This window comes from Streptosporangium heterodermiicola, from assembly GCF_051390675.1.
In the GTDB taxonomy this organism is placed as follows: Bacteria; Actinomycetota; Actinomycetes; order Streptosporangiales; family Streptosporangiaceae; genus Streptosporangium.
In genome coordinates, this window is sequence record NZ_JBPJSR010000003.1 from 115,344 (window position 1) to 230,286 (window position 114,943).

A 114,943-nucleotide genomic window follows, 5' to 3' on the forward strand; every position below is an offset into this window, starting at 1 on the left:
GTGGGACCTCGACGTCAGCGGAGGGTTCGCCTCCCCGCTGGCCGCCCGGCTCATCCGCGACGCCGACGTCCTGGTGGCCTGGGGTTGCTCGCTCAACGCGTGGACCACCCGGCACGGCGCGCTGATCGGGCCCGGCACCGAGGTCGTCCAGATCGACCTGGACGAGGAGTCCATCGCCGTCCACCAGAGGGTCTCCCTGGGCCTGGTCGGCGACATCCCCGAGGTGGCCGCCGCCGTCGCCGGCGTGCTGCGTCCCGAGGGGTCGCGCCCGTCGAACCCGGTGCCGCGCGGCTACCGCACGCCCGCGCTGGCCGACCGGATCGCGGCCGAGCGCGCGTGGCGGAGTGTGCCGTACGAGGACGAGAGCGGCGACGGCCGGATCGACCCCCGGACGCTCACCATCGCCCTGGACGACCTGCTTCCGGACGAGCGCATCGTCGCCACCGACTCCGGAAATTTCATGGGATTTCCGGCCATGTTTCTAGATGTCCCCGACGAGAACGGCTTCTGCTTCACCCAGGGCTTCCAGGCCGTCGGCCTCGGCCTGGCCACCGCCATAGGCGCCGCGCTGGCCCGTCCCGACCGTCTGCCGGTCGCCGCCCTCGGCGACGGTGGCGCGCTGATGGGTATCGCGGAGCTGGAGACGGTGGTCCGGCTCGGGCTGCCGATGGTGATCGTGGTCTACGACGACGAGGCGTACGGGGCGGAGGTGCACCACTTCGCCGGTCACCGCCTGGACACCGTCACCTTCCCGCCCGCCGACCTCGCCTCCATCGCGCGCGGTCACGGCTGCGCCGCCGTCACCGTCTCCGCCGTGCCGGACCTCGACGGCGTGGCCGCCTGGCTGAAGGGGCCGCGCGACCGGCCGCTGCTCGTCCACGCCAAGATCACCCGCGAGCACGGCTCCTGGTGGCTGGAGGAGGCGTTCAGGGGGCACTGACCGGTGCCCGCCGGGCCACGGTGATCAGCGGGCCGATCGCCGCCCGCCGGTGTCGCGCCCTCACCCGGCATCCGGGCGCCGGTCGACGGTCACGACCGCCCGGAAGAGTCGACGGTCACGACCGCCCGGCAGAAGAGCCAGGTGAGCGGAAGCCACCCCTTGTGAACAGGCCTCCTTGACGCGGACAGGCCTCCTTGACGTGAACAGGCCTCCTTGACGCGGACAGACCTCCTTGACGCGGCACAGCGGCCGATCCCACGACACCTCCGGGTTCTCTGTGTTCTCCTTCCGTTCCCCGGGCCGGTCCCGGTGCCGTTCTCCGTCCCGTTCCCCGCGCCGAACAGGGAGAGTTTCGACCGACAGCGCTGGACTTTCGCCCAAAGTCGACAAAAGTCCCACAGATTCGGCCGTAACATCTAGACAGTCCGTACGTAACATTTTAAGATCGCACCAGAATTACAGAATGAGCCGCAAAGGTGGCGAAAGCTCAGGAGGTGCAGCAATTTGCGATTGCGGCACCGCACTTCTCGTCTCCCGTGCGACGAGGCTCGCTGTTCCGAGGCCGAGATCGGCGATCGGCCGGAAGCGAACCACCTCGTCCACCGGGATTGGCACCGTATGTCGGCGGCCGGGGCAGGCACGCCGCCGTATCTGTCACCGAGTTTTCGCGATCCCGGCTCACTCCGTGTTCACAGCACCGCACCTGATCACGCGGTTCCACCGGCCGCGGCTCCGCACCGTGGCCGGCGACACCCCCCACACCCCCCGAACGGCCTGGAGGTCGTCATGCGACTGCTGATCCGCTCCACCGCGACTTGCTGACGGCCGGCGCGGCGCCAGGTGGTGCCGTGCCGCCGGCACAAGAGGGATAGCCGGGCCGGCGGGGACGGACGCCGACCGTTCCCGCCGACCCGGCCCCGCTCGTCACCCCCCGGCGGAGGCCGGTGGGCGCCGACGCACCGGCGCCCATCGGTCACCGGCTTCCCCGGCCCGCTCACCGGCTTCCCCCCGGCCGGTGAGCGGGGCGTCCGGCGTCCCGTTGCCATGACCACCCGCAATGGCCCCGGCGACGGCCACCTTCGTGGTGCGCCTCAGGCGCGTCCGCCCGTAGCCGCTTGACGACCTGTCCGACCCCGCACCCCCGCAGCGCTCGAAGGCGAGGTGACTCACAACTCCTGACTGACACCTGTTGACTGTTTTACCCATAGCGGTCACAGTTTGTCCGAGCGACGTCGCTGACGGATTTCCCCCCACCCCTACGCGTCGTTGGCGTGATCGGCGCACGCCTGTATGGACTCGTACTACAGGAAGCGAGCACCACCGATCATGTTGAGAAAACTAGTCGCATGCGTCGCCGTACTGGCGACCGCACTCAGCCTGGGCCCTCCAGCGGCACAGGCCGCGCCGAGCACCGCTTCGAAGAGCGCGTCCAAGGGCGTGGCGCTCGCGGCGCCCGGCTACACCCAGGTGACGCTCGCCAAGGGCGTGGCGGAGACCGGCGAGCCGATGGGCCTCACCGTCCTGCCCAACCGGGGCGTGCTGCACACGTCGCGCGACGGCGTGATCCGCTACACCGACGTACTGGGCAACACCAAGGTGGCGCTCACCATCCCGGTGTACACGCACGACGAAGAGGGCCTGCAGAGCATCAAGGCCGACCCGAACTTCGCGACGAACCGGTGGGTGTACGTCTACTACGCGCCGCCGCTGTCCACCCCGGGCGGTGACGCGCCCGCCACCGGGACGGCGGCCCAGTTCGCCCCGTTCAACGGCGTGAACCGGCTGGCCAGGTACACGGTCAACGCGGACCACACCCTCAACGCGGCCTCCGCGGTCACCGTCCTCGACGTCCCCACCAGCCGCGGCATGTGCTGTCACGTCGGCGGCGACATCGACTTCGACGCGGCGGGCAACCTCTACCTCTCCACCGGTGACGACACGAACCCGTTCGACTCCAGCGGCTACACGCCGATCGACGAGCGGACCGACCGCAACCCGGCATTCGACGCGCAGCGCACCTCCGGCAACAGCAACGACCTGCGGGGCAAGGTGCTGCGGATCAAGCCGAGCGCGGCCGGCGGCTACACCGTCCCGACGGGCAACCTGTTCCCGGCCGGCACCGCGAACACCCGGCCCGAGATCTACGCGATGGGCTTCCGCAACCCGTTCCGGATGAACGTGGACAAGGCCACCGGCACGGTCTACCTGGGTGACTACGGACCGGACTCGGGCACCGCCAGCGCCACCCGTGGCCCGGCGGCGTCGGTCTCGTTCGAGCGCATCACCCAGCCCGGCAACTACGGCTGGCCGTACTGCTCGCAGTTCAACGTGCCGTACGTCGACTTCACGTTCCCGTCGGGGCCCTCGGGCGCCGCGTTCAACTGCGCCGGCGGGCCGACGAACAACTCGCGCAACAACACCGGCATCACCCAGCTCCCGGCCTCGCGCGCGGCCTGGCTGCCGTACGGAGTCGGCCAGGACCGGTCGGAGCTGTGCTGCGGAAGCTGGTCGCCGATGGGCGCCCCGGTCTACAACTACAACGCCGGGCTCGTCTCGGACGTGAAGTTCCCGGCGTCGATGAACGGCAAGGTGTTCATCAGCGAGTTCGGCCGGCGCTGGATCAAGACGGTCACCCTGAACGGCAGCGGCGGGGTGGGCACGATCGAGCCCTTCCCCACCTGGACCGGCACGCAGGTGATGGACTCGGAGTTCGGGCCGGACGGCGCGCTGTACGTGCTCGACTACGGCACCGGCTGGTTCGGCGGCGACGCCAACTCGGCCGTGTACAGGATCGAGTACAACTCGGGCACCGGCCAGGCCCCGATCGCGGCGATCAACGCCACCCCGAAGGCCGGCAACGCGCCGCTCGCCGTGCAGTTCAGCTCGGCGGGGAGCACCGACCCGGACGGCGACCCGATCACGTACGCGTGGGACTTCACGACGAACGGCAGCACCGACTCGACCGCGGCCAACCCGTCGTTCACCTACACGGCCAACGGCACGTACACGGCGACGCTGACGGTGAGCGACAACACCGGCCGCAGCGCCACGGCGAGCACCACCATCAGCGTCGGGCAGCCGACGGTCACCCTCAACCTGCCGCTCAACGGGCGGGTGTTCAACTTCGGTGACGCGGTCCCGTTCCAGATCAGCGTCGTCGACCCGAACGCCTCGACCATCGACTGCAACCGGGTGAAGATCAACTACATCCTCGGCCACGACAGTCACGGCCACCAGATGACCAGCGCGACCGGTTGCTCGGGCACCATCCAGACCCCCGTGGACGGTGAGCACGACGCCAACGCGAACATCTTCGGCGTCTTCGACGCGGAGTACACCCCGGTCGGCTCGACCACGGCCGTCCACGCGCCGCAGGCCGTCCTGCAGCCGCGGACCCGTCAGGCCGAGCACTTCAGCGCCCAGCAGGGCGTGCAGGTCGTGGCGAAGCCGTCGGCCAACGGCGGCAACGCGATCGGCTACGTCGAGAACGGGGACTGGATCTCGTTCACGCCGTACAACCTGACCGGGGTCACGTCGTTCACGGCCAGGGTCGCGTCGGCCGGCGCCGGTGGCACGCTCACCCTGCGGGCCGGTTCCGCGACCGGGACGGTGATCGGCACGGCCACGGTCGCGCCGACCGGCGGCTGGGAGACCTGGGCCAACGTCACCGGCACCGTGACGCCGCCGTCGGGGACGACGAACCTGTTCCTCGTCTTCACCGGTGGCGCGGGCTCGCTGTTCGACATCGACTCCTTCACCTTCACCAGCGGAACGACGACGCCGCCGTCGACGAACCTCGCGCTGAACAAGCCGGCGACGGCGTCCAGCGTGGAGGCGGCCGCCTACCCGGCCTCGGCCGCGGTGGACGCGTCGGCGACGACCCGGTGGGCCAGCGCGTTCTCCGACCCGCAGTGGATCCAGGTCGACCTGGGCGCCACGTACACGATCAACCGGGTGCGCCTGGTGTGGGAGGCGGCCTACGGGTCGGCGTACCAGATCCAGACCTCGCCCAACGGCACGACCTGGACGAACGCCCGGTCGGTGACCGGCGGCAACGGCGGTGAGGACGACAACACCGGCCTGAGCAACTCCGCCAGGTACGTGCGCATCTACGGCACCACCCGGGCCACGGCGTGGGGCTACTCCCTGTTCAGTTTCGAGGTCTACGGAAGCTGACCACCCCGGCGGGCCCGGCCCGCCTTTCCGGATAACGCCGCCGCGGGGCGTCCGAACGACGGACGCCCCGCGGTGTCGCCTGTCTTCGGGCTCCACGGGATCCCTTCTCGAACACCGAGGTATATGGAGTCCTGGTCACTCATCGAAGTGGCCAGGATCTTTCTTTCGCTCCGGCGATGGCCCGGCCGCCGTTCGGTGAGCCGTTTCCTCGCGATCGAGCGACGCGACAACGGCCGATGGCAGCTGCCCGGGGGCGTCGTCTCCCTGGTCTTTCTCTGCCGCCCGGTGGGGGGACAGGCCAGAGCGACCGGGGAGGCGACGAAGGCCGCGTGGCTCACCTGCGACGAGGTCTCAGGCCTTATGCCGGAAGCCTTTTCGATCCGCCTGCTGGACGCGCTCCGAATCGCCGATCCCGCTGTCCGTACGCATGACGGCGAACACCTGCTTGGGCCTGATTCGGTATGAGCCACCAGATTCCGCAGAAGCGGAATGGGCTCACACGCTTGTTACGGATTGCTCCCACGTACGATCTACAAAGCAGGTGGTCGTCCATCACGGTGACGGGGGAACATTGAGCTGTCGAGACTGCGAGACCTGCACCAAGCCGGCCGTTCCCCGCGTGGGGCAGAAGTGGATGGTCGGGCTTCTGTACTTGTGCACCGTCGGTATCGCCTTTGTGGTGAAGCGCGGGTTCATGCGGCACTGTCCCGACTGCAGGCATCTGCTTAGCAATCATCTGCGCCGGGCGGACGGATCGTTCCGCGACTAGGAATGTGATACCGGCTTCCGGGAACGGCGGTGGCCCCGCTTCACTCCCCAGAGAAGCGGGGCCACGTTTCCGACCGGATTCCGGCCGACAGCCGGACGAGCGCGTATCCGGTCGGAGAACCGGGGGTGGCGGGATGGACCGAGGCGCCCCGGCACCGGGGCACGCGCGTCGGGTGTCCGGGCCGGACGGCGCCGTCCTCGACGGCGCGGTGGTGGTGTTACAGGGTCAGCTCGCGCTGCAGGAGACCGTCGGCCAGGTCGAGTTGCCGTTGCGCTGGATCGTCACGCCCCAGTTGTTGCCGCTGCCGTTGGGCCTGGCGGTCAGCACCTGGGCGCTGGGGTAGCTCGCGCTGACGTTCCAGGTGGAGAGGACCTTGGCGGGGGACGGGACGTTCATCGTCACGGTCCAGTTGCTCGATCCGCTGACCGCGACGTTGAGGTTGTACCGGTCGCTCCACTGCTCGCCCGCGGAGAGAGACGCGGTGCAGCCACCGCCGCCACCGCCTCCACCGCCTCCACCGCCACCGCCTCCGCCGGAGGAGCCGCCGACCGTGATGTTGGAGTTTCCGCTGCTCTGGTAGCCCTCTGTAGCGAGGATCATGTAGTCGTGGTTGCCCAGGCTCATCCCGTTGCGGGACCAGGCGTCGAAGTGGTTGCCGGAGGTTATCGTCCCGCCCGTCTTCTTCGACTGGCGGACGCTCCAGTACTGGTTGAACGTCCTGATGCCGTCGATGGAGGGGGCGTTGACGCGCGTCGTCTGGTAGATGTCGTACGTGCCGCCGTCGCTGGTGACCGTGCCCTTGTACGTCCCGGTGGGCCGGTAGGTGCCCCAGTTGTCGACGATGTAGTACTCCACGAGCGGATTTCTCGTCCACCCGTAGAGGGTGAGATACGCGTTGCCGGACGGGTTGAAGCTGCCCGAGTAGTTCACGCTCCTGCGCCCGCCGGTGCTCCAGCCCTTGCCTGCGACGAAGTTCCCGGTGTTGCGCCACGAGGTGCTGTAGTCGCCGCCGGATCCCAGCTCCATGGAGACCGTGCCCTGGCTGTCGGTCCAGAACGAGAAGAAGTAGCCGTTGTTGGTGCCGGTCTGGTTGGTGGTGATCGCCGCGTAGGCGGGGCCGGGCAGCACCGCCAGGGCGATGGCCAGCGCCACGGCGCAGAGGCGGCCGACGAGCGATCTGGCGTGGCCGTGCCCGCGGCGCCCGCGGTGCCCGCGGCGCTTCGGGGGGACGGGGGCATCGTTCATTGCGTGCTTCCTCCTGGTGAAGGCCGGTGGGGGCAGGCAGCGTGATACGACCCGGCGGGGCCGGCGGTGACCGAGGTGACGTCCACCGCGCGTCGGAGTCGTACGACACGGCAGGGCGGGCCGGGCGTCGTGCCGTCGACGACCGGAGGACCAGGCCGCGCGGCGGGTGACCCGGATCGACAGCGGTCGGGGCCTGTCGATGGTGAGAGTGTGGATTTGGCGCGCCGGACTGTCAACAACTTTCAGAAATATATCGGAAATATGATCTTGGTCGCGATTCCCCGGGGATGCGTTTCTCCTGGTCGTCGACTTTGGCTGGTCGGCGGAAGGTGAAGGCGTTCAATGAAAGCTTCTTTGGCACGATCGGATCCCGGCCGATGTTACCGAAAGATTTCGATGCTTTCTTGACAGATTTCGTGACAATACACAGAATGACTCACCAGGCAGGCCTGCTCGTCCCACCCGGGTGACCTTGTGGCGGAATCGCGGCTCAACGCGTTTCCGCGTATTCCGTACGCGTCACGCCGCAGCCGTACGTGCGTCCGTCCCCACCGATCGGTGTTCCAGTGGAGGAACAGAGTGATCGACAACGCAACCATCACCGGCGGAAGCCGGGTACGCCGCTCACGCATCCGGAGTTCACTCGTGATGGGTCTTCTCACCGTCCTCGGCGCGGCGCTCACCGTGACCTCGTCACCCGCGGCACAGGCCGCCGACTGCGGCGCCGGATACGTCGCGCTCACCTACGACGACGGCCCCAACCCCGGCAACACCGCCAACCTGCTGAACGCGCTGCGGCAGAACGGCCTGCGGGCCACCATGTTCAACACCGGGCAGAACGCCCAGAACAACCAGGCCCTGGTCCGCGCCCAGCGAGACGCCGGAATGTGGATCGGCAACCACAGCTACACCCACCCCCACCTGGTCAACATGAGCGCCTCCCAGATCCAGTCGGAGCTCCAGCGGACCCAGCAGGCCCTCCAGCAGGCCACCGGGACCGCGCCCAGGCTCTTCCGGCCCCCGTACGGGGAGACCAACACCACCCTGAGATCGGTCGCGCAGCAGCTCGGTCTCACCGAGATCATCTGGGACGTCGACTCCCAGGACTGGAACGGCGCGAGCACCGCCCAGATCGTGCAGGCCGCCGGACGGCTGCAGAACGGCCAGATCATCCTGATGCACGACCAGTACGCGACCACGCTCAACGCGATCCCGCAGATCGCCGCGAACCTGAGGAGCCGCAACCTGTGCGCCGGGATGATCTCACCCTCCACCGGCAGGGCCGTGGCACCTGACGGCGGCGGCACCCCGACCGACCCGCCGGGCGGCGGCTGCACGGCCACCGTCACCGCAGGACAGCAGTGGAGCGACCGGTTCAACCTGTCGGTCAACGTCTCGGGAAGCAACAGCTGGATCGTCACGGTGACCCTGCGCGACGCCCACCGGGTCAGCACCACCTGGAACGGCAGCCCGACCTGGGACGGCAGCGGCAAGGTCATGACGATGCGCCCCAACGGCAGCGGCAACACCTTCGGCTTCACCGTCATGCACGGCGGCGACCGGACCTGGCCGACGGTCTCCTGCCGGGTGGGCTGACGTCCCACCGACGTCCTACGGGCGCCCCATGTGGCCCTCACGGGCCCCCACGGGCCCCCACGGAGCCACTGACGACCGGACGGGTCCCCGCAGGTCCGCGGGGACCCGCCTCACATTTCACATCAAGCCGAAAATTTCGGGGGCCGATCCCGAGGGAGTTCGATGAAACGTTTCCTGACCGCCGGCACCACCGCGCTCATGCTGGCCGGCACGGTGAACGCCGTACCCGTCATGGCGGAGGAACGGCCCCCCACGGTCGCCGAGCAGAGCCTGCGCACGCTCGCCGCCCGCCACGATCTCGCCATCGGCACCGCGGTCGACATAGACGCGCTGCGCGACGCGGCCGATCCGCGGTACCGCGCGCTCGCCGCGTCGCAGTTCTCCTCCGTCACCGCCGAGAACGCCATGAAGTGGGAGTCGCTCGAACCCACCCGGGGCACGTACGACTGGGGCCCGGCCGACGAGCTGGTCGAGTTCGCCCGCAGGAACAGGCAGCAGGTCCGCGGGCACGTCCTGGTCTGGCAGAACCAGTTGCCGGCCTGGCTCACCCAGGGCGTCAACGACGGGACGATCACTAAAGCGCAGCTCCGCGACATCCTGCGCGATCACATCACCACCGTCGTCAAGCACTTCAAGGGCAAGATCTCGCAGTGGGACGTCGTCAACGAGGCGGCCAGCGACCCGTGGGACACCCCGTCGTCGATCCACCTGAAGGGCTTCTGGGCGCAGCACCTCGGCCCCGGCTACATCGCCGACGCCTTCCGCTGGGCCCGCGCCGCCGACCCGAACGCCCTGCTGTTCTACAACGACTACAACATCGAGGCGTTCGGCGACCGCGGCACCTCCGACAAGACCTGGTACGTCTACAACATGGTCAGGCAGCTGCGCGCGAGCGGCGTCCCCATCGACGGCGTGGGCAGCCAGGGGCACCTCGGCACCCAGTACGGCAACTACGACGCCCTCCAGGTGCTCGAAGTGCTCGACGCCTTCTCCGACCTCGGGCTCGCCACGGCGTTCACCGAGGTGGACGTGCGCAGCCAGATGACCGAAGGCGTGCGCGCGGGCGACTCCGACGAGATCAACCCCCGCCTCCAGGCGTCGGCGTCCAACTACAGTGTGCTCCTGCAGGCGTGCCTGGCCAACCGGCGCTGCCTCTCCTACACCGTCTGGGGATTCACCGACAGGCACTCCTGGGTGCCCGGCTGGTTCTCCGACCCCCCGGAGGGCATGGCCACCCTGTACGACGAGTCCTACCGGCCCAAGCGCGCGTACAACGTCGTCAAGGCGGACCTGGCCTTCTCCGGGCCGCCGTACGTCCTGCCGAGGGTCGCGCAGCGGCCCCGGCGATGAGCGGCGGCGGGGTGTCCGCCGACTCGGACGCCCCGCCGCCCCCCGGAACAGGACGTGAGGGCCGGGCCGCGGGAATCGCGGCCCGGCCCTCACGCGACCGGATCAGGTCAAGGACTGGTGCAGGTCGCCGTGGGGGTGGCCGCGGTGCCGTTGGCGGTGAAGCCGAAGGTGGTCGAGGAGCCCGCCGCGACGGAACCGTTGTAGGAGGCGTTGCGGACGGTCACGCTGGAACCGGATACGGTCTGCTGACCGCTCCACAGGCTGCTGATGGTCTGCCCGCCGGGCCAGGTCCACCGCACCGTCCACCCGTTGACCGGCGCGCTGCCCGCGCGGACGGTCACCGTCGTCTGGAACCCTCCCTGCCAGCTGTTGACCGTCGCGATCGTCGCCGAGCACGCCCCGGGAACCGGAGTCGGGGTGGGGGTGGGCGTCGGCGTGGGGGTCGGAGTCGGGGTGGGGGTCGGGTCCGGGTCGGGGTCCGGGTCCGCGGCGTTGAGGGCGTCCAGCACGGCGGTGTAGGCGGGCTTCTTGGTGCTGCCGCTGAACAGCAGCGGGGTGTCGCCCGAGCGCCAGGAGTCCTGGTCGCGGACGCCCCAGACGGTGATGCCGTTGCAGCGCGGGACGGCCAGGCAGTCGTTGGTGACGGCGGCGTAGGTCTGGGCCGAGGCGCCCTGGATGTCCAGCTCGGTGATCTGCACGTCGACGCCGAGGGCGGCGAAGCTCTGCAGGGTGGTGCGGAAGTTGCTGTTGTAGGGGCTGCCGCTGTTGAAGTGGGCCTGGAGACCGACGCAGTCGATCGGCACGCCGCGCTGCTTGAAGTCGCGGACCATGGTGTAGACGCCCTGGGTCTTGGCCCAGGTCCAGTTGTCGATGTTGTAGTCGTTGTAGCAGAGCTTGGCGGCCGGGTCGGCGGCGCGCGCGGTGCGGAAGGCGACCTCGATCCAGTCGTTGCCGGTGCGCTGCAGGTTGGAGTCGCGCCGGCCGCCGCCGCTGTCGGCGTAGGCCTCGTTGACCACGTCCCAGGCGTAGATCTTGCCCTTGTAGTGGGCCATCACGCCGTTGATGTGGTCGATCATCGCCTGGCGCAGCGTGCCGCCGGACAGGGACTGCATCCAGCCCGGCTGCTGGGAGTGCCAGGCCAGGGTGTGCCCGCGCACCCGCTTGCCGTTCTGCACCGCCCAGTTGTAGACGCGGTCGGCGTTGGTGAAACTGAACTGGCCCCGGTTCGGCTCGGTGGCGTCGATCTTCATCTCGTTCTCGGCCGTCACCATGTCGAACTCGCGGTTCGCGATCGTGGTGTAGGCCGAGTCGCTGAGCTTGCCGGCGCTGATCGCGGTGCCGAAGTACCGGCCGCTCTGCTGGGCCGCCGCGCCGAGCGTGCTCGCCGCGGCGCTGGCGGCACCCGCGGAGGCGGCACCGGCGGAGACCTGGCCGGTCACCGCCGTGAGGGTGCCGAGCACGAGGGTGCCGAGGGCGCCGGCGACCAGAGCCCGGCGGAGGCCGCCGAGAGGTCGCCGGGTGCCGGGCGGGGGTATGGCGTTTGTGCCCATGCCTGAGCCTCCATAACTGCGTCACGGGAAAGCGGGAACGCGGGGGACGACCCCGCGAGTTCGACGCCGCGCCCATTGCCGGGGAGGCACACCACCGGGGCGTCGCAGACGACGGCCCCGCTGCGCACCACCGACCCGGCCGTAGGAGGACGCCTTGGGGACTCAGTGTGGAAACCTCCCCGAAATACGTCAAGGAGGACCAGAAACTTTCGGTTCACCTGTCTGGGCGCACGCGCCCGGCACATCCCCCAACCTTTGTCCCTGCCTCCTGAAACCTTGCGGACTCGTCATGCCGGGGCGGGGCGGGGCCGATGTAAGTTTCAGCAAGACGCCTGACCGGGGAGGGGTGGCGATCCCCCTCTCCTCCTCTCGCTCGGCCGGACCTCGCTCGGCCGGACGCGTTCCGGCGCACCACGCGTCGAGACCCTGGCGGCACCTCCCCGCTCGGAGCGGGTCGGGGGTCCCGGTAGCGGGTCAGGAGTCGTCGGAACGGGTCAGGGGTCCTCGGGGTGGGGCAGGGATCCTCGGGGTGGGTCAGGAGAGGCGGGCGCCGGAGAGCAGCCGTTCGCAGGAGTCGAGCAGGCGCTGCCGCAGCGGCCTCGCCCGCTCGGCGAACCCCCGCTGCTCGGCGGCGTACTCGGCCCGGCCCTCGGGCGTCTCGATCCGGATCGGCCGGTGACCGAGCGCGCTCAGGTCGTACGGGCTGGCTCGCATGTCCACGGCGCGGACGTCGCGGGCGAGCGTGAAGCAGTCGGCGACGAGCTCGCCGCTCACCAGCGGCGACAGCTTGTACGCCCATTTGTACAGGTCCATGTTGGCGTGCAGGCAGCCCGGCTGCTCCAGCTCCGGCTGCCGCTCCCGGGTCGGCTGCAGCACGTTGAGGGGGCGCGCCTCGGGGGTGAAGAAGCGGAACGCGTCGAAGTGGCCGCACCGCACGCCCCGCTGTTCCACGACCTCCGCGATCTCCTCCCCGCTGAGCCGCAGCGGCCAGGCATCGTGCCGCACCTCCGCGGCCTTGTAGACCATCGCCCACTCGTGCAGGCCGAAACAGCCGAAATATCCCGGCCGTGCCGCGGTGGCGGCCAGCAGTCGCATGATCCACTCGATGGAGGACCCGCGCCTGTCCATCAGCGCCGCGGTGTCGAGCGTCGCCCCCTCGGGGGTGTCGAGGTAGTCGCGGCCGAAGTCGCGCGCCCCCTTCAGGATCACCCCGGCGCCCGGATGCCACTTCCGCAGCCGCGCCGGCCGGTGCCCGTAGTAGGTGAACAGGAAGTCCTCGATGGGGTGGGCCTCGCCCCGCGCCCTGCGCGCCAGGTGCGGCTCCGCCCACACCTCGATCCTCCGGGCGTGGGCCTCCGCCCGCGCCCGCCACTCCTCCGGTTCCAGAACCTCCACCGCTGAATGGTACGCGGGGGCCGATGGTGCCCGGTGGGTGGCCCGCACGGCCGTGGCCGGGGGTCGTCTCGGCCTCGCGGCCCTTGGGGAAGGTCGTCACCGGGCGGGGAGGGCTGTCGTACCGGGCGCGGGAAGGCCGTCTCCGGGAGGGGAGACCGTCTCCGGGAGGGGAGACCGTCTCCGGGAGGGAAGGTCGTCGCCGGATGTAGAGAACCCGGGGACGGCTCCGACTCCCGGGTGACAGCGCGCTCCGAGGGCGCGAGAGATCCACAAAGACGGGACGTCGTCATGGGCGAGCTCATCCACTTCGTACACCAGTCCCTGGACGGTTTCATCGAGGGGCCGAACGGCGAGTTCGACTGGCCTCGGATGAATCCGGAGCTGTCCACCTACTCGCAGGAGCTGACGGGCGGCGACACGGTGTTCCTCTACGGGCGCGTGGTGTGGGAGATGATGTCGAGCTACTGGCCGAACGCCGAGCGGCACTCGACGCACGAGCACGACCTGGCCTTCGCCCCGATCTGGCGTGAGGCGCCCAAGGTCGTGGTCTCCAGCACGCTGGAGAAGGCCGACTGGAACACCCGGGTGATCTCCGAGAACGTCGTCGAGGAGCTGACCGCGCTCAAGAGGTCCGGGGCCAGGATGGTGCTGTTCGGCGGATCCTCGCTGGCCTCCTTCCTCACCGAGCACGGCGTGATCGACGAGTACCAGATCTTCGTCCACCCGGTGGTCCTGGGCGGCGGCAAGCCGGTCTTCCAGGAGCAGAGCCACCGGACCGGTCTCGAACTCGTCGAGTCGCGGACGCTCGACTCCCAGGTCGTGCTGCTCCGGCACCGGCGTGAGGACGCGCGGGAATGATCGTCGCCCGGCGCGGGCACACGGGCGTTGAGCCTCGCCCGACGCGGGCACGCGGGCGTTGAGCCTCGCCCGGCGCGGACGCGCGAGCGTCGAACCTCACTCGGCGCGGAAGGACTTCCGCGCCGCTTCCGGACCGTCCTCCACGGGGTCCACCTGGAAGAACGACGCCCCGGCCGGGCGGAGGAACGGAGCCTCACCTTCCCCGGACGAACTGGGTGCTTGACTGCACCTTTCTCCGGGCGTAAAAGTGCGAAAAGAGTTGGATAGCGCTTTCCCACCCTTCGCCCAAGAGCGACGTGACGGGCCTGCTCGGCGTACTCCGCCGCAGGTCAGCCATGCCCAAAGCCCTCATCCAGGGGGCGGCGGGCGGGCTCGCACGCCGCTCGACGGACATCGCTCGCCGGGGCCCCGGCGACGCCGGCGCGTGACCGCGGAACGCGGGACGCCCACGTCGCCGGTTCGGTCCCGGCGCGAGGCCATGGCCGACCGGACCGGGAGCACGGCCGGTCGGTACTGACGGAACTTGGAGGTTCCACGGTGCGAAGAAGGAAAGGGCTCGGCGGCTCGCCGCTCATTGCGCTCGCGACGTCCCTCGCTCTCGCGGTGATCGGGGCGCTGGTGCTCGTGGCGATGCCCAGCGCGTTCGCCGCGTCGTTGTTCGCCGACAACTTCGAGGACGGCAACTCCAACGGCTGGTCGAAGTCCGGGGGAAGCTGGTCGGTGGTGGCCGACGGCTCCCAGGCGTACCGGCAGTCCGGGACCGGCGCGGACGCCAGGACGGTGGTCGGCACGGGTTGGTCGGGCCAGGCGGTGCAGGCGCGGGTGAAGCCGATCGCGTTCAACGGTAGCGGGCGGTACGTCGCGGTGCTGGCCAGGGCGCAGAGCACCGGCAACTACTACTTCCTCGGGTTGAGCAACTCGGGCTCGGTCGTCCTGGGCAAGCGGACCGGCGGCGCCCCCACGACCCTCGGCTCGGCCGCGGCGACGGTGACCCCGGGCACCTGGTACACCCTCAGGCTTGAGGCGTTCGGCACGACGCTGCGCGGCTTCGTGAACAACGTGGAGGTCGTGTCGGCGACGGACTCCACCTTCTCCTCCGGCAAGGTGGGCCTCGCCGGTTACTACGCGAGCGCCTCGTTCGACGACGTGCTGGTGACCGACGCCGGCGGGCCGAGCGAGCCGCCGGTCACGCCCACGGTGACGCCCACCGTGTCACCGCCGCCGGGCTCCTGCCCCACTTCGGGGACGCCCGTCGGGTTCGCCGCGGTGAACGCGTGGGGCCGTAACGGGACCACGGGCGGCGCGGGCGGGCCGACCGTCGAGGTCGACACCGCGAGCGAGCTGATCTCGGCCATCGGCCAGAGCGGGCCCCTGAACATCTGCGTACGCGGGATGATCACCGTTCCGGCCGGCATGTACAACGTCACCTCGGACAAGTCGATCGTGGGCATCGGCTCCACCGGCGGCATCAGCGGCGGCGGCCTCAACGTCGGCCTCCCCCTCGACAACGCGGTCACCTCGCCGCCCGCGAACGCCGTGAACAACGTCATCATCCGCAACCTGTCGTTCCGGAACGCCAACGACGACTCGATCAACGTGCAGATGTTCTCCCACCACGTCTGGATCGACCACAACGACCTGGCCGACGGGTACGACGGGCTCATCGACATCAAGCGCGGCTCGTCGTACGTCACCGTGTCGTGGAACCACACGCACGACCACACCAAGAACATGCTGCTCGGCCACGATGACGGCAACAGCGCGCAGGACGTCGGCCGGCTGAAGGTGAGCTATCACCACAACTGGTTCAACCAGACCCCGCAGCGCAACCCGCGGGTGCGGTTCGGCGAGCCGGTGCACGTGTTCAACAACTACTACGTCTACAACACCGACGTCGGGGTGGCCTGCCAGCTGAACGCCGGGTGCCTGATCGAGGGCAACTACTTCGAGCGGGTCGAGGTCCCGGCGACGAACACCTACGCCGGTAGCGCGGGCAGGTGCGTCGCGCGGAACAACGTGCTCGACGACTCCGGCCCGCCCGAGTGCAGCGGCAGCGTGCAGGAGGCGAGTTCGTACTACGGCTACACCCTGGACGACCCGAACTCCGTGAAGGCGATCGTCAGCGCGGGAGCCGGGGTCGGCAAGATCGGCGGCTGATCCCCAGGAATCCCCGGAGCTCACCCGGCCCTCGGGACCCCCTGGGTCGGGTCCCGGCGGGCGGCCCGCCGCGCCGCCCGCCGGGCCTTCGGCTTCCGGAGCGGTCCGATCGCCGTCGTCCTCCGATTCCCGTGAATCGCGTTGATGACGTCCTGACTGTCCGATCACAGAAGTATCGGCGAATGAATCATTCTCGTGAAATGTGACTCCGGGGAACGTTGACGAATTCGGCACCGGAGTCCACCGTCGTGAAAACCGGGCAGGTGGCGGCCCGCCGGGAGGCGAGGGACGGCCGCCGCGCCGGACGCGGGTTCGCCAACCACACGGAGAACCATGTCATGACGGTGTACATGCCGATCCTGAAGGGACGGGCCAGCGAGTTCCTGGCCCTGGGAAAGGTCGCCGCGCAATGCCGGCCCTTCGTACGGCCGCTGATCGAGGTGATGCCACTGGAATCGGATACCGGCGACGACGACCGGACGACGATCGAGAGCGTGGCCGCGTTCGAGAAACGCGTGGAGGAGCACCTGCCCACCGAACGCGTTCTCGCGGTCGACTGCCACCGCCTGCTCGCCAAGAACAGGAACCCGGAGGGCCGCGACGCCATGTCGATGGTGTCGAACGCCGTGCGAAAGCTCGGCTATCGCATGATCCCGGTCGTACGGCCGGAGGACGGCGAGCGCGCGTTCCGGAGCGCCGGCTACGCCGCGGCGCAGCACGGGAAGGGGGCCTGCCTGCGCGTGCCCTGGCCCGCGCCGCGCACCTCCGCGGACGACGCCCGGCTGTCGCGCCGGATACGCGACGATCTGGGCCTGGCGTTCAAGGACGTCGATCTCGTGCTCGACCTGTGGGCGGTCGACTCCGACGCCCTGCTCAAGGACCGTAAAGCCGACGCCTGGCAAGCGCTCACCTGGGCGAAAGGGTTACCGGTACGGTCGATCACCCTGGCCTCCGGCGCGTTCCCCAAGACCCTCGGCGACGTCCCCTTCGACACCCCGGTGGCCATCCCCCGGCGGGACGCCGACCTGTGGACGACCGTCGCGGCCTCGTACGACGCGACCGAACTGTTCTACGCGGACTACGGCGTGTTCAGCCCGCGGGTGTCACAGGGGCGGAACCCGCACCCGAACCTGCGGTACGCGGTCGACGGGCAGTGGTACGCCTACCGGTGCGAGCGGCGCGAGGGCACCGGTGCCCTCGGGGGTTTCGACGGCCTGTGCAAGGCGGTGGTCGCGGACCTCTGGCCGTCCAGGGGAACGGCGTTCTCGTGGGGCGACGAGCAGATCGAGCGCTTCGCGAACGGACAGCCCCTGTTGCCGAGGAGACCGGAGTCGTGGCACGCCTGCAGCCTGTCGCGTCACTTCGCCACGGTGCTCGACCGGCTGGCCCACCTCAGGCGGCCGTGACCTCCGGAGGCCGAGTCCGGGCAGGCGGGGTCAGCGGGGGTCAGCGGGGGACGACCTGGTCGGCGCGAGCGTCGTCTCCGGTGCCGGTGTCGGTAGCGATGTCGGTAACGATGTCGGCGTCGGCGTCGGTGCGGGCGAGGATGCTCTCCATCCACGCCACCGCGGTGGCCGCCACCTGCGTCAGCTGGGAGTACAGGCGCTTGTCGAGATCCTCGCGGCCGGTGTGGAACCTGTCGTGGCCGAACTCCCGGCCGATCCCGCCGACCTGCTCGACCAGACCGGCCAGCTTCGCCACCTCGACCAGGTGGGGACTCGACGGGTCCAGCGCGTCGTCCTCGGCCCGCTGCCTCCGGCGTTCGCGCTCGACCTCGGCCAGGGCGCCCTCCAGGCGGAGCCGGTGCGCGTGGCCGGTGACGGCGTCGACGATGAACCCGGCGACCTCCCTGGGCCGCTCGGCGTCGAGCACCTCCACGTAGAGGGAGTAGTCGTCGCCGTCACCTCCGGCTATCGCCCAGACGCCGGTCTCCTCCTTCTCGTGGTTGGCCTCGCCGGGGACGACCCGCCACGTGGTGAGATCGACGGACCCTAGCTGCTCGCACCTGGGAACCACGATGTCCTCCTGCTCGTGTTCGCGAATGGGGCGGTTGTGCCTGGGGGTCTCCCATCGTGCCGGGCTTGATGATCGGGCAGGCCAGAACCGCCAGATTCGTCCGTGTCGCCCTGATCGTGGGGTCACGCGGGCGAATTCGGCCTTCCGTTAACCGAGGCGTACGGTGACCGTGTTCGAGCCGCCGCCCCGGCTCGCCAGGCGGCCGAAGGTGAGCGTGAGTCCCGCGCCGGTCGTGGCGCCCGCCAGGAGGGGGTGCCCGTGGAGCACCTCGGTCACCGGACGGTTCCAGGTCACGGTCAGCTCGCTCAGGTCGCGCCGGGGGTCCGACACGGTGAGCGTGGCCGTACCGTCGCCGCGCTCCCTGACGAGGACCGCGCACGGGGCGGAGGCGGTGAGGTCCCCGGCGGCTCCGTCGTTCCAGAAGTTGACGGCGGTGAGCCCGAGTGACGGTACCCGGACGCCCTGCTGCCGGGCGGTGTTGGCGAGCACGCGCGCCCAGCCGGGGTCGGCGGCGCGGGCCCGGGTCTCCGCGAGGCTCGCGCCCGGCAGCAGCAGGTAGACGTAGCCCGCCGAGACGGGATCGACCCCGTGGTCGAGCCAGAGAGTCACGTAGTTCCGGGTCACCGGGTCCCGGCCCCCGGCGCGGTCCTCGCCCGGAGCCGGATCCCGGCCGTCCAGCGCTGGATCCCGGGCGGCGGCGCGGTCCTCGCGCAGCGCTGGATCCCGGGCGGCGCGTTCCTCGCGGAGCGTGCGCAGGCGGGTGCCGCAGGGCAGGACGTAGCCGCCGTGCCCCTCCAGGTGTGCCCAGCCCCTCCCCTCGTCCACGGTGAGAGGCGCGCCGGTCCTGCGGTTGTCCACGACGGTCTCGACGGGTACGCCGTCCTCGGCGGTGATCCCGGCACCGAGACAGACCACCGCGTCGTCGAGGAAGAACCACGACTTGAACGCGTCCAGGGTGCTCTCGAAGCCGTTCAGGTGCTGGCCGACCGTCGCGTACACGCCGTCGGTGGCGCCGCCCACCCAGCGGCCCGGCGGGCAGGTGTCGCCCCACGCCTCACCGGCGCCGTCGGCCAGCCGCCGGGTGGAGACGGTCGTGCCCGGCAGGCGGTAGGGGTCGACGGTGGTCCAGAAGGAGTCGGAGTACTGGTCGCCGTGGCCGTCGGCCCACCAGTAGAGCATTCCCGAGCCGGTGTGCCAGCCTCGGAGGTTCTCGCCGTTGCCGTGCTCGTAGTGGCCGACGCGGTGGGAGGCCATGCTGAGGGCCGCGCACCAGCCCGGCCCGCCCTGTACGCCCCGCGCACCCTGTACGCCCTCCTCACCCTCCTCGCCCTCCTCGCCCTGTACACCCTGCACGCCTTGCACGCCGTGAGCCGGGCCGGTGCGCGGGCCGCGGTGCACGGCGCGGGCGCTCATCGCGAGCAGCCGGTGCCCGGCGGGTTCCTCGGCCGCGAGGACGGCGTCGTCGTCCAGGATCGCGGCGAGGCGGGCGTGGAACCCCAGGTCGTCTTCCTCGGCCGCGTCGAGCATGGGCCGGTGGGTGTCCCGCAGCGCCCACCCCTTCACCATGCCCTGCCAGCGGGACCGCTCGGCGGCGGAGGCCGTCTCCCCCAGCAGCAGGATCGCGGAGGCGATCGCGCGCCCCCTGTCGTGGTCGCCGTACGGCCGCCTGCCGACCGCCCGTCCGCTGACCAGGTCCATGCAGAAGCCGTCGTGGACGAACGGGGCGAACGTCCTCTCGACGCTGTCGAGGACGACCTGCCGGTTCGGGTCGGTGACCTCCCACGGCGAGCCGCGCAGCACCGCGAACAGCGTCGCGAGACCGGACAGCAGCGACGCTCCGTACGTCCCCTGGTAGGGGACGGTCGTGTGCTGGACGAAGGAACCGTCCCGGTAGAACCCGTCGCCCTCGGAGACGTGGGGGAAGACCGGGGAGAGCGCGGAGACGGCCAGCGCGGCCTTCGCCGGGTCGGATCCGAGGACGGCCCGCAGCAGCGTCACCACGCACAGGTCCACCCGGTTGGCCCCGGTGCTGGTCCCTTCGTAGTCGTCCAGGCGGCACTCGGGGACGAAGTTGTCCACCGCCTCCCGCAGCGCCTCGCTCCGCGGGTCCATCAGGTGCGGGCCGATCAGCAGGGCCGCGTCGAGGAGGTTCCTGGGGGCGCCGATCTGCCAGTGCCACCAGTTGCCGACCTGGTCGGCGTCCGCGGCGTACACCCGCCGCCGGTAGTGGTCGACGCCGTCCGCGACGGCCGCGGCCAGGTTCGCGTCGCCGGTCAGGCCGGTCCCCGGCAGGGCGTACGCGCGGGCCATGGTCCGCAGCCGGGCCGGGGTGGCGCCGAGCGAGGGGAACGCCAGGTCGGGCCAGAGCGACGTGGCGGCCGGCGCCATGGCGTCCCGGTACCCGGCCGCCCTCGTCCCCAGCCTCGCCAGCCGGGTCCGGTACGGCTCGGCCGTCGCGTCGAACCCCGACCCCGCCGTCACGTCCCGCCACCGGTGGCGCAGCTCGGCGAGGGGGTCGGCCGACGTGCTCGGCGTGGCTTCCGCGTACGCGGTTTCGAGGTGCGCGGTCCTCGTGTACGCGTTCTCCGTGTGGGCGTTCTCCGTGTGCGCGGCATACGCCGGGATCAGCGCCCCGGTGGCGGCGGCACCACCGAGCCGAAGAAACGATCTCCGGGAATGTCGGTTCACGCCTAGATTGTCGGGGGGAAATCGCCCTCACTGCGGGTACCACGCCGCATTGCCCTCATATGGTCGATGCTCTGTCGCCGTCAGAGAGGACCGCCTCCGGGGCCAGGCGCGTGTCCCGTCCGGGGAACCATCCTCGCGTGCCCCTCGCCGACGCCCGTCCCGGCACTCGCGCGCCCCGATCCGCGTTCGAGGACAGCGGCCGGGTCCTGGCCGGTGGGAGCCGTCCTCGGGGATCCCTCGGGGATCACTCGGGGATCAGAGGTCCACGTCGCGGGAGGCGATCACGCGGACTCCCTCGGGTTCGCGGCCCGCCGGGGTGACCACGACCCGCCTTCCCGCGTCCTCGTAGCCGTGCTCGGTCAGCCACAGCAGGGTGTACGGGTCGAGACTGCTGAAGTCGACCGGGGAGGAGGGCGAGAAGATGTCGTCGCCGGACGAGGCGCCGCCGGTGTCGCCTTCGACGATCGACAGGGTGTACGCGGTCATGGCAGCCTCCGGGCGGTGGTCGTCCTCGACGGGGTCATACCCCGAGGGCGATAACGCTCCCCTGACCTGCTGATACCTGTTGTCGCCCGTCGACACCGGGCCCGGCTCACGGAACGATCGGGGGATCCGTTCTCGCGGGAACGCGGAGGTGCGAGGGCCCGGCTTGACCTTCTTACAGGGAGCGGCCTTACGGGGAGCGGCCTGACCTTCTTACAGGGAGGGGTCCGGCGAAGGCGCCGACCGGACAGGACGGATCACACCCCGCCGACCCTCCGGAGATGTCAACCGGACTCTCCCGCCGCCCCTCCGAGGGTGTCCGGCCGAACCACCTCGCCACCCCTCCGTGGAGGCCGACCCGACGAGGACCGGGTGACGATCACTTCGGGCGCCCTGCGGCCCTGGAGGCCGCGTTCCCGTTCGTCCTCGTCCCGGGCGATCGGGTGCCCGCGCGCCCCGCCGGGCGGGCGCCCTGGGGCGGACGGCCGCCGTCCGCTCAGCCCCAGGAAAAGCGGGGGTTCCAATTAGCCGAACGCGGGCCGGGAGCCCGAACCGCCAAACAGAGGAAACGTATACATATCAAGTTGCTATGACGGCTTGCAACAATCTGGAGAAGGAAAGGTCGGCACGATCTCCCGTACGCGGCGAGAGCACGGACGACCGCCGGAAAGCCCAACGGGAGGCGAACGACCGGCCCGCGTCAGGGAAATGGCAGTTCAACAAGAAACGTGAAGGATCATCCGAAACCTCCGGATGGCCGTACTTCTCTAGAGAACTTGTGGCACGGTCCACCCAGAGGATGGCAGCAGGTGGGGGCATTGCCCGTTTCGGACGGCCCATATATCTACTTAGGTGTTATTTATAACCCAATAACCATAAGTGTCAATTACTGAGCCCTTTACCTTCCAAATAGATCACGGTCAGTCTAATATTTGGACCTATGTCATGGCGTGCATCAGATTTCCCAGATGGAGAGGCTGGGTCCTCTGGCCGTGGCAGTGCTTCCTCTAGGCATGATTCCGAACACGCATCCGACTGGCATCCCGAACGCCTCCTGTCATTCGATTGGCGGAAGGTTATTCTGTTCACGGCGGTTTTAGCGATCATCGCCGTGGCGGTGTTCTGGCTCGCGACCAGAGCGCCCTCCGGTTCGTCCCTGGCGGCGAACCCCACTCCCGACCCTTCGGACACCGGCTGGGAGAAGGCCGCTTCCTCGCCTTCGCCGACGCCGACCTCCTCCCGCTCCACTCCCGCGTCGACCCCGAAACCCACCCGGACCGGAAGCGGCACGGACAAGTCCCCCCGCCCCGAGTCCACCCCCGCGAAGAGGCCACGGACCGAGACCAGGACCACCCCACCCCCCGCCGACCCGCCGGCCGGAGCCGACTCGCCCCAGCTCACCGCGAAGGAGGCGTACGGCATCCACGGCCGCTACCAGCGGGGGCTGTCGGTGGCCCAGGCCAGGAAGGACCAGACGGCCATGGCGAAGCTGGAGCACGGACTCGCGCTGGAGATGACGAGGGCGGGGTTCAAGACCGCGCAGATGCAGGGGACCTCACTCGCGACGGGGATATGGCCCAACCCCCAGGTGTGGATCCCGCGTCACGTGGACGGCGCCGCCGACTGGTTCGTGGCGGTCTCGCACGAGCCCGGCGTCGCACGGATCGTCGACGTGATGAGCTCGGCACCCGGCGGCTGGCGGCTCGTCGCCTCGGCCGCCGACACGCGCGCCACCCCGGCGCGGTTCCCCAAGATAGCGACGGACGGCGAGGGGTACGCGACGAGCCTCCCGGAGAACGCCACCGGGCTGAGCGCGACCCCTCGGCAGATCGCCCGCGCGCATCTGGCGAGCCTGCAGAACGCCGAGGTCGACCCACGATTCGACGACGGGCCGTGGACCAGCGAGGCCGCGCTGTTCTGGCAGCAGGAACGCGGCCGGCTGGAACAGGCCGACTGGAAGCTCGCGCTGTCGTACCGGCTTGAGGGACCGGTACGCACGCTCAGGACCAGTGACGGGGGCGCTCTGGTCTGGTACGGAGCCCGATCCACCGAGCTCCGCGAGGCGGTGCGGGAAGGGGCGAAGGTCAAGCTGAAGGGCTCGGCCGCCGTCCGTACCCGTAACAAGGCCTTCGCCCGCTCGGTGAGCGCCACATACGGCCGCATGTATGTGACACATGTCCCCCCCGCCGGCTCGAACGAGCCCGCTCGCGTGCTTGGCGAGTGGAGCGACGTCCTGGAGAGCCACGGCGACTGACGTTTTCACCGGAAGAAAAGGAACATTCTAATGACACCCTCACGTAAGCCATCGCGCGCGACGGTGATCACTGCGAGTGTCGCGATCGGCGTCTTCGGCGCCGGCGCCGGGCTGGGAACCGTCATCGCCATGCGCCCCGACCCCGGCGAGGGGAAGGTGATGAGACTCGCCGCGGGAACGTACCTCCTCGACGACCAGGCGGGAGCCTGGACGTCGAGCGCGGCACCCGGCGGCGACCAGCCGCTCCCGCTCTCCGGCGCCGACGCGGGCAGCACGATCGCGGACGGTGCCGCCAGACCGGCGGCCGCCGCCGGTGACCAGCGGGTCTGCCTGACCGCCACCACCGACGGGCACGCGCTCGGAGGCTCCGCGGAGGGCTGCGTCGCCCTTCCCGTCCTGGGCCTGGCCGCCGCGGCCGCGCCCCTCCAGCGGCCGGGAAACCCCAAGAGCACGCCGACCCCGCCGTCGGCTCCCAAGACGAACCCGCCGCCGAAGCCCGCGGCGACCAAGAAGGCCGACCCGCCCGCCAGGCCCGACCCGGCACCGGTGCGGCCCGCTCCCGACCCCGGACCGGCCCAGCCCCCCGCCCAGCCCCCGCCGGTGAACAACCAGCCCGTCCAACCTCCCGCCCCGCCGCCTCCGACCCCGACGAAGAAGATCAGCGGCAACATCTCGGAGAGCGAGAAGGAGAGCGGCAGCGTCATCCAGCGCCCCGCGGAGCAGAAGGTCGAGATCGTCGCGCCGCCCAAGCCGGCTCCCGAGTCCGGCGCGACGAGGTCCTCGGGTCCCTCGCAGCCGCCGCAGCCCAACGGGGGCAACGGGCGCTCGCAGCCCCCGGCGACCAACGGCGACAGGCAACAGCAGCAGCCCAACGAGGGAAACAGGCGCTCGCAGCCCCCGACCGGCAACGGCGACAGGCAACAGCGGCCCAACGAAGGGAACAGGCGCTCCCAGCCTCCGACCGGCAACGGCGACAGGCAACAGCAGCCCCAGCCTCAGCCGACCGGAGGGAACAGGCAGTCGCAGCCCCAGCCCACCGGCCTCAGGCCCCCGCAGCCCCAGCCCACCGGAGGGAACAGGCAGCAGCCCACCGTCAGCGTCAAGCCCCCGCAGCCCGGGGACAACGCCAGGAACTCCCGGCCGACGGGCACCCTGAGGCCGGCGATCCGGTCGGGCACCGGTCAGCCGCTCGTGCCCTCGGGCGGGGCCACCCTGCCCACGGCGCCCCCCGAGACCAGGCCGACCGGCGACGTGGTCCCGGTCCAGCCGCCCGGTGGCCAGAAGCGCTCGCAGGCGCCGAGCCCGTCGCGGAGACTCCCCTCGGCCGCGCCGTCCCGGTCCGTGCAGCCGCGGCCGTCCGTCGGCCCCGGTGAGAACGCGTCGCAGGGTCCCGACGGGACCGTGCTCATGCCGGCCGACCCGCGGCTTCCCGGCGGCGGCCCTGACGGCGGTGTCTCGCTGCCGGTCTTCGAGAACCCCGAGCTCCTGCGTCGCGCCTACGAGGCCCTCGGGCTGGACAGGGGGATGCGCTACACGGACGAGAACGGTGTGTGGGACCTCAACATCGCCCCGCCCGGCACCCCGCCGTGCCGCAACTACACCACCGAGGAGATCCAGGCGCTCAGCGCGTCCCAGGGCCCGAGCTCGTCCCCGGGCGCCCAGGCGATGATCCCCCGCGACTCGTGCCTGTGGCCCGCCTTCATCCGCTGGCTCTACGCGGAGCCCGCGCCCGGCCAGATCAGCAACTGGACCAAGTTCACCGGACTGCCCCAGCGGAACCTGGAGCTCGTGGTGACCGACGTTCCCCCCGTCCCGCTGCCCAGCCCGATCGCCAGCGAGGACACCGTCCCGCAGCCCGCCCCGGGGCAGAACGACCAGGGACAGACCGGTCAGCGGCAGGGCGTCCCCGGCGAGGAGGAGCCTTGGGAGCCGGACAGCGGCGGGCTGAACCCCGCCCAGCCGGGACCCGAGGACGCGGTGGCCCCCAGGGATCCCGGTGGCAGCGGGGACGACGTCCCCCAGCAGTGGCCGGGTGAGAACACCGCTCCCCTCCAGTCCGACCAGGGCCGGTCCGACCAAGGCCGGGTCGAGCCGGACCCGGTCGAGTACGACGGCCGATGAGCACACCCACCGGAACCGGGCGTCTCACGCCCGGCCCCGGCCAGGGGGCGGCCTGGGTGCGTGAGCATGGCGCGCACCTGATGGACTACGCCGCCTCCCACCTCGAATCCGGCCGGACGCACGCGGCGGTCGTCTCCGCGCTGGCGGCCGGCCGGGTCGAGGCCGCTCCCGGGAACGTCACGGCCCGGGGGCGGCTGCTGGCCGCGCTGCGACGTGACTGCCGCACCTCTCCGGGGTACCGGGAGCGGTACGTGCCGGGTTCGGGGCCCGGCATGCCCGACGCCTCGCTGATCGAGCGGGTGTGGACGATCGTCGACCCCCTGGGCACGGAGACGCTCAGGCTGACCTACCGCCACGCGCTCGGCATGGAGGACCTCGCCCACGTGCTGGCGATGCCCGTCGACGAGGTCGGCAGGCTCGCCACCCGTACCCAGGACCTGATCGAGACGCTGGTGAGCGGGCTGGACGCGCTCGCCCACGGGCGGCGTACCTGCCCGGAGCTCGCCCCGCTGGTGGAGACCGTCTTTCCCGGCGTCTTCCCCGCGGGCCAGGCCGCCGAGCACGCGGCCTCCCCCTCCGACCCGGAGGACGCCCAGGCGCGCCTGCTCTCCCACATGATCAGGTGTTCCGTGTGCACGCGGCCGATCAACATCCGCTACACCGTGCCGCAGATGATCTCCCATCCTCCGGTCGCGCCGCTCTCCGCGGAGGAACAGCGGAGGCTCACGGAAGCGCTGCCTCCCGAGGCCGCCACCGAGGCGGGGTCGGGGGAGCCCGCGCGTCCGGCCCGTGGCGGGTCTCCCGTCCTGTCCGCGCCTCCGGGAGAGGGACGGTCCCCGGTCCTTCCCGCGCCCCCGCCGGGAGGCCGGGCCCCCGGGCACCGGGCCTCCTCCTCACCGGGACACCGGTCCGTCGCCCCACCCGGGCACCGGTCCCCCGCCGCCCCGGCCTCCCCGGCACCGTCGGCCGCGGCGCCGTCCACGCCGTCACCGTCACCCAGGGTCGGTACGCCTCCCTACCCGCCGGTGGCGTCGAAGCCGCCCGCGAAACCGGCGGCCTCGACCCCGTCGAGCACGGCGGCGGCGGGTGCGGTGTCGCCGGTCACGGCACCGGGAGACGGGCCCGCGGCGGGCTCCCCCGATCCCGCCAACCCCTCGGGGCTGCCCCCGCTGCCCGCGCTGCCGCCCCGCAAGACCCGGCCGTCCCGCCCGCCGTCCCCGCCGCCCGTACCCGGGCACGACACCCCGCTCTACGACGCCCTGCTCACCCAGGCGTGGGCACGCGAGGTCCTCGCCCAGAGCGAGGAGCTCACCGGCACCATCCCCCGGCAGGAGCCGCCCGCTCCCAAGCCCGTCGCCAAGGCCGAGCCCATCGTCATCGCCGGGCAGGCCTCCGTCGAGATGCGCGACACCGAGATGCGTGACACCGGGGTACGCGAGACCGGAACACGTGACACCGGGGTACGCGAGACCAGGACACGTGAGACCAGGACACGCGGCACCAAAGCGCGTGACACCGGAACACGTGAGACCAGGAAACGTGACACCGGGATACGCGACGACTCCCAGGTACCGGCGCTGCGCTTCCACACCGAACCCGACGACCGCCCCGACGAGGAGCGGATCGAGATGGGGATCCGCGTGCTGGAGGCGCTCAGCTGGGCGGGCGCCCGCATCAGGAACACGACGATCAAGCTCGTCATCATCGTCGTGGCGGGCGCGGCGGGCACCCTGACCGGGATGAACCTCCTCGGCCCCGCGATCGAGTCCGAGGAGCCCGCGAGCTCGCTGCAGGCGTCCACCAGCCAGGCCACCCGGTCCCCGCCTCCCGCCGCCGACGCCCCGGCGCGGCAGGACGGGCTCGCCTCGCGCCTGCGGGTCCCGCCCGTGGTGACGCTGGACGAGTTCGGCCTGGGAAGCATGGTCCTCACCATCTCGGGAGAGCCGTTGAAGTGGCGGATATCGGCTCCCGGCCTGGCCGTGAGCCCTTCCAGCGGCACGTTGCGGGAAGGGGTGACGCAGGTGATCAACCTGCGTGCCCACCGGGTCCGCAACTGGTGCGGCGCCCCCGCCTCGGTCACCGCCCCGATGACCGTTCACGGCCTCGACGACTCGGTCGGCACGACGGTGCGCTGGCGGACCTGCTGACCTTCCATCCCCCCAGATCGCTATTCGAGAAAGGACCAGGGCAGTGACGGATACCTCTCCTCATATCAAGACATCGCCACCCACTCCTCCCGAGCAGTTCCACGAAACGGTCCCGCTCACCGCGGAACACCTGCTCACCAACCGCCGCCCCGAGCCCGCCGGGGGGTGGCGCCGGCTGGTCTGGCAGCTCTCCGGCAAGCGCTTCATCCCGGCGGAATCGGCGGCGGAGCTGGAACGGCGCACGCTGATGGCGCAGGCCCAGACCCCCGTCGCGAGCGGGCACCACCGGATCGCGGTCATGAGCCTCAAGGGCGGGGTCGGCAAGACCACGACGACCGTCGCCCTCGGCAACACGCTCGCCTCCCTGCGCGGCGACCGGGTGATCGCGATCGACGCCAACCCCGACCGCGGCACCCTCGGCATCAAGGTCAAGTCCGAGACGGCCGCGACCATCCGCACCATGCTGGCCGAGGCCCCCCACATCCTGCGCTACGCCGACGCCCGCGCCTTCACCTCCCAGTCGCCCGCCCGGCTGGAGGTCCTCGCCTCCGACACCGACCCGGCCGTGAGCGAGGCGTTCAACGCGGAGGACTACCGCACGGTCGCCGGGCTCATCGAGCGCTACTACTCCATCTGCATCACCGACTGCGGGACCGGCCTGCTCCACGGGGCGATGGGCGCGACGCTGGAGATGGCCGACCAGATCGTGCTGGTCAGCCTGGTCGCGGTGGACGGGGCGAGCTCGGCCGCCGCGACACTGGACTGGCTGACCGCCCACGGCCACGCCGACCTCGTCAGGAACGCCATCGTCGTGCTGAACGCCGTGGAGCCCAAGTCCGACGTGGACCTGGACCTGCTGGAGCGCCACTTCACCTCCCGGTGCCGCGCGGTGATCCGCATCCCCTACGACCCGCACCTCAAGGAGGGCGCCGAGGTGGACCTGGTCCGCCTGCGGCCCACGACGCGGGGCGCGTACCTCCGCCTGGCCGCGGCGGCCGGGCAGACCTTCGGGCAGCGCCCCGACCGGGGTCACTAGTGCGGCCGGTCGCCGACGATCCCACGCTGAACTGGGATCTGGGCCCGCCGCCGAGCGCCCGGCGGCGGATGCTCATCGTGGTCGTCTCGATCGTGGGGACGATCCTGCTGGCGGCCGGGGCATGGCAGCTCCTTCGAACCGATTCCACCCCCGTGAACGCCTCCGCGCCGAAGGCCCTCGGGGACACCGTTCTCCTCGCACCGCCCTCCGGCTACGAGGGCGCGGCCGGTTACCCCGTCGGGTTCCCCCGCACCGAGCTGGGCGCGGCCTCCGCCGCCGCCGCGGCGCTGGAGGCGGCGTGGACCCTGGACGCCGAGCAGGCGGAGCAGGCGGCGGTGCTGTACGCGCGGCCCGAGCAGCACGACGCGGCACGGGCCGGCGCACGCGAGGCCGTCGCCGGTTGGCGGGAGATCCTCGGCCTTCCCAAGGACGGGGCGCTCCCCGACGGCGCCGCCATGCGGACGCGGACGATCGGCGTCCAGTGGAAGGCCCGCGCCCAGGACCAGGTGCTGGTCTCGGTCCTGGTCCAGGTGACCGCGACCAAGGGCGTCGGCGACACCGATCCCACCTATTCGAGCCCATACGCCATGAGCCTGCTCATGGTCTGGCAACCCGGCATGCGCGGCGCGAACCAGGGGGACTGGGTCAACGTCCCCGACCCCCTCGCCACCTCCGTGCCGCCGGTCGCCCTCCCGGGCACCCCCGAATTCACCGCCGCGGGCTGGAAACCCATCTCCGGCCCAGAGCCCACCCAATAGATCCAGGAAGAGCGATCAATGCCCCCACGCAGCTCGTCCCGGCGTGTCACCTTACTCTCCGGCCTTCTGCTGGCCGCGGTCTCCGCGACGACAAGCGCGGTCATCGCCCAGCCGTGGGCCGCCGTGGCGGATCCCGGCGTGAGTTACGGCTCACCGTCGGGGGAATCCGCCGTCCCCCCCGCCGGGCCTTCCTCCGTACGGGAGGGGTCCCCTTACGGGGAGACCGTCCCCGAGACCGCGAACACCTCCGGGCCGGACAGGAGTCCCCCCTCGAACGGCGGCTCCCGCTCGGCACGGAACGCGAACCCGCCCGTCGAGGACGCGTCACCCCCCGAGACACGCGACTCCCCTCCCACGTCCCGTAGCCGTCCCGGCCAGCGGAACGCCGCCCCCCGCGCGGAGGACGTTCCCGCCGAGCAGTACTCCGAGCCCGCGCGGGAGACCACCCGGTCCAGGAACGCGGTACCGGAGAACCAGCCGTCGAGGAAGGCGCGTACCTCCGAGGCACCGCCCGCGAACACCAGGTCCGCCGAGGAACCACCGGCCCGCACAAGAAACACCAGATCCGCCGAGGCACCGCCGGCCCGCACGAGGAACACCAGGCCCACCGAGGAACCACCGGCCCGCACAAGAAACACCAGGCCCACCGAGGAACCGCCGGCCCGCACGAGGAACACCAGGCCCACCGAGGCACCTCCGGCGGCCCCGAGGAACACCAGGCCCACCACCGAGGCGCCTCCGCAGACCAAGAGGGCCACCCAGGCACCGCGCAAGAACACGACACCCACCGGCGCGCCCCCGGAGACCAGGAAGGCGACCCAGGCGCCGCCCGGCGGCACGAAGCCGTCGGCGACGGCGACGGCGACCTCCGCCCCGGCCACCCCCGTGCCGTCGGCCAGCGCCACGGCCACGGCGACCGGGACACCGCAACCGCCGAAGGCCACGCCCGAACCCCCCAAACCCTCCGTCACACCCACGCCCGCACCCTCCGGCACGGCCACCACGCCCGCGCCGAACCCGACCCCCACGCCCCCGATCCCCACGCCCCCCGGTCCCACCGTGACGGCCACGGCCACGGCGACGGCAACGGCGACCAACCCGGCGCCGACCGCCACCGCCACCACTACCGCCACCACCACGCCCAAGCCCACCTCGTCGACGTCCCAGCAGCCCACCACCACCCCGAAGCCGACGCCGAACCCCCCGAAGCCCTCGGCGAACCCGACCTCGACCCTCACCGCCCCTCCGCGCAACGGCCCGCCGAGCTGGGCGACCCGCGCTCCCCGGCCCGCGCCCGCGCGGACCGGCGTCTACGAGCCCTCCCTCCTGACCGAACCGGTGCGGAACACCCGATCCCAGATGGCGGCCCCGTCCCCGGCGCCCTCGATCCCCAGGATCCTGCCCCTGCCCCCGCTCAAGCGCTCCGCCTCCGACTTCTGTAAGCCGGAGGACCTCGCCTCGTGCTGGAGCCTCGCGCCCTGGCGTGGCCGTACCGCGGAGTCCCCCGTCCTGCTGATCGCGAACCAGGAGCCGGCGGGCGCACCGCGTTGGGTGTTCGGGCCGCCCGCGTCTCCCGCCCAGCCGCCGTCGAACCCGATCGCGTCGCCGATCCCCAGCCCGACGAGCACCGGCTGCTGGAGCTTCAGTCCCTCCACACTCTGCGCAAGATCCTGGGAGGAGTAACCATGATCACCAGATCCCACGTGCGGGTGGCCGTACTCAGCATGGTGGCCGCGCTGACGGTGAGCACCCTCAGCGCGGCCCAGGGAGAGGTGGTCTCGGCGGCGCCCTGCGCCCCCGCCGCCACCGGCGAGGCCAGCGCCGCGCAAGCCCTCGGCTGGGGCGCACCGTCCTGGTGCGCGGAGTTCGACGACTACCTCGACGAGTCCGACTGGGTGTTCTACGACTCGGCCGGGCACGCCGGCAACGGCCGCCGTTCCCCGCAACAGCTCTACCTCGGCAACGGGGCGCTCTACCTGTACGGCCGCGAGGACGGGACCACGGCCGGTCTGGCCGCCCGCCACGACCAGGCCTACGGGCGCTGGGAGACCCGTATCCGCCTGTACCCGGGCGCCGGGTCGTACCACCCCGTCGCCCTGCTGTGGCCCAAGGAGGGCGGCGGCAACGTGCGCAGCTCCACCGGTGAGGAGATCGACTTCCTGGAGGTCATCGACGACCCGGAGCGGCAGCGGCCGAACTTCTTCCTGCACACCCCTCAGGGGCAGGAGCAGGCCCACGCCAACATCGACATGACCGGCTGGCACACCTACGCCGTGGAGGTCACTCCCAACAGCGTCGTCGGCTACATCGACGGGCAGGAGTGGTTCCGCTCCGGCAACGCCACGAGAAGCTCGATGTCGGTCTGCCTGCAGCTGGACTGGTTCCCCGGCCAGGGCAGCTCGGGAGAGGCGTGGATGGAGGTCGACTGGCTCCGCATCTACCCGTCCTCGACGGGCACCGCGGGCTGAGTCAACCCGGCCCCCCGGCCACCCCGCCACCCCGCCATCCGGCGGGACAGGAGCAGGACAGGAGGGTGCGGGACCCGTGCGAACGGGTCCCGCACCCTCCTCGCGTCTCCGGCGGCCTCGCGTCTCCGGCGCCTCGTGGTCCGGACGGCCTCGCGTCTCCGGCGGCCTCGTGGCCCGGACGGCCTCGTGGCTCAGGCGGCCGGGACCTCCATCAGGCGAGCTGGGCGCCCTGCAGCCCGGCGTAGGCGCCGCGCAGCCGCATCAGCTCCTCGTGGGTGCCCACCTCCTCGATCCCGCCGTCGCGCATGACCACGATGCGGTCGGCGCCCCGGATGGTCGACAGCCTGTGGGCGACGACGAGGACCGTACGCCCGGCGACCAGGCGGGTCAGCGCCTCCTGGATGAGCGCCTCGGAACGGGTGTCCAGGGCGGAGGTGGCCTCGTCCAGGATCAGCACGCGCGGGTCGCGGATCAGGGCTCGGGCGATGGCCAGGCGCTGGCGCTGCCCGCCAGACAGCCGGGCGCCCCGCTCCCCGACGACCGTGTCGAGGCCGTCGGGGAGCCGGTCGATGAACTCCAGCGCGTTGGCGTCCCTGAGCGCCTCCCGCACCCGCTCCTCGGAGACGTCGGCCATGCCGTAGGTGACGTTCTCCCTGACACTGCCCTCGAACAGGATCGACTCCTGCGGCACGACGGACAGGAACCTGCGGTAGGTCCGCAGGTCCAGCGTCTCCATGTCGCGCCCGTCCAGCAGGATCCGGCCGGAGGTGGGCCGCAGGAAGCCGATGACGAGGTTGAGCACGGTCGACTTGCCGGCTCCCGATGGGCCGACCAGCGCGATCGTCTCGCCGGGGGTCACCGTGAGGTCGAACCCGGTGATCGCGGCCTCCTCGCCGTAGGAGAACCCGACGTCGCGGAACTCGACCGCGCCGCGTACGGAGGCGACCTCCTCCTTGCCCGCGTTGTGCTCCAGGTCGGGCGCCTGGAGGACCTCGCCGATGGAACGTACGGACGCCAGCCCCTTGCTGATCATCGGGGTGAGGGTGAGCAGGGAGGTGACGGCCGCGGTGAGGGTGGCGAAGAAGCTGGTGAGCATGACCACGTCGCCCGCGGTGATGGGGATGACCTGGTAGTAGGCGACGAGCGCGGAACCGGTGAGGAAGGCGACGCCGATCGCGTTGAGCAGGATCCAGGCCAGCGAGCCGAAGCTGCCGTTGAGCAGGTCGAGCCGGAGACCCTTGCGCAGCACCTTGGTCAACGTGCCGTCGACGCGGTGCAGGGCGTCCTGCTCCAGGCCGTGCGCGCGGGTGATCGGGATGAGCGTGGTCATCTCGCTGACCCGGGTGGACAGCCGCTCGACCTCGCGGCGGAAGCTCTCGTTGTCGTCGCGCAGCCGGGTGCGCATGTACATCACGAGCAGGGCCGCGGCGGGTACGACCACCAGGAAGACGGGGATCGCGGCGGGCACCTGCACGGCGATCACCACCAGACCCCCGGCCAGCATGGTGAGCGCGGACAGCCCCATGTCGGCCGCCTGCTGGCTCGTCTGCTCCACGCTCTCGACGTCCCGGATCACCTTGGTCTGGAGTACGGCGGCGCTGACCCGCGCGTGGTAGCCGATGGAGAGCTGCTGCATGCGGCGGCAGAGCGCGGAACGCAGGTCGGTCCCCATCCGGCGGATGGCGCCGTGCGTGCAGCGGACGTAGAGCAGGTGGAGGGGATAGTTGAGGAGCAGCAGGACGAGCAGCACGCCCGCGTTGACCCACAGGCCGGCGATCGGGGCGCGGGTGACCACGATGTCGACGACGTTCGCGGTGATCAGCGGCAACAGCCAGGTCGGGCTGTGCTTGACCAGGAAGGCGAGCACCCCCGCGAGCAGCCTGAGGCGGTCCTCCCGGAAAAGGTAGGCGAGCGTGCGGATTGGATGCTCACCGCGATAGCGGTGATCGAGAGCGCCAACCACAAATCCCCCAAACGGTGGTAAATCTCTGGCAATACTCTCGTATGAAGATTTCGCACACGTGACGTCCCCCCGGGTGAACCGACACGGGGTCCCGCCGACCGGCCGCTCCCGGTACGGCCCACCCGGCACACGGCCCGGTGCGGGTCGTTCAGCCCGTGGCGGCGGGAAGCCTCGCCTCCAGGATCTGGCCCGGCCAGTCTCCGACCTTGAAGCTCTCGGTCCTGGTGAAGCCCCGGCTCTCGTAGTACGCCACCAGGCGGCCGTCGTCACCGGCGTAGCAGTCGACCCGCACCACCGCGACCCCCAGCCAGGCGGCCTCCGCGCGGGCGCGCTCCAGCAGGACGGCCCCGACCCCCCGGCCGTGGTATCTCCGGTCGACGACCAGCCCCTGGACGTACAGCTCCGGCTCGGAGGCGGGAGGGACGTAGGGCATCGCGGCCCCCACCACCAGGCAGCCCGCGGGCCGGCCGTCGAGTTCGGCGATGCGCATCCCGCCGGACATCGCCCACAGGGTGATGTCCTCGACCCGGGCCGCGTTGAGGGAGAACGGCTCGCTGCCCCACTGGCCGGTGCGGCCCAGGGAGGACAGCCACGCCACCGCGCCGTCGAACATCGCCAGAACGGCCGGTACGTCGCCGAGGTACCCGTGACGGATAATCACCGGCGGATCGTAACAGGGAGACGTACCCCCACACAGGACAGGTGTATGTACCCTCACGCAGGGCAGACCCGCACCGGCCCAGCCGTACCGGGAGGTTAGTAAACTCTGCGACGGCCGGAGTACGGCTCCTCGGTCACGGGCGCACACCGTGATCGTTTCCCCCCCGGGAGTCACGTGAGCAGCGGGTTGATCGACGCATTCCCCGGACCGTCCCCCGAGCCGCCGGCGCCGCCCGGCCGCCGCTCGTGGCGGCCGCGCCGCAGGTGGCTGTGGTGGCTGGTGGCCGCCGTCACCGCCGTGGTGCTCGTCGCGGCGGGTACGGTGGCGGGCGCGTACGTCAAGCTGACCGGCAACGTCAAGCATGTCGAGATCTCGGCGGAGGACCTGGGGAAACGCCCGGTCAAGGCCGCGGGCAGGGCGATGAACGTCCTGGTCGTCGGCTCGGACCAGCGGGGCGGCAAGAACGCGAGATACGGCCGGGTGGCGGGCGAGCGGACCGACACGATCATGCTCGCGCACATCTCGCCGAAGCGGGACAACGCGATGGTCGTCAGCTTCCCCCGCGACTCGATGGTCCAGCTTCCCGCCTGCCGGGCCAGGCAGGGGCTGCCCGGGCAGCGACCGCACGTGGGCATGATCAACGAGTCGTTCAACTCCGGCGGCATCACCTGCACCTGGAAGACCGTCGAGTCGCTCACCGGCATCCACATCGACCACTTCGTGAAGGTCGACTTCACCGGCTTCAAGGGCATGGTCGACGCGGTCGGCGGCGTGGAGGTCTGCGTACCCGAGGCGATCGACGACAAGAAGGCCCTGCTCCACCTGGCCGCCGGGCGGCAGAACCTCGGGGGCGAGCAGGCGCTGGGCTACGTCCGGGCCCGCTACAGCCTCGGCGACGGATCGGACATCGGGCGCATCCAGCGCCAGCAGATGTTCATCGCCTCCATGGTCAAGAAGGTCATGAGCGGCGAGACGCTGACCGATCCCGCCCGGCTCTTCGGCTTCCTCGACGCGGCGACGAAGTCGGTCACCACCGACCCCGGCCTCACCCCGGGCGTCATGAGGGACCTGGCGACCAGCGCGCAGGGGCTCGCCGCGGGGCAGATCCACTTCATCACCACCCCGTGGCGCTACTCGCTGGTCCACCCCGGCCGGGTGGAATGGGTGCAGCCGCAGAGCGGCAGGCTGTTCAGGATCGTCGCGACGGACCGGGCGATCAGCGGCTCCGGGGTCAAGGGCGGCCAGACCAGGGTGCCCCGGTCGAAGATCCAGGTCGAGGTGCGCAACGGGACCACGCGGTCCGGCCTCGCCACCCTGGTCGCCGTCCAGCTGGAGGAGCGCGGCTACCACGTCGCCAGGATCGGCGACGCGGCCCGCAAGCCGTACCCGGCGACCACGATCGCCTACTCCCCGAACGGCGCCACCAAGGCGCCCACCCTCAGCCGCGACCTGCTCGCCTCCCGGCCGCTGTCCGCCCCCCGGGCGACCACCGGCAGGCTCGTCCTGACGATCGGCGACGACTGGAAGGGGCTGAAGCCGCTTCCCCGCGACGACACCGAGAGCCTGAAGGGTTTCGACGCGACCCATGACTCGTGCGCCGGCGCCTGATCGTCTCCGCCCCGAAGGCCCGGCGGGGATCCGTGCGGGAATGATCGCCCGCCGCCCGGGTCCGGAAGGTCGCGCGTTCCTCCGAGCCCCGGGCGGGTGGGAACCATTGCCCTTCGCCTTCGAACGGCGTGAGAGCTTGGGCTGGCTTTGCCCGTGGATTAACGCCGGTCACCTATAAATGGTCAAAAGCATGTCTTTAAGGGAGGAAAGCCGCTTTCCAGGGGGTAGCCGTATTGCGTCATCCGCGTTCGATCCGGGGCCGGGTCACACTCATAGCGATCATCGTGTTCGCCGTGGTGCTGGGAATCGGCGCGTTCGCCACCTGGCAGGTCGTGGAGACCAGGCTGTCGGCCGACCTCGTCAACTCGGCGGCCGAGGCGGCGGGCAAGGCGGTCCAGGACATCGAGCGGGGACCCGCGGACGCCGTCGTCATCCCGGTCACCCGCATCAACCGCATCCAGGTCGTCGCGAACGACGGCAGGGTGGTCGCCGCCAGCCCGGCCATGAAGGGAAAAACGCCGATCACCCATATGCGTCCGGTCGACGGCGAGATGCGCGTGGACGGTACGCCGTGCGTGAGCTCCTCCGCGAGCGAACGGACGTGCTACATCGCCGTGGGCATCCATGCCGATCGCACCGTCTACGGCGACGTCATGGTCTACGCGGCGACCCCGGAACCCCAGTCGATCCGCACCAACTTCCTTGAGATCACGCTGGCGCTCTTCTCCTCGGCGCTCCTCGGGCTGCTCGGCTGGGGCACCTGGCATCTCGCCGGCCGCACGCTCGCCCCGGTGGAGCGGATCCGCGCCGAGATGGCCGAGATCACCGCCTCCGACCTCAGCCGCCGGATGCCCGTCTCCGACTCCGAGGACGAGATGGCGCAGCTCACCGAGACCATCAACGCGACCCTCGAAAGGCTGGAGCGGGCCGTGGAGAACCAGCGCCGCTTCACCTCCGACGCCTCCCACGAACTTCGCACCCCCCTGACCGGGCTGCGCACCAAGCTCGAACTCGCGATCTCCGATCCGGAGTCGGAGGACCCGCAGGCGACGATGTGCTCCGCGCTGGCGGACGCGGAACGGCTCCAGACCGTCATCGAGGACCTGCTGCTGCTCGCCCGCCTCGACGCCGGCGTACGAGGCCCGCCGGAACTGATCGACCTCGCCGACCTGGTCACCTCCGAGGTGGAACATCGGCGGGCCAAGCATGAGGTGCTGCTGAAGCTCGACCCCGGCGTCGTGGTGCGGGGCAGCAGGATCCAGCTGGGCCGGCTGCTGAGCAACCTGCTGGCCAACGCCGACCGGCACGCGGTGAGCGAGGTGCGGGTCCACGTCGGGAGCCAGCGGGGCGAGGCCGTGATGGAGGTCACCGACGACGGGCTCGGCATCCCGGCGGAGGAGCGGGAGCGGGTCTTCCAGCGGTTCACCAGGCTGGACTCGGCGCGCAGCCGCGACGCCGGGGGAACCGGCCTGGGCCTGCCCATCGCCAGGGACATCGCGATGGCGCACCGCGGCCGGCTCTACGCCGCCGACAGCACCACCGGCCGCGGCGCCCGGCTCGTCCTCCGCCTCCCCCTGTCGACCGCGCTCCACTCCTGAACCCGTCCCACGGCAGGCACCGGGAAGCACCAGGAACGATCCGGCCACGCCCAACTCCCGAGCCCACCTCACAACAGAGACCGGGCACCACCAGGAACGATCCGGCCGCGCCCTGCTCCCGAGCCCACCTCACGGCAGGAGCCGGGCACCGCCAGGACTCGGCGGGAAGCGGTCCCGGCGAGGGTGGCCTGTATCTTTCATGTGTGAGAATCGGGTCATGCACAGGATCGTCATGCTCGCCATGGACGGCGTGATCCCCTTCGAGCTGGGCATCCCGCCACGGATCTTCGGCGGCGCCAGGGACCCGGAGGGCAAACCGTTCTACGAGGTGCTCACCTGCACCGTCGACGGCGGCCCCGTACGCACCGACGCCGACTTCTCGATCGCGGTGGAGCACGGGGCCGAGGTCCTGGAGAGCGCGGACACCGTGGTGATCCCGGCCACCCACGCCCTCGGCACGATCTCCGGTGAGGGGCTGCTCCCCGAGCCCCTCGCCGCCGCGATCGCGCGCATCCGGCCGGGCACCCGCCTGGTCTCGATCTGCACCGCCGCCTACGTGCTCGCGGCGGCCGGGCTGCTCGACGGCCGTCCCGCGACCACCCACTGGAGCAGCACCGACCACTTCCAGGAGCTGTTCCCCAAGGTCAAGGTCAACCCGAGCGTGCTGTTCGTGGACGACGGGGACGTGCTCACCTCGGCCGGGGTGGCCGCGGGGGTCGACCTCTGCCTGCACATCGTCCGGCGCGACCACGGCACCGAGGTGGCCAACCGCGTGGCCAGGCGATGCGTCGTCCCGCCGTGGCGCGACGGCGGCCAGGCCCAGTTCATCGAGCACCCGCTTCCCGCCCCGACCGCCGCGACGACCGCGGCGACCAGGACCTGGGCGCTGGAGCGGCTGCACGAGCCGCTCCCCCTCAGCGAGCTGGCCGCCCACGCCCGGATGAGCCGCCGTACCTTCACCCGGCGCTTCCGCGACGAGATGGGCCTCAGCCCGGGGCAGTGGCTCATCCTGCAGCGGATCGAGCTGGCCCGGCGGCTCCTGGAGACCAGCGACCTGCCGGTGGACGGCGTCGCCCTGCGCTCGGGGTTCGGCACCGCCGCCTCGCTCCGCCAGCACCTGCAGGTGGCCATCGGCGTCTCGCCGATGGCCTACCGCCGCACCTTCCGGCTCGTGGACGCCTGACCCAGGCCGCGGCCGCCTGGATCCGTCCAGGCGGCCGCGGGGGCAGCGGGAGCGGCGCCGTCACCGGCCGTACGAGAAGCCGTCAGCCGTACGAGCGACCACCGGCCGTACGGGGAAAGCGCCGGCCGTACGAGAAGCCGCCGGTCATACGGGGAAAGCCGTCAGCCGTACGGGAAGCCGTCACTGGCCGCGGGCCCACTCCTCCTGGAGGCGGTCGGCCGCCTTCTTCGCGTTCATCCGGCCGTGGGCGACGTCGAGGATGGCGTCACCCTCGGCGCGCTCCAGGAAGACCTCGTCCGGGACGTTCAGGGAGGCGCCGTCCCTGACGAGTTCCTGGATCGCGGTGTAGCCGTCCTTGCCCTCCGAGGTGGCGAAGACGGACGACTCCATCCGGAAGTCCCCGCGCGAGGGGACCAGCGTCAGTTCTCCGGCCCAGCTGGAGACGCCATCTCCCGCGGTCAGGAACTCGACCAGCGTGGCCGCCTCGGCCACGTGCTTGGAACTCCTGGGGATGGCCAGGCCCACCTCGACCGCGCTGCGGACGGCGGGCTTGGCGTCCGGCAGGATGGTCGGGAAGGGACCCGCGCCGATCTTCTTGACGGCGACCTTCTTGGTCTCGCGGTAGGACTTGGACAGCATCGGGCTCCGGCCCGAGTCGTCCACCAGGAACAGGGCCTTTCCGTCGCGGAACAGCTCGGCCGGACGGTCGCCCTTGAGGGTGAGCGCCGACTTCGCCAGCACACCCCGGTCGAACAGCGACCCGTAGGCGGTCAGGGCCGAGACCACCTCGGGGCCGTTCCAGGGCTTGTCACCGGTCAGCAGGTCGTCGGAGAGGGTCGGGTGGGTCTGGCTCGCGATGGTGAACAGCAGCTCCTCCTGCTTGCGCGGCTCCCCGGAGAAGACGATCGGCCGGAGGTCGGGGATCTCCTTCTTGACCCGCATGACGATGGACTCCAGATCGGCGGCCCTCTTGGGGAAGGACTCGCCGAGCTCGGTCAGGAGAGCGGCGTTGTAGTACAGGACCGCGCCGCCGCTGGACCCCATCGGGACGGAGTAGAGCTCGCCGTTCTTGGCGGCCTTCTTCGTCTGCTCCACCGCGCCCTCGTCGAGCTCCTCGACCCAGTCGCCGGAGACCTTGCCCTTCCAGTCGTCGACCGGGCGGAGCCGGTTCGCGACCGCGCGGGTCATCGTGGGGGCCGGGAGGCCGACGACGTCGATCACCTCGCCGCCGTCGAGCGCCTTGGGCAGCCGCTTGCGGTAGTCGGCCTCGGCGAAGGTGCTCAGCTCGACCTCGATACCGGGGTTCGCCTGCTCGAACGCGGTGATCGCCCTCTTCAGCGCGGCCTCGGGCGGGGAGAAGGTCCAGTACTTCAGGGTGACGGGTCCGGCCGGCTTCTCGGGCTTCTTGGTCTTCTCACCGGCCGTGGGGACGGACTGCGCGACCGGCCGGCCGTCGACCGGCCCGCCCGCGCTGCAAGCGGTCAGCCCGAGGGCGAGGGCCGCGGTGGTCAGGGCGAACGAACGAGCTGTACCAGGCATGCATACCTCCAGCGGAATCACGGTGCGGGTGACGGCGTTCAGCCCGGCGAGGTCGATCACGGTTAATCTGGTCGATCCGGTCGATCACGAAAAATGATCTTATGTGGTCCCCTGCCACGACAGAGGACCGCCAAACACCGCCGGAGACGCCGCCCCCGATCGAAGGTCTCCTCAGTCGGAGGCGACACTCGATCGGAAGTGTCCCTCGATCGGAAGCGACGCTCAGTCGGAGGCGATCCTCGGTCGGAGGCGATCCTCGGTCGGGGGTGGTGCTCGGTCGGGGGCGATCCTCAGCCGGGGGTGGTGCTCAGTGGCTCGGCGATGTCCTCCAGGCCCCTGCCCTCGGCCTTGACCCCGAGGAACAGCTCCACCAACCCGGCGGCGATCATGAGGGTCGCGCCGATGCTGAAAGCGAACGCGGTGTCACCGGGCCTGCCGCTCTCGACGAGGTTGGCGAAGATCAGCGGCCCGGACACGCCGCCGACGAAGGTGCCGATCGCGTAGAAGAACGCGATGGCCATCGCCCGGGTCTCCATCGGGAAGATCTCGCTGACGGTCAGGTAGGCCGCGCTCGCCCCGGCGGAGGCGAAGAAGAGCACGACGCACCAGCAGGCGGTGAGCGTGGTCGCGGTCAGCACCTCCTGGTTGAACAACCAGGCCGTGCCGAAGAGGAGCACCCCGGACAGGATGTAGGTGCCGGAGATCATCGGGATGCGGCCGATCGTGTCGAAGAACCGCCCGAGCAGGAGCGGCCCGAGGAAGTTCCCGACCGCGATGACGGCGAAGTAGTAGCCGGTCTCGGTCTCGATGCCGAAGAAGGTCGACAGGATCTGCGCGTACCCGAAGGTGATGGCGTTGTAGAGGAAAGCCTGGCCGATGAAGAGCGACAGGCCGAGGACCGTCCGCTTGGGATAGCGGGCGACCATGGTGTGCGCGATCCTGCCGAACCCGATGGACTTGCGCTGGTGGATGGTCATCGACTGCGAGGGCTCGTCGAGCCTGACGCCCTTCTCGCGTTCGATCTGCCTCTCCACCCCGTCGACCAGCCCCTCCGCCTCCTCGTCACGGCCGTGGATGAACAGCCAGCGTGGGCTTTCCGGCACGTGCCTGCGTACCAGCAGGATGGCCAGGCCGAGCACCACGCCCATGCCGAACGCGACGCGCCAGCCGATGTTCAGCGGCAGGTTGTTGAGCAGCGGCACCGTCAGCAGCGCGCCGCCCGCGGCGCCGAGCCAGTAGCTGCCGTTGATGATGATGTCGATCCTGCCCCGGTGCCGGCTCGGGATGAGCTCGTCGATGGCCGAGTTGATGGCGGCGTACTCGCCGCCGATGCCGAACCCGGTCAGGAACCGGAACAGGAAGAACCACCAGGCGGAGAACGAGAACGCCGTCGCGGCGGTGGCGACCAGGTAGACGACCATCGTGATGATGAACATCTTCTTGCGGCCGAACCTGTCGGTGAGCCAGCCGAAGAACAGCGCCCCCAGACACGCCCCGGCCACGTATAGAGCGGCGGCGGTTCCGGCGACCTGGGCCTGGGTGATCGCCAGGCCGCTGCCCTCCTTGGCCAGCTGGGCGGAGAGGTTTCCGACGATCGTCACTTCGAGACCGTCGAGGATCCAGACGGTGCCGAGTCCGATGATGACCATCCAGTGCCATCGTGACCATGGCAGCCGGTCCAACCGCGCGGGGACCTTCGTGGTCACCGGTCCCGTCCGAACGTCGCTCATGGCGGCACCCGCTACCCCTTCACGACCGGCTCATACCGAAGTGTTTCCTCTCCTCATCTGCCCCCCGCCGCGCCCACGTGGCCAGGACAAAACACCGTGTTTTAGATACATTGCGCGAGCATGGGGAGACTTGACGCTGTTTAGGGAGATCAATGAAAGCCCGGATCACGGGCGTCGGGACGTATCTGCCGGAGCGGACCGTCTCCAGCGCGGACGTCGAACGGCGGATCGAGGGCTACGCGCCCCACAGAGGCGTCGTCGAGCGGATTACGGGAATCCGGCGCCGTCACGTGGCCCGCGACGACCAGCAGGCGTCGGACCTGGCCGTGGCGGCGGCCCGCGAGCTCGACCACTCCGACGTCGACCTGCTCGTCTTCGCGTCGGCCTCCCAGGACATGGTCGAGCCCGCCACCGCGCACATCGTCGCGGCCAAGCTGGGGCTCTCGTGCCCGGTGTTCGACGTCAAGAACGCCTGCAACAGCATGCTCAACGGGATCCAGATCGCCGAGGCGCTCATCCTGACCGGCGCGCACCGCAAGGCGCTGGTCTGCTCGGGTGAGATCCCGTCGCGGGCGATCCGGTGGCGGGTCAGGGACCGCGCGCAGTTCGTCGACTCGTTCGCGGGCTACACGCTGTCGGACACCGGGGCCGCGGTCACGGTCGCCGCCGATGTGGAACGTGGCATTTTCTACCGCGACTTCGCGGCCGACTCCACGGCCTGGGCGGTCGGCACCCTGCCCGGAGGCGGTTCGGCGCACCCCCGCGACCCCGAGTACTCCTACTTCCGCGGCGACGGGCGCGGGCTGAAGGAGGCCTTCGAGGCGGTCGGCCCGGACATCTTCCTCAACGCGCTCAAGCGCACCGGCCTGACCTGGGACGACTTCGCCATCGTGGCGGTGCACCAGGTGGCGCTGCCCTACCTGCGCTTCCTGGCCCAGGTGCTCGACATCCCCGAGGACAAACTCGTGGTCAGCCTGCCCGAGCACGGCAACTGCGCCTCGACGACGCTGCCGCTCCAGCTCGCGCTGGGCGGCTGGCGGCCGGGCGACCGGGTGGCGCTGCTCGGGCTCGGCGGCGGGATCAGCACCGGCGTGATGCTGGCGGAGATGTGACGGACCGGCACCGGCGTGAAGCCGGCGAGAACGTGACGGACCTCTGGGTGATCGTCCCCGCCTACAACGAGGCCCCCGGCATCGAGGCGACGCTGCGCGCGCTGGCCGAGCAGGACGACCGGGACTTCACTCTGCTCGTGGTGGACAACGCGAGCACCGACGGCACCGCCGAGGTCGTACGGCGGCACGGTGTCCGGGTGGTCGTCGAGACGAGGAAGGGCACCGGCGCCGCGTCCGACACCGGCATGCGCCACGCCATCGCGCACGGGGCGACCCACCTGGCCAGGACCGACGCCGACTGCCTGCCCCGCCCCGACTGGGTGCGCAACATCCGGCGGGCCTTCGGCGACGGGCTGGAGATGGTCGGCGGGCAGTTGCGGCCCCGGACCGACGAGTTCCGGCTGAAGTTCTGGGAACGCCACCTCATCCCGTTCGTGGTGGAGGTGGCGGCGACCTTCGGCCGCTTCCGGCCGGGCAACAGGGACCCGCGCTACCTGGGCCCGTACGTGATGATGCCCGGCGCCACGCTGGCCATCACCGCGGACCTCTACGAGCGCGCGGGCGGCTTCCCCAGGACCGCGATCGAGGAGGTCCACGAGGACCGCGCCCTGGTCAACCGGGTGCGTACCCTCACCCCCGCGTACGCCTCGCGGCGCGACGTGGTGGTCTTCGGCTCGGTGCGCAGGCTGCGGGCGTACGGCCTCGCGGGCACCCTCGCCTGGTACGCCGACCACCACTACCGGCCAGAAGTGATCGACGTCCGGTGAACCACGAGACCCGCCTCTACCTGGCCGCCCACCCCTTCGCCTACCCGCTCATGCGGCTGCTGGCCCGGCTCGGGCCCGTGGTGCGCGTCCCCGGGCTGGGGGTCGTGGTCAACGACGCGGCCGTCGCGCGGGCCGTGCTGATGGACGAGCGGTTCCGCAAGGACGGCCCCGGCTCGCCCGGCGACCTGTGGACGCCCGTGCTCGGCCCCTCGGTGCTGCTCAACATGGAGGGACCCGGCCACCTCGCGCTCCGCAGGAAGCTGATGCCGCTGTTCACCACCGGGTACGTGTCCGCGCTCGTGGACGACGTGCTCCGCGAGCCGCTCGGCGACCTCTCCGCGCGCCTGGGGCGGGGCGAGACGGTCGACCTGGTGGACGCGATGCGGCTGATGGCCGGGGCGGTGATCTGCCGGGTGATCGGGCTGGGCGAGGTCTCCGAGACGCGGGCCAGGGAGCTGTTCGCGGACGGGGAACGGGTCGTCTCGATGGTCTCGCTGCGCTCGCGGCGGCTGTCGGACCGGCAGGTGGCCGTCGCCAGGCGGGTGCTCGACGGGATCGGGGACATCGCGCAGGCCGCCTACGAGGCCGGGGACGAGTCCACGGTCATGGGCCGGATGCGGGCGCAGGGACTGTCCGTGGCCGAGGCCAGGGGCGCGGCCGGGGCGTTCTTCCTCACCGGTACCGAGACCGTCGCCACGTTCGTCCCCCGGCTCGTCGCCCTCCTGCACGACCACCGGACCCCGGCCGTCGACCTGGACACGGTCATCGAGGAGGCCATGCGGGTCACCACGCCGACCCCGCTGATGCTGCGCTCGGTGGCCGCCCCCGCGCACGTCGGGGGCACGGCGGTACGCCCCGGCGACCGGGTGCTGATCGTCACCCACAACTGCGCCAGGGCGTACGGCCCGTTCGACCCCTCCCGCGCCCACCCGCCCGAGCTGCGCAGGCTCTGGTTCGGCGCGGGCCCGCACTTCTGCATCGGCTACCCGCTCGCCCTGGCGGAGATCCGCGCGGTGGCCTCGGTCCTGCTCTCCCACCGGGTACGCGTGGTACGGCGACGCGCGGCCAGGGGGGTCCTCATCCCCACCTACGAGCACCTGTGGGTCGATCGGGCCGGTGCCGCGTGAACGACATCGATGACATCGTCAGCGGGATCGTGACGGTCGCCGCGCGGGAGCCGGGACGCACCGCCATCGTCGACGGCCGGGGCCGCGAGATCACCTACGGCGAGCTGGCCCGCCGGGTGACGGCGGTCCGCGACGCGATGGGCGGACCACCGCCGGAGGGCCGGGCACATCCGGAAGACGGCACGCGTACGAACGACCGTCCGCGACCGGAAGGCGGAGCCCAGGAGAAAGACCGGACGCGACCGGAAAACGGGGCGCGGCCGGAAGACCGGACGCGACCGGAAGGCGGGACGCGTCCGGGGTACGGGGTGCTGTTCGCGGTGCGTCCCGGAGTGGACGCGGTGGCGCTGGCGCTGGGAGCGGTGGCGGCGGGCGGGACGCTCGTCCTCGCCGACCCCGGCCTCGCGCCCGACGTGCTCGCGGCCAGGATGGCCGCGACCCGGCCCGCGTGGGTGGTCAGCGAATCCCTGCTCTACACCCTGAGCGGTCCGCTCAGGGGCCTGGCCCGCCGCCGGGGCCTGCTCCTGCCGGACCTCGCGAACCCGCTTCCCGGCCACCCCGTCCACCACCTGTACGCGGGCCCGTGGCTGCCCGGAGTCCCCCGTGGGGCACTGCGGCTCTCCCGCGTCCTCCGACCGCCCGGCGGGCCCATTGTCCCCGCCGATCGGGGAACCGGCCGGGAGGCGTACGGGACGAACCCCGACCAGCCGGCGGCGGTGATCTTCACCTCCGGGACCACGGCACGCCCCCGGGGGGTGGTGCACACCCGGAGGTCCCTCGCGGCCGGGCTGGAGATGTTCAGGAGCGCGTTCCCGCTGGGCCCGGGTGACGTCGTGCACACCGACCAGCTGATGCTCGGGCTCCCCGCCCTGCTGGCCGGGGCGACCTGGTCCCTGCCCGGGGGCGGTGACCTCGCCGGCGAACTGGCCGCGCGGCGGGCCACCCACACCTTCGCCGTGCCGGTCCACCTGGACAGGCTGCTGCGCAGGACCCCCAGGCTCCCGGAAACCCTCCGCTACCTCCTGCTCGGCGCCGCCCCCGCCCCGCCGGGCGTGCTCCGCCGGGCGATCGAGGCCGGGCCCGAGGTCCTGTCGGTCTACGCGATGACCGAGGCGCTCCCCATCGCGATCGCGTCCGCCGAGGAGAAGCTGGCCCAGACCGGAGGGGATCTGCTCGGGGTCCCCCTGCCGGGCGTCGGCGTCCGGATCGCCGAGGACGGCGAGCTGTTCGTCTCCGGCCCCCACCTCGCCCAGCGCTATCTCGGCGAGGAGCCGCTGCGGGAGATCGCCACCGGCGACCTGGTCCGGCTCGAAGGAGACCGGCTGGTGCTGCTCGGCCGGAAGAAGGACATGATCCTCCGCGACGGGGTCAACATCTACCCGGGCCTGTACGAGTCCGGTGTCGCGGCGCTGCCCGGGGTGGCAGAGGCCGCGATCGTCGGGCTCCCCGACCCCGGGACCGGGGACGAGGAGGTCGTGCTGGCCGTCGTTCCCGCGGACGGCTACGACGAGAACCTGCTGCGCAAGGCGCTTCCCGGGATCGTGGACGCGGCGGCCCTGCCCGACCGGATCGAGCCGCTCGACGCCTTCCCCCGCTCGGGCCGGGCCGACAAGCTCGACCGGGCCGCCCTGCGAGACCTGGTCACCCGCCGTGCCTGAGCGACCCGTCGTACCTGAGCGACCCGTCGTGCCCGAGCGACTCGTCGTGCCCGAGCGCCCCGGCGGACCCGAGCGACCCGCGCCCGAACGACCCGCCGGACGTCGCGAGCTTGGCGGACCTGGCGGACCTCGCGAGCTTGGCGGACCTCGCGGACCTGGCGGATCCGAGCGACCCGCCGGGCCCGGCGGGCAGGGGCCGAGGATCGCGGTGACGGGCGCCTCGGGATTCGTGGGAGGCGCGGTCTGCCGCGCGGCCGTGGCCCGGGGCTGGACGGTGTCGGCCCTCGGCAGGCGGCCCCGGGTGGACGGCGGCCACGTCGGCGGCGCCCCGTACACCTCGTGGGACCTCCTCGGCCCCCGGCCCGTGACGCTCTCGGGAGAGTCCGTGACACTCCCCGGCGAGGGAGAGGTGGACGTGGTGATCCACTGCGCCGGGAGCGTCACGGACTGGGGGCCGCCGCGTGACATCTGGGCCGCCAACGTGGACGGCACCCGCAACGCCGCCGCGGCCTTCCCCGGCGCCAGGTTCGTGCACGTCAGCACGGCGAGCGTCTACGACCCGTTCCGGCCGACCGTGATGGCCACCGAGGACGCCGCCCCGGTCGGGCGGTACGCCAACGCGTACGGCGCCTCGAAGGCCGCCGCGGAGAGGTGCCTGGAGCGGGCGGTCGTCCTGCGGCCGCACGCGGTCTACGGCAGGGGGGACACCACGCTGCTCCCCAGGGTGCTCGGCGCGGTCAGGGGCGGCAGGCTGCTCGCGGTGGGCGACGGACGCCAGCGGATCAGCCTCACCTCGGTGGACAACCTCGTCCAGGCCTGCCTGCTCGCCGCCGAGGGTCCGGTCGACCACGGCGTCTTCAACGTGACCGACGCCGAGCCCGTCGTGCTCGACGACGCCCTGCGCACGATCCTCCGGGAACGCGGCGTCGACGCCGAACCGTACTACCTGCCGCTCAGGCTGGTGGACCCCCTCGCCGCCGTCGCCGAGGCCGCGTCCCGGCTGCTCCGGCGCCGGCGCCCGCCCCGGCTGACCCGCTACGCCGCGGGCCACCTGGCCGTCGAGCGGACCCTCGACATCAGCGCCGCGCGCACCCGGCTCGGCTATCGTCCCTCGGGAACGTCCTTCGGGGGATCCGCGGACTGGTGAGTCCGGGCCTCGAACGCCGCCCCCGCGAGCCTGGAACGGATGAGCCTGCCCCTGGCGGAGAAGGCCGCAGCGGCCATGAGCAGGCCCAGCGCGAAGATCACCCGAAGGCCGTTCCTCAGGAAGGCGGTCAGCGCGTCGAATATCGCGACCACGGCGGCGTACGACAGGCCACCGGCGACGACACCGGGCAGGTAGACGTTGCGGACCGCGGACATGGCGATCGCCAGCGCGAGCATGCTCGCGGCCAGGCCGAGCCCGGTGCCGATCAGCGCGACGCACCAGTCGCGGATCAGGACCACCCCGGCGGAGATCAGGACCGGCGACACGCCCAGCAGGACCCACCTCAGCGAGATCAGCCCGTCGTAGACCCTGTCGATCATGGTCATCGCGGAGGTGGGCAGCAGCAGGGTGACGGGGTGCGACTCGGGCAGGCGCGAGGCGTCCCTCATGCCGGCGACCTGCAATTTCCGCTTGACCAGTTCGTACACCGGGGCGAGGTCGTAGCCGACGCCGTCCTCCTGCTGCTCGCTGGGATTCGGGTCGTGGCCGAGGATCGCGAGGAACCGGCGGTGCGTGACCTTGTTGATCTCCACCCAGGCGATGGCGAAGTCGTCGTCGACACCGGCCTTCACCGTCTCGCGGATGAGTTCCCCGCCGACCGAGAGCCCCAGCCCGCGCAGCCGCAGGACGATCTCGTCGGTGATGCGGTTCGTGACGGCGCTCTTGATGGCCGGTTGGGCGGCCAGCGGGCTCACGTTGCGGATGTAGCGGCCGGGGTCCGCGATGTCGGTCGCCGCCCAGTGGGCGGTGAGGGCGAAGGGAGCGAACAGGCATCCGAGCGCGATCAAAATAGAACCGATCACTCTACGCACGGGCCCCCCTAACCGCTTTACCTGGGAATCCCCGCGTTTGCCTGGCAAAACCGGTTACAGGCTCTTTTTGACACGAACTTGGAGATCAGTGTCATCCCAGCGGCGAAATCTGGTTTACAAACCTTGACCCACCGCCCTCAGCGCGTCGAACAACCACATAGCCGATTCACCCGAAAACCGTTACTAACCTGCGACGTATTGGGCTGACGGACAGGAGATGTCACGGCTATGGCAGGCAATACGGGGCGAACAGGCGTCGGATCGAGCCTGGCACTGACACTGGGGTCGGCCGTTCTGTGGGGCCTGGCCCACATCTGGGTGGGCCGTCGCCTGACCGGCGCCTTCCTGATGGGCATCGAGCTCACCCTCGCCGGAGCCGCCGCGACCGCCGTACTGACCGCCGGGCCCTCCCTGCTCTCCCTCGCCGTGCAACCCGCCTGGCTCTGGGTCTTCGCGCTCACCGCGATGCTGGTCGCCGCCGTGGCCGTCGCCGTGATCATCCACTCCTACCTGCTGGTACGGCCGGAGTCGGCGCCCACCTTGGCCAAGTGCCTCTCGGCCGCCGCCGTCGGCACGCTGTGCGCGCTGGTGATCGCCCCCATGGTCTACGCGGCCCGGCTGGCCTACATCTCCCACAACGTGGTGACCTCGGTGTTCGCCGAGAGCATCACGCCCATCCCGGTGGACCCGTGGCAGGGCCTGGACCGGCTCAACATCCTGCTCGTCGGCGCGGACGCGGCGGCCAACCGGATCGGCGTGCGCACCGACAGCATGACCGTGGCCAGCGTCGACACCCGGACCGGCGACACCGTGCTGTTCGGCCTGCCCAGGAACCTGGAGGACGTCCCGATGCCCCCCGGCCCGGCCCGCGACCGCTTCCCCTACGGCTTCCAGGGCGAGCCGCCCTACACACCGGGCCTGCTCAACGAGGTCTACCAGTACGCCGAGGACTATCCCGAGATGGTTCCCCGGCAGAACAAGCGACACCGCGGCTCGACGCTCCTGAAAAGGACGATCGGCGGCATCCTCGGGCTCGACATTCCCTATTACGCGATGGTCGACATGAGGGGCTTCGTGGAAATAGTCGACGCGATAGGCGGCGTACGGGTCCGCATCAAGGACCCCATCGTGTACGGCAGGCAGGACGAGGGCCTGATCGAGGCGGGCAGGCGGAAACTCTCGGGCGAGGAGGCGCTCTGGTACGGCAGGTCCCGCACCGACAGCGACGACTACGTGCGGATGGGCCGCCAGAAGTGCCTGCTGAACGCCGTCGCCAAACAGGCCGACCCGGTGGCGGTCTTCCAGAGCTTCGAGAAACTGGCCACCGCCGCCGTCGACGCGATCTCCACCGACATACCCCGGCAGCTGCTGCCCGACCTGATCGAGCTGGCGGAGAGGGTGAAGGACTCCAGGATCAGGAGCCTCCAGTTCGTCCCCCCGCTGATCTACTCGGGCGCGCCCGACTACCACCTGATCAGGCGCGAGGTCATCACCACCCTCGCGGCGCCGCCCGCACCGCCCCGCTCCGTACCCGCCCTGCAGGCCGGGAACCGGAGGCACGCGAGCGAACGCGCCGAGACGAACGCCGTCATCCTCGACTCCGCCTGCCACTGACGAACGGGCGAATCAACGGATCGACGGATCGACGGATCGACGGATCGACGAATGCCGCGCTCGGCGCGTCCGGCGCGTTGAGAGCGCCCACGAGGGTCGGAATGCTGTTATGGAGTGATTACTTATAGTCACCATGGAGGTTCGAGGATGAAACGTCATCTGGCGAGCGTGGGTCTGCTCGCCGCGATCGCCGCACCCGCTGTTGGATGGCCCATCGCCTGGGCCGATCCGGTCCCCTCGGTCTCCATCTCCCTCGACGACGGGGCGAGGGAGATCACTCCGGGCGCGGAGAACACTTACACACTCCGTATCAGCAACCAGGGGACCGCCCAGCTGAAGCGCGTCCTCCTGGTGCAGTCCCTGCCACCGTCGATGACCTTCGTGAAGGCCGACGCCGGAGGGCAGGTGAAGCAGGGCAAGGTGGCGTGGACGGTGAACGTCCCGCCGCAGAAGGACGCCATCGTCCACGTGAGCGCCCGGGTCGGCGCGGTCGCGGGGGCCGCGGTGCGGAATCTGGCGACGACGGCCTGCGCCCGCAGGAGCGCCACCGGACCCGTGCTGGTCTGCGCCACGGACATCAACACCGTGGCCGTGCCGGAGAAGACGGCCGACTGGGTCCTGCCGGTCTCGTTGGCCTCCGCCGCCGTCGCGGGCCTGGTCACCGGCGCGTTCCTGCTCCGTCGCCGCCGCCGGGTCCAACCGGTCTGATCCGGCCCGCTGAGCGCCCGGCCATGAACCTCCTCGCCCGGCGAGGGCCTTTCTGGCCCGGCTAGGACTCTGGCCCGGCTAGGACCTTTCTCGCCGGGCGCTCAGCCTCAGGGCCAGACCGAGGCCGGAGAGCATGAGTCCCGCCAGGACCGGCCAGAACGGCAGGCCCGTGAACGGCAGCGAGGGACCGGCCGGTTCCACGCGAGACCACCCGGCGGGACAGGGGACCGAGAAGGACCGCCCCCGGCCCGGCACGCACGACGGGTCGGCGGGCCGTTCCGGCACCCGCGCGGGCACCGGGGTCCGCTCCGCGCCGGGAACAGGCGTCACCCCCGAGGTGCCCGAGGAGGGGGCGGACGTCGGGGCGGGACCGGAAACCGGCGCGGGTGATGGTGAGGGAACCGATCCGGGAGCGGGAATCGGCGCGGAATCCGGATCGGGCGCCGGAACGGAACCGTCAGCGGCCGCCGCTGCGGAGGCCGGGGCGGAGGCCGGGGCGGAGCCATCAGCAGCCGCCCGGGCGGAGGCGTCAGCAGCCGCCGGGGCGGAGGCGGTATCCAGCGGACGCCTCCCGCAGCCGGAACCGTCCGCCCCCGCCGGGCAGTCGGCCCCGGGCCTCGCATCCACCGCGACGTCACCCGGCTCGGACACCCCGGGTCCTTCGGGCCCCTCGGAGAATGCCCCGGGTCCTTCGGCGGGTGCCCCGGGCCCTTCGAATACCCCGGACGCCTGAGGCGTGAGCGCCCCGGTGCTCCTCGTCCCCTCGACGGCGACCCGCTGCGCGCAGCCGAGACCCGCACCGGGCACGGGGGCGGCGAGCCTGGCAGACCACGGCACCGGGTCGGGGCAGTTCGTGCCGCCCCCCGGTGCCTGGACGGCACTGTCCAGCGCCCCGTCCCCGGCGCCCGAGGTGCCGACGGTCACGCTGTAGGTGATCGTGACGATCTCGGCCATCGGGATGTCGCCGGTCCAGGCCAGCTTCGGCGCGCCGTACGAGACGGTACCGCTCGTGACCCGCGCGTCGCCGTTGTATGTCGCGTCGTCGATGACCCGGGAGAGTTCTCCGGTGAGTGTGGCCCCCCGATAGTCGGCGTTGCCGACGTTGCTGACGGTGACCGTGTAGGTGACCACCTGACCGGGACCCGCGCTCTCCCTGTCGGCGGTCATGAGGACATACAGCAGCGGCAGACCTGGCGCGCCGAGGTTCCCGCAGGCGGGATCGACGGACCCGGCCGCGCAGTTGGAACCCCCAGGACCGACCAGTTCGCCGGAGAGGCGCAGATCCCCCGCCGGAGGGTCGTCCACCGTGACGCCGTAGGTGACCGTCACCGTCTGACCGGCGGCCACGTCACCGGTCCAGGTCACCTCGGGCGCGGCGAAGGAGACCGTCCCCGACGTGGCCGACTGGTCGTGGTCGAAGCGCGCGTCGTCGAGCAGGCCCGACAGGTCGTCGGTGAAGGTGAAGCCCGAGCGGCGGGTATCACCGGTGTTGCGGAGCTTGACGGTATAAGTGATCTTCTGGCCGGGCTTGGCGAGCACGGGCGAGGCCGTCTTGGTGATCTGGACCTTCGGCTCTCCGACCGCCGCCGTCGCACGGCCCTCCCCACCGGAGCCTCCCCGCGCGCCCAGCCTCCCCGCCACGGACGCGACCCGCTTCCCTGTCACAGAAGCGCTCCACTTTCCCCTTACGACCGTGACCCGCTTCCCTGTCACGGGCGCACTCCGCTTTCCCGCCACGGACGCGACCCGCTTTCCCGTCACGGACGCGGGCAGAGATCCACCGTTCCCTATCGACGCGGACGCGAGCCCTCCCGTCTCCGCGAGTACGGACGCGGACGGCACATCCCCAGACAGCTGAGCGTGCGCCTCGTCCCCGGAAGCGGGCACCTCAGCCGCCCCTCGGACGGGCGAGGACCTTTCACCCTCTGTCCGGACAGGGGCGTCATCCTCTGTCGGTGCGGGAGCGGATGTTCCACCCGCCGCCGAGGGGGTGCCGGCCACGGCGGACGACGCCCCCGCGCGCCCCTTCCCCTCCGGTACGAGCGAAAGCTTCCCCTTTGACGTCACGGCCACCGGCTTTGGCTTCACCGCTACTGGCTTTGGCGTCACCGCCACCGGCGAAGGCTTTCCCCTCCACACCGCAGCCGACGAGGAATTCCCCCCGGCGGCCGTCGCCGGAAGAGTCTCGGCCCGGACGGATGGCGCGGACGTTTCCGTCACACCCGCTCCGGGTGCGGCGAGAGCGGGCGACGGCGTCACGAGCACCGCGAGCGCGACCCCGCACGCGGCGAACCCACCGGCTCGCCGTCCGGAAAATCGCCACCCGGAGAACCGCCCGTCAGAGACCTGCCACCCGGAAAACGGCCGTCCAGGAACCCGCCACCCGGAAAGCCACCGCCCGGAGACCCCCTGCCCGGAGACCTCTCGCCCGGAGACACCTCGCTCGGAGAACCGCCGTCCAGGAACCCGCCGCGCGGAAACGCGACGCGACCAGGTACCGATACGTACCACCAAAGCCCCTTGCTGACCCTTGTCCACGATCTCGCAGGGGGGCTCAAGATCAACCGACTCGGGGTGGGATACCCCGACCGGCCGGATCCCACCGGCACCGGCGGTAAACATCCGCCCCGCCGATCCCCAAGGGAGCTGCCGAGCCCGCACAGGAGACCTCGAAGCGGTAACAGCGGATCTTTGTCACCGGTCATGACATGACAGGTGTTTTCCCTCGCCTCTTTCACCCGCCCCCGTCATGAGGGATCACCCTCATCCGCGTTCGCGGCACGAGCGCGTCCTCGCTCCTCCTCGCGATACGCGGATACGCGGATACGCGCCCCACACCCCCGGCCGGCGTGGCATGATGAGCCCCCAGAGGTATTGAAATGATTTTCATAATCAGATTGGATCGTCGTTATGAGGGTGGCGTTCGTTGGTAAGGGCGGCAGCGGCAAGACGACCCTGTCGGCGCTTTTCGCGAGATACACCGCGAGCCGGGGCGGCCCCGTCGTGGCCGTCGACGCCGACATCAACCAGCACCTGGGCATGGCGCTGGGGCTGGCCGAGGGTGCGCTGCCGAGGCCGATGGGCTCGCACCTGACCGAGATCAAGGAATACCTGCGGGGCGACAACCCCCGCATCTCATCGGCCTCCGCGATGGTCAAGACCACCCCGCCGGGGTCCGGTTCGCGGCTGCTCCGCCTCGACGAGCGGGACGACCCGATCCACACCGGATTCTCCGCCCCCACGCCCGAGGGGCCCCAGCTCATGGTCACCGGGCCGTTCAGCGAGGACGACCTTGGAGTGGCGTGCTACCACTCCAAGGTCGGCGCCGTGGAGCTCTATCTGAACCACCTGCTCGACAGCGCGGGCGAGTACGTCGTGGTCGACATGACGGCCGGGGCCGACTCCTTCGCCTCGGGACTGTTCACCCGCTTCGACATGACCTTCCTGGTGGCCGAGCCGACCCGCCAGGGCGTGAGCGTCTACCGCCAGTACCGCGACTACGCCGCCGACTACGGCGTGCCGGTCGCGGTCGTAGGCAACAAGATCCACGGCCCGGGAGACGTGGCGTTCCTGCGCGACCAGGTCGGCGACGACCTGCTGGTCTGCCTGGAGCACTCGGCGGCGATCCGCGCGATGGAGCAGGGCCGCCCCTTCACCCTCCGGGACCTCGAACCGGCCAACTCCCGGGCTCTGGGCACGCTTCTCGACCATCTCGACACCCGGGAGAAGGACTGGTTCCGCTTCGGGCGCCAGGCCGTGCAGTTCCACCTCCGCAACGCGGAGGCCTGGGCGAACAGGGCGACCGGCGAGGACCTGGCGGCTCAGATCGATCCCGGCTTCGTCTTCGGGCCCACGCGAGTGTCGCTCTCCCGCTAGATGGAGCGCTCCGTAGGCCCGACCTAGTGTCTGATGAATCCCCTTCTGTGAGGAGAACGCAGCATGTCGCTGACCGTTTCGAACGATCTTCTCGACCAGGCCAAGGCCGGTGAGGTGGACGACGCGGCATTCGTCACCTGTGTCAGAGACTCCCTCCCGTACGCCTGGGCGCTCATCAGCGACCTGGTCAAGGAGCGCGAGCACACCGGTGCCGAGTTCGCCGACAACACGGTGCCCCCGCCGGACGAGGCCGCTCGCGGCCAACTCCTGCGCGCTCTCGCCAGCGACGCCATGCGCGGTGCCCTGGAGCGTCACTTCGGGGTGCGGCTGGCCTTCCAGAACTGCCACCGGGTCGCGGTCTTCGACCCGTCCGCCACCGGCGCCCACGCGAAGTTCGTCACCGCCAGGTCACAGATCCTCAACCAGTCGCCCGAACTGGTCGACTGCTGACGGCCTCGTTCCGAGGCGGACCGCCTTCCCCGGTCTCATCCCGGTCTCCGGACCGGTCTCATTGTGGTCCGAAAAGCCCGAGTTGACCCTCTCCGGCCAGCGGGTTGCGATGTCTCTTGAGGTGGCGCCACCGGGGAAGGTCGTCCAGATATGACCAGGACAGGCGGTGATGCTCCGTCGGGCCGAGAGCGGCCAGCGCCGCCTGGTGGACCGGCGAGGGGTAGCCCGCGTTGTCGGCGAACCCGTACTCCTCGAAGCCGAGCGAGGCCATGTAGGTGTCCCGCCGAACCTTGGCGATCACTGAGGCCGCGGCCACCGAGACGCAGGAGAGGTCGCCCTTGACCTCGCACCTGACCGGCCAGGGCGCGCCCAGATAGTCGTGCTTCCCGTCCAGGACGACCACGTCGGGCCGGACGGGAAGCGCGGCCAGCGCCCTCCTGGCCGCCCTGCGCAGGGCCTCGGTCATCCCGAGCGCGTCGATCTCCTCGTGGGACGCCTCGCCGTACCCGATCCCGGCCGCCCAGGCGGTGATCTCGGAGACCATGGCGGTACGGCGGGCGGGGGTGAGCAGTTTCGAGTCGGTGAGCCCGGCGGGCGGTTCCGACAGGTCGGTGACCACGGCGCAGACCGCCACCGGCCCGGCCCAGGCTCCGCGCCCGACCTCGTCCACCCCGGCGACCAGTTTGGAACCGCCGTCGTTCAGCAACCGCTCAAGCGCGTAGGTGGGAGGCACGTGCCGACGTTACCGGGCCGCGAGCCTCCGGGCGTCCCCGGACCGGACACCCTCCCGATCAAGCATGAGGCTCCAGGCGTTCCCGGGAGGCCGGTTCGACCCCCTCCAGGTCGGCGGCGAGGAGCCGGGCGGCGACGTGGACGGCCCGGAGGGTGACGGAGACGGCGGGGCGGTGGACGCCGGACGACCGGGCGACGGCGTGCACGACCCGGCCCACCGGCGGCCCGGGAAACCGGCGGACGGCGATGCCGCGAACCCCCGCGGCGAGTGCCAGGGCGGGGACGGCCGCGATGCCGATGCCCTTGGCGACCAGGCCGATGATCGTACCCAGCCCCTCGAACTCCCAGGGCACCGGCCGGTGACCGCCGACGTCGGCCATCAGCCGGTCCACCGCCAGCCGGGAGGGCTCGCCGTCCGGGGTGGCCATCCAGGGCTCGTCGCGTAGCTCCCGCAGGTCGACCGGGACGTCGGGGGAGGCGAGCCGGTGCCTGCGCGGCACCACGAGCACCAGCGGGTCGCGCAGCAGCGGGAAGACCCGCATGGTGTCGGGCTCGCGCATCCGGCCGTGCCAGTCGTCGATCAGGGCGATGTCCACCTCGCCCGACTGCACCTCGCGCATCCCGCGCCCCGAGCGGCCCTGTCCCATCCGCAGGGTGAGCTCGCCGTACCGGCGCAGCGTCCTGGCCAGCGCGGGTGCGAAGGCCACCGCGGCGGTCGGGAAGGCGGTCACGGTGACCCGACCCGAAGGCGTCGCGGCCTGGGCCGACAGGTCGGACTCGGCGCTCTCCACCATGGCCAGGATGCGCTCGGCGTGCTCGACCAGGCGGCGCCCCGCGTCGGTCAGCTCCGCGCTCCTGGCGGTCCTGTCGATCAGCACGGCGCCCGCCTCGCGCTCCAGCGCGGCCAGCTGCTGCGAGACCGCCGAGGGACTGTAGCCGAGGGAGGCCGCGGTGGCCGCGATGCTGCCCCGGCGAGCGAACTCACAGATCAGGACGAGTCTCCGCAGATCAAGCATCAGTTTTCCTTACGCCCACCCACGACAACCGAAGCTTGTCCTGATGAACCTCATCCCATCAGGCTTGGAGACGCACCACAACGGCCCGCACCACTCCGCGAACAATCCACACCATTCCACCGACAAAACGAACAGCACAGGCAGCACGTACCGCTCCACAACACATTTCGTATTTCTCAGCACTTCCCCGTACTTCTCCGCGACAAGACAAGGCAAGCCAAGATAGGAACCCCGCGATGAGCGTCACGCTTTCCGCCACCCTGGCGGCCAACGAGGACATCGAGCGAAGACGGCGCGCCGGTGAGCGCGTGCTGAACCTGGCCTTCGGTGAGGCCGGTCTGCCCGTGCATCCGGCCCTGGGCGAGCGGCTGGCCGCGGCGTCCGGCCTGAACGGCTACGGACCCGTCGCCGGCGCGTTCGCGCTGCGCGAGGCGGCCTCCGGCTACTGGTCGCGGCGCGGCCTGCCCACCGATCCCGACCTGGTGGTCTGCGGTCCCGGGAGCAAGCCCCTGCTGTACGGCCTGCTCCCGGCGATCGGCGGCGACATCGTGCTGCCGATGCCGAGCTGGGTCAGCTACGCGGCCCAGGCCGAGCTGGCCGGGGCGCGTTCCCTTCCGGTTCCGACGCCCCCCGGCGAGGGTGGGGTGCCGGATCCCGAGCGCGTGCCGGCGGCGGTCAGGCGTGCCCGCGCCCAGGGGCGCGACGTGCGCTCGCTGCTGGTCACGCTTCCCGACAACCCCAGCGGAACGCTGGCCGGGGCTGCGACGATCCGGCGGATCGCCGAGGTCGCCCGCGAACTCGACCTGACGATCATCTCCGACGAGATCTACCGCGACCTGGTCCACTCCCCGGACACCGGTTTCCTCAGTCCCGCCGACGTGGCTCCCGAGCGGACCGTGATCACCAGCGGGCTCAGCAAGAGCCTCGCCCTGGGCGGCTGGCGGATCGGCGTGGCCCGGCTCCCGTCGACGGCCCTGCGCGACCGGCTCCTGGCGGTGGCGAGCGAGATCTGGTCCAGCCCCGCCGCACCGGTCCAGCAGGCGGCGGCGTACGCCTACACCGAGCCGCCGGAGCTCGTCGAGCGGGTGGGCCGGAGCCGCGAGCTGCACGGCGCGGTGGCGCGGGCGGTGTACGAGCGGTTCGTCCGCGCGGGCGTGCGGGTGGACGAGCCGCGTGGCGGTTTCTACCTCTACCCCGACCTCACCGGGCTCGACTTCGCGTCCTCCGCCGACCTGGCCGCGTACCTGCTCGACCGGCACGGCGTCGGGGTGCTCCCCGGCCACGTCTTCGGCGACGACCCGGCGGCCCTGCGGGTGCGGGTGGCGACCAGCCTCCTGTACGGCGGGACGGCGCGGCTGCGGCTGGCCGCGCTCGACGCTCCCGACCCCCTGGCACTGCCCTGGATCTCGGCCTCGCTGGACCAGCTGGGCGAGGCGCTGACCGGCCTGTTCGCGAGGCGGGGAGCACCTCTGCCTCCCGTGCGCGTCCCGCTCGTCACGGCCCCCGCGACGGGGTGATCGCACCCCGCCGGAAACGCTCGGGCGACGGAGGTTCCCGGAGTGTCGTCAGCGGTTCTGATCTGGTATCTCTTACCCTGAAGGCTCACGGGTCACGTGCGTTCCTCGATGCTCACCAAGATGTCTCGTGTCGTTTGGTATCAAGCAGGGGAAAGAGCCCTCATTATGTGCTCATGCCCGCTTTCGTCACCCTGTCCGGGCGCCTCGTGCGCCTGGAACCGCTCAGCCTCGCGGTCGTCGACGACCTCGTCGCCGCGGCGAGTGAAGACCGTTCTACGTACGCCTTCACTCGCGTCCCCCATGGCCGGGACGAGATGGTCTCCTACGTGGAGGCCGCTCTGGCTGAGCAGGCGGAGGGCCGCACGATGCCCTTCGCCATCCGGTGGCTGCACACCGATCGCGTGGTCGGTGCCACCCGTCTCATGCATCTGGAGTACTGGCAGGGCCCCATGCCCTGGCCGCCGGGCGCTCGTGGGGCGGTGGGCGATGTCCCGTCCGTGGCGGACATCGGTTACACCTGGCTCTCCGCCTCCGCGCAGGGAACCGGCGTCAACCGCGAGAGCAAGTATCTGATGCTCTCCCTCGCCTTCGAGACCTGGCAGGTCCACCGCATAACCCTCAAGGCCGACATACGGAACGTACGCTCCCGGGCCGCCATCGAAGCCCTCGGCGCGCACCTCGACGGTGTGCGACGGGCGGAGAGCCGAGGCGCCGACGACACGGTCCGAGATACCGCGTACTACTCCATCCTGAGTGACGAATGGCCGGTCGTCCGAGAACGGATGCACGCGCGGATGGGCCTGGTCGAAGCCGCGTGAGACGGAGACCCCATGTGTGGCATTACGAGGAGCAGCGGACGACCGAAAAGGATATAAAGCTAGAAATAGCCCATAAAGCACATAGAATAAAAAACAGTATTTTAATTACTTAATGGAACAAAAGGCCCGCCCGGGGTTCCGGGCGGGCCTGGTGTTCGTCCGGCGCCGCACGCGAGTCGCGGCTCGCGAGGCCGGCGGGTCGAACGGAGATCGCGGGTGAGGGGAGGACGTTCATCTACCGGGCTTCACCGGATTCGCCGGATTCGCCGGACTCCTAGCGGCCCCGGGGTCACTCGTCGTCGTCGGACTCGATCTCGTAGATGTAGCGCCACTTGCCGCACAGCGTCTTCTTGGCGTCGTGCTTGTCCCAGTAGCAGACCCTGACCTGCAGGTTGTCGATGTCGTCCGCGACGTAGTGGAAGCTCTGGTAGCCGCTGGTGCCGCACTTGCGGGCCCAGGAGTAGTTCTCGTCGCCGTCGTGGGTCTCGAACTTGAACTGGGCGTAGCCGCAGAGCCAGTTCGGCGAGTACTTGTCGTAGAGCCGGCCCCGGACGTGGAGGCGGTCGTCATCGTCGAGCGAGACGCTGCCCTTGGCACGGGCGCGGGAGTCGTCGTAGTACTTGGAGTAGTAGTAGCCCCAGGGCTCCTCGTCATAGCTGCTCGCGGCGGCGGGGGCGGCGGTGAGGGTGGCGGCGGAGGCGGAGGTGGCGAGAGCGGGGACACCGATCGCGACGACGGCGGTGGCGGCGGCGAGACCGAGGATTCTGCTGATCGAGCGGTGCATGGTGGTTCTCCTTGAGGGGTGTGGCTCCCGGCTTCCTGAGGAGCCATGGCTCATTGATAGGCCTCGGTGCCTGCATCGCACTTACAGCCCCTTTATCCATGCCTGCAATCCACTGACATGCCGGGCATGGCCGCCCCCGTATGGGGCCATGCCCGACGACACCAGCATTGAGGGCATGGCTCAACGGCCGATTGACGAGTAATCAACGTCTCGGCGAACAAGCAAGCCTCTACCTACGGGGTAAGCAAGGGAGGATCTATCATTTGGCCATAAAACTTCCCATTGGGCGGAGATTCAAGAAATGGCTGTTCAGGGCAGCGGAGACGGATTGCGGTTCGCCGTGCTCGGTCCTGTCCAGGCATGGCGCGACGGTTCCGAGCTCGATCTGGGCACCCCACTGCAACGTTCCATCCTGGCGATGCTCCTGCTGAGGGAGGGCCGGGCGGTCACGCCCGCCGAGATGATCGACGCGATCTGGGGGGAGGACGCCCCGCCCCGCGCGCTCGGCGCCCTCCGCACCTACGTCTCCCGGCTGCGCGCGGTGCTGGAGCCCGGCAGGTCGCCGCGCACCCGTCCCGAGCTGCTCACCTCCGTCGGCAGGGGGTACGCGCTGCGGCTGAACGGCGGCTCCCTCGACCTGCTCGCCTTCGAGCACGGCGTCCAGGAGGCGGAGACCGCGCGCCGCGAGGGCGATCCGGCGCGGGCCGCGGAGAGCCTGCGCGCGAGCCTGGCGCTCCACACCGGCGAGCCGCTCGCCGGGGCCGTCGGCCCGTACGCCGAACACCAGCGCGGGCGGCTCGCCGAGCGCCGGATGAGCGTGGTCGAGGTCCTGATGGACCTGGACCTGGAGCTGGGCAGGCACGCCGACGTCCTGTCCGAGCTGATCGCGCTGACCGGCGACCACCCGCTGCGCGAGCGGCTCCGCGCCCAGCTGATGCTGGCCTACTACCGGTGCGGGCGCAGGGCGGAGGCGCTGGCGGCCTTCGCCGACACCCGCGCCACGCTGATCGAGGAGCTGGGCATCGAGCCGGGCTCCGACCTGACGAGCATGCACCAGCGCATCCTCACCGGCGACCCGGCCCTCACCGCCCCGGCAGGTCCGCCGGCAAGGCCCGCCGAGGCCGTCAAGGCCGCGGAGACCACGGAACCGGCGGCGAAGGAAGGCGCCGAGACGAGGCCGTCCCCGGAACCCGACTCCGACCCCACGAGGACGCCGGAGACGCGGGCGACGGCGACGAGCCCGGAGCTGCCACGACCGGCGCAGCTTCCCGCCGGCGCGAACGACTTCACCGGCCGCCGCCAGATCATCGCGCGGCTGCGCACGCTGCTGTCGGTCCAGGACGGCTCCGAGGGCGTGCCGGTGGCGGCCATCTCCGGTATCGGCGGCGTGGGCAAGACGGCCCTGGCCGTGCACGTCGCCCACGCCATGCACGACCTGTTCCCCGACGGCCAGCTCTACGCCGACCTGCGCGGGTACGGCGAGGAGCCGACCGCGCCCGAGTCGGCGCTCGCGGCCTTCCTGCGCGGGCTCGGCCTGCCCGCCGACGCCATCCCCGACGGCCTGGCCGAGCGGTCTGCGCTGTTCCGCTCGATCCTGGCCGACCGGCGGATGCTCGTGCTGCTGGACAACGCGCGCGACGCCGCGCAGGTGAGCCAGTTGCTCCCCGGTTCGGCCGGGTGCGCGGCGATCGTGACCAGCCGGGGCAAGCTCGCCGACCTGGCCTCGGCCAGGCTGGTCGACCTGGACGTGATGGAACCGGAGGAGGCCCTCGCGCTGTTCGGCATCGTCGCCGGTGTGGAGAGGGTGGAGGCCGAGCGCGCCGCCGCGATGGACGTGGTCGCCGCCTGCGGTTTCCTGCCGCTCGCGGTGCGGATCGTGGCGGCGCGCCTGGCCGCCAGGCCGTCCTGGACGGTCGCCTCCCTGGTGCCCAGGCTCGCCGACGAGCGCCGCCGCCTGGACGAGATGCGCGTGGGCAACCTCGCGGTGGAGGCGACCTTCGCCCTCGGGTACGGCCAGCTCACCCCCGCCCAGGCCCGCGCGTTCCGGCTGCTCTCGCTGCCGGGGGGCCCGGACATCTCGGTCGGGGCCGCCGCCGCGCTGCTCGCGCTGGACCCGATGGACACCGAGGACGTCCTGGAGTCCCTGGTGGACACCAGCCTGCTCGAAGCCCCCGCCCCCGGCCGCTACCGCTTCCACGACCTGCTCAAACTCTTCGCCCGCCGCGTCGCGGAACGGACCGAGAACGCGACGGAGGAGAGCTGCGCCGCGGGCGAGACGAAACGGGGGGAGCGGCGCGGGTCCGGGGTGAGCGTGACCATCGGCGGGAAGGGCGAGGCCGCGCTGCGCCGGTTGCTCGACTTCTACCTGGCGTCCGCGCGCTCGGCGCACCGCCTCGCCTACGAGGGCAGCACGATGGCCGACCGGCTGGGGGTCACCGGGACCGGTCACGCCTTCGCCTCCGCCGACGAGGCGGTGGCCTGGCTCTCGGTGGAGGCGGAGTCGCTGTTCGCGGCGATCGCCCAGGTGACCTGCGCGGACAAGGCCGACGAGCTGCTGCCGGGGGCCGACCTGCTGCTCGCCATGGAGCCGCTGCTGGAGTCGGGGAGCCACGTCCGCGAGTTCGAGAGCCGGACGCGGGAGATGCTCGCCGTCGCGCGGCGGATCGGCGCCGTCTCCAGCGAGCTGCGCTGCCGCTACGTGCTCGGGCGGGTGCTGTTCGGCGCCAACCGGCTGGCCGAGGCGGAGGAGGAGTTCCGTACGTCGCTGGAGCTGTCCGCCGGAGGCGACAGCATCGTCACCGGCGAGGCGCTCAACGCGCTGGCCGTCGTGGCCGGGCGCCGGCGACGCCACGTGGAGGCCCTGGCCTGGTTCGACTCGGCGCGCGCGGCGTTCAGGGAGGTGGGGGCGCGGGGCGGGGAGGCGCTGACGCTCAGCTACTCCGCCCGCGACCACCTGTTCCTGAAGCAGCCGAAGGAGGCCATCGCCGCCGCCGAGCAGGGGCTCGCCCTGTTCATCGAGATGGGCTCCAGCGCGGGCACCGCCAGGGCCCGCTACCACCTGGGAATGATCCTGTCGCGGGTCGGCCGGCTGAACGAGGCGGTCCACCACCACGCCGAGTGCCTCGCCTTCTTCAGGGCGAGCAGGCAGCTGGTCTGGGAGCAGCGGGTCTGCTCCCGGCTGGCCGAGACGTTCATCAGCGCGGGCCGCTTCACCGACGCGGCCCGTCACGCGGAACAGGCGCTCACCGTGAGCCGGGAGATCAGCCACCCGTACGGCGAGGCGCAGGCGCTGTGGGTGCTAGGCAAGGCGCTCAACGGTCTCGGCGGTGTCGAGCGTGGCCGGGACTGTCTCGAACGCGCCCACGACCTGTTCGGCAGGCTCGGAGCGCCCGAGGCCGAGGATCTGCGTCTTCTGCTGGAGCGCGACCAGGTCGACAGCTGATGCCAGGCCGTCGTACAGGTCGTCGTCGAGACGCGTCATCCAGACGTGGTTGATCACCGGCGTTCCCCTCGAAGTCAGGCCCCGCGGTTCGGGATGGGCGTGGAGGTCCGGCCGGCCGTCTGACCCGGGCGACGCGTAGGGGGCCCGGTCATCCGGTGCGTCGCTCGCGGGTCGGCCGCCTCACTGTGACGGTCGGCCGGACGTGGCACGGACCCTTCACCCCCCGGGTCCGTGCCCCACGACCAGAGCCTCTCCCACGGCGTTTGCCATTCGATTGACAAGTGATAGCGGCGATATCCACAGCCTGTGGACGATCACCCTGTGGATATGTGGAAAAACCCTTCGGCGATCAGCGGGCGGAGGGCGGCGGGAGCCTTCGTCCGCAGGTCGTCGTGGTCCTCGCCGGTCAGTTCCGCGATCGCGGCGAGCAGTGGGTCCAGTGGATAATCCCCGTCGCAGACCCCCGCGAGGGCGGCTTCCACCGTCCCGACCGCCACGCTGCGGCGCAGCCCGGAGGTCTGCCGCAGCACGATGCGCGACGGGTCCTCGGCGCCCGGCGGGCCGACCCGCTCCTCCAGCACCCCCTCGGCCACCACGAGCCTGGAGCCGAGCAGCTCGGCGTCGGTCAGCCGGTGCGCCGTCGTGATCGCGCCGAGCACCTCGTCCACGTATCCGCCGACCGGCAGCTCCACCGCCTGCCCGTACTCCTCGACCCGCACGACGGGGTCGAGGCTCCCGGAGTCGTTCAGCGTGATCCAGCCGAAGCCGATCCCGGTGACGTTCTCCGCTTCGAACCAGCCGAGCCAGTCGTCGTAGAGCTCGCGGTGGCGCGGGGTGCCCTGCTCGGCGGCGTCGCGTAGCCACAGCTCGACGTACTCGGCGGGATCCTGGACGTCGCGCTGCACCACCCAGCCGTCGCAGCCGGTCCCGGTGAGCCAGCCGCCCACCCGGTCGCGCCAGTCCTCGCCGTCGACGTGCAGCCAGTTGGCCAGCAGGTGGCAGGTGCCGCCCGGCGCGAGATGGCGGGGCGCCCGGCGTACGAGGTCGCGGCAGAAGTCGTCGGCGTGGAAGCCCGACTCGCGGTAGGTGAACCGGCCGGCCGGGGAGACGACGAACGGCGGGTTGGAGACGATCAGGTCGAAGCGGTCGTCCTCGACGGGGTCGAACAGGGAGCCCCGCCGGGCGTCGACGCCGGTGATCCCGGACAGCGCCCAGCTGAGCCCGGCCAGCTCCAGCGCGCGCGGGTTGACGTCGGTGGCCGTGATCTCCTCGGCCCTGCCGGCCAGGTGGAGGACCTGCACCCCGCACCCGGTACCGATGTCCAGGGCGCGCCCGACGAGGCGGCGGGAGGCCAGCTGGGCCAGGTTCGCCGAGGCGCCGCCCGCGCCGACGACGTGGTCCGGGCGCAGGGCCGGGTCGCCCGGCCTGACCTTGCGGTCGGAGACGACGTAGCCGTCGGAACCACCGGAGCCGTCGGTCTCCCAGGGCTGCAGGTGGACCGCGGAGGTGACCCGGCCGCCCTCGACGGTCACCAGGCCCGCGGCGGCCAGCTCCTCCACGGGAAGGCCCTCCGGCACCCCGCGCGCCTCAACGGGAGCGCCGAGCCACCACAGCCGGATCAGGGTGGCGAGCGGGTCGCCGTCCGCGGTGGCGCGCAGGGCGGGGATCGTCTCCTCACGGGAGAGCGCGGTGGCGGCGACGTCGCCGAGGCGCTCGCGGACGCCGTCGATGGTGTAGCCGGTGTCGAGCAGAAACCCCCTGAGCCAGCCAAACAGATCATTCACCGGGCAATCCTCGCACCGAGTGTCTCCGAATGCCTCCAGTGACGAGACTGTTACCCCCCGGGGAAAGCGTTCTGCAAGCGAACTTCAAGCGGAAAGCGGTACTTCTTGGTAGCCGCACCACACGCTTCAAAGGATCCATGATGCTGATCCCCTGCTTCGCCTGCGAGTCCCGTTTTCATCCTGACGAGTACTTCCGCGCCTGCCACGACTACCACCGTGGCAAGGACCTGGTCGCGTGGACGTGCCCGCGGTGTGGCAACCAGGACGAGTTACGGGTCTTCCCGGGCGAGCTGGGATTCGGCTACGCACGGCGTGGCAGGTTCGACGTCTCCGACCGGGTACGGGTGCCCGGCCTGCGACGCCGTCGCCAGGACCTGCGGTTGGACATCTCGCTGGACGAGGACGTCTGGCGGGTGCCGACGCGGACGCGTCAGCTGGTGGGAGCCCACTGAGACCGCTCCGGCCCGGAAAAGCCCCCGTGATCCGGGCCGGAGTACTCAGTGACACCCGCCGGACAGGCGGCGCTCGGAGCGGCCGTACGGGGTCGGGCCGCTCAGGGAGTCAGGCCACTCAGAGGCATGCGGTGACGACCGATCGGGGAGCCGAACGGTGACGGCCGTTCAGAGGTCCGTGCCGTTCAGCGGACCTGTCAGGGGGTCTGCTGCCGCAGGCTCTGCCAGGCCGCCTCGCGGAGACCACTGATCTCGTCGGGGGTGGGCTGGTGCGCGCCGGCGAACCACAGGCGGCACATCTCGGTGGCCGGTCCCAGCCAGAGCACGTAGCACATCGTCGGGTGGACGGGCTGGAGCAGGCCGTCCTTCATGTGCGGGCGCCACCAGTCGGAGACCTTCCTGAAGAACGCCCTGCGCGACTCCGACACCTCGGTGCCGCCCGGCTCGTCGCGCCTGGGTGGACGCTCGCTGATCAGCAGGTGGGCGCGCTCGCGGTGCTCGCCGCACCAGGACATGTGCAGCGCGACGATGGCCTCGATGCCTCCCCGCGCGCTCTCGTGGCGCTGGAGCTCGGCGAGGAACGCGTCCTGGTACATGCGCAGGGTCTCGGCGTACAGGACGCCGAAGACGTGTTCCTTGCTGGCGAAGTGGTGGTAGAAACTGCCGACGCTGACGCCGCTCTCCTCACGGAGGCTGGCCAGCGTGGTGGCCGAGACCCCGTCCTGGCTGAATCGGCGCAGGGCACCCTCGACGATCCTGGTGCGGCCGTCGCGTCCGCTCTTGGCAGTCTTCACGGATCCCATGGTGGAGCAACAGAACCTTGTTCCGCAAACTGCCCGGGGAACGGCTTGGACCACGTCGATCTTACCTCCTTGATCCGGAGGCCGGATCGCCACCCTGGATGTCCGGTCCACCTGGTTCGGCGACGGCGTTCCCCGGGCTCCCCGCCCGGAGCCTCCAACCCGGTACGCCCTGGTGGGACCGCTCGACGAGACCGCCCGGCGGGCCCGCGCGGTGACCCGGCGGGCCCGGATGGCGAGCGGGTGAGCTCAGGTGGTGACCCGGTGAGTCGGCGAGCCGGCATGGCGAGCGGGTGAGCTCAGGTGGTGGCTCGGTGAGGGTGAGCCGGTGAGCTCGGGTGGTGGGCCCGCGCGGTGAGTCCGGACGGGGTCATACGGGAATCGGCCCGGTGGCGCTCAGCGGCGAACCGTCGCGGTCACCTCGACCGTGCCGGAGGAGACGCGCATCGTCGCCTCCGGCCATGCCCTGCGGACCATCGCCAGGACCGTGCGGTTGTCCCCGAGCACGTCCATCCCCACCGTCCTGGCCCCCCTGCTCTCCGCGCGGCGCATCAGCGCGCGGACGAGCCGGGAGCCCAGCCCCATTCCCTGCCACTCGTCGCCCACCACCACGGCGATCTCGACGTCGGCCTCCTCACCCCGGTAGCTCATCGCGTGCCCGACGAGAAGACTCCCGTGCACGGCGAGCAGGGCGTCGCGCCGCTCGTCCACCGCGAGCAGCGTCCCGACGAAGCTCGCGCTCGGACGGCCCATCCCGGCGAAGAACCTCTGCGCCTGCGTACGAGGCGACAGTCCCCCGAGGAAGCGGCGGATCCCCTCCTCGTCGTCCGGCCGCGCGAGCCGGATCTCGACGGCACCTCCGGGCACGGTCGCGACGTCCCCGGGCACCCGCGCCGGATCCTCGGCCCCGGCCGCGACAACCTCGGGCGTCCGTTCGAGATCCCCGTACACGACCGCGACGCCCCCGGACATCCGCGCGACGTCCCCGCACCCGACCGCGAGGTCCCCCTGTACGACCGCGACGTCCCCGCGCGAGGGTGGGGCGTCCCCGGGCGCCGGGACACCGTCCGGCGACACCAGCTGAGTTCGCATCATGGACTCAGGGTCTCGTGAGACAGCTGAGTATGTCAACTAGACTTAGAGGAACGTTGGAGGTGGTGCGATGGCGACTTACGATTCGCACATGAATGAGGCGGCTCCCCGCAACCTGCCCCTGCACATAGAGAACTGCTCCATCGAACGCGCCCTGGGCGTCGTCGGCGAGAAGTGGACGTTCCTGGTGCTGCGCGAGGCGTTCGGCGGCGTGCGGCGCTTCGCCGACATGCAGGCCGCCACCGGAGCGCCCAGACAGGTGCTCAGCGCCCGGCTGACCCGGCTGGTGGAGGAAGGACTGCTGCGCAAGGTCCCCTACCGCGAGCCCGGCCAGCGGCAGCGCGACGAATACCGGCTGACCCGGATGGGCCTCGACCTCTATCCGGCACTGGTGGCCCTGATGCAGTGGGGCGACCGCTATCTCAGCGACCGCGAGGGACCTCCGGCGCTCATCACCCACCGCGACTGCGGCGCCCTGGTCGAGCAGCACTTCCGCTGCGCCGAAGGGCACGAGGTGCCGGGTCCGAGAGAGGTCACCCCGGTGCCCGGCCCCGGAGTGCGCTTCGGCCCTACGGCCTCGCCGTCTCCAGGCCCGGCGTCCCCGGCTCCTGGATTTCCGTCCATCGCGTCTCCAGCCTCCGCAGGCAGTGCCTGAGGCTGAGCACCGAGACCAGCGCCGCGCCGCCGAGCAGCACCGCGACCGCGGAGGTGCGGACGAGGAGGTACGTCTCCAGGGTCTGGCTGAGCAGCAGCCAGAGGCTAAGCGCCCCGTTCAGCAGCTGCGCGCAGCCCCACAGCACCGACTGCGACACGAAGAAGCGGCGCATCCGCGGGTGCTCCATCACCTGGTCGGGCAGCGGCACGAGATCGGCCACCACCCGCCGGATCAGCGGCCTCCGCAGCGGCGCGGTGAGCAGGAAGCCCATGCTCACGCAGAACACCCCGAGGCAGGGCTGCAGGAAGAACACGATGGGGTTGCCCGTCGCCACCGTCAGCACCACCCTGACGGTGATCGTGCCCGCCGCCAGCAGCAGCGTGCCGGGCGCCTCGCCACCCTTGACCAGCCGCCAGGCGACGCCGCCGTAGACCCAGGCCGCCGCGACCGCGAGCGCGACGTTGGCGTTGGTGAAGACCAGCGCGACGTAGAAGACCAGAACGGGAAGGATCATGCTCTCGAACACCCTGGGGGCGGCGTGCCGCAGCAGGACCCCGATCCGGGGGAGTACGAGCGGAGCCGGGGGGGCGGGCATGAGCACAGTCATCAGGGGCGGGCTCCGGAGGTGGTGGAACATCCCGGGGGAAATCTCACACGACCGTACGTGATGTCCGGAGTGTCCGGCGAGCTTTTCCATGACATCCGACGATCGGGCGGTCCCGGGCACCTTACTACGCCCAAAGACGCATCCGGCCTTTTCCAAAGGCGTGGCCGGAGGGCGGGGCGGTGCCCCCGGTGCCTACCCTTGATGACGTGTACCGGTTCCTGCTGACTCCCCGATGGCTCGCCCTCCACGTGGTGGTGCTGCTGGTCATCCCCGCTTTCGTGCTGCTCGGGCAGTGGCAGTTCGGGCGTTTCGAGGAGAGGTCCACCAGTAGCCACCGGATCACCGGCAACCTCGACGCCGCCCCCGTCGCCGTGGAGGAGCTCACCTCACCCGGCGGCACCGTCTCTACGCAGGACAAATACCGCACCGTTCTTGCCGAGGGGACATACGACGCGAACGCTCAGCTCCTGGTCCGGCGCCGCGTCCAGGACAAGGCGGTCGGCTTCTACGTGCTGACCCCGCTGGTCACGGCGGACGGCACCGGCGTGCTGGTGAACCGGGGCTGGGTCAAGGCGGGCGGCAACGCCGACGCCCTCCCCGAGGTCCCGGCGCCGTCCTCGGGTGAGGTGACTGTCACCGGCAGGTTACGTCCCACCGAGACCGAGGAGACCTCGGGCATCCGCGACCGGGCGGGCCTGCCCGCGGGACAGGTCCTGCTGATCAACACCGAGGCGATCGGCCACCGCCTGCCGTACAGGCTCCTCGGCGGGTTCGTCGAGTTGATCGAGCAGTCGCCGGCCGCCGCCACCGCGCCCGCGCCCGTCCCCACACCGGACGTCGGCGAGGGAGGCGGCCTCAACCTGGCCTACGGCGTGCAGTGGTGGCTGTTCATCGGGGTCGCGATCGGCGGCTGGGCACTGCTGATCCGCAGGGAGGCCGCCGACCTCAGGGCCGCGGCCTCGGCACCGGCCGCGCCCGGCGACCCGGATCCCGGCGACCCCTCCGAACGCGACGAACGCGACGAACGCGATGAGCACGACGAATCCGGTGAGCCCGGTGAGTCGCCGGACGCCGCCCCGCGGGCACCGGCGGCACCGGCGGAACGGGCCGGGTCCTGACCGCGAGAACCCCGTAACCCGGAAACCCGGAAGGCGGGAGCCCGGAGACGAACAGCCGGGAGCTCGCCAGGGATCCCTCCGCCGTCGCTAGCCGAGCACGAGATTCAGAAGGTAACCGGCGGCCGCCGCCAGGGCCGTGGAGAGCGGGCTCAGCAGCATTCCCAGCAGGAAGCCCCGCCCGCCGCCCAGCCGCTCGCGCGGCGCGGGGACCCGTCCGGCCGCGAACCAGAGCGGACGGGGTTCGAGCAGCAGGAACAGGATCGCGCCGATCCACCCGGTACCGAGGATCCAGAACCAGGCCCACCGGTTGCCCAGCCGGGGCGTCGAACCGAGCATGATCAGGAAGGTGAGCGCCCAGGCCGCGATCGGCCACCCACCGCCGACGGGAATCGGTATTTCGAGGATCCACCGGGACCCGAGAGCGATCTCCCTGGAGTCGCTCAGTTCGGTCACCTTGGCGCCGCTCCGGCCCAGGTCGCCCTTGAGGTCCGCCATCGTGTAGGAGGGCGGTGCCGTCCCGAGCGCCTCGGCGTCGAGCTCGCGCCAGGTCAGCGGGCCCTCGGTCCATCGGACGTAGCGGATCGCACCGTCCCGCTCGTCGTACTCGACGAGGGAGACGCGGTCGGCCGCGGCCGCGGCACGGAACTCGGCCCGCGTCTCCGGCAGGGGCGCGCGGTTCAGCACGGTGATCAGAAAGCCGAAAATCAGGATGATCAGGAGAATCGACCGGATGGTCAGTCCGACGATCCGCCAGCCGCGACGGACCTCCGGCGTTTCAGGAGCCTCAGGACCTTCAGGAACCATGCCTTATTTACTACTCGACGATCACGCGTTGACCATCGCCATGCCGAGAAGGAGCGCCACCGCGATCGCGAACCCGCGTGTCCCGTCGAGTTTGGCCGGTGCGGGCAGTGCCTCGTACGGGTCCCGCCACAGGGGTCTCGGCTCCAGTAGGACGTAGAGCAGCGAGCCGCCGGTGAGGAACATCCAGAACCACGCCCAGCGGCTGGCGTAGCGGGGGTTCGGCCGGGACAGCATGAGCAGCCAGGCCAGGAGCTCCGCGGCCACCGCCACCGGGCCGAACGGCTCCCACCACCGCCCGTAGGCGGGCGAGCCCGCCAGTGCCCCGAAGCCGTCGGAGCGCACGATCTCCACGGAGGGGTCGGCGGCGGCGCGCACCTGGGCCATGAAGGCCTCCTGACGGCGCTCCAGGGCTTCGGGGACCAGCCGGGTGGTCCGGGGATCCCAGACGTCGTCGGGCTGGTCGAACCGGGCCTGGCTCCAGGAGAGCGGCCCGTGGGACCACGTCAGCGTGCCGTAGGCGGGCCAGTTGCGGTCGTAGACGACCTTGGTCACGTCGCCCGCCCGCAGGTCCGCCACGAGCTCCGCGGCGGGCCGCAGGGGAGGGGCCTGGTTGATGTGGACGATCACCGTGGAGAGCGCGAGCACGAACAGCAGCGCCACCCGCACGGCGTACGGGATGTCATCCCCTGCCGGAACCACCACTCGCATCCCCTGCCCCCATCGCGCGAGACCCACCGCTGGATAGGTTAGAGGGCGTGATCCGGCATATCGAGTTCGCGCGGCTGTACAACTTCCGCGACGTGGGCGGCTACCGGACGGACGGCGGGGCGGAGGTGCGCTGGCGGCGGCTCTACCGCTCCGCCTCGCTGCACATGCTCGCCGACGACGACCTCGACCGTTTCCGCGCGCTCGGCGTACGCACCGTGATCGACCTGCGCCATCCCGACGAGGTGACACGTCGCGGCCGTGCCCCGCAGGGGCCGAGCTACCACAACCTCCCGGTCGAGCACCGCAGGTGGGACACCGCCGGCGACTACCGTTCCGACGCCGGGGTCGCGAGGTTCTTCGCCGACCGCTACCTGGAGGTGGCCCACGACGGGCACGCCGAGCTCAGGAGCGCGCTGGAGGTGATCGCCGAGGCGGGCAACGCGCCCGTGGTGGTCCACTGCGCGGCGGGCAAGGACCGCACCGGGCTGCTGGTCGCCCTGGTCCTGCGGCTGCTGGGGGTACCCGAGGAGGACGTGATCGCCGACTACGCGCTGACCGGGCTGTCCAGGCCCCAGATGGTCGCGTACTGGGAGAAGGAGCATCCGGGCGAGCCCCAGTGGGCGGGGTTCGGGCAGGCGCCCGCCGAGGCGATGCGTCTCTTCCTGGGCGAGCTGGGCCCGGTACGGGACTACTGCCTGCGGATTCTGGGTGTGGACGAGAGTGTGATGTCCGCTCTCAAGAATCATCTTTTGAAAAATCCTGATATTGAGGCGATCTCTGGGTAGGCGCCTCAAAGGACCCGCCATGGGCAGCACCCTCCGGCGGGTCCGCCCCCGGGGCCGCCCTTACCCCCCTCCGGTGGCCCCGGGGCCCGCGCTCACCCACCCGCCGAAGATGTCGCGGGAGACGGTCACGGCGGGCATCGCGGGAGACGTCACGAAAGACGTCATATGAGGCATCGTGAGAGACGTCGTGAGAGACAGAGATACCAAGCGGAGACCTTGCGGCTTGATGAGTGTTATTCCAGCGGAATACGGTTGACCGTGTGACTACGCCGCTGCTCCCCGACCCCGAGCCCAGGCGGCGGGACTATGTGATCATCTCAGCCGACGACCACCTGATCGAGCCGCCCGACATGTTCGACGACCGGCTGCCGGAGAAATACGCCGACAAGGCGCCCAAGGTGGTCGAGACCGACTCCGGTCACCAGGTCTGGCGTTACGGCGGGGCCACCTATCCCTGTGCCGGGCTCGACGTAGGCGCCGGCCTGCCCCGCGAGCAGTGGACGCTCGACCCGGTCCGGTTCGAGCACATGCGTCCTGGATGCCACGACGTCGAGGCCCGCATCGAGGACATGGACCGCGCCGGCGTCTGGGCCGCGCTCTGCTTCCCCGGCATGCTGGCCGGGCAGTCGGGCATGGTCTTCGCCAAGACCCGCGACCAGGAGCTGGGCCTGTCGGTCCTGCGCGCGTGGAACGACTGGCACGTGGAGGTCTGGGCGGGCACCTACCCGGAGCGGATCATCGCCCTGCAGCTGCCCTGGCTGACCGACCCCGAGGTGGCCGCCAAGGAGATCCGCGACAACGCGGCGCGCGGTTTCAAGGCGGTGCTCTTCCCCGAGTTCCCCACCCGGCTGCGCCTGCCGTCCATCCACAGCGACCACTGGGACCCGTTCTTCCAGGCGTGCGAGGAGACCGGCACCGTCGTCTGCCTGCACGCCGGCGCCGGTTCCTGGGCTCCGGTCCCGTCCCCTGACACGCCGATCGAGGCGATCACCACGCTGATGCCGGCGAGCGCCATGTTCGCCTGCGCCGACTGGCTCTGGTCGGGCGTCCCGCTGCGCTTCCCCGCGCTGCGGATCCTGATCGTGGAGGGCGGCGTGGGCTGGCTGCCGATGCTGGCCGAGCGGGCCGACTACGCGCTCGACCACCCGGTGGCGGGGGAGGCCTCGTGGGAGGGCGGCCTGAAGCCCAGCGAGGTGCTCCGGAGAAACTTCTTCTTCGGCACGCTCAACGACCACGCCCTTTCCGGGGTGCGGCTCGCCGTCGGGCTGGAGCACGTGCTGCTGGAGAGCGGCTACCCGCACTCCGACTCCACCTGGCCCGACACCCAGCAGGCCGTCGCGACGAACCTGGGCAGCCTGCCGCCCGCCGACATCGCCAGGGTGGCCTACGGCAACGCCGCCCGCCTGTTCGGCCACCCGCTGCCCTCACGCGCCTGGCTCAGGATGGAACAGATCTGACTCCCCGCACCCCTGGCATCAAGCCCCGCTCGGGAAGGAACGACCCGGCCCCTCGCCCCCGCTCAGAAAGGGGACTGAGCGGACCCGCGCGCGCTCTTCAGCCGGGACGTAGGGATCTGCCCCCTCACACTCCCCGCTCGGGACGGAGCGGATCCGGCCCGCTCACGCTCTCGGCTCGGGAGTGGACGGACCTGACCTTCTCGCGCTCCCAGTCGACGTAGCGCCCGCCCTCGCCGAGCAGGGAGCCCATCAGCCACAGGAACACGCCGAAGTCGTCGGCCACCCCGATGAGGACCAGGAAGTCGGGGACGACGTCGACCGGCGAGATGATGTAGAGCACGCCGAGCCCCATCATGGCCAGCTTGCCCTTGCCCATCCCGGAATACTCCCCGCGCGTGACCGCGCCGACCATCCTGGGGAGGGCTCGCAGACGTGCGCCGAGACCGGGCGAGCCCGGCTTCGTCACGTCTTTGTACGTCCGCCACGCCTGCGCCGCGCGCGCCGCCTTCGCCATGGAATCCTCCTCGGAACCACGTTCGCCTGGCGGCGTACTACCCCACCGCCTCACGATATAACGCGTGACTTCCCGACAGGGTTCCCGAACGCCGCTCACGGCCCCGAGGACCGCGACCCTCCACCGCCCGCCGTTCCGGCCGGGGCGACGCCCACCCACCGCCTCAGCCGGGGCCGCGCCCACGCTCCCGCCGCATCACGGGCGCTGGCGCATCGCCGCGTGCCGGAAGGGCCGTTCCTCCTCGATCTGGGCTGCCACCCGGACGAGCAGGTCCTCCCGCCCGGCGGCGGCGACCAGTTGCACCCCCACCGGCAGGCCGTCCGCGGTGTGGTGCAGCGGCAGGGAGATCGCGGGCTGCCCGGTCGCGTTCACGGGCGAGGTGAACGAAACCGCCTGGTTCGTACGGCCTCGCGAGGTGCTGACGTCGTCGGGAGGCAGCCAGCCGAGCCGGAAGGGCGCCACCCCCAGGGACGGCATGAGCAGCAGGTCGTGCGACTCCCACCAGGTGGCCATCCGCCGCCTGAACCCGTCGATCCAGTCGCGCGAGGTCACGTAGCCGACCGCGTCGAGCTCACGGCCCGCCTCCCCCAGGATGCGGTTGCGCGTCTCCAGTTCGTCGAGCTCGACGGGCCTGCCGCGCCAGCGCCCGATGTCCGCCAGATCGGCGGCCACGTGGGCGGCGACGATCGTGCCGAAGTGCGTGGCGAAGCCGTCCTCGGCGAGCGCGGAAGGCCCCCCTGGCTCGACGTCGTGGCCCAGCGCCTCCAGCAGCCCGGCGGCCCCGGTCACCGCGGCCACCGGTTCCGGGTCGGACGGGAGGCCCCCGCCGGGGTGCTCGGCGAGGAAACCGATCCGCAGCCGCCCGGGATCCGCCCCGACCTCCTCGGCGAGCGGGCGCGGCCAGGCGGGCGCGCCGTACGGGTCGCCCGGCATCGTCCCGGCGATCACGTCGAGGGTCGCCGCGCTGTCCCTGACCGTACGGCAGAGCAGGCCGGCGGCCGAGAAGCCCGCCCAGGGTTCGCCCCCGGAGGGGCCGGAGCTGACCCTTCCCCTGGTGGGCTTCAGCCCGACCAGCCCGCACATGCTCGCCGGGATCCGGATCGACCCGCCGCCGTCGCTCGCCGTGGCGACCGCGACCATGCCCGACGCCACCGCCGCCGCGGACCCGCCGCTCGATCCTCCGCTGCTGTAACGGAGGTCGTACGGATTGCGGGTGGGACCGAACGCCAGCGGCTCCGTGGTGATCGCGGTGCCGAACTCCGAGGTGTTGGTCCTGCCCAGGATCGTGAACCCCGCCCGGCGCAGCTTGGTCACCGCGTAGCCGTCACGCTCGGCGAGGATCCCGTCAAGGGTGCGCGACCCCGCGCGGTACGGCTCCCCGGCCATGGCCCAGCCCAGGTCCTTCAGCAGCGTCGGCACGCCCGCGAAGGGGGCCTCGGGATCGGCCTCGCCCGCCTCCGCCAGTGCCCGCTCGAACCTGCGGTGGACGACCGCGTTGACCGTGCCGTCGCACGCCTCGATCCGCGCGATCGCCGCCTCGGCGAGCTCTCTCGCGGAGATCTCTCCCTTCCTCACGGCCGCCGCCTGGCCGAGCGCGTCGAGCTTCAACAGGTCGTGCAAGGGTCACTCCTCGACGGGGGCCAGATCTCGTACGGCCTGGGCGATCGGGACCTCGCCGCCGGGGATGGGGGCGAGGACCGGGGTGTTCAGGCCGTCGCGCACATACTCCCGGATCCTGGCCCGGCACGTGGCGGCGTCGCCGTGCACGATGAGCTCGTCCACGACCTCGTCGGGGATGGCCTTGAGCGCCGCCTGCCGGTCTCCGGCCGCCCACGCCTCGTGCATCGGCCGCAGCACCTCGCCGCGCCCCAGCCAGTCGTGGAAGGCGGCGTAGACCGGAACGGTCAGGTAGCTCGCGAGCATCCAGCGCCCTAGCTCGCGCACCTTCTCCGCGTCCTCGCTGACGCACACGAACAGCCGGGCGATCAGCTCGGTCTCCTCGCCGACCTCGGCCCTGACCTTCCGTACGTCCCCGGGCGAGAGCCAGTTGGTGATCGCGCCGTCGGCCTCCTCGGCGGCCAGGCGCAGCATGCGGGGGCGCAGCGCGGCGAGCACGATCTTCGGCGGGATCTTGGGGGCGCGCTCCAGCTTGAAGCCCTTGACCTCGAAGGTCTCGTACCGCTCGCTGACCTTCTCGCCCGCGAGGGCCTTGCGCAGGAAGCGCAGGGTGTCTCTGGTCCTGGCGAACGGCTTGACGAACTCCCCGGCGTTCCAGCGCTCGACGATGGCCGGGGAGGAGGCCCCGATGCCCAGGACGAAGCGCTCGGGGGCGAGGTCGGCGAGCGTGGCGGCGGACATGGCGAGCAGGCCGGGCCCCCGGGTGGAGACCGGGACGATCGCGCTGCCGAGCCGCACCCCCGGGGCCCATTCCGAGGCCATCGCCAGGGGGACGAAGCCGTCGACGCCGTTGACCTCGGCGGACCAGGCGTCGGTGTAGCCGAGCCCGGGAAGCTCGGCGATCAGATCCCTGGAGGCGGCCAGCGAACGGTCGTAGAAGGGAATCGTCATACCCCAGCGTGGGCCCGTCGTGGTCATCGTGCCGCCTCCGTGTCGGTGGTCGCCGCCGGGGACCTTTCCCCAGAACGATGTTCTGATGTAGCTTGCCGCACCCGCTCGGGGTGTCGTCAATACCCCAACCGTACCAACCGGACGGTATGTGACCATAAGAACGATCTACGTTTGCCGGTCGTTTAACGGCCGATCACTTTCCGTATGATGCTAGAAACCTTACGTGACGAAGCGTTGGAAGCATTGGCGGAGAAACCAACGGCGGGGCCTGCTCGGCGCGGTGACCCTCGCGACCTGCGTGGCGGCTCCCGTTCTGGCCGGGACACACCTCCTCGCCGCGAAAGGCGGCTCGGGGCCGCCCGCCTCCCACCACGGGATGTCCCTGGCCTCCGGCCGTTCGGCGCTCCCGGAGCCCGGGCCGTCATCACCGGCCCTCGCGCCTCCGGAGCCGGGCGGCCGGGCGAGGCCGGAAGCCGGTCACCCGGCCGTGTCGAGGCCGGAAGCCGAGCACTCGGCCGTGTCGAGGCCGGAAGCCGAGCACCCGGCCGCGTCGAAGCCCGACCCGGACCACCCCGTCGTGTCGAAGCCCGAACCTGACTACCCGACCGCGCCCCCGCCGAGGGGCGACGACCGGAAGGTTCCCTGGTGGCACTGGTGGTACTGGTGGGGGGCCGCGTCGGACCACCCGGCGGACATCCCGATCAAGCCGAGACCGGAACCGAAACCGAAGCCCGAACCGAAGCCGGAGCCGGTGCCCGAGCCGAAGCCCGAGCCCACGCCTGAGCGGCCGACGCCCACCGTGTCCGCCCCTCCCACCTCTCCCGCCCCGGAGCCTTCCGCGCCCCCAGCACCCCCGGCGCCCCCGCCCGCCCCTGTCGCCGCCCCCGACATCGTCACGCCGACGCCGACGCCGGCCAGGAGCCGCGCTCCCCGGCCCAGGGCGGCACCCTCCAGCGCGCCTCCTCTCCTGCGGCAGCGGCTGGTGCTCGATCGCTACGCCGAGCGGCGTAAGGGCACCGACAGGAAGCTGATCCTCGTGGTGATGTTCACCGGCGTGATCTCGGTCACCGCGGTCACCGCCCTCAACCGCGGTGGCCGCGGATGATCCGGGCGGCACGCACGGCGAAGCCCGCCGGTGGGGATCCACCGGCGGGCCTTCCGGCCGCCGTACGCGCCGACCCGCGACCGGACCGCCGAGGAAGTCGAGGAGATCGGCGAGGGCTACGGCTGGGCGGGGAACTGGCCGTCGATCTGGTCGTACTGCCGCTGCGCGGCCTTGAACGCGTCGGGTTCGACGGCGCCGAGCCCGCTGAACGGGTGGCTGATCAGGGTGATGAAGCACACGCCGATGAGGACCACGCCCACCCGGACCAGGTCGGCGATGATCGACGAGGTGGTGGGCCGCACTCCCGGCGTCCAGGGCAGCGCGATCACCAGCAGCCCGGAGAGGATCAGCAGGATCACGAAGGTGTTCTCCAGTCCGGTGCTCGCGTCGTCGCTCCGGACGATGCGGGCGTGGGAGATCTCGGAGATCCGGTCGAGCGCGTCCTGCCGGAAGTTCTTGCCGTCCTCGCCCACCGGGCGGAGCCTGAGCACCGTCGCCCGCATGCCCATGAGGGTCTGCCCGGGGAGCGGGGACATCTCGCTCCCGGCCATGAGCGGCCAGTCGAGGTCGATGCTCTGCGCGGTGTACTGCCGGATCTGGGACCGGACGGGCGCCGCCTCGGGGATGGGCGCCACCGACCAGTACATCTCGGTGAGGCTCTCGGCCTCGGCCTGGACGTCGGCCTCCGACACCGAGAGCGCGTCCCGGCACAGCACCGCGGCGTAGGCCAGCACCAGCAGGTAGACGGCGAGGGCGAGATTGGCGGAGAAGTCGACGGACGCCGAGCCGTGCTCGTCGTCGTCCCGCCCCCTCTTCCTGAGAACGCGGAACGCGATCAGCACGATCGCGACGGACACCACCACCAGCACGGCTATCCAGCCCATGGGACTCCCTTGAACCCGTCATCGAATCGGCTACCCAGGGTAATCAGATCGATACGGTGGTTCATGGAGTTCCGCCGGGATTCACTCGCGAAGTTCGTGAATCCCCGCGATGAAGTCACGGGCGACCCCGCGCAGGCCGGGCAGGTGCGAGAGCCCGACCAGGCGGTCCACCAGCGGCACGGTGAGCTCGATGAACCGGTGTGTCCTGCGGCACCCCTCCGACTCGTCGTGCACCCAGAACAGCACGACGCCCATCGACATCAGCCAGAGCAGCTCGGGCAGCTCGGCCCGCAGCTCGCCGTCCATGCGGTCGGAGGACCCCTCCACGACCCGCCGGTAGATCGCGATCGACGCCTCCCTGGAGGGCGAGGACTCGGCGCTGAACGGGTTGAGCGGGTTGCTCGGCTCGGCCGCGTGCTTGAAGAACTTCACCGCGAACTCGTGGTACGGCTCGGAGACCCGCACCCACTCCCGCAGCACCCCCGCCAGCCGCGCGGCGAACCGGCGCTCGGTGGCCAGCAGCCTCTCGCACGCCGCCTCGTGCTCGGTCTGGGCCCGGTCGTAGTACGCCTGGACCAGGATCTCCTTCGAGGCGAAGTAGTAGTAGGCGTTGCCCACCGACATCCCGGCCTCGGCGGCGATCGCCCGCATGGTGGTCGCCTCGTATCCCCGCTCGCGGAAAAGCCGCAGGGCCGTCTCCACGATGACCTCACGGGTCTTGTCCGATCCACGGGTTCTCGGGGGCGGCTCGGTCATGGGGTGCTCGTCACCTGTCGATTGGAGCTGGGAGAACGGGCTCATCTGGTCTTTCTCCACCGGACGAAGCCTAGATCATCCGTCCCGTACCACCGGGGATGAGCCTCCGTGAACGACCCTAAGCGCGCCACATCGCACCCGCCACTCATATCCGTGATTGCTCCACCGCTCTCGATACCACCCTCGATATCGCTCTCGGTATCACCCTCGATCCCGCACCGCTTCGCGCCGTGCCCGGCGCACCCGCGCGCCGCCCGCCGAGGACGTGACGATGGCGCCGTACGCGGCAAATACCGATATGTCGGCTATCTCCGGAACTGCCGTCTCAGCAGGTCATCGAGCTGCCCGATCATTCCCACTACCGGGCAAAAATCACTCTTCGTGAGGGATCATCCGGGTTCGGGAGTGGGATTGATCCTTTTGGCGGAAGGGCTCCCGCGACAAGGGATACATAAATGGGGACATGTCCCTGTAGAAAGCGAGCTGCCCGGTTTTCCGCCGGAGCACTGCTCGCTCTGCAGCTATCTTTCATCGCATCGGCACCGCACCACATCGCGACCGCGGAGAGCGGGAACGCGTCGGCCGGCGCCACGATCGTGAGCCGGTCCGTCGCGACCGGCCCGGGGCGGGCCCACCGGTCCACGATCATCGGAGTGTACGACATCGCCCCCCTGAAAGGCGCCCTGCGCTACATGCGGGAGCTGTGTCACCCGGCGGCCGCCCAGCGGGCCCGGGAGACCGCGTTCCCCCTCTGGCCGGAGCACGCCACGTCCTCGGACACGCCACCGCGCCCCTCCACGACCACCGCGCGAACCCGAACCGCCCCCCAGGCGAGCGAACACCATGAACAGGCGGCCCCCCAACCCTCCGAGACCACCTCGCGAACGCGAACCGCCGCCCTGGCGAGCCCCCGCAAACCGGCCGCCCCCCGGACCCCGGAGACCACCTCCCAGCCCCCCGGAAAAGCACGGGCGTTAGAGGCCCGGGGAAACGCGCAGGCCCCGCCTCCGGCCGCCGTCACCTCGGAGAAAGCCGTCACCTCGGAGAAGGAGGCTCCCGCCGCCCCGGGGAAGCCGGCTCCCGTCGCCCTCGAAAAGCCGGCCGAGGCCCACCCTCCCCAGGCACAGCAGGCGCAGCATCCCACGCGGCTCCAGCAGACGGACGCCAAGCGGCTCCTGCGGGCGGCCGGTCTGCGCTGGACCTCCTCGGGCAAGTGCGCGAACCGCCAGGGGCCGAACTGCACCTCGCTGGAGGCCGTACGGTCCACGACCGTCTCCAGCGCCGTCGACCTGAAGCGCCGCAGCGGTTGCCCCCTCGTCGTCACCGGTGGCACCGAGGTGGGCCACGCCCCCGGGCCCTACAGCCACTACGAGGGCTACAAGCTGGACATAAAGCCCAACGCCTGCGTCAACCGCTACATCACGAAGAACTATCCGCCGCAGGGAGTACGGGGGGACGGAGCCCGCCTGTACGGCCAGTCGCCGACGTCGGGCCCCCTCTTCGCCCGCGAGGCGGACCACTGGGACATCCTCTTCCGCTGACCCGGCGGCTCGCACGACCACGCGGAACCACCGGCCCTCGATCCAGAGCCAACACGGGACCACCGATCCATCCCCGAAAGGCTCGCCCCGGCCGTCGCGAGGATCCCGTCACCCTGGGATCAGGTCCCCGCGAACGCGAGGGCCGTACGGCGGGGCGGGCGTGGCGTCATCGGACACCACGCCGCCGCCGTACGGCCCGGTAAGAACTACGCGAACTCGGCCGCGACCAGCTCGGCGATCTCCGCCGCGTTCAGGGCCGCGCCCTTGCGGAGGTTGTCGCCGCAGACGAACAGGTCGAGGGTATTGGGGAAGTCGAGCGCCTGGCGGACCCGGCCCACGTAGGTGGGGTCGGTCCCGACGACGTCCGCCGGGGTCGGGAAGACGCCGTTGGCCGGGTCGTCCATGACGACCACGGTCGGGGCGGCCTCAAGGATCCGGTGGGCGTCGGCGACGGTGATCTCACGCTCGAAGGTCGCGTGCACGGCCAGCGAGTGGGTGGTGATCACCGGGACGCGGACGCAGGTCGCGGAGACCTTCAGATCGTGGATCCCGAGGATCTTCCGCGACTCGTTGCGGAGCTTGAGCTCCTCGGAGGCCCAGCCGCCGTCCTTGAGCGAACCCGCCCACGGCACGACGTTGAACGCCACCGGCGCCGGGAACGGCGACTCCTCGTCGCCGAGCTTGTTCTGCAGGACCTTGCGCACGTCACCGGCGGTCTGCCCGACCGTACGGTCACCCGCCAGGGCCTCGACCTCGTCGTAGAGGCGGGCCGAGCCCGCCACGCCCGCGCCGGAGACCGCCTGGTACGAGGCGACGACCAGCTCGCGCAGGCCGTACTCCTCGTGCAGGGCGCCCATCGCGGCCATCATCGACAGGGTCGTGCAGTTGGGGGTGGAGATGATCCCCAGCGGCCTGGTGCGCGCGTCCCGCGGGTTGACCTCCGGCACGACCAGCGGGACCTCGGGGTTCATCCGGAAGGTGCCCGACTTGTCGATGACGACGGCCCCGCGCCCGGCGGCGATCGGCACCCAGGTCGCGGAGACCTCGTCCGGCACGTCGAAGATCGCGATGTCGACGCCGTCGAAGACCTCGGGGGTCAACTCCTGGACGACGAGGTCCTCATCACGGACCCGCAGGACCTTGCCGGCCGAGCGGGCGGACGCGACGAGCTTGATGTCGCCGTAGACGTCCTCGCGGTTGGAGATGATGTCGCGCATCACGGTGCCGACGGCACCGGTCGCGCCGATCAGGGCAAGGGTGGGCTTGCGGCTCATCGCCCGCTACCTCCGTAGATCACTGCTTCAACCTGGTCCGCGTCGAGGTCGAACGCGCGGTGCGCGGCGCCGACGGCCGTGTCCACCTCGTCCTGCCCGACGATCACCGAGATGCGGATCTCCGAGGTGGAGATCATCTCGATGTTCACCCCCGCGTCGGCGAGGGCGGCGAAGAACGTCGCGGTGACGCCGGGGTGCGAGCGCATGCCCGCCCCGATCAGCGAGACCTTGCCGATCTGGTCGTCGAAGAGCAGCGACTCGAAGCCGATGCGCTCCTGGATCTTCTTCAGCGCGGTGAGCGCGGCCGAGCCGTCGCTCGTGGGCAGCGTGAAGGAGATGTCCGTCCGGCCGGTCGTCGCCGCCGACACGTTCTGCACGATCATGTCGATGTTGATCTCGGCGTCGGCGAGCGTTTTGAAGATCGTCGCAGCCTCACCGACCTTGTCGGGCACCCCGACAACGGTGATCTTGGCCTCGCTCCGGTCGTGCGCGACGCCGGAGATGATCGGCTGCTCCATCTCTGTTCCTTCGCTGTCGGGGTCGGAGACGACCCACGTGCCTTCCTTGGTGCTGAACGAGCTTCTGACGTGGATCGGCAGGCTGAAACGGCGAGCGTACTCGACACAGCGCAGGTGCAGGATCTTCGCACCGCACGCCGCCATCTCCATCATCTCGTCGTACGAGATCTTGGGGATCTTGCGGGCGGCCGGGACGATGCGGGGGTCGGCGGTGAAGACGCCGTCCACGTCGGTGTAGATCTCGCACACGTCGGCGCTCAGGGCGGCGGCGAGCGCGACCGCGGTGGTGTCGGAGCCGCCCCTGCCGAGCGTGGTGATGTCCTTGGTGTCCTGGGAGACACCCTGGAAACCGGCCACGATCGCGATCTGGCCGCTGTCGAGCGCCCCGCGGATCCGGCCGGGCGTCACGTCGATGATGCGCGCGCGGCCGTGCGAGGAGTCGGTGATCACGCCGGCCTGGGAGCCGGTGAACGAGCGCGCCTCCTGGCCCAGGTTGGCGATCGCCATCGCCAGCAGCGCCATCGAGATGCGCTCACCCGAGGTGAGCAGCATGTCGAGCTCGCGGCCCGGTGGGAGCGGCGAGACCTGCTGGGCGAGGTCGAGCAGCTCGTCCGTCGTGTCGCCCATGGCCGAAACGATCACCACGACGTCGTTGCCGGCTTTTTTCGTCGCGACGATCCGCTGCGCGACCCGCTTGATGCAGGACGCGTCGGCGACGGACGAACCACCATACTTCTGAACAACGAGCGCCACGAGATGTCTCCGAAGCAATCTAGGGCTGTGGAGCTCACAGTCTACTGGCGCCCTCGCCGAGGCCCTCTGATCAAACCAGTATGTGGACGATCACACCGTCGTGCGCTCCTCCGCGACGTCGAGCCGCGTGTGGGCGACGAGCGCCTGGAGGGCTCGCATCGCCGCTCCCGCGTGGTTGCCCCAGGTGTTGAAATAGGAGTACTGCCACCACCAGAGCGCCTCCAGGGGGCGCCCCGCCCGGTGGTGCCGCAGGCCGTGCAGGAGGTCGGCGGCCACCGCCGTCAGGTCGTCCGACAGGCGGTACGGGGTGACCACGGTGTCCTTGTAGGGGTCGAAGACCTCGGCGTAGTCGTCGACCGGCCCCAGCCGCTCGGCGAGGGCCGTGCGGACGGCGTCGACGTCTGGGTCCTCGCCCAGGTGCGGCTCCCAGTTGCCCGACAGGATCACGTCCTGGCTCGCGCCGAGCTGCGCGCCGGCCGAGCTGACCTGCGCGACCTCCACCAGCAGCAGCGGCAGGATGGCGTCGCCGCCCTCACCGCCCGCCAGGCGGGTCAGGCCGTCGATGTAGTTCTTCGCGTGCTCCGCGATCCGTTCCGCGAGAGCGCTCCACGCATCGTCAGACATCAAGGAGCCTTCTTCCTTCGAACGCGCGGCCCAAGGTGACCTCGTCGGCGTACTCAAGGTCACCGCCTACGGGCAGACCGCTGGCCAGTCGTGTCACTTTCAGTCCCATCGGCTTGACCAGACGGGCGAGATAGGTCGCCGTCGCCTCCCCCTCAAGGTTGGGGTCGGTGGCGAGGATCAGCTCTGTGACCTGGCCGTCCGCCAGACGGGTCATGAGCTCTCTGATGTTCAGGTCGTCGGGGCCGACGCCGTCGATCGGGCTGATCGCCCCGCCGAGCACGTGGTAGCGGCCCCGAAACTCGCGGGTCCTCTCGATGGCCACGACGTCCTTCGACTCCTCGACGACGCAGATCACGTGAAGATCGCGCCTGGTGTCGCGGCAGATCCGGCACTCCTCCTCCGCTGCGACGTTGCCGCAGACCCGGCAGAAGCGGACCTTCTCCTTGACCTCCAGCAGAGCGTGGGCGAGCCGCTTCACGTCGGCCGGCTCCGCGGCCAGCAGGTGGAACGCGATGCGCTGCGCGCTCTTGGGACCGACGCCGGGAAGCATCCCGAGCTCGTCGATCAGGTTCTGGACGACCCCTTCGTACATGACCTAGAACCCGGGAAGCTGGCCGAGCCCGCCCCCGCCGCCCAGCCCCTGCGCGAGGGGACCGAGCTTCTCCTGCTGCAGGTCGGCGGCGGCGCGCACGGCGTCGCGAATGGCGGCGATGACCAGGTCGGCGATGGTGTCGGCCGTCTCCTGGGGATCGCCGGGGTCCACGGCCTCGGCACTGATCTTGAGTTCGAGCAGCTCGCCCCCGCCGTTGACCGTGGCCACGACGAGGCCGCCGCCCGCGGAGCCCTCGACTTCCGCGTCGTTCAGCTCCTGCTGGGCGCTCACAAGCTGCTGCTGCATGAGCTGTGCCTGCTCCAGCAGCTGCTGCAGGTTGACATCCCCTGGGTTCACCGTCGTTGTGCTCCTCGTCCGTGACATCGGTCGTCACGAGCCTACGGGGTTCGGGCCGGGTGTTGTACTGCAGCGAGCACGCGTTCCCCCAGTATGGGGATTAAACCCCCGTCGGGCCTCGGGCCCCCCTCCAGACGTCCGAGACCCGACGCGACACGCGCCGGAGCGGCCGCACACGACAGCGTGTGATCGAAAGGTAGCTCTCCGGAGGTTGCACACACGTTGCGATCGTTCACTCACCCTTCGCACACCCTCTTTGGCCGAACGGGTTGCGGGCGGGGGTCCCGACCACCGATGCTTCGGCCATCGGCTCTATTCCGGGGGGATATGTGCGCGACGGCCACCGGGGAGCTGTCCAGGCGGCCGATCTCGGCTCCTACTCGTCACGACTGCGGCGCCTGCACGAGGCGCTGATCAGGGGCGAGCGACCGGCGGGCGAGGGACCCAGGGGCGTGATCTCCGCGTCGTGGCGGCGCTCACTGGACGCCGGGGTCGATCCCGACGCCGGGTCGGCCCCCCTCGCCTTCGAGGGCGAGGACATCCGCGAGGTCCGCTCGGCGCACCCGATGAGCAGGCTCCTGCCGATCATCACCGGGACCCTCCTGGAGGCCGTCGACGCGGACGACCAGATCCTGCTCGTCACCGACGCCCGCGGCAGGGTGCTCTGGCGCGACGGCAACCACCGGACGATGGAGAGCGCCGACGAGGTGGGGCTGGCCGACGGCTTCGACTGGAGCGAGGACGCGATCGGGACCAACGGGCCGGGCACCGCGCTCGCCACCCGGCGGCCCCTGCACGTCTTCTCCGCCGAACACCTGGTCAGGGCGCTCCACCGCTGGTCGTGCTCCGCCGCGCCGATCGTCGACCCCGACAGCGGCGACGTGCTGGGGTGTGTCGACATCAGCGGCACGACGCGCTCCCTGCACCCGGCGAGCGTCGCCCTCGTCGAGGCCGCGGCGCGGCTCGCGGAGAGCCACCTCACGCTGCGCATGCTCGAACGCGACGAGCGGCTCAGACGCCGCCACGAGCGCCACCTGAGCGCGCTGCGCGGCGAGCCCGGCGCCCTGGTCACCGCGACCGGCCGGATCATCGCCGGTGACGACGCGCGGCACTGGGCCCCGCGCATCCGCCTGCCGGAGGCGGGCGACCGGGTGGTCCTGCCCGACGGGCGGAGCGCCTTCTTGGAGGCCCTCGGCGACGACGGCTTCCTGCTCCGCCTCGCGGGCCCGGCCAGGGGCCCCGTGCTCGCCCTGTCCTTCCTCGGCGCCGAGCACCCCTCGGCGCACCTCGACGGGACCCGCCTGGCGCTCTCCCTGCGCCACGCCGAGATCCTCGCGATGCTCGCCCTCAACCCCAGGGGGATGACCGCCGCCCAGCTCTCCTTCCACCTGTACGGCGACGCGGGCAACCCGGTGACCATCCGCGCCGAGATCCACCGCCTCCGCGCCCAGCTCGGCCGTACGGTCGCCGCCAAGCCGTACCGCCTGGCCTGCGTGGTGGAGGCCGACTTCCTGGAGCTCAAGCGGCTGCTCGCGGGCGACGAGGCCGCCCCGGTCGCCCGCGCCTACCGCGGCCCCCTGCTGCCCCGCTCCGAGGCGCCCGCCCTGCGCCTCGAACGCGAGGAACTGGAGGGACAGGTACGGGCCCGGCTGCTGCGGCGGGGTGGTCCCGAGGACCTGTGGGCCTACGCGGAGACCGAGCACGGCAGGAACGACATCCAGATCCTCGAACGCCTCGTCATGGCACTGCCCCGCCACGACCACCGCGCGGTGGCCGCCCGGATCCGCCTCAGCGGCGTCGACCTGCCCTGAGGCCGCCGTACCCGCGGACCGGAGAGCCAGAGAGCCCGGGAGCCCGGCCGGGCGCGGCCTCGCCAGGTGTCGTCTCGCGCGGATGTCGCCTCGCACGGGTGCCACCTTGCACGAGTGGCACCTCGTCAGGTGAGACCTCTCTCAGGCGAGGTCTCTCAGGGGAGGTTCTCTCAGAGAGCGCCGATCGTCAGGTGTGGTCGATCTCGCCGATGACCTGGCCGCCCAGCTCCCGCTGGAGGAGGGCCATACCGGTGAGCGCGTCGACGTCGGCGTCCGCGTCGTTGAGCGGGTCGACCTCGTCGGCGTCGGGCGCGGTGCCGCGGGCGCCGCGGTCCGGGATCGCGTCGGGCCAGGCCGCCGCCTTGGCACCGGTCTTGACCGCGGCCTTGGGCCCGGCCTGGGCCGCCGCCCTCGCCGCCGAACGGGCCGCGGCCAGGCCGGGACTCGGCACGGAACTCGGCGGGGGAGGCGAGCCGGGGTCCTCCGGCAGGGGGGCGTCCGGCCAGGACTCGTCCGTCGCGGGCGGCGCCTGCCTGGGCGGAGCCTCCCGCGACTCCGCGGGCGGCTGCCCGGGGGCGGGCGCCTGGCGGGCGGGAGCCTGGGACGGAGACCGCGGAGCCGCTGCCTGCGGGGCCTGCGGCGCCTGGCTCTGGGGGGCGGGGTGCTGGGGAGACGGAGGCTGCCTCGGAGCCGGTGGGCGGCCACCGCCGCCCGAGGGAGCGGGCCCGCCGCCGACGACGGCCTCGACCTTCCAGGTGCCGCCCAGGACCTCCTGCAGCACCGCCGCGACGACCGCGTCCTTGCCGCCGCCGGTGAAGTTCTTCATCGCGCCGACCTGGGCGAACCCGAGGGTCACGATCTTGCCCTCGACCCCGACGACCTGGGCGTTGGTGTTGACGTTGGCCCACACGACGATGCTGCGCCGCTTGAGCGCCGCGAGCACCTGGGGCCAGGCCTGCTGCACGGCCCCGGCCCCGGCCCCGGCCCCCGAACCGGACGCCGCCGCCGTGTCGGCCGGCGCGGGCGTGCCGGGAGCCTGCTGGACCGTGGCCGGGGCCTGCCCTTCCTGTCCCTGCTGCTCGTGGGCCGGTGCGCCGGGCCTGACCGCCACGGGCCAGTCGCCGCCGGCGTCACCCTTGTCGCTCTTGCCACCGGACCGCTCGGCGGGCGCGGCGGGCGCCTCCGGCTGCGGCAGGGGCGGGGGTGCCGCGTGAACCACGGGCACGGGAGCCTGGGCTGAGAGAGGCGCGGGAGCCGCGACGACTCCCCCCTTCTCCAGCCGCTCCAGACGGGCGAGCAGCGCCGCCTCCCCCTGGGCCGCGCCGGGGAGGAGGATCCTGGCGCACATCAGCTCCAGCAACAGCCGGGGTGAGGCCGCCCCGCGCATCTCGATCAGGCCCGCGTTGAGGATCTCCGCCGCGCGGGTCAGCTCGGCCGGGCCCATCGAGGCGGCCTGGACCTGGAGCCGCTCCAGCTCGTCGCCGGGCCGGTCGAGCAGCCCGCTGGTGGCCGCCTCCGGCACGTTGGCCAGGATCACCAGGTCGCGGAAGCGCTCCAGCAGGTCCATCGCGAACCGCCGGGGGTCGTGGCCGCCCTCGATCACCCGGTTCACGACCTGGAACACCAGCGCGCCGTCACGACCGGCGAAGGCCGCGACCACGTCGTCGAGCAGGTCGCCGTCGGTGTAGCCGAGGAGGGAGACCGCGCGGGCGTACGTGATGCCCGCCTCGTCGGAACCGGCGAACAGCTGGTCGAGGATCGACAGCGAGTCGCGGGCGGAACCCGCGCCCGCCCGGACCACCAGCGGGAGCGCGGCGGGCTCGAACGGGACCTTCTCCGAGGTGAGGATCTCCTCCATGAGCGCGCGCAGCGCGGCGGGAGGGATCAGCCGGAACGGGTAGTGGTGGGTCCGGGACTTGATCGTCCCGATGACCTTCTCCGGCTCCGTGGTCGCGAAGACGAACTTCAGGTGCGGGGGAGGCTCCTCGACGAGCTTGAGCAGCGCGTTGAAACCCTCGCGGGTCACCATGTGCGCCTCGTCGATGATGTAGATCTTGAAGCGCGACGACACCGGCGCGAAGAAGGCGCGCTCGCGCAGGTCGCGGGCGTCGTCCACGCCACCGTGCGAGGCGGCGTCGATCTCGATGACGTCGAGGTGGCCGGGGCCGGTGGGCGCCAGCGCCACGCAGGACTCGCACTCGCCGCACGGGTCGGGGGTCGGGCCCTTCTCACAGTTGAGAGAGCGGGCCAGGATGCGCGCGCTGGACGTCTTGCCGCACCCCCTGGGCCCGCTGAACAGATAGGCGTGGTTGATGCGCCCGCTGCGCAGCGCCTGGCGCAGCGGATCGGTGACGTGCTCCTGACCCTTGACCTCGGCGAAGGTCCCGGGCCGGTACTTGCGGTACAGCGCAAGACTCATGCGGCGATCCCACCTGCGAGGGGTCTCAACGAAGAGACCCCTCGCACACCCGCCAGAGCCCGCTTATCCTTGCTGCCTTCCGGCCCTGGGGAGGTTCACAGGATGACGCCGCGCGAGGGGTCGGCCCCCAGTCTAGCCTCAGATCCGAGTGGTCGGTATCGGAAAAGATCAGAGTGACCGGTGTCGGAAATTAGTGGTCCGTGCCGCTCCGAAAGTTGGGTAAGCTTCTCCACGGAGGATTCGCCTAGTTGGCCTAGGGCGCACGCTTGGAAAGCGTGTTGGGGGCAACCCCTCAGGAGTTCGAATCTCCTATCCTCCGCCGGCTTCACCGGTAGTGAAACGAAAGCCCGCTCCGTACGGAGCGGGCTTTCGTGCGTAAGAGCGCGTAAAAGCCCTGGTCGACGACCTCTCGTCCCTGTCCGGCGTCCCTGTCCGGCGTCCCTGGCCGGTGTACGGGACGGCCGTGGCGGGTCCCGACCCCACGGGATCGTCCGGCGTCTCGCGGGACCGTCCGGCATCTCGCCCACCGGGCGACGGCGGATCACCCGGGCGTGACAGCCGCCCGGGTGGTCCGCCCGGGTGGCCCGTCAGTGGTTCTTGTTCACGCAGTTGTTGTTGCCGGAGACGTCCTCGCACAGCGAGAAGCCGAGAACCTCACCGCTGAAAACCCTGTTCCCGCACCCGGCGGCCGACCCGTTGGGGTCACCCACCTTCTGCGGCCCGGTCGTTCCTCGCACGGTGAACGACGCGTACACGCCGTTCCCGTCGCGCTCGATGTCGCAGACCTCGACCCATCGGTGGTCCGCGCCGATCGAGGCGTAGTCGTCCCCGTGGTAGGCCCGCACGAGGTGCGCCTGGGCCGGCATCGCCGTGCTGAACACGAGTGCGCCGATTCCGGCGATTACCGACAGAGTCTTCAGCGGCGCCAGGCCTGTCAGGTTCATCTGCTACCCCTCTGATCATGGAGGATTCGGGACGGCCGCCCGCCTTGACGCGACGGCCGACTCAAGAATGGCCAGAACGGCGGACGAAGTCGTTGACCATGAGCGCCCCGCACTTGATCATGCGCGCCGTCCTTCGGCGAGGTCCTCCACGAGTGATACGGACCTCCCAGGGTCCCGGCCAGGTCATTTGGGTACGTAACCCACCAAAGCCGCTGATTCCCCACTCTCATTCCTCACCGGCATGTCAGGGCTTTCTCGGGGCAGAAGAGCGCCCCAAGCGGATCGAAGGGACGTCGGCGATGGATTTCAAGGATGACGCCCAGCTGGACAGCTCGCAGGTCGAGAGTCGCGGCGGTGGGGGGAGGATCCCCGGTGGTGGTCTCGCGATCGGCGGCGGCGCGGCGGGGATCATCGCGCTCATCGTGGCCCTGATATTCGGGATCAACCCCGGTGACATCACCGGAGGCTCCTCCCAGCCGGCCCCGGTGGGTCCGAGCTCCGACCTCACCGCCCAGTGCAAGACGGGGCAGGACGCCGACCAGAACGAGGAGTGCCGGGTGGTCGGCGTCGTCAACAGCATCCAGGACTACTGGCCGAAGGCGGTCCAGGGGTACGAGCCGGCCAAGACCGTCATGTTCTCCGGCCAGGTCGACACGGCGTGCGGCGCAGCCGACGCCTCCGTCGGCCCGTTCTACTGCCCGGCCGACCGCCAGGTCTACCTGGACCTCAGCTTCTTCAAGGAGCTGGAGAGCAAGTTCGGCGCCAAGGGCGGGCCCTTCGCCCAGGCCTACGTGATCGGCCACGAGTACGGTCACCACGTCCAGAACCTTCTCGGCACCAACGCCAAGGCCCAGCAGGGCCCGGAGAGCGGCCCGGAGAGCGGCTCGGTCCGGCTGGAGCTGCAGGCCGACTGCTACTCGGGAGCCTGGGCCAAGAACGCGTACGAGACCGGCCTGTTCGAGAAGCCGTTCACGAAGACGGACATCGAGGAGGCGCTCAGCGCCGCCTCGGCCGTGGGCGACGACAGCATCCAGGAGCGGACCCAGGGCCGGGTCAACCCCGATGGCTTCACCCACGGGACGTCGGCGCAGCGTGTCAAGTGGTTCACCACCGGTTACCAGAGCGGCGACCCCGGTAAGTGCGACACCTTCGCCGGGAGCATCTGAGAACGGCTGTGAGCTGCGACGAGAGAAACCCGCCGGGCAGGCGGCGGGATTCTCTCCTAAACTACATACCGTGATCTTCAAGTTGGTCGGCGACGAACGGCCCTATCCCGAACACGGTCTCTCGCATCGCGAGTGGGCCCAGATACCGCCGCGACAGGTCCGGCTCGACACCCTGATCACCACGAAAGCGGTGCTCGACCTGCATTCCCTGCTCGCCAAGGACTCCACGTTCTACGGCGACCTGTTCCCGCACGTGGTCCAGTGGCGCGGCGACCTCTATCTGGAGGACGGCCTGCACCGGGCGCTGCGCTCGGCCCTGCACCAGCGCTCGGTCCTGCACGCGCGAGTCCTGGACCTGCCCTCGGAGAGCTGAGCCCTTCCATACACCTGCCCAAGGAAGAAGGCCACGCTCTCCCCCCGGCACGGTGGTGACATACGAAGAGCCCCCGGCCCGCGTGTGCGGGCCGGGGGCTCTTTCCGTGGCGGTGGAGGTGGGATTTGAACCCACGGATAGGTTGCCCCATCACACGCTTTCGAGGCGTGCGCCCTCGGCCACTAGGCGACTCCACCGCGGAGCAGCTTACCGGATAACCGCTATTGCTCGCGCATCCGGCGAGCGGTGAAGAACTCGGTGAGAACCGCCGCGCACTCGTCGGCCAGGACCCCTCCGAGGACCTCGGGCCGGTGGTTGAGACGGCGGTCCCTGAGCACGTCCCAGAGCGACCCCGCGGCGCCGCCCTTGGGGTCCGCCGCACCGTAGACGACGCGATCGACCCGGGCGAGCACGGCGGCCCCCGCGCACATGGTGCAGGGTTCCAGGGTGACCACCAGCGTGCAGCCGCTCAACCGCCACCGGCCGAGCTCTCTCGCGGCCCGCCGCAGGGCGAGCACCTCGGCGTGCGCGGTGGGGTCGGCCGAGACCTCCCTGTCGTTTCCCGCGTCCGCCAGCACGGAGCCGTCGGGACCGAGGACGACCGCGCCGACGGGCACCTCCCCGCGGGCTCCGGCCTCGACGGCCCGCGCCAGGGCGAGCCTCATCTCCCGGACGTAGCCCACCGGCGCCAGGTCGTTCACCGTACGCCCGCCAGGGCCGACACCGGCACGGACACCGGACCCGCCACCCGCACCGGACAATTCACCGTACGCCCGGCGCCGGGCCGGTCAGCGCGCATTCGCCGGCGTCGGGCTGGTCACGGCGCGTCCGTCAGCGCAGCCGGTCGAGCTCGTCGGCGAACGCCAGCCGCTCGGCGATCACCGAGAGGGTGTCCGCGGGGAGCGCGCCCTCCTCCATGCTGAGCTCGACGAGCTCCTCGGAGCTCAGCCCGAGGTCTTCCAGCAGCTCGAAGTCGCCCGCCGGCCGTACGCCCAGGTCGGGGGTGTCCTTGTCGACCGCCACCCCGGCGAGCTCCGTGAAGAGCTCACCCAGGTCGTCGGAGAGACCCGCGTGGGCGTCGGACAGGAACGTGCGCGGCTCCAGATCGCCCTGGTAGCGGACGATCGCGAACCACTCGTCCTCCACCTCCACGCACAACAGGGCCAGCTCGTCACCGGTGAGCCCCAGATGCTCCTGGACGGCGTCGCCGAGATCGTCGGCGATCTCCGCCTCGCTGAGGTCGACCTCCGCACCGTTCCAACCGTCCGTCGTACGGACGAAGGCGGCGGAGAACACACTGTTGGATGGTCTGGAGGGCATGGCCGATCTCCCGAGGTCAGCCGAACACAGAGTCGATGGCGCGTTCGAACGGCTCGGAGAACCCCAGCCGCGCGGCGATGCTTGACAGGACGTCCTCGGGGAGGAGGTCGATATCCCCTGACAGGATGCCGAGCTCCATCTCGTCGAGGCCCAGGTCGGCGAAGATGGACAGGTCGCCCGCGGGGAGCGCCGTCTCCTCGTCCTGGAGGATCGCGTCGAGTTCGTCCTCGTCCGGAACCGGCACGTCCAGGTATTCCAGCGCCTGCTGCGCGAGGGGGAAATCCCAGGACGCGGCGATGTCGGAGAGGAACACCTCGACCCTCTCACCGAACACCCGTAGCGCCACGAAGAACTCATCCCCAACGGCGACCAGGCCAATCGTGCCGTTCATGCTCGGCTGCTGGCGCAGGGCGTGGATGAGACCCTCAAGGTCGGAGGTGAGCGACACCGGGAGCATCTCCGCCTCCCAGCGGTCGTCCTCCCGGTAGATCACGATGGCAAAGTCCAGCGAGTCTTCGTCTGACATGGCCATCCCCACCGAATGCTTTCTCTACGGAGGTCAATGCTTTCAGAAGCGAAGCACTGACGTGGGCCTCTCCGACCAAATTGTGATCAAATCCGAGTGAGCGGGCGATGTCGAACAGGTGTGGCCCGTCTTCCCCCCGGCTCATCGCCGCCCGCCGGCCCAGGATACCTTTGACCACCATGGAAACCCTGGTCGTCGACCATCCCCTGGTGGCCCACAAGCTGACCGCGCTGCGGGATGTGAACACCGACTCCCCCACGTTCCGGCGTCTCGCCGACGAGCTGGTGACCCTGCTGGCCTACGAGGCGACCAGGCAGGTCCGCGTCACCGAGTGGTCGGTGGAGACCCCGGTCGCCCCCGCCAGGGGCGTGCGGCTGGCGCAGCCGTACCCGCTGGTGGTCCCGATCCTGCGCGCGGGGCTGGGGATGCTGGACGGCATGACCCGGCTGCTGCCGACTGCCGAGGTGGGTTTCCTCGGGATGATCCGCAACGAGTCCACGCTGGAGGCGGAGACCTACGCCACCCGGCTGCCCGAGGACCTCTCGGGCCGCCAGGTCTACGTGGTCGACCCGATGCTGGCCACCGGCGGCACCCTCGCGGCCGCGATCAAGTTCCTCTTCGACCGGGGCGCCGACGACGTGACCGCGCTGTGCCTGCTGGCCGCGCCCGAGGGGATCGCCCACCTCGACGAGGCCTTCGCCGGCACCGGCAGGCCGATCCGCCTGGTGACCGCGGCCCTCGACGAGCGGCTGAACGAGAACGGCTACATCGTCCCCGGGCTGGGCGACGCGGGAGACCGCCTCTACGGCGTCGTCTGAGGCGCTTCGGCATCCCCCGTACGGGACGCGCCGGTCCTCCCGGGATCTCGCACCATCCTTTTCCCTTAAAGGATGGTTCTTCTACCCGCCGACCGTTACATAATGTGGTTCCACGGGTACTAAGCGTGGCGAAGACATCTCTTCTGTGTCCCCGGTCCGCCGAGGCCGCGGGCGCACACCAGGGAGAACCATGAGCGAGCGAATCATCCCGGACACCGAGCCGGACCCGTACGCGGACTTCAGCGCCGCGCTCAGGGACGAGTTCTCGGAGATCCATCCGGCGACCACGGTGACCCGTTGCATAGAGGCGGCCCACTACGGAGCGCTGGAGGTGGTCGGCCACGCCCATCCGGCGCTGGTCGAGCGGATCGCCCGCAAGCACCTTGAGGTCCTCGCGCTGGTCGCGAGCGAGCGCGGGTGACGCGGGCGGACGATGGCGGGCGCGCCGGCGGAAAGTGCCCCGCGAGGGCCTGAGAGAGGTTTCTCGCGACGCGCACGAGACCGAATCGGCCGATGCGCTTTACCTCGGCATGGCCCTGGGTAATGTATATGGCGGGTGCAGTGGGTGAGCGGTAGTAGGAGGCCAAGGTGCAGGTCAAAAAGGTGCTGACGTACGGCGCTGTCGGATTTGTGGCGTTTTTCCTGTTCACACGACCAGGTGACGCGGCCAACGCTGTGAGGGGTGCCATGGACACGGTTTACTCGGCGGCTGATTCTCTGGCCCAATTCGTCTCACATCTGTCATGAGGCTCGTGACCCACGGGGACTCCGCTCCCTCGTCGGTCAACCGCTATCTGCTCCCCCACGAACACCAGGTCATCATGGTGCGGCGCCACCCGGCCGTGCTGCTTCGCGCGGTCGCCGAGGTCTTCGGCGGCCTGATCCTCGCCGGACTGCTGAGCAAGTGGTTCGGTGACCAGGGCGGTGGCGGCGCGCTCGTCGTCGTCTGGTGGGCCTGGCTGCTGTTGCTGATCCGCTTCGTCTGGAAGGTCGCCGAGTGGTCCGTCGACTACTTCGTCGTCACCTCCAAGCGAATGCTGCTCACCACCGGGCTCATCACCCGCAAGGTCGACATGATGCCGCTCGGCAAGGTCACCGACATGAGCTTCCAGCGCTCGATCCTCGGCCGCATGCTGGGCTACGGCGAGTTCGTGCTGGAGTCGGCCGGTCAGGACCAGGCGCTGTCGAGGGTCAATTACATCCCGTACCCGGAGACCCTCTACCTGGAGGTCTGCCAGATGCTCTTCCCCGGGGGCAACGATTCAGATGATTAGGACCCTGTGTCCGTAGCCCCGTGTCCTTAATGGCACGGGAATCACATGTCCGCAGGACATGAGGATCGTTGACACTTTCCGGTGAGGATTTTTCACTCGGGGTTACCTGATTCGGCCGCTTCATGCAATCATGGCGAGAACATTGACCATCCCCCGCCCTGAGAGATCAGATGCCGAGTCAGGGAACCATCGGTGACCGCGTCCGTGGACTGCGCCTGAGCAGGCGCATGTCCCAGGCCCAGCTCGCAGGGCCGGACCTTTCAGACAGCTACGTCTCCCTCATCGAGTCCGGCAAGCGGACCCCGACCCCCGTGGTCGCCCGCCTGCTGGCCGAGCGCCTTGGGTGCACCACCGAGTTCCTGCTGCACGGGATCGAGCCGCGCCAGCGCATCGACACCGAACTCGGGCTGCGCCACGCGGAGCTGGAGCTCCTCCACGGGGATCCGTCCGTCGCGGCGGACCGCTTCGGCGAGATCGTCAAGGTCGCCGGCGAGGAGAACGCCATGCTGGCCGCGCACGCGCGGCTCGGCCGTGCCCGCGCCCTTGAGGTCCAGGGCAAGGTCGGCCCGGCGGTGAAGGCGTTCGAGCGCCTCCGCCGCGAGGCGGCCGCCCACCCCGAGCGCCTGGCCGACCTGCCGCTGGCGGTGGCGTTGAGCCGCTGCTACCAGCGCGCCGGAGACATCCTTCGCGCCCGCGACCTGGCCGTCCACGCGCTCGGCGAGGTCAACCGGCTGCCCCTGGCGCAGGGCGAGATCGCCGTCGAGCTGGCCGCCTCCCTGATGGGGATCGGCGGCACCCGCGGGTCAGGCTCGCCGAGCCTGTCCTACGTCCGGAGCGTCCTGTCGATCAACGGCGTTCCCGCCGCGGTCAACCGCACCGCGGAGATCCACGCCCTCTGGCAGGCGAGCATCACCGCCGCCGACGGTGAGGACTCGGCGCTGGCCGTCCGTCTCGCGGACGACGCGATCGCGACCGGGCGCCCGGCGCGGATGGCCTCGCAGCTCGCCCTCATCGCGATGGACTGGGCCCATCTCGCCGCCTCCGGCGGCGACGAGCCGCTCGACGAGGCCCGCGAGCTCGCGACCGCCGCGAGCGAGGTCTTCGCCGTGTTCCCCGAGCACGTCCACGAGTACGTCAGGAGTCTCGTCGTGCGCGCCCAGGTCCAGCTGGGGGCCGGGGACGAGCGGGGCGCGACCGCCCTGGCCGGAACCGCCCTCGACACGCTGGGCGACCAGGCGACCGCCGTCGGGGCCGCCGCGCGGCTGGTCCTCGCCCGTGCCGCGCTCGTCCGCGGCCAGGCCGGCGACGCCACGACGGTCCTGGACGCCGCCAGGCAGCTGCTGAACGGTGTCCGGCACGAGCTCTCCGGTCCCGACCGGGAGACCGCGCGGATCTGGCGTGACCTGGGAGACCTGTACGGCCAGGTCGGTGTGGTCGACGAGCAGACCGGTGCGTATCGTAGGGCTCTTGAGACTGCCGGAGTGCGCGACGCGATGGTGGGCATGACGGTCGATTCGGCTCTGGTCCGCTAGGGCAGCCCACTTCTGGAGTTCCAGATTTGTTTTTGCACCTCCGGAATAACTAGGGTCTACCAGTCATTGATTCGTAGGATGATTGGTTTCTCCGGAGGAGGCGGACGGTGAGTCTGCGTACGGCGCAGCGAGCATCCCTCGTCGACCAAGTGATCGATCAACTCAAGGAGCAGATCACTTCTAACTCCTGGCAGATGCACGCGAAGATTCCTACCGAGACCGTGCTCGCCGAGCAGCTCGGCGTGGGGCGCAACACCGTGCGCGAGGCGGTGCGCGCGCTCACCCACGCCGGGTTGCTGGAGTGCCGCCAGGGCGACGGGACGTACGTCCGTGCCACGAGCGAGCTCTCCGGGGCCATGCTGCGACGGCTGCGCACCGCCGAGCAGCTGGAGATCCTGGAGGTGCGGCGCGCGCTGGAGGTGGAGGCCGCCAGGCTGGCCGCCACCCGGCGCACCGACGCCGACATCGCCGGGATCGAGGCGGCGCTGGGCGAGCGGGAGCGGGCCTGGGAGCGGGGAGAGCCCGACGCGTTCGTCGAGGCCGACCTCGCCTTCCACATGGCGGTCGTTCGCGCCACCCACAACCTCGTGCTGATCGATCTCTACGAGGACTTCTCGGCGGCGCTGCGTGCCAGCATCACCGCCGCGGGGACCTCGCTGAACAGCACCCTGAACAGCACGTACATCCCGCACGAGGCGATCGCCCGCGCCATCGCCGTCGGTGACGCCGCCGCCGCCGAGCGCGCGGGGCACGCGTGCATGGAGCACATCCTGATCGCCCTGACGGAGGAGCAGGAGCTCTCTCTCTGAGCCCTGTCCTTCTTCACCCTCTCATGACGCGGGCCCCCTCACCTTCTGGTGAGGGGGCCCGCGTCATGAGAGGGCCGTCCTGTGGTGCCAGGCATGGTTCCGGGCCTGAGGCATGAGACCTGAGGCCCGGGGCGCCGGGCGGTAACACGGACGTCGCGTGGCTCTGTGCCCGAGGCCCCGGTGGTCGGCTCTGTGCCGGAGCGCCGTCGGGCGGTCAGGTCAGGCGCAGGGACATCACGAGGTAGCGGAAGGAGGGGTCGGCGTCGCCGGGGACCTCCGTGATGAGGGCCGGGCGGCTCGGCGACTCCATGTTGAGCCGGACGAGCTCGGTCTCGACCCCGCTCAGGCCGTCGAGCAGGAACTGGGACTGGAAGGCGATCTGGATGTCGCCGCCGGACAGCTCGGCGTCGACGACCTCGGTGCCTCGGCCGATGTCACCCCCGCCCGCCTGGATGAGGACCTGCCCCTGGCCGAAGGAGAGCCGGACCGCGGTGTTGCGCTCGGCGACGAGCGTCACCCGCTTGATCGCGTCGATGAACGGCGCCACCGGCAGGTCGGCCCGGATCGACCAGTCGTCGGTCAGCCGCGAGCGGTAGTCGATGAACTGCTCGTCGAGCAGGCGGACCGTGGTGGCCCGGCCGACGCTCTCGAAACCGGCCACGCCGTCGCCAAGCGCCACCGACACCTCGCCGCCGCGCAGCGACCTCGCCACGTCGACGAGCACCCGCGCCGGCACCATCGCGGCGGCCGTGGCCCCGGCCGTCTCGGGGCGCCAGCCGAACTCCCTGGCCGCGATGCGGTAGCGGTCGGTGGCGGCCATGGTCACGTCGTCACCGGAGATGTCGACCCGGATGCCGGTCAGCATGGGGAGGCTCTCGTCGCGGCTGGCCGCCGGAGCCACCTGCCCGACCGCGCTCGCGAAGACCACGCCGCCGACCGCGCCGATCTTCGGCGGCATCTCCGGGAGGGAAGGGAAGTCCTCGACCGGCATGGTCAGCAGCCCGAACTCCGCGCTGCCGCAGGTCAGGACCGCCTCGGAACCGCTGGTGAGCACCTCCACCACCTCGCCGGGCAGGCTGCGGGTGATCTCCGCGAGGATCCGGCCGGGGATGAGCACCCGGCCGGGCTCCGCCACGACCGCGTCGATCGAGACGCGGGCGGAGACGTCGTAGTCGAAGGCGGAGAGCACGAGGTCTCCGTCGTCGGCCTCCAGGAGCAGGCCGGAGAGGACGGGAATGGCCGGCCGGTTCGGCAGCACCCGGGCCACCCAGGCCACCGCGTCGGCCAGGACATCACGGTTAACCCGGAACTTCACCTGATCATCCCTTCGTCCCGAACGGCACCCCACACGCGGAAGCCGTACTCCACAGCACGTTATCCGCTGAGACCGACAGAACCGTTACCCGGCCGGGGAGAAAGGGGGCGGGGAAGGAGCGGGGAGCGCCGGCGCGGGCGGCGTTGAGACGGGTCGGGACGGCGGGACCGGGAGCGTCAGCCGCGGGCGGCGTTGAGGTAGGTCAGGACGGCGAGCACGCGGCGGTTGTCGTCGTCGGAGGGGGCGAGGTCGAGCTTGGCGAAGATGCTGGCCGTGTGCTTGCCGACCGCGCTCTCGCTGAGGAACAGGCGCTGGGAGATGGCCGCGTTGGAACGGCCCTCGGCCATCAGCTCCAGCACCTCGCGCTCGCGCGGGGTGAGCGCGCCGAGCGGCTGGTGCCTGGCGGTGCTGGCCAGCAGCTTGGCGATCACCTCGGGGTCCATCGCGGTGCCGCCCGCGGCGACCCGGCGGACCGCGTCGACGAACTGCTCGGCGTTGAAGACCCGGTCCTTGAGGAGATAGCCGATCGCCCCCGAGCCGTCGGCCAGGAGCTCCCGCGCGTACAGCTGCTCGACGTGCTGGGACAGCACGAGCACCGGCAGGCCGGGGACGGCCCGGCGCGCCGCCAGCGCGGCCTGGAGCCCCTCGTCGGTGAACGTGGGCGGGAGGCGTACGTCGACCACCGCCACGTCGGGCCGCAGCCCGGTCAGCGCCCTCAGCAGCTCGGGCCCCGACTCGACGGCGGCCACCACCTCGAAGTCGTGTGCCTGGAGCAGGTGGACCAGGCCGTCGCGCAGGAGGTACAGGTCTTCGGCGATGACGACTCTCAGGCTCACCGGCCCAACCATAGGCGGGTCGGCAGGACCTCCGCCAGCCGCTGCTGGCGGGCGTGCATGACGGGGATGAGCATGCCCGCGGCGTACATGGACAGGCCCAGGAGGATGTTGAAGACGATCAGCGGCCACTGCAGGAGCTCGGGCAGGTAGAGAGCGAGGAACCAGCTGCGGTGCTCGGCGCCGAAGATCTTCATGAACATCGCCACCAGTCCCTGCGGGAAGAGCGGGAGCCAGCCGATACCCCAGCAGATCCCGACGATGGCCGCCTTGCCTCGGGGCAGGGACGGCGTGCAGTCCGGCCCCTTGTCACTCAGAAGGGCGTTGGGCAGGTCGAAGGTGGCGGTGGTCGGGCCGCCCCGCGGGCTGCTCACCGCGAGCACCCCGTCGAAGGCCGCCAGCCTGCGCTCGATGCCGCGCAGGCCGCTGCCGAGGGACGGGTCGGCGCCCCCCGAGCCGTCGTCGGTGACCACCACGCGCAGCGCGTGGTCGTTGCTGCTGATGTCGACCCACGCCCGTTCGGCGCCGCCGTGGCGGGCCGCGTTGGTGAGGAGCTCGCTGATCGAGAAGTAGGCGGCCGACTCCACGGGCGAGTCGGGGCGGATGTCCAGGTCCACGGTGACCGTGACCTTCAGCGGGCTGTCCAGCGCGAGGGCGCGCACGGCGTCGCCGAGGCCGCGCTCGGCCAGGACCGGCGGGTGGATTCCCTTGACGAGGTCGCGCAGCTCGACGAGCGCCGTGGAGGAGGCCTCCCTGACCTTGGCGAGCAGGGCCTTCGCCGCCACCGGGTCCTTCTCCATCAGTTCCTCGACCGCGCCGAGCGTCATGCCCATCGCGACGAGCCTCGCCTGCGCCCCGTCGTGCAGGTCGCGCTCGATCCGCCGCAGCTCGGAGGCCTGGGAGTCGACCGTCGCCAGGCGCGCCTGGTCGAGTCGCTGGATCCGCGCCGCGAGCACGGACTTGGCCGTGGGGGACAGCAGCAGGTGGTTCCACCACGCGTACCCCCGCAGCAGGCGCGGCGTCGCGGCCAGCGCGGCGGCCGAGGCGCATCCCAGGGCGAGGGGCAGCACCGCGGGGGCCCCGGACCACGCCGCCAGGACGGCGCATCCGGCCAGGGTGAGGGAAAGCAGCGGGAGGGCGCAGACGGCCAGCGGGTTGAGGAAGAGCCACAGCCCGTCCCGCCAGGTGGCCGGGTCGCCGACGATCCACTTCCAGCGGTTGTTCCAGTCGGGCCACTTCGGCGTCTTGTAGAGCTGGCGCTCGTGGCGGTACCAGCCGTCGGGCTGGGGCCGGGTCGGCAGCGGCGGAGGCAGGTAGGGCACCGGCACGGTGGTCCCGAACCACGTGCCGTTCAGCCTCCTGGCGAGCGCGGTGCGATGCCGGATCAGATGGGCCGTGGGGGGAAACATGAAGACCATCCCCAGGCCGAACGCCAGCACGAACCCGACGAGGGTCAGCACCACCAGGACGACGTCCACCAGCGCCGTCGCCCCCAGGGCCAGCGCCTTCCCCACCGCCACCGCGTATGTCCTCATGGGTCCAAGTGTCGGTGATCCGGCCGGGCGTGCCCAGTGGTGGCGGACGCCGCCGGGGGGTGGAGGTAGCCACACCCCCCACGGGTGCCTGGCCCGTCCCCGCCGGGGATGTAGACGGATTCTCCGGGCGCGGCGCGGCTCGTAGCGTCGGTGAGCATGAAGGTCATCGAGGTCAGCAACCTCCGCAAGCAGTACCGCGACCGGCTGGCGGTGGACGACGTCTCGTTCACCGTGGAAGAGGGCGAGATCTTCGGCGTTCTCGGCCCCAACGGCGCCGGCAAGACGACCACCGTGGAGTGCGTCGCCGGCCTGCGCGTCCCCGACTCCGGCACCGTCAGCGTGCTCGGGGGTCTGCACCACACCGAGCTCAAGGAGCGGCTGGGGGTCCAGCTGCAGAGCTCCACGCTGCCGGAGAAGCTCAAGGTGTGGGAGGCGCTCGACCTGTACGCGTCCTTCTACCGGGCCCCGGCCGACTGGGGGAGGCTGCTGGAGCGCGTCGGGCTCGCCGACAAGCGCGACACCCCCTACGGCAAGCTCTCCGGCGGCCAGCAGCAGCGGCTCTCGATCGCGCTGGCGCTGGTCGGCGACCCCCGGGTGGCGATCCTCGACGAGCTGACCACCGGCCTGGACCCCCAGGCCCGCCGCGACACCTGGGAGCTCATCGAGCAGATCCGCGAGGACGGTGTGACGATCCTGCTCGTCACCCACTTCATGGAGGAGGCCGAGCGGCTCTGCGACCGGCTCGCGCTGATCGACTCCGGCCGGGTGGTCGCGATGGACAGCCCGTCCGGCCTGATCGGCATGGTCGGCGGGCAGCAGACCATCAGGTTCCGGCTCTCCGGGCCGCTCGACGACTCCCGGCTCAAGGCCCTGCCCGAGGTCACCGGGGTGAGCCGCAGCGGCGAGCAGGTCGCGGTCACCGGCACCGGCAACCTGCTCCTCACGGTCACGACCGTCCTCTCCGCCGCCGGTGTCGTGCCCGTCGACCTGCGCATGGAGCAGGCCACCCTCGACGACGCCTTCCTCAGCCTCACCGGAAAGAAGATCTCCTCATGAACAAGATGCTCCTGACCGAGGCCAAGCTCTTCCTCCGGGACCCGGCCGGCCCGATCTTCTCGGTGATGCTGCCCCTCGTCCTCCTGCTCGCGCTCGGGCAGATCCCCGGCTACCGGGAGAAGGTCCCGGAGCTGGGCGGGGAGCGGGTCATCGACACCCAGCTGCCCGCCATGATGGTGATCCTGGCGGTGGTGACGATGGCTCTGACCGTCCTGCCGGCGACGCTGGTGACCTACCGGGAGAGCGGCGTGCTGCGCCGGATGTCCACCACCCCGGTCAACCCGGTCCGGCTGCTGGTCGCCCAGATCGTCAACAACCTCGCGGTGGCGATCGTCGCCACCGTCCTCCTGGTCGGCCTGGGCTATCTCGTCCTCGGCTCGGTCCCGCCGCAGAGCCCGCTCGCCTTCGCGGGGGTGTTCGTGCTCGGCACGGCCTCGTTGCTGGGCCTGGGCCTGCTGATCGCCGCCGTGGCGCCCAACGCGAAGGTGGCGCCGGGCATCGGCTCGCTGCTGATGTTCCCGCTGATGTTCATGGCGGGGATGTGGATCCCCCGGGAGCTCATGCCCGACCTGGTGCGGCGGATCGGGGACTTCCTGCCGATGGCGCCGTTCGCCGACGCGCTCCGCGCCACGTGGGCGGGGCACGCGCCGCAGCCGCTGCACCTGGTGGTGATGGCGGTGACCGTGCTCGTCACGGTCGGACTGGCCGCGCGGGTGTTCCGCTGGGAGTGACGTGCGGCCTTCGAACCGCCGGGGTCCGTCCTCAGGACTGGGGCCCGTCCTTACGACCGGGGTCCGTCCCTTACGAGGGGCAGGGACGGACCCCGGTTTATTTGACTGACCGTTCTAGATTGTTTTACGTTCTTCCCATGGTGAGGACGAAGGAGTTCGATCCGGACGCCGCCCTCCAGGCGGCGCTCGACCTGTTCTGGGAGCGCGGCTACGAGGCGACGTCGGTGAGCGACCTGGTGGAGCGCCTGGGGATCGGCCGGGCCAGCCTGTACGCCACGTTCGGCGGCAAGCACGAGCTCTACCTCCGGGCGCTGCGGCGCTACCGGGAGATCCGCCGCCCGTTCTACATGGAGACGCTCTCGCGCCCGGGACCCGCGCTTCCCGCCGTACGGGAGCTGGTGGAGGGCTATGTCCGCGACTCCGTGGGGGACGCGGGGCGGCGGGGCTGCATGATCGGTAACGCGGCGGCGGAGATGCTCCCCGGAGACGAGCGGGTGGCCCGGTGCGTGGACGGCGAGTGGACCGCGCTGGAGACCGCGCTGGCGTCGGCGCTCACCAGGGCGCGGGCGCAGGGGGAGCTGCCCGCCGGCCGCGACCCGCGTGCGCTGGCGGGCTTCCTGCTGGTCTTCCTCCAGGGGCTGCGGCTCACGGGCAAGGGGACGTCGGACCCGGTACGGCTGCGTGACGCCGCCGCGCAGGCGCTCACCATTCTGGACTGATCGATCCACTAAGGAGACATATGAAATTTCAGGACAAGGTGGTTCTGGTGACCGGGGGCGGCACGGGCATCGGCAGGGCCGTCGCACGCGGGTTCGCCCGCGAGGGCGCCCGCGTCGTGGTGGCCGCCCGGGGCCCGGAGGCGCTGGAGCAGACCGTGAAGCTGATCGAGTCGGACGGCGGCCTGGCCTCCGCCCTCGTCGCGGACGTCTCCGACTCCGCCTCGGTGGCCGGGCTGGTCGAGCGGGTGGTGGCGCGGCACGGCGGGCTGGACGTCGCGATCAACAACGCGGGGGTCTTCGCCATGGGCGAGGTCGCCGACCTGCCGGAGGAGGACTTCACCCGGGTCGTCGGCGTCAACCTGACCGGCGTCTTCCTCGCGATGAAGCACGAGATCCCGGCGATGCTCGCCGGTGGCGGCGGGGTCATCGTCAACGTCGCCTCCCAGGTGGGGACGCACAAGCGCATACCGGGCCTCGGCGCCTACGCGGCCTCCAAGGCCGGGGTGACGGCGCTGACGCGCACCGCCGCCCTGGAGTACATCGGCCGGGGGATCAGGATCAACGCGATCAGCCCGGGGCCGCACGACACCCCGATGTCCATGCGGCCGGGCGAGACGGAGGCCGACCGGGCCGAGCGGATCAGCCGGCAGCTCCCGATCGGCAGGGTCGGCTCCCTCGACGAGATCACCGGCAGCGTCCTGTGGCTCGCCTCCGAGGACGCGGCCTTCGTGGTCGGCGCCGACATCGTGGTGGACGGCGGCTCCACCGCCTGACCCGGCGTCGCGCCCGGCCGCTCGGCTCGACGTTGAGCCCGTCTGTCCGGGTCCTTCTCACACCGGCTTTCCGCGCCCGGTGCGTTCCTGCCATCCGTCCCGGATGCTCGGCGACAGGAAGCCGGATATGTCACTCTTGATTGATGCTGATCCTGGCGCACGTAAGTGACGTCCACATCGACGGTTCCCCCCGCAGCATCGACAGGACCCGATCCGTCATGCGGCACCTGGAGAACCTGCCCGGCCCCCTGGACGCGGTCGTGGTGACCGGCGACATCGCCGACAACGGTCTGATCGAGGAGTACGAGATCGCGCGTGAGCTGCTGACCACGCGCTATCCGACGATCATCTGCCCGGGTAACCACGACGTCCGTCCGGCGTTCCGCAAGGCGCTGCTCGACCTCGACGAGGGCGGCGACGGGCCGGTCAACCAGGTCCTCAGGCTCGACGGGCTCACCGTCGCGCTGTGCGACTCCAGCGTCCCCGGGCGGCCGGAGGGCTTCCTGGAGGACGAGACGGTCACCTGGCTGAACGGCGTGCTCGCCGAGAACCCGGACACCCCGGCCATCGTCGGCATGCACCACCCGCCGGTGTCGCTGGGCACCCCGTACGTGGACGCGATCCGGCTGCGGAACCCGGAGCGGCTGGAGGCGGTCGTGCGGCGGCACCCGCAGGTGATGGCCGTCATCGCCGGTCACGCCCACACCGCGGCGAGCACCACCTTCGCGGACCTGCCGCTGTCGGTCGCCCCGGGGGTCATCTCCACGCTGCGGCTCAACCGGGAGCTCGACACCCCGGTCCCGGTCGACTACGACCTGCCGCCGCAGATCGCCCTGCACGTCTTCGACGGTGGCCGCCTCATCACCCACGTCCGTCCGGTCCTGTGACATCGCCGCGGCCCGCTCCCACGGCGTGCCGCGACCCGAGCGGCACGCCTCACGAGACCGGCCACCCGACGTCCGTACTCCACACTCCGTACTCCGTATGACGACCGGTCCCGCGCCCCGTCTCCGCATTCGCACGCCGCGTGAAGGCCGGTGCCGTACCTCGTGCCGATGGGTCGGCACGGACCGGTCACGCCCCCGTATGAGGATCGGCGGGCCGATCGCGCTCTCGTGTGAGGACCGGCGCCGCCTCCCGCACCCCCGCTTCCGGTTGGGCGACACCATGGTGGCTCACCGGTTCGGAGAGGTGTCTTTGCCCGGAATTAGCCCTACTTTCCCCTTATGGGAAGCTAGTTCGGCTGATAATCGAGAATCCACATGATCTGTTGAACCCTCTGGGATCCGGCGCCGTACTGCCTGCCGACACCGGAAAATCGTCCGGCGGCCGACCCCCGGAGGGCACAGCGTGATCGTGAACGCCCCGCGGCGGCCCGCTCCAGCGGGCACCGCCGTGATCGCGGAACCGCCGTCCGGCCTCCGCGCCCACGACGAGGCGGGCGGCACCGCCCCGCGCGCCGGTCGCGACCGACCGGCGCGCGCCGCGGGACGCGCGTGATGACGCGGCAGGGCGCCTGCCCCGCCCCGCCGGCCGATTTCCCCGGAGAGAACCCCAACGTGAAAGCCTCACCCTGGCCCGGCGACCGGCCGAACCGGTCCCGGTCCCGCCGTCTGCGACCGGTCGACACCCCCGACGACGAACTGGTCGTCGCGGAGCTGTACAGGGCGTACCACCGGCCGCTGCTCTCCTTCGTCGTACGGCTCACCCGTGGCGACGTGCAGTGGGCCGAGGACGTGGTGCAGGAGACCATGGTCCGGGCGTGGCGCAGCGCGGACCGGTTCGACGCCGACGCGTCGTCCCTGATGCCTTGGCTCGCGACGGTCGCCAGACATATCGTGATCGACGACCAACGCCGTAAGGACGCGCGTCCCCACGAGGCGGGTGAGGGACCACTGGAGAGTGTGCCCATGCCCGATCAGATGGAAGACCTTCTGCGACAGGTCGTCGTGGCGGACGCGCTCGACTCGCTGTCGCCCGCCCACCGCGAGATCCTCAACGAGACGGTCCTGCGCGACCGGTCGGTGAACGACGCCGCCGAGACGCTCGGCATCCCGGTGGGCACGGTGAAATCGAGGGCGTACTACGCCCTCCGCGCGCTGCGCGTCGCCCTTGAGGAGAGAGGGGTGACGGCATGACCTCGCGGGTGGAGCACACCGACGTGGGCGCGTACGCCCTGGGCATCCTCGAAGAGCCCGACCGGACGGCTTTCTCGGACCACCTCGCCACCTGCCGGTCCTGCGCCGCCGAGCTCCAGGAGCTGTCCGGGGTGGCGGGCGCGCTCGCCGGCGTCGGGCCCCTGGACGACGAGCGCGACGACGCCGGTGGCGGTAGCGGCGACCGGGGTCCCGCCGAGGTGGTCAACCTGCTGCGCCGCCGCAAGGCGGCCGACCGGCGCGCCCGCAGGGGTACGTTCGTGATCGGCGCCGCCGCGGCCGTCACCCTGGTCGCCGGTGGGATCGCGGTGGGCACCTCGATCTCCGGCGAGAACGGGAGCGGGAGCGTTCCCGTCGGCCACTCCGCGCACGGCCCCGCCGAGGACGCCTACCGGGCCGGCACGCCGGTCGCGGGCGCGGGCGCCCCCGGTGTCACCGGCGGCCTGGTGCTGGAGACGAAGGGCTGGGGCACCCACGCGGCCCTGGAGCTCAGGGGCGTCAAGGGACCGCTGGAGTGCGAGCTGGTCGCCGTCTCCCGGACCGGCGAGCGGCGCGTGGTCACCGGATGGGCGGTGCCCGAGCGGGGCTACGGGGTGCCCGGCTCTCCCGAACCGCTCTACGTGCACGGCGGGGTCGCCTGGGAGCGGCCCGGGATAGACCGCTTCGAGGTGCGCACGAGCGGCGGTGACACGCTGCTCACCGTCACCGTCTGAGCGGGGCATCTTAGCCCTCTCCTGGAACGGGAGAGCCTTCTGAGAGCCGTTTCCTTGTGTGCATTTTTACGTATTTGAACATTGAACCTTCGGTGGCCGTGGCGCCGTACAACCGGCTGAAGAACGCAGCAGCCCCTTACAGCTACGAGAGGTTCACGATGTCCAAGCGCACCCTCACCGTCTCCGGCGTGGCCATCGCCGCGGCCCTGCTCTCCTCGGCCCTCGCCCCGGTCGCGCAGGCCGGCACAGCCACGGTCACGCGGTCCGATACCGCGGGCACAGCCACCGCGGGCACAGCGGACGCCTACTTCGCGGGCACCCTGCTCGGGAGGAACGAGGTACCGGTCAGCGGCGGTCCCGCCGTCGGCGACAAGAACGGCAAGGCCATCGCCGTCGTCCGCATCCGCGGCAACGAGGTCTCCTACGCCGTACGGTGGGAGGGGACGGCCACCCCCACCGCGTTCCACATCCACCAGGGCAAGGCCGGCAAGAACGGCGACGTGAAGGTCGGCTTCTTCATGGAGGCCCTGCCCGGCGGCAGCAAGGCCATCCTCGGCAGCGTCAGGATCAACGACGGCGGCCTGCTGTCCGGGATCAAGAGGAACCCGAAGAACTGGTACCTCAACCTGCACACCGCCGAGTTCCCGGGTGGCGCGGTGCGCGCCCAGATGCACCGGATCAGCCCGACCAACCTGGCCAACGTGCTGGCCGCCGGCGTGCACCCCGTCTACCACTCCAACGCCGACGGCCGCCAGGAGGTCCCGGCCCCCGGCAAGAAGGTCGGCGACCCGAACGGCCGCGCCGAGTGGCTCGTCGGCATCAAGGGCTCGAAGGTCTACTACGCCACCATCTGGGAGAGGCTCGCCGCCCCCACCAACGGGCACATCCACCGGGGCAAGAAGGGCAAGAACGGCGATGTCGTGATCGACTTCTTCGCCGACACGAACGGCCTGCCCAAGGGCGTCACCGGCATCGCCGGCACCGCGTCGGTGAAGTCCGACATCGCCCAGGGCATCAAGAGGAACCCGAAGAACTGGTACACCAACCTGCACACCACCGAGTTCGGCGGCGGCGCGGTGCGTGGCCAGCTCTACCGGTCCGGCAGCGGCTGGTAGGCGGTTGGTGGAAGGACGTCCGGGGATCACGCGGCGGCTGTGAGCGTCCGGACGCGGAGGGGATCCACGGCGGCCACGAGCCACCCGTGACCCCGGAGACGACGGCGCCCGCCACCCGGAACACGACTTCCGGGTGGCGGGCGCCGTCGCGCGTGACGGCCGGTGACGCGCCCGGGTCGACATGCTCAGGCCCGCACGCCCGGGTCCGTATGCTCGGTCCGCTCTGGCCCGCACGCCCGGGTCCGTACGCCCGACTCGCTCAGGTCACGAGGACGGGCCCGCACGCGTGATGACCGACGACCCGCCCGGGTCCGCTCAGCTCACCTGGACGGGCCTGGGTTCCTCGTCCGCGCGGAGGTCGTAGAGCTCGCGGGCGGCCATGATCTCGGGCAGGTGCCTCTCCGACCAGCCCTTGATGCCCTCCATCAGCGTGACCACGCTGTGTCCCAGCGCGCTGAGCTCGTACTCCACCCGGGGCGGGATCGTCGGGTAGACGGTGCGGATCACCATCCCGTCGCGTTCCATGTTCCGCAACGTCTGGGTGAGGCTCTTCTGGGTGATCCCGTCCACCCTGCGGCGGAGCACGCCAAATCGGACCGGGCCGTCCCGCAGGGCGTCGACCAGCAGGCAGGTCCACTTGTTGGCGATCGCCTCCAGGACCTTCCGTGAGCCGCACTCCCGCAGGTACGCGTTGGCGGCGCCACGCTCCCGCAGGCCAGAAAAGGTTTCCATGAGGTACCTATATCTCCAAAAGGTGCCTTCTTTCAACGAGATACCGATGTCGCCGACGATTGGTCCCGAAGAGCTTCCCCTCAGAGGAGATCACGATGCGCGTCATCACCCAGTCCGCCGTCGGCGCCCCTTCCGTGCTCGGTGTCGCCGAGGCCGACCGGCCGGAGCCGGATCACGGGCAGGTCCTGATCAAGGTCGGGGCCGCCGGGGTCAACCCGGTCGACGGAGCGGTCCGCTCCGGTCTCTGGGCGCTGCTCGGCCCGCCGCCCTTCACCCTCGGCTGGGACGTCGCGGGCACGGTCGAGTCCACCGGGCCCGGCGTGTCCGCGTTCGCCCCAGGTGACGAGGTGCTGGGCCTGCTCGCCTTCCCCGGCGCCGGCAACGCCTACGCCGAGTACGTGCTCGCCTCGCCCAACGAGATCGTCCACCGGCCCGCCGCGCTGCCCGTGGAGCAGGCGGGAGGGCTCCCGCTGGCCGGGCTGACCGCCTGGCAGGCGCTGGTCGGCATCGCCCGCGTCACCGAGGGGCAGCGAGTCCTCGTCCACGCCGCCGGAGGAGGGGTCGGCCACCTCGCCGTCCAGATCGCCGCGTCCCTCGGGGCGCACGTCACCGGTACCGCCCGCACCGCCAAGCACGACCTCCTGCGCGAGCTCGGCGCGCACACCCTGGTCGACCACACCGCCGCCGACTTCGTCGCGGAGACCGAGCCGGTGGACGTGGTGTTCGACCTGGTGGGAGGCGAGTACGGGGAACGTTCCGCCGCCGCGCTCAAGCCCGGCGGCCTGCTCGTCGGAGCGGTGGGGAGGAACCTCGGCATCACGCGGGAACGCGCGGCCGAGCTGGGCGTACGGCTCGCGGTGGTGAGCGTGCGCCCCTCGGCGGCCGACCTGTCGCGGCTGACGGCCCTGGCGGAGGCGGGACGGCTCAGGGTTCACGTGGACCAGACGCTGCCGCTGGCCGAGGTGGCCAAGGCGCACGAGCTCCTGGCGGCCCGCCGTACCACCGGGAAGATCGTCCTGATTCCCTGAGGCACCCGGCCGGGTCAGGTGGTGTAGGGGCGGGCGGTCCTGCCCTCGCGCAGCGTCCGCGCCCACCAGGTCAGCTGGCCGAGCAGGATCCCGGCCGCGCCGTCGCAGCTCTGCGGGCTGGTCGGCGCCCCCTCGTCGTCGAAGTGCTTCCAGGCGCCGTGGAAGCTGACGGTGTCGCGGACGGTGACCGCGTGCAGCTCGGCGAAGACCAGGCGGAGCTGCTCGACCGCCCGCAGGCCTCCGGAGATGCCGCCGTAGGAGACGAAACCGACCGGCTTGGCGTGCCACTGCCGGTCGTGCCAGTCGATGGCGTTCTTCAGCGAGGCGGGGAAGCTGTGGTTGTACTCGGGCGTCACGACGGCGAACGCGTCGGCCCTGGCCAGGCGGGGCGTCAGGGCTCCCAGGGCCCGCGACGCCTCCACGGCCGGCCCGGCCCCGAAGCGGGGCAACACCATCGGCAGGGGGATCTCCGCCAGGTCGATGACGTCGACGTCGAGGTCCTCGTGCCGGCGGGCCCGGCCCGCGAACCACTCCGCGACGGTCGGGCCGAGCCGACCCTCCCGGACACTGCCGATGATCACCGCTAGCCGGATCGGCTCCTCGGGCATGACGGTCCTCCGCTGGTCACAGTGGGCTTGTCCGCGCCCTCGCGGCGCCGTGTGAACAGGTTCGTACCTCAACCATGGTTCACGTCAAGTCGGAACCCCGCGCCCGCCGGAATCAGCGGGACACGAACGCTTCCGAATCTCGCAGATGCGATGTGAAAGCGGCAGATCATGCTTTGCCTACCAGGCATACCGGCTCTTGATACCGGAATGTGCGAAGGTATCGTGATGGTTCGTGACGACGTTTCGGATCGGCGGGGCCACCGCGCTGTCGAGCGTCAGCCCCGACACGCCCGCCGGCGGGTGGACGCAGGGCGGTCCGTCATGACCGCCGCCGCTCCGCCGCGCAACGCCATCTGCCTGGGCGGTCCCTGCCACGGCATGCTCACCCACATCGACCAGGACATCGGCACCCTCACCGTGCCCGTCCCGCGCCGCTCGCCCGAGGAGCCCGAGGCCGTCGCCCGCTATCGCATCACCCGCGAACGGGTGCACCACCCCTGCCGTACCGAGCCGTTCATCGCCCTGCACTGGGCCGACACCGTCGAGCCGTCCGGCTCGTCCTGCCCGTGCGGGTGCGCCCACTAGCCCGCCAGGGGATGCGCGCGGTCATGGATCCGGGTGGTCGAAGCCCGGCGTGGAGGATCTTTCCCCAGGTGAGGGCGATTTTCCAGGTGAGGGCGACGATGCGGTCCGCGGCGTGCGGCGAGACCCGCGGTGACGGCGAGGCCCGCGGTGACGCCGGGGCCCCCGCCCCTCGGGTCACTCCTCGCCGGAGAACCGCTCCCAGGCGGACTGGCGGGTGATGCCGAGAGCCTCGCCGATCTTGGCCCAGGTGACACCGCGCCGGCGCAGCTCCTGCACCCACGAACGCAGGTCGGCCTCGGCCTGCTCGATGTGCGCGGCGACGCGCGGAATGTGGCCCAGCATCTCCTCATCCGTCAACGACTCCCAGACGGACACGAGCGGTTTCGCGGGACTGCCGAGGCTCTCGTCGATGATCGACGCGGCCAGGGCCACGCACTCGTTGCAGATGTGCACTCCGGCGCCGGCGACCAGCTTGTCGACCTCGGTGTTCGGCTTGCCGCAGAAGGAGCATCGAGCGAGCTCGGTCAGGGTGTCAGGCGGTGCCACGACGTCCTCCTTGGTGTCAGGATCTCCCTGACACCGTAATGCGTCAGGGATCCCCTGACAAACGGCACGCGGATCGTCCGGAGCGTGAACCACCCGTTGGTCGCCTCCCTGGGCTCCCCGACGCTCTACGACCGGTACGGGAACCGGATGAAGGACGTTGGTGGCTTCCGGCCGGGCCAGGTCTTCACGATCTCAGCGGCACGGTGGAACACCGCGCCCTCGGAGCTTCTAGTGAGGGGCCATGTCGACGAAACGGCTGTAGTGGCCCTGGAACGCCACGGTGACCGTGGCGGTGGGGCCGTTACGGTGCTTGGCCACGATCAGGTCGGCCTCGCCCGCCCTGGGCGACTCACGTTCGTAGGCGTCTTCCCGATGCAGCAAGATGACCATGTCGGCATCCTGCTCGATCGAGTTGTGAACGCCGATGCCATTCGCCACAAAATTGTGAGTGCCCAGAACGGTGGCGTCAAAGACAGCCTCCTCGCCCTGGGGATCGATGGAGATGACTTCATCCCAGAAGACATCATTGGTGGCAAGCATCTCCAGCTGGGCATCGTCGAGAATTGTCGCCACCCTTCTCAAGCGTCCACCGCTTGGGGCACGCTTCCACATGGCACTCCCGCAGAACTGGGTGCCGAGTTGAGCCGAGAACTCGCGATGGGTTGTTCCCTGCTCCACCAGTATGCTCCGTACCTTGTCCCAGACCTCGCGAGGCACGGTGTCCGGGTTGGTGTTCGCTGTCATCCCACGCAGTGCGGTGACGCACCGCTCCGCCTGTGCCGAACGTGCGCCGTGAACACCAATGTCATCGATGAAACGAAGTTGATTCTCCGAGCCGTGAACAAGCAACTGATATCCCGGCCGGTGTTCGCCTTTTTGGACCTTCTTCACCCTGGTCATCACGTTGAAGCGCAGAAGAAGCCGAGCGACGTCGTCGACCAGACGACGACTGGTGGATGCGTAGTAAATCCGTGCCCGACCGACCTTCTCATCCCACCAGACACAGCCATCGGTTGCCCACAGGTGGCGTAGGAAAAGAGCGACCTGACGATTGGGTAGGGAGAAGATCTCTTCAGGGACATACTTTTCATGGCTTCTCAACCCGAAGAGTCCAAGTGAGTCCAGCCAGGCAGCGATCGGATTTCTCTTGCCGCGGGCCAGGCGATAGGGCGCGGGAAGACGCAGAGTGGTTACCCGGGCAGCCTCGTATTCATCCCGGACAGCGGTGACACCGAAGTGGCTTGCCGCATTGGTCATCGCTTCGAGGCATGCCTCGTCCCTGCTGGCATAGCGTATCGGCTGGGACCTCACGAACGATCCGTCACCGATCATATGCGCCAGCATGACGACTTCGTCTTCCGGCCATTCTCGGACCCGCTCGGGGGGCGGTACGTGACGAGGCACAGCCAGTCGGGTCCCTGGGTGGAGCTCGCCCAGGGGACGCCATCCGTCGTAGGTCATGAAGGGATGATTCGCTGTTGCCTTGATCTCCCTCCCGGACCTCAGCCGAAGCCTGAAGACTTCCTTCATTCCACTCGGGAACACATGGGTCATGGTTCGCTGGGTGAGTCGCAGCCGCTCATCCAGCGACCACACGGGAATGTCACGCTCCCCGCTCTCCAGCAATTCTCCCAGGGATACCTCCGCGCCGGTGTCGGCCCGGAGAATCCGGGTGTCCGCCGTGAGACACCCGGACTCGCGAAGGTCGCTGACCATGGGCCGCTTGTCCGTCCGCTGCTCGGGGCCACGGTTGAGCTGGGAGATCGCGATCACCGGGACCTCCAGCTCCTTGGCGAGGAGCTTGATGGCCCGGGAGATCTCGGAGACCT

Annotated in this window: 99 protein-coding genes, 2 tRNA genes and 1 other RNA gene (2 of these 102 only partly in view); 55 read left to right on the forward strand and 47 right to left on the reverse strand. The window is 70.9% G+C overall.

What is annotated here, in order from left to right; all coding sequences use genetic code 11:
* The 3 genes from ACSC1Q_RS07695 to ACSC1Q_RS07705 form a co-directional block, all read left to right on the forward strand.
* Positions 1–940, forward strand: partial view of a thiamine pyrophosphate-binding protein gene (locus tag ACSC1Q_RS07695; RefSeq protein WP_436757967.1) — the 3' portion only. It extends 731 nt beyond the left edge of the window; only the last 940 of its 1,671 coding nucleotides appear in the window; the start codon falls outside the window, past its left edge; its stop codon occupies positions 938–940.
* A gap of 1,326 nt (positions 941–2,266) precedes the next feature.
* On the forward strand, positions 2,267–5,116 hold the full coding sequence (locus ACSC1Q_RS07700) for a carbohydrate-binding protein (protein ID WP_436757968.1): 2,850 nt from the start codon (positions 2,267–2,269) through the stop codon (positions 5,114–5,116).
* Between the two features lie 123 nt (positions 5,117–5,239).
* Entirely contained in the window at positions 5,240–5,581 is a 342-nt protein-coding gene (locus tag ACSC1Q_RS07705; protein ID WP_436757969.1) for an NUDIX hydrolase, read from the forward strand.
* 529 nt (positions 5,582–6,110) lie between these two features.
* Here ACSC1Q_RS07705 and ACSC1Q_RS07710 read toward each other — a convergent pair.
* Positions 6,111–7,130: an endo-1,4-beta-xylanase XynA gene (locus ACSC1Q_RS07710; RefSeq protein ID WP_436757970.1), complete on the reverse strand. Its 1,020-nt coding sequence runs from the start codon at positions 7,128–7,130 to the stop codon at positions 6,111–6,113.
* A gap of 648 nt (positions 7,131–7,778) precedes the next feature.
* Between ACSC1Q_RS07710 and ACSC1Q_RS07715 the strand changes: the two genes are divergently transcribed.
* Together ACSC1Q_RS07715 and ACSC1Q_RS07720 are read left to right on the forward strand one after the other, a co-directional pair.
* Entirely contained in the window at positions 7,779–8,726 is a 948-nt protein-coding gene (locus ACSC1Q_RS07715) for a polysaccharide deacetylase family protein (protein ID WP_436757971.1), read from the forward strand.
* A 162-nt stretch (positions 8,727–8,888) separates the two neighbouring features.
* A complete protein-coding gene (locus ACSC1Q_RS07720) occupies positions 8,889–10,076 on the forward strand; it encodes an endo-1,4-beta-xylanase (protein ID WP_436757972.1) in 1,188 nt (395 codons plus the stop codon).
* Between the two features lie 107 nt (positions 10,077–10,183).
* On the opposite strand, the gene ACSC1Q_RS07725 is transcribed toward ACSC1Q_RS07720, so the two are convergent.
* Both ACSC1Q_RS07725 and ACSC1Q_RS07730 read right to left on the reverse strand, forming a co-directional pair.
* On the reverse strand, positions 10,184–11,626 hold the full coding sequence (locus ACSC1Q_RS07725; RefSeq protein WP_436757973.1) for a glycoside hydrolase family 10 protein: 1,443 nt from the start codon (positions 11,624–11,626) through the stop codon (positions 10,184–10,186).
* Between the two features lie 534 nt (positions 11,627–12,160).
* A complete protein-coding gene (locus ACSC1Q_RS07730) occupies positions 12,161–13,021 on the reverse strand; it encodes a 3-methyladenine DNA glycosylase (RefSeq protein WP_436757974.1) in 861 nt (286 codons plus the stop codon).
* A 288-nt stretch (positions 13,022–13,309) separates the two neighbouring features.
* Here ACSC1Q_RS07730 and ACSC1Q_RS07735 point away from each other — a divergent pair, with 288 nt between their 5' ends.
* The 3 genes from ACSC1Q_RS07735 (at position 13,310) to ACSC1Q_RS07745 (ending at position 17,442) form a co-directional block, all read left to right on the forward strand.
* Positions 13,310–13,879, forward strand: coding sequence for a dihydrofolate reductase family protein (locus tag ACSC1Q_RS07735; protein WP_436757975.1), 570 nt, complete (start codon positions 13,310–13,312; stop codon positions 13,877–13,879).
* A gap of 537 nt (positions 13,880–14,416) precedes the next feature.
* The gene (locus ACSC1Q_RS07740; protein WP_436757976.1) at positions 14,417–16,036 is read left to right on the forward strand and encodes a pectate lyase family protein; all 1,620 of its coding nucleotides are present in this window, start codon (positions 14,417–14,419) and stop codon (positions 16,034–16,036) included.
* A 248-nt stretch (positions 16,037–16,284) separates the two neighbouring features.
* Positions 16,285–17,442, forward strand: coding sequence for a beta family protein (locus ACSC1Q_RS07745; protein WP_436757977.1), 1,158 nt, complete (start codon positions 16,285–16,287; stop codon positions 17,440–17,442).
* A 40-nt stretch (positions 17,443–17,482) separates the two neighbouring features.
* Here the strand turns inward: ACSC1Q_RS07745 and ACSC1Q_RS07750 are convergent, their stop codons facing one another.
* The 3 genes from ACSC1Q_RS07750 to ACSC1Q_RS07760 all read right to left on the reverse strand — a co-directional run bounded on the left by ACSC1Q_RS07750 (position 17,483) and on the right by ACSC1Q_RS07760 (position 21,226).
* On the reverse strand, positions 17,483–18,052 hold the full coding sequence (locus ACSC1Q_RS07750) for a hypothetical protein (RefSeq protein WP_436757978.1): 570 nt from the start codon (positions 18,050–18,052) through the stop codon (positions 17,483–17,485).
* Between the two features lie 147 nt (positions 18,053–18,199).
* On the reverse strand, positions 18,200–20,740 hold the full coding sequence (locus ACSC1Q_RS07755) for a polysaccharide lyase 8 family protein (RefSeq protein WP_436757979.1): 2,541 nt from the start codon (positions 20,738–20,740) through the stop codon (positions 18,200–18,202).
* A 255-nt stretch (positions 20,741–20,995) separates the two neighbouring features.
* On the reverse strand, positions 20,996–21,226 hold the full coding sequence (locus tag ACSC1Q_RS07760) for a hypothetical protein (protein ID WP_436757980.1): 231 nt from the start codon (positions 21,224–21,226) through the stop codon (positions 20,996–20,998).
* A 1,108-nt stretch (positions 21,227–22,334) separates the two neighbouring features.
* On the opposite strand from ACSC1Q_RS07760, the gene ACSC1Q_RS07765 reads away from it, so the two are divergent.
* The 5 genes from ACSC1Q_RS07765 (at position 22,335) to ACSC1Q_RS07785 (ending at position 29,539) form a co-directional block, all read left to right on the forward strand.
* Positions 22,335–23,477 carry a DUF8094 domain-containing protein gene (locus tag ACSC1Q_RS07765; RefSeq protein WP_436757981.1) on the forward strand — a complete coding sequence of 381 codons (1,143 nt, stop codon included), beginning with the start codon at positions 22,335–22,337 and terminating at the stop codon, positions 23,475–23,477.
* 63 nt (positions 23,478–23,540) lie between these two features.
* On the forward strand, positions 23,541–25,598 hold the full coding sequence (locus ACSC1Q_RS07770; RefSeq protein WP_436757982.1) for a hypothetical protein: 2,058 nt from the start codon (positions 23,541–23,543) through the stop codon (positions 25,596–25,598).
* Entirely contained in the window at positions 25,595–27,745 is a 2,151-nt protein-coding gene (locus ACSC1Q_RS07775) for a hypothetical protein (RefSeq protein ID WP_436757983.1), read from the forward strand. The genes ACSC1Q_RS07770 and ACSC1Q_RS07775 overlap by 4 nt, the downstream gene beginning before the upstream one ends.
* A 43-nt stretch (positions 27,746–27,788) precedes the next feature.
* Positions 27,789–28,781 (forward strand): MinD/ParA family ATP-binding protein, encoded by a 993-nt coding sequence (locus ACSC1Q_RS07780; RefSeq protein ID WP_436757984.1) that lies wholly within the window; start codon positions 27,789–27,791, stop codon positions 28,779–28,781.
* The gene (locus ACSC1Q_RS07785) at positions 28,781–29,539 is read left to right on the forward strand and encodes a hypothetical protein (protein ID WP_436757985.1); all 759 of its coding nucleotides are present in this window, start codon (positions 28,781–28,783) and stop codon (positions 29,537–29,539) included. The genes ACSC1Q_RS07780 and ACSC1Q_RS07785 overlap by 1 nt, the downstream gene beginning before the upstream one ends.
* A gap of 212 nt (positions 29,540–29,751) precedes the next feature.
* Here the strand turns inward: ACSC1Q_RS07785 and ACSC1Q_RS07790 are convergent, their stop codons facing one another.
* Both ACSC1Q_RS07790 and ACSC1Q_RS07795 read right to left on the reverse strand, forming a co-directional pair.
* Positions 29,752–30,777: a hypothetical protein gene (locus ACSC1Q_RS07790; protein WP_436757986.1), complete on the reverse strand. Its 1,026-nt coding sequence runs from the start codon at positions 30,775–30,777 to the stop codon at positions 29,752–29,754.
* A gap of 72 nt (positions 30,778–30,849) precedes the next feature.
* Complete coding sequence (locus tag ACSC1Q_RS07795) at positions 30,850–31,194, reverse strand: hypothetical protein (protein ID WP_436757987.1); 345 nt, start codon at positions 31,192–31,194, stop codon at positions 30,850–30,852.
* A gap of 30 nt (positions 31,195–31,224) precedes the next feature.
* On the opposite strand from ACSC1Q_RS07795, the gene ACSC1Q_RS07800 reads away from it, so the two are divergent.
* Positions 31,225–32,007, forward strand: a complete 783-nt coding sequence (locus ACSC1Q_RS07800; protein WP_436757988.1) for a glycoside hydrolase family 16 protein — start codon at positions 31,225–31,227, stop codon at positions 32,005–32,007.
* 211 nt (positions 32,008–32,218) lie between these two features.
* Here ACSC1Q_RS07800 and ACSC1Q_RS07805 read toward each other — a convergent pair whose 3' ends face one another.
* Together ACSC1Q_RS07805 and ACSC1Q_RS07810 are read right to left on the reverse strand one after the other, a co-directional pair.
* Positions 32,219–33,970, reverse strand: a complete 1,752-nt coding sequence (locus ACSC1Q_RS07805; RefSeq protein WP_436757989.1) for an ABC transporter ATP-binding protein — start codon at positions 33,968–33,970, stop codon at positions 32,219–32,221.
* Between the two features lie 148 nt (positions 33,971–34,118).
* Entirely contained in the window at positions 34,119–34,631 is a 513-nt protein-coding gene (locus tag ACSC1Q_RS07810) for a GNAT family N-acetyltransferase (protein ID WP_436757990.1), read from the reverse strand.
* Positions 34,632–34,805: 174 nt separating this feature from the next.
* Between ACSC1Q_RS07810 and ACSC1Q_RS07815 the strand changes: the two genes are divergently transcribed.
* The 3 genes from ACSC1Q_RS07815 (at position 34,806) to ACSC1Q_RS07825 (ending at position 39,020) form a co-directional block, all read left to right on the forward strand.
* Positions 34,806–36,239 (forward strand): LCP family protein, encoded by a 1,434-nt coding sequence (locus ACSC1Q_RS07815; RefSeq protein WP_436757991.1) that lies wholly within the window; start codon positions 34,806–34,808, stop codon positions 36,237–36,239.
* A gap of 293 nt (positions 36,240–36,532) precedes the next feature.
* Positions 36,533–37,837 carry a sensor histidine kinase gene (locus tag ACSC1Q_RS07820; RefSeq protein ID WP_436757992.1) on the forward strand — a complete coding sequence of 435 codons (1,305 nt, stop codon included), beginning with the start codon at positions 36,533–36,535 and terminating at the stop codon, positions 37,835–37,837.
* Positions 37,838–38,054: 217 nt separating this feature from the next.
* Entirely contained in the window at positions 38,055–39,020 is a 966-nt protein-coding gene (locus ACSC1Q_RS07825) for a GlxA family transcriptional regulator (protein ID WP_436757993.1), read from the forward strand.
* A 180-nt stretch (positions 39,021–39,200) separates the two neighbouring features.
* On the opposite strand, the gene ACSC1Q_RS07830 is transcribed toward ACSC1Q_RS07825, so the two are convergent.
* Both ACSC1Q_RS07830 and ACSC1Q_RS07835 read right to left on the reverse strand, forming a co-directional pair.
* Complete coding sequence (locus ACSC1Q_RS07830; protein WP_436757994.1) at positions 39,201–40,559, reverse strand: ABC transporter substrate-binding protein; 1,359 nt, start codon at positions 40,557–40,559, stop codon at positions 39,201–39,203.
* A gap of 290 nt (positions 40,560–40,849) precedes the next feature.
* Positions 40,850–42,208, reverse strand: a complete 1,359-nt coding sequence (locus ACSC1Q_RS07835) for an MFS transporter (protein WP_436757995.1) — start codon at positions 42,206–42,208, stop codon at positions 40,850–40,852.
* Positions 42,209–42,441: 233 nt separating this feature from the next.
* On the opposite strand from ACSC1Q_RS07835, the gene ACSC1Q_RS07840 reads away from it, so the two are divergent.
* The 5 genes from ACSC1Q_RS07840 to ACSC1Q_RS07860 all read left to right on the forward strand — a co-directional run bounded on the left by ACSC1Q_RS07840 (position 42,442) and on the right by ACSC1Q_RS07860 (position 48,100).
* Positions 42,442–43,401, forward strand: coding sequence for a 3-oxoacyl-ACP synthase III family protein (locus tag ACSC1Q_RS07840; protein WP_436757996.1), 960 nt, complete (start codon positions 42,442–42,444; stop codon positions 43,399–43,401).
* Between the two features lie 32 nt (positions 43,402–43,433).
* Positions 43,434–44,168: a glycosyltransferase family 2 protein gene (locus ACSC1Q_RS07845; RefSeq protein WP_436757997.1), complete on the forward strand. Its 735-nt coding sequence runs from the start codon at positions 43,434–43,436 to the stop codon at positions 44,166–44,168.
* Positions 44,165–45,295, forward strand: coding sequence for a cytochrome P450 (locus ACSC1Q_RS07850; protein ID WP_436757998.1), 1,131 nt, complete (start codon positions 44,165–44,167; stop codon positions 45,293–45,295). The genes ACSC1Q_RS07845 and ACSC1Q_RS07850 overlap by 4 nt, the downstream gene beginning before the upstream one ends.
* Positions 45,292–46,953, forward strand: a complete 1,662-nt coding sequence (locus ACSC1Q_RS07855; RefSeq protein WP_436757999.1) for an AMP-binding protein — start codon at positions 45,292–45,294, stop codon at positions 46,951–46,953. Before ACSC1Q_RS07850 ends, ACSC1Q_RS07855 begins: the two co-directional genes overlap by 4 nt.
* A gap of 208 nt (positions 46,954–47,161) precedes the next feature.
* The gene (locus ACSC1Q_RS07860) at positions 47,162–48,100 is read left to right on the forward strand and encodes an NAD-dependent epimerase/dehydratase family protein (protein WP_436758000.1); all 939 of its coding nucleotides are present in this window, start codon (positions 47,162–47,164) and stop codon (positions 48,098–48,100) included.
* Here ACSC1Q_RS07860 and ACSC1Q_RS07865 read toward each other — a convergent pair.
* Positions 48,055–48,972, reverse strand: a complete 918-nt coding sequence (locus ACSC1Q_RS07865) for a hypothetical protein (protein WP_436758001.1) — start codon at positions 48,970–48,972, stop codon at positions 48,055–48,057. The two genes, ACSC1Q_RS07860 and ACSC1Q_RS07865, sit on opposite strands and share 46 nt — an antisense overlap.
* A gap of 228 nt (positions 48,973–49,200) precedes the next feature.
* On the opposite strand from ACSC1Q_RS07865, the gene ACSC1Q_RS07870 reads away from it, so the two are divergent.
* Positions 49,201–50,586, forward strand: a complete 1,386-nt coding sequence (locus ACSC1Q_RS07870) for an LCP family protein (protein ID WP_436758002.1) — start codon at positions 49,201–49,203, stop codon at positions 50,584–50,586.
* 147 nt (positions 50,587–50,733) lie between these two features.
* Positions 50,734–51,294, forward strand: coding sequence for a COG1361 family protein (locus ACSC1Q_RS07875; RefSeq protein WP_436758003.1), 561 nt, complete (start codon positions 50,734–50,736; stop codon positions 51,292–51,294).
* 78 nt (positions 51,295–51,372) lie between these two features.
* Here the strand turns inward: ACSC1Q_RS07875 and ACSC1Q_RS07880 are convergent, their stop codons facing one another.
* Positions 51,373–52,959 carry a DUF7927 domain-containing protein gene (locus ACSC1Q_RS07880; protein WP_436758004.1) on the reverse strand — a complete coding sequence of 529 codons (1,587 nt, stop codon included), beginning with the start codon at positions 52,957–52,959 and terminating at the stop codon, positions 51,373–51,375.
* A 1,245-nt stretch (positions 52,960–54,204) separates the two neighbouring features.
* On the opposite strand from ACSC1Q_RS07880, the gene ACSC1Q_RS07885 reads away from it, so the two are divergent.
* Positions 54,205–55,170, forward strand: coding sequence for an ATP-binding protein (locus ACSC1Q_RS07885; RefSeq protein ID WP_436758005.1), 966 nt, complete (start codon positions 54,205–54,207; stop codon positions 55,168–55,170).
* A 63-nt stretch (positions 55,171–55,233) separates the two neighbouring features.
* Positions 55,234–55,620: an SCO5389 family protein gene (locus ACSC1Q_RS07890; protein ID WP_436758006.1), complete on the forward strand. Its 387-nt coding sequence runs from the start codon at positions 55,234–55,236 to the stop codon at positions 55,618–55,620.
* A gap of 58 nt (positions 55,621–55,678) precedes the next feature.
* Here ACSC1Q_RS07890 and rnhB read toward each other — a convergent pair whose 3' ends face one another.
* A complete protein-coding gene (rnhB, locus tag ACSC1Q_RS07895; RefSeq protein ID WP_436758007.1) occupies positions 55,679–56,353 on the reverse strand; it encodes a ribonuclease HII in 675 nt (224 codons plus the stop codon).
* Positions 56,354–56,411: 58 nt separating this feature from the next.
* Positions 56,412–57,368, reverse strand: a complete 957-nt coding sequence (locus ACSC1Q_RS07900; protein WP_436758008.1) for a LysR family transcriptional regulator — start codon at positions 57,366–57,368, stop codon at positions 56,412–56,414.
* Between the two features lie 236 nt (positions 57,369–57,604).
* Here ACSC1Q_RS07900 and ACSC1Q_RS07905 point away from each other — a divergent pair, with 236 nt between their 5' ends.
* Together ACSC1Q_RS07905 and ACSC1Q_RS07910 are read left to right on the forward strand one after the other, a co-directional pair.
* Positions 57,605–58,885, forward strand: a complete 1,281-nt coding sequence (locus ACSC1Q_RS07905; RefSeq protein WP_436758009.1) for a pyridoxal phosphate-dependent aminotransferase — start codon at positions 57,605–57,607, stop codon at positions 58,883–58,885.
* A gap of 173 nt (positions 58,886–59,058) precedes the next feature.
* Entirely contained in the window at positions 59,059–59,703 is a 645-nt protein-coding gene (locus tag ACSC1Q_RS07910; protein WP_350968734.1) for a GNAT family N-acetyltransferase, read from the forward strand.
* A gap of 289 nt (positions 59,704–59,992) precedes the next feature.
* On the opposite strand, the gene ACSC1Q_RS07915 is transcribed toward ACSC1Q_RS07910, so the two are convergent.
* A complete protein-coding gene (locus ACSC1Q_RS07915) occupies positions 59,993–60,487 on the reverse strand; it encodes a hypothetical protein (RefSeq protein ID WP_436758010.1) in 495 nt (164 codons plus the stop codon).
* A 301-nt stretch (positions 60,488–60,788) separates the two neighbouring features.
* Between ACSC1Q_RS07915 and ACSC1Q_RS07920 the strand changes: the two genes are divergently transcribed.
* Complete coding sequence (locus tag ACSC1Q_RS07920; protein WP_436758011.1) at positions 60,789–63,929, forward strand: AfsR/SARP family transcriptional regulator; 3,141 nt, start codon at positions 60,789–60,791, stop codon at positions 63,927–63,929.
* Between the two features lie 314 nt (positions 63,930–64,243).
* Here the strand turns inward: ACSC1Q_RS07920 and ACSC1Q_RS07925 are convergent, their stop codons facing one another.
* On the reverse strand, positions 64,244–65,713 hold the full coding sequence (locus ACSC1Q_RS07925; protein ID WP_436758012.1) for a DUF7059 domain-containing protein: 1,470 nt from the start codon (positions 65,711–65,713) through the stop codon (positions 64,244–64,246).
* 140 nt (positions 65,714–65,853) lie between these two features.
* Here ACSC1Q_RS07925 and ACSC1Q_RS07930 point away from each other — a divergent pair, with 140 nt between their 5' ends.
* Entirely contained in the window at positions 65,854–66,165 is a 312-nt protein-coding gene (locus ACSC1Q_RS07930) for a hypothetical protein (RefSeq protein ID WP_436758013.1), read from the forward strand.
* A 197-nt stretch (positions 66,166–66,362) separates the two neighbouring features.
* Here the strand turns inward: ACSC1Q_RS07930 and ACSC1Q_RS07935 are convergent, their stop codons facing one another.
* Both ACSC1Q_RS07935 and ACSC1Q_RS07940 read right to left on the reverse strand, forming a co-directional pair.
* On the reverse strand, positions 66,363–66,959 hold the full coding sequence (locus tag ACSC1Q_RS07935) for a TetR/AcrR family transcriptional regulator (protein ID WP_436758014.1): 597 nt from the start codon (positions 66,957–66,959) through the stop codon (positions 66,363–66,365).
* 402 nt (positions 66,960–67,361) lie between these two features.
* On the reverse strand, positions 67,362–68,060 hold the full coding sequence (locus ACSC1Q_RS07940) for a GNAT family N-acetyltransferase (protein WP_436758015.1): 699 nt from the start codon (positions 68,058–68,060) through the stop codon (positions 67,362–67,364).
* A gap of 88 nt (positions 68,061–68,148) precedes the next feature.
* On the opposite strand from ACSC1Q_RS07940, the gene ACSC1Q_RS07945 reads away from it, so the two are divergent.
* Positions 68,149–68,712, forward strand: coding sequence for a winged helix-turn-helix transcriptional regulator (locus ACSC1Q_RS07945; RefSeq protein WP_436758016.1), 564 nt, complete (start codon positions 68,149–68,151; stop codon positions 68,710–68,712).
* Here ACSC1Q_RS07945 and ACSC1Q_RS07950 read toward each other — a convergent pair.
* Positions 68,627–69,319, reverse strand: a complete 693-nt coding sequence (locus ACSC1Q_RS07950; RefSeq protein WP_436758017.1) for a VC0807 family protein — start codon at positions 69,317–69,319, stop codon at positions 68,627–68,629. The genes ACSC1Q_RS07945 and ACSC1Q_RS07950 overlap by 86 nt on opposite strands.
* 188 nt (positions 69,320–69,507) lie before the next feature.
* On the opposite strand from ACSC1Q_RS07950, the gene ACSC1Q_RS07955 reads away from it, so the two are divergent.
* On the forward strand, positions 69,508–70,437 hold the full coding sequence (locus ACSC1Q_RS07955; protein WP_436758018.1) for an SURF1 family cytochrome oxidase biogenesis protein: 930 nt from the start codon (positions 69,508–69,510) through the stop codon (positions 70,435–70,437).
* Between the two features lie 87 nt (positions 70,438–70,524).
* Here the strand turns inward: ACSC1Q_RS07955 and ACSC1Q_RS07960 are convergent, their stop codons facing one another.
* Both ACSC1Q_RS07960 and ACSC1Q_RS07965 read right to left on the reverse strand, forming a co-directional pair.
* Entirely contained in the window at positions 70,525–71,241 is a 717-nt protein-coding gene (locus ACSC1Q_RS07960; protein WP_436758019.1) for a hypothetical protein, read from the reverse strand.
* 21 nt (positions 71,242–71,262) lie between these two features.
* Positions 71,263–71,949, reverse strand: coding sequence for a hypothetical protein (locus ACSC1Q_RS07965; RefSeq protein ID WP_436758020.1), 687 nt, complete (start codon positions 71,947–71,949; stop codon positions 71,263–71,265).
* A 47-nt stretch (positions 71,950–71,996) separates the two neighbouring features.
* On the opposite strand from ACSC1Q_RS07965, the gene ACSC1Q_RS07970 reads away from it, so the two are divergent.
* Both ACSC1Q_RS07970 and ACSC1Q_RS07975 read left to right on the forward strand, forming a co-directional pair.
* Positions 71,997–72,734, forward strand: a complete 738-nt coding sequence (locus ACSC1Q_RS07970; RefSeq protein WP_436758021.1) for a tyrosine-protein phosphatase — start codon at positions 71,997–71,999, stop codon at positions 72,732–72,734.
* 260 nt (positions 72,735–72,994) lie between these two features.
* Positions 72,995–74,191, forward strand: a complete 1,197-nt coding sequence (locus tag ACSC1Q_RS07975) for an amidohydrolase family protein (RefSeq protein ID WP_350968721.1) — start codon at positions 72,995–72,997, stop codon at positions 74,189–74,191.
* 124 nt (positions 74,192–74,315) lie between these two features.
* On the opposite strand, the gene ACSC1Q_RS07980 is transcribed toward ACSC1Q_RS07975, so the two are convergent.
* The 3 genes from ACSC1Q_RS07980 to ACSC1Q_RS07990 form a co-directional block, all read right to left on the reverse strand.
* Positions 74,316–74,705 (reverse strand): YkvA family protein, encoded by a 390-nt coding sequence (locus ACSC1Q_RS07980; protein WP_436758022.1) that lies wholly within the window; start codon positions 74,703–74,705, stop codon positions 74,316–74,318.
* A 195-nt stretch (positions 74,706–74,900) separates the two neighbouring features.
* Positions 74,901–76,325, reverse strand: coding sequence for an amidase (locus ACSC1Q_RS07985; protein ID WP_436758023.1), 1,425 nt, complete (start codon positions 76,323–76,325; stop codon positions 74,901–74,903).
* 3 nt (positions 76,326–76,328) lie between these two features.
* Positions 76,329–77,300 carry an LLM class F420-dependent oxidoreductase gene (locus ACSC1Q_RS07990; RefSeq protein ID WP_436758024.1) on the reverse strand — a complete coding sequence of 324 codons (972 nt, stop codon included), beginning with the start codon at positions 77,298–77,300 and terminating at the stop codon, positions 76,329–76,331.
* A gap of 490 nt (positions 77,301–77,790) precedes the next feature.
* Between ACSC1Q_RS07990 and ACSC1Q_RS07995 the strand changes: the two genes are divergently transcribed.
* Complete coding sequence (locus ACSC1Q_RS07995; protein ID WP_436758025.1) at positions 77,791–78,378, forward strand: hypothetical protein; 588 nt, start codon at positions 77,791–77,793, stop codon at positions 78,376–78,378.
* Positions 78,379–78,494: 116 nt separating this feature from the next.
* On the opposite strand, the gene ACSC1Q_RS08000 is transcribed toward ACSC1Q_RS07995, so the two are convergent.
* Together ACSC1Q_RS08000 and ACSC1Q_RS08005 are read right to left on the reverse strand one after the other, a co-directional pair.
* On the reverse strand, positions 78,495–79,262 hold the full coding sequence (locus ACSC1Q_RS08000; RefSeq protein WP_436758026.1) for a bestrophin-like domain: 768 nt from the start codon (positions 79,260–79,262) through the stop codon (positions 78,495–78,497).
* Positions 79,263–79,343: 81 nt separating this feature from the next.
* Positions 79,344–80,078: a TetR/AcrR family transcriptional regulator gene (locus ACSC1Q_RS08005; RefSeq protein WP_436758027.1), complete on the reverse strand. Its 735-nt coding sequence runs from the start codon at positions 80,076–80,078 to the stop codon at positions 79,344–79,346.
* 593 nt (positions 80,079–80,671) lie between these two features.
* Here ACSC1Q_RS08005 and ACSC1Q_RS08010 point away from each other — a divergent pair.
* Entirely contained in the window at positions 80,672–81,559 is an 888-nt protein-coding gene (locus ACSC1Q_RS08010; RefSeq protein ID WP_436758028.1) for a hypothetical protein, read from the forward strand.
* A gap of 206 nt (positions 81,560–81,765) precedes the next feature.
* On the opposite strand, the gene ACSC1Q_RS08015 is transcribed toward ACSC1Q_RS08010, so the two are convergent.
* The 5 genes from ACSC1Q_RS08015 to ACSC1Q_RS08035 all read right to left on the reverse strand — a co-directional run bounded on the left by ACSC1Q_RS08015 (position 81,766) and on the right by ACSC1Q_RS08035 (position 85,677).
* Positions 81,766–82,833 (reverse strand): aspartate-semialdehyde dehydrogenase, encoded by a 1,068-nt coding sequence (locus ACSC1Q_RS08015; protein WP_436758029.1) that lies wholly within the window; start codon positions 82,831–82,833, stop codon positions 81,766–81,768.
* Positions 82,830–84,104 (reverse strand): aspartate kinase, encoded by a 1,275-nt coding sequence (locus ACSC1Q_RS08020; protein WP_436758030.1) that lies wholly within the window; start codon positions 84,102–84,104, stop codon positions 82,830–82,832. Before ACSC1Q_RS08020 ends, ACSC1Q_RS08015 begins: the two co-directional genes overlap by 4 nt.
* A gap of 90 nt (positions 84,105–84,194) precedes the next feature.
* Positions 84,195–84,728 (reverse strand): DUF5063 domain-containing protein, encoded by a 534-nt coding sequence (locus ACSC1Q_RS08025; protein ID WP_344743938.1) that lies wholly within the window; start codon positions 84,726–84,728, stop codon positions 84,195–84,197.
* Positions 84,721–85,320, reverse strand: a complete 600-nt coding sequence (gene recR, locus ACSC1Q_RS08030) for a recombination mediator RecR (protein WP_350968710.1) — start codon at positions 85,318–85,320, stop codon at positions 84,721–84,723. The genes ACSC1Q_RS08025 and recR overlap by 8 nt, the downstream gene beginning before the upstream one ends.
* A 3-nt stretch (positions 85,321–85,323) precedes the next feature.
* Positions 85,324–85,677 carry a YbaB/EbfC family nucleoid-associated protein gene (locus ACSC1Q_RS08035; protein WP_350968708.1) on the reverse strand — a complete coding sequence of 118 codons (354 nt, stop codon included), beginning with the start codon at positions 85,675–85,677 and terminating at the stop codon, positions 85,324–85,326.
* Between the two features lie 329 nt (positions 85,678–86,006).
* On the opposite strand from ACSC1Q_RS08035, the gene ACSC1Q_RS08040 reads away from it, so the two are divergent.
* Positions 86,007–87,488, forward strand: coding sequence for a helix-turn-helix domain-containing protein (locus tag ACSC1Q_RS08040; protein WP_436758031.1), 1,482 nt, complete (start codon positions 86,007–86,009; stop codon positions 87,486–87,488).
* A 187-nt stretch (positions 87,489–87,675) separates the two neighbouring features.
* Here ACSC1Q_RS08040 and ACSC1Q_RS08045 read toward each other — a convergent pair whose 3' ends face one another.
* Positions 87,676–89,907 carry a DNA polymerase III subunit gamma and tau gene (locus ACSC1Q_RS08045; RefSeq protein ID WP_436758032.1) on the reverse strand — a complete coding sequence of 744 codons (2,232 nt, stop codon included), beginning with the start codon at positions 89,905–89,907 and terminating at the stop codon, positions 87,676–87,678.
* A gap of 29 nt (positions 89,908–89,936) precedes the next feature.
* An RNA gene (gene ffs, locus ACSC1Q_RS08050) (signal recognition particle sRNA small type) lies at positions 89,937–90,032 on the reverse strand.
* Positions 90,033–90,140: 108 nt separating this feature from the next.
* Here ffs and ACSC1Q_RS08055 point away from each other — a divergent pair.
* Positions 90,141–90,226: transfer RNA gene (locus ACSC1Q_RS08055), tRNA-Ser, on the forward strand.
* A gap of 268 nt (positions 90,227–90,494) precedes the next feature.
* On the opposite strand, the gene ACSC1Q_RS08060 is transcribed toward ACSC1Q_RS08055, so the two are convergent.
* On the reverse strand, positions 90,495–90,851 hold the full coding sequence (locus ACSC1Q_RS08060) for a hypothetical protein (RefSeq protein ID WP_436758033.1): 357 nt from the start codon (positions 90,849–90,851) through the stop codon (positions 90,495–90,497).
* Positions 90,852–91,150: 299 nt separating this feature from the next.
* On the opposite strand from ACSC1Q_RS08060, the gene ypfJ reads away from it, so the two are divergent.
* Both ypfJ and ACSC1Q_RS08070 read left to right on the forward strand, forming a co-directional pair.
* A complete protein-coding gene (gene ypfJ / locus ACSC1Q_RS08065) occupies positions 91,151–92,017 on the forward strand; it encodes a KPN_02809 family neutral zinc metallopeptidase (protein ID WP_436758034.1) in 867 nt (288 codons plus the stop codon).
* A gap of 70 nt (positions 92,018–92,087) precedes the next feature.
* On the forward strand, positions 92,088–92,390 hold the full coding sequence (locus ACSC1Q_RS08070) for a type II toxin-antitoxin system VapB family antitoxin (protein ID WP_350968704.1): 303 nt from the start codon (positions 92,088–92,090) through the stop codon (positions 92,388–92,390).
* A gap of 107 nt (positions 92,391–92,497) precedes the next feature.
* Here ACSC1Q_RS08070 and ACSC1Q_RS08075 read toward each other — a convergent pair.
* From ACSC1Q_RS08075 to ACSC1Q_RS08090, 4 genes are all read right to left on the reverse strand, one after another.
* Positions 92,498–92,587, reverse strand: a tRNA-Ser gene (locus ACSC1Q_RS08075).
* 24 nt (positions 92,588–92,611) lie between these two features.
* Complete coding sequence (gene tadA / locus ACSC1Q_RS08080; RefSeq protein WP_436758361.1) at positions 92,612–93,055, reverse strand: tRNA adenosine(34) deaminase TadA; 444 nt, start codon at positions 93,053–93,055, stop codon at positions 92,612–92,614.
* A gap of 166 nt (positions 93,056–93,221) precedes the next feature.
* Entirely contained in the window at positions 93,222–93,710 is a 489-nt protein-coding gene (locus tag ACSC1Q_RS08085) for a tRNA adenosine deaminase-associated protein (protein ID WP_350968702.1), read from the reverse strand.
* Positions 93,711–93,726: 16 nt separating this feature from the next.
* The gene (locus ACSC1Q_RS08090; RefSeq protein ID WP_362688075.1) at positions 93,727–94,236 is read right to left on the reverse strand and encodes a tRNA adenosine deaminase-associated protein; all 510 of its coding nucleotides are present in this window, start codon (positions 94,234–94,236) and stop codon (positions 93,727–93,729) included.
* 179 nt (positions 94,237–94,415) lie between these two features.
* Between ACSC1Q_RS08090 and upp the strand changes: the two genes are divergently transcribed.
* The 5 genes from upp to ACSC1Q_RS08115 all read left to right on the forward strand — a co-directional run bounded on the left by upp (position 94,416) and on the right by ACSC1Q_RS08115 (position 98,669).
* Entirely contained in the window at positions 94,416–95,054 is a 639-nt protein-coding gene (gene upp / locus ACSC1Q_RS08095; protein WP_436758362.1) for a uracil phosphoribosyltransferase, read from the forward strand.
* A 190-nt stretch (positions 95,055–95,244) separates the two neighbouring features.
* Positions 95,245–95,475, forward strand: a complete 231-nt coding sequence (locus ACSC1Q_RS08100; RefSeq protein WP_329087977.1) for a hypothetical protein — start codon at positions 95,245–95,247, stop codon at positions 95,473–95,475.
* 322 nt (positions 95,476–95,797) lie between these two features.
* Positions 95,798–96,328 carry a PH domain-containing protein gene (locus ACSC1Q_RS08105; protein WP_329087979.1) on the forward strand — a complete coding sequence of 177 codons (531 nt, stop codon included), beginning with the start codon at positions 95,798–95,800 and terminating at the stop codon, positions 96,326–96,328.
* Positions 96,329–96,498: 170 nt separating this feature from the next.
* Entirely contained in the window at positions 96,499–97,860 is a 1,362-nt protein-coding gene (locus ACSC1Q_RS08110) for a helix-turn-helix domain-containing protein (RefSeq protein ID WP_436758035.1), read from the forward strand.
* A gap of 107 nt (positions 97,861–97,967) precedes the next feature.
* Positions 97,968–98,669 carry a FadR/GntR family transcriptional regulator gene (locus ACSC1Q_RS08115; RefSeq protein WP_436758036.1) on the forward strand — a complete coding sequence of 234 codons (702 nt, stop codon included), beginning with the start codon at positions 97,968–97,970 and terminating at the stop codon, positions 98,667–98,669.
* 214 nt (positions 98,670–98,883) lie between these two features.
* Here the strand turns inward: ACSC1Q_RS08115 and dnaN are convergent, their stop codons facing one another.
* The 3 genes from dnaN to ACSC1Q_RS08130 all read right to left on the reverse strand — a co-directional run bounded on the left by dnaN (position 98,884) and on the right by ACSC1Q_RS08130 (position 102,352).
* Positions 98,884–99,984 carry a DNA polymerase III subunit beta gene (gene dnaN, locus ACSC1Q_RS08120; protein ID WP_436758037.1) on the reverse strand — a complete coding sequence of 367 codons (1,101 nt, stop codon included), beginning with the start codon at positions 99,982–99,984 and terminating at the stop codon, positions 98,884–98,886.
* A 176-nt stretch (positions 99,985–100,160) separates the two neighbouring features.
* Complete coding sequence (locus ACSC1Q_RS08125) at positions 100,161–100,814, reverse strand: response regulator (protein WP_436758363.1); 654 nt, start codon at positions 100,812–100,814, stop codon at positions 100,161–100,163.
* Positions 100,815–100,816: 2 nt separating this feature from the next.
* Positions 100,817–102,352 carry a sensor histidine kinase gene (locus ACSC1Q_RS08130; protein ID WP_436758038.1) on the reverse strand — a complete coding sequence of 512 codons (1,536 nt, stop codon included), beginning with the start codon at positions 102,350–102,352 and terminating at the stop codon, positions 100,817–100,819.
* A gap of 156 nt (positions 102,353–102,508) precedes the next feature.
* On the opposite strand from ACSC1Q_RS08130, the gene ACSC1Q_RS08135 reads away from it, so the two are divergent.
* The 8 genes from ACSC1Q_RS08135 (at position 102,509) to ACSC1Q_RS08170 (ending at position 109,615) form a co-directional block, all read left to right on the forward strand.
* Positions 102,509–103,408 (forward strand): ABC transporter ATP-binding protein, encoded by a 900-nt coding sequence (locus ACSC1Q_RS08135; protein ID WP_436758039.1) that lies wholly within the window; start codon positions 102,509–102,511, stop codon positions 103,406–103,408.
* Complete coding sequence (locus tag ACSC1Q_RS08140; RefSeq protein WP_436758040.1) at positions 103,405–104,139, forward strand: ABC transporter permease; 735 nt, start codon at positions 103,405–103,407, stop codon at positions 104,137–104,139. Before ACSC1Q_RS08135 ends, ACSC1Q_RS08140 begins: the two co-directional genes overlap by 4 nt.
* 137 nt (positions 104,140–104,276) lie before the next feature.
* On the forward strand, positions 104,277–104,858 hold the full coding sequence (locus ACSC1Q_RS08145; protein WP_436758041.1) for a TetR/AcrR family transcriptional regulator: 582 nt from the start codon (positions 104,277–104,279) through the stop codon (positions 104,856–104,858).
* Positions 104,859–104,878: 20 nt separating this feature from the next.
* Entirely contained in the window at positions 104,879–105,631 is a 753-nt protein-coding gene (locus ACSC1Q_RS08150) for an SDR family NAD(P)-dependent oxidoreductase (RefSeq protein ID WP_436758042.1), read from the forward strand.
* 143 nt (positions 105,632–105,774) lie between these two features.
* Positions 105,775–106,518, forward strand: coding sequence for a phosphodiesterase (locus tag ACSC1Q_RS08155; RefSeq protein WP_436758043.1), 744 nt, complete (start codon positions 105,775–105,777; stop codon positions 106,516–106,518).
* 672 nt (positions 106,519–107,190) lie between these two features.
* Positions 107,191–107,769 carry a sigma-70 family RNA polymerase sigma factor gene (locus tag ACSC1Q_RS08160; RefSeq protein ID WP_436758044.1) on the forward strand — a complete coding sequence of 193 codons (579 nt, stop codon included), beginning with the start codon at positions 107,191–107,193 and terminating at the stop codon, positions 107,767–107,769.
* Positions 107,766–108,500, forward strand: a complete 735-nt coding sequence (locus tag ACSC1Q_RS08165; RefSeq protein ID WP_436758045.1) for an anti-sigma factor family protein — start codon at positions 107,766–107,768, stop codon at positions 108,498–108,500. The genes ACSC1Q_RS08160 and ACSC1Q_RS08165 overlap by 4 nt, the downstream gene beginning before the upstream one ends.
* A 74-nt stretch (positions 108,501–108,574) precedes the next feature.
* On the forward strand, positions 108,575–109,615 hold the full coding sequence (locus ACSC1Q_RS08170) for a CHRD domain-containing protein (RefSeq protein WP_436758046.1): 1,041 nt from the start codon (positions 108,575–108,577) through the stop codon (positions 109,613–109,615).
* Positions 109,616–109,930: 315 nt separating this feature from the next.
* Here the strand turns inward: ACSC1Q_RS08170 and ACSC1Q_RS08175 are convergent, their stop codons facing one another.
* Positions 109,931–110,347, reverse strand: a complete 417-nt coding sequence (locus ACSC1Q_RS08175; RefSeq protein ID WP_436758047.1) for a winged helix-turn-helix transcriptional regulator — start codon at positions 110,345–110,347, stop codon at positions 109,931–109,933.
* 95 nt (positions 110,348–110,442) lie between these two features.
* Between ACSC1Q_RS08175 and ACSC1Q_RS08180 the strand changes: the two genes are divergently transcribed.
* Positions 110,443–111,375, forward strand: coding sequence for an NADP-dependent oxidoreductase (locus tag ACSC1Q_RS08180; RefSeq protein WP_436758048.1), 933 nt, complete (start codon positions 110,443–110,445; stop codon positions 111,373–111,375).
* Positions 111,376–111,389: 14 nt separating this feature from the next.
* Here the strand turns inward: ACSC1Q_RS08180 and ACSC1Q_RS08185 are convergent, their stop codons facing one another.
* The gene (locus ACSC1Q_RS08185) at positions 111,390–111,983 is read right to left on the reverse strand and encodes an NADPH-dependent FMN reductase (RefSeq protein WP_436758049.1); all 594 of its coding nucleotides are present in this window, start codon (positions 111,981–111,983) and stop codon (positions 111,390–111,392) included.
* A 321-nt stretch (positions 111,984–112,304) separates the two neighbouring features.
* Between ACSC1Q_RS08185 and ACSC1Q_RS08190 the strand changes: the two genes are divergently transcribed.
* Entirely contained in the window at positions 112,305–112,568 is a 264-nt protein-coding gene (locus ACSC1Q_RS08190; RefSeq protein WP_436758050.1) for a hypothetical protein, read from the forward strand.
* 174 nt (positions 112,569–112,742) lie between these two features.
* Here the strand turns inward: ACSC1Q_RS08190 and ACSC1Q_RS08195 are convergent, their stop codons facing one another.
* Positions 112,743–113,114 (reverse strand): ClpX C4-type zinc finger protein, encoded by a 372-nt coding sequence (locus ACSC1Q_RS08195; protein ID WP_436758051.1) that lies wholly within the window; start codon positions 113,112–113,114, stop codon positions 112,743–112,745.
* A 228-nt stretch (positions 113,115–113,342) separates the two neighbouring features.
* Positions 113,343–114,943: the 3' portion of a replicative DNA helicase gene (locus ACSC1Q_RS08200; RefSeq protein ID WP_436758052.1), read on the reverse strand. 1,033 nt of this gene lie beyond the right edge of the window; 1,601 of the gene's 2,634 nt are visible here — the last part of the coding sequence; its start codon lies off the right edge, out of view; it ends in the stop codon at positions 113,343–113,345.

Excerpts from the sequence above, each read along its gene's own strand:
- ACSC1Q_RS08140 (WP_436758040.1), top strand. The coding sequence starts at position 103,405 with ATGAACAAGATGCTCCTGACCGAGGCCAAGCTCTTCCTCCGGGACCCG.
- ACSC1Q_RS08090 (WP_362688075.1), bottom strand. The coding sequence starts at position 94,236 with ATGTCAGACGAAGACTCGCTGGACTTTGCCATCGTGATCTACCGGGAG.
- ACSC1Q_RS08110 (WP_436758035.1), top strand. The coding sequence starts at position 96,499 with ATGCCGAGTCAGGGAACCATCGGTGACCGCGTCCGTGGACTGCGCCTG.
- ACSC1Q_RS07735 (WP_436757975.1), top strand. The coding sequence starts at position 13,310 with ATGGGCGAGCTCATCCACTTCGTACACCAGTCCCTGGACGGTTTCATC.
- ACSC1Q_RS07990 (WP_436758024.1), bottom strand. The coding sequence starts at position 77,300 with ATGACCACGACGGGCCCACGCTGGGGTATGACGATTCCCTTCTACGAC.
- ACSC1Q_RS08130 (WP_436758038.1), bottom strand. The coding sequence starts at position 102,352 with ATGAGGACATACGCGGTGGCGGTGGGGAAGGCGCTGGCCCTGGGGGCG.
- ACSC1Q_RS07870 (WP_436758002.1), top strand. The coding sequence starts at position 49,201 with ATGGCAGGCAATACGGGGCGAACAGGCGTCGGATCGAGCCTGGCACTG.
- ACSC1Q_RS07915 (WP_436758010.1), bottom strand. The coding sequence starts at position 60,487 with ATGCACCGCTCGATCAGCAGAATCCTCGGTCTCGCCGCCGCCACCGCC.
- ACSC1Q_RS08025 (WP_344743938.1), bottom strand. The coding sequence starts at position 84,728 with ATGTCTGACGATGCGTGGAGCGCTCTCGCGGAACGGATCGCGGAGCAC.
- ACSC1Q_RS07950 (WP_436758017.1), bottom strand. The coding sequence starts at position 69,319 with ATGACTGTGCTCATGCCCGCCCCCCCGGCTCCGCTCGTACTCCCCCGG.
- ACSC1Q_RS08165 (WP_436758045.1), top strand. The coding sequence starts at position 107,766 with ATGACCTCGCGGGTGGAGCACACCGACGTGGGCGCGTACGCCCTGGGC.
- ACSC1Q_RS07825 (WP_436757993.1), top strand. The coding sequence starts at position 38,055 with ATGCACAGGATCGTCATGCTCGCCATGGACGGCGTGATCCCCTTCGAG.
- ACSC1Q_RS07715 (WP_436757971.1), top strand. The coding sequence starts at position 7,779 with ATGGGTCTTCTCACCGTCCTCGGCGCGGCGCTCACCGTGACCTCGTCA.
- ACSC1Q_RS07890 (WP_436758006.1), top strand. The coding sequence starts at position 55,234 with ATGTCGCTGACCGTTTCGAACGATCTTCTCGACCAGGCCAAGGCCGGT.
- ACSC1Q_RS07800 (WP_436757988.1), top strand. The coding sequence starts at position 31,225 with ATGATCACCAGATCCCACGTGCGGGTGGCCGTACTCAGCATGGTGGCC.
- ACSC1Q_RS08190 (WP_436758050.1), top strand. The coding sequence starts at position 112,305 with ATGACCGCCGCCGCTCCGCCGCGCAACGCCATCTGCCTGGGCGGTCCC.
- ACSC1Q_RS07920 (WP_436758011.1), top strand. The coding sequence starts at position 60,789 with ATGGCTGTTCAGGGCAGCGGAGACGGATTGCGGTTCGCCGTGCTCGGT.
- ACSC1Q_RS08155 (WP_436758043.1), top strand. The coding sequence starts at position 105,775 with ATGCTGATCCTGGCGCACGTAAGTGACGTCCACATCGACGGTTCCCCC.
- ypfJ (WP_436758034.1), top strand. The coding sequence starts at position 91,151 with ATGGATTTCAAGGATGACGCCCAGCTGGACAGCTCGCAGGTCGAGAGT.
- ACSC1Q_RS07830 (WP_436757994.1), bottom strand. The coding sequence starts at position 40,559 with ATGCCTGGTACAGCTCGTTCGTTCGCCCTGACCACCGCGGCCCTCGCC.
- ACSC1Q_RS07910 (WP_350968734.1), top strand. The coding sequence starts at position 59,059 with ATGCCCGCTTTCGTCACCCTGTCCGGGCGCCTCGTGCGCCTGGAACCG.
- ACSC1Q_RS07775 (WP_436757983.1), top strand. The coding sequence starts at position 25,595 with ATGAGCACACCCACCGGAACCGGGCGTCTCACGCCCGGCCCCGGCCAG.
- ACSC1Q_RS08105 (WP_329087979.1), top strand. The coding sequence starts at position 95,798 with ATGAGGCTCGTGACCCACGGGGACTCCGCTCCCTCGTCGGTCAACCGC.
- ACSC1Q_RS07940 (WP_436758015.1), bottom strand. The coding sequence starts at position 68,060 with ATGATGCGAACTCAGCTGGTGTCGCCGGACGGTGTCCCGGCGCCCGGG.
- ACSC1Q_RS08180 (WP_436758048.1), top strand. The coding sequence starts at position 110,443 with ATGCGCGTCATCACCCAGTCCGCCGTCGGCGCCCCTTCCGTGCTCGGT.
- ACSC1Q_RS07930 (WP_436758013.1), top strand. The coding sequence starts at position 65,854 with ATGCTGATCCCCTGCTTCGCCTGCGAGTCCCGTTTTCATCCTGACGAG.
- recR (WP_350968710.1), bottom strand. The coding sequence starts at position 85,320 with ATGTACGAAGGGGTCGTCCAGAACCTGATCGACGAGCTCGGGATGCTT.
- ACSC1Q_RS07835 (WP_436757995.1), bottom strand. The coding sequence starts at position 42,208 with ATGGTCATCATCGGACTCGGCACCGTCTGGATCCTCGACGGTCTCGAA.
- ACSC1Q_RS08000 (WP_436758026.1), bottom strand. The coding sequence starts at position 79,262 with ATGGGCTGGATAGCCGTGCTGGTGGTGGTGTCCGTCGCGATCGTGCTG.
- ACSC1Q_RS08060 (WP_436758033.1), bottom strand. The coding sequence starts at position 90,851 with ATGAACCTGACAGGCCTGGCGCCGCTGAAGACTCTGTCGGTAATCGCC.
- ACSC1Q_RS07840 (WP_436757996.1), top strand. The coding sequence starts at position 42,442 with ATGAAAGCCCGGATCACGGGCGTCGGGACGTATCTGCCGGAGCGGACC.
- ACSC1Q_RS07725 (WP_436757973.1), bottom strand. The coding sequence starts at position 11,626 with ATGGGCACAAACGCCATACCCCCGCCCGGCACCCGGCGACCTCTCGGC.
- ACSC1Q_RS07760 (WP_436757980.1), bottom strand. The coding sequence starts at position 21,226 with ATGACCGCGTACACCCTGTCGATCGTCGAAGGCGACACCGGCGGCGCC.
- ACSC1Q_RS07700 (WP_436757968.1), top strand. The coding sequence starts at position 2,267 with ATGTTGAGAAAACTAGTCGCATGCGTCGCCGTACTGGCGACCGCACTC.
- ACSC1Q_RS07710 (WP_436757970.1), bottom strand. The coding sequence starts at position 7,130 with ATGAACGATGCCCCCGTCCCCCCGAAGCGCCGCGGGCACCGCGGGCGC.
- ACSC1Q_RS07705 (WP_436757969.1), top strand. The coding sequence starts at position 5,240 with ATGGAGTCCTGGTCACTCATCGAAGTGGCCAGGATCTTTCTTTCGCTC.
- ACSC1Q_RS08100 (WP_329087977.1), top strand. The coding sequence starts at position 95,245 with ATGAGCGAGCGAATCATCCCGGACACCGAGCCGGACCCGTACGCGGAC.
- ACSC1Q_RS07945 (WP_436758016.1), top strand. The coding sequence starts at position 68,149 with ATGAATGAGGCGGCTCCCCGCAACCTGCCCCTGCACATAGAGAACTGC.
- ACSC1Q_RS08175 (WP_436758047.1), bottom strand. The coding sequence starts at position 110,347 with ATGGAAACCTTTTCTGGCCTGCGGGAGCGTGGCGCCGCCAACGCGTAC.
- ACSC1Q_RS08135 (WP_436758039.1), top strand. The coding sequence starts at position 102,509 with ATGAAGGTCATCGAGGTCAGCAACCTCCGCAAGCAGTACCGCGACCGG.
- upp (WP_436758362.1), top strand. The coding sequence starts at position 94,416 with ATGGAAACCCTGGTCGTCGACCATCCCCTGGTGGCCCACAAGCTGACC.
- ACSC1Q_RS08185 (WP_436758049.1), bottom strand. The coding sequence starts at position 111,983 with ATGCCCGAGGAGCCGATCCGGCTAGCGGTGATCATCGGCAGTGTCCGG.
- ACSC1Q_RS08045 (WP_436758032.1), bottom strand. The coding sequence starts at position 89,907 with ATGAGTCTTGCGCTGTACCGCAAGTACCGGCCCGGGACCTTCGCCGAG.
- ACSC1Q_RS07720 (WP_436757972.1), top strand. The coding sequence starts at position 8,889 with ATGAAACGTTTCCTGACCGCCGGCACCACCGCGCTCATGCTGGCCGGC.
- ACSC1Q_RS07885 (WP_436758005.1), top strand. The coding sequence starts at position 54,205 with ATGAGGGTGGCGTTCGTTGGTAAGGGCGGCAGCGGCAAGACGACCCTG.
- ACSC1Q_RS07965 (WP_436758020.1), bottom strand. The coding sequence starts at position 71,949 with ATGCGAGTGGTGGTTCCGGCAGGGGATGACATCCCGTACGCCGTGCGG.
- ACSC1Q_RS07905 (WP_436758009.1), top strand. The coding sequence starts at position 57,605 with ATGAGCGTCACGCTTTCCGCCACCCTGGCGGCCAACGAGGACATCGAG.
- ACSC1Q_RS07960 (WP_436758019.1), bottom strand. The coding sequence starts at position 71,241 with ATGGTTCCTGAAGGTCCTGAGGCTCCTGAAACGCCGGAGGTCCGTCGC.
- ACSC1Q_RS08015 (WP_436758029.1), bottom strand. The coding sequence starts at position 82,833 with ATGAGCCGCAAGCCCACCCTTGCCCTGATCGGCGCGACCGGTGCCGTC.
- ACSC1Q_RS08150 (WP_436758042.1), top strand. The coding sequence starts at position 104,879 with ATGAAATTTCAGGACAAGGTGGTTCTGGTGACCGGGGGCGGCACGGGC.
- ACSC1Q_RS07900 (WP_436758008.1), bottom strand. The coding sequence starts at position 57,368 with ATGCTTGATCTGCGGAGACTCGTCCTGATCTGTGAGTTCGCTCGCCGG.
- ACSC1Q_RS08145 (WP_436758041.1), top strand. The coding sequence starts at position 104,277 with ATGGTGAGGACGAAGGAGTTCGATCCGGACGCCGCCCTCCAGGCGGCG.
- ACSC1Q_RS07875 (WP_436758003.1), top strand. The coding sequence starts at position 50,734 with ATGAAACGTCATCTGGCGAGCGTGGGTCTGCTCGCCGCGATCGCCGCA.
- tadA (WP_436758361.1), bottom strand. The coding sequence starts at position 93,055 with ATGAGGCTCGCCCTGGCGCGGGCCGTCGAGGCCGGAGCCCGCGGGGAG.
- ACSC1Q_RS07980 (WP_436758022.1), bottom strand. The coding sequence starts at position 74,705 with ATGGCGAAGGCGGCGCGCGCGGCGCAGGCGTGGCGGACGTACAAAGAC.
- ACSC1Q_RS08085 (WP_350968702.1), bottom strand. The coding sequence starts at position 93,710 with ATGCCCTCCAGACCATCCAACAGTGTGTTCTCCGCCGCCTTCGTCCGT.